The organism is Streptomyces sp. NPDC090798 (assembly GCF_044768965.1).
In the GTDB taxonomy this organism is placed as follows: domain Bacteria; phylum Actinomycetota; class Actinomycetes; order Streptomycetales; family Streptomycetaceae; genus Streptomyces.
Genome location: NZ_JBIVXA010000011.1, coordinates 175,235 through 286,949, shown reverse-complemented (window position 1 = coordinate 286,949; position 111,715 = coordinate 175,235). Strand labels below are relative to the sequence as shown.

The following is a 111,715-nucleotide window of genomic DNA, read 5'->3' as shown; positions in this document are numbered from 1 at the left end:
GACACCCGCGCGCAGGAACTTGGCGCCGATCCGGTCGTCGTGGCCGATGGCCTCGGCCAGGACGGACACGTCGCCGCCCGCCGCCTCGCACACCTCCGCCATCGCGTTGATGAACGAGATCTTGGTGGCGAGGAAGGCGTTGGCGGCCGTCTTGACCAGCTCGGCGGTCGGAAAGTCCGCGGTGACCAGCGGCGTCCCGGCGGCCAGGACCGGGGCGTACACCTCCCGGAGGATCGCCTCGGCACGTGCGGAGCCGACGCCGAACACCAGCCGGTCGGGCCGCAGGGTGTCCTCGACGGCGAAACCCTCGCGCAGGAACTCGGGGTTCCAGGCGACCTCCACGGCATGGGTGTCCGCGAGCCGCCGGGCCGTTCCCACCGGCACGGTCGACTTCCCGACGAGCAGTGCGTCCTCGGCCGCGTGCGCGGCGATCGCCGCGCACGCCGCGTCGACGTACCGCAGGTCGGCGCCGTCGCAGTCGGCCCGCTGCGGGGTCCCCACACACACGAAGTGCACCTGTCCGAAGGCCCCCGCCTCCTCGTAGGAGGTGGTGAAGCGCAGCCGTCCCGAGCCGAGGTGCTTGCGGACGAGTTCGCCGAGGCCGGGCTCGTGGAAGGGCACCCGCCCGGCGGCCAGCGCGGCCACCTTGTCGGGGTCGACATCGACCCCGAGCACCTCGTGACCGAGCTCCGCCATACAGGCGGCGTGGGTGGCACCGAGATAGCCGGTGCCGATGACTGTGAGCCGCATACGGGCGGCCTCCTTAACCTTCGTGCCAGGGTCCATGGGCGGCGACCGCTACCTGCGCTCCAGTACCTGCACGACGACGTGGTTCAGCCGCACCGTGCGCGTGGCCTTGAAGTCCTCGTCGATCGCCGCGGTCTTCTTCTCGTCCGCTCCGGTCAGCGGCGGCCGGCCGTCGGCGATCGTCGACACCAGCCAGAGGCGGTCGACGCCCTTGAGGCATCGGGCCGGCTGCCTGCACTCGCTGGCGCCGTACGAACCGTTCTGCTGCGGGGTCCATTCCATGAGGACGTCCTTGGGGGCCTTGCGGTCCCGCAGCTCGTAGGCCATGGCACGGCGCTCGGACAGCCCGCCGTTGAAGATCAGGCCGTCGCCGGGCTTCTCCCCGGAGGCGATCACATTCGCCGCCGCAGCGTAGTCCGGCTCCATGGGCAGGTCCTTCTTGGCGTCGCCGATCGCGGGCCACGCCACGAAGGCGTATCCGGCGGCGACGGCCGTGACCAGTACCCCGCCGACCGCCTTCGCCGCGGCGCCGCGCCTGGCGGCGGGGTCGAGCCGCCCCGTGAGCCGGGTGACCGCGGCGGCCAGCAGTAGCGTCCACGCCGGGATGGTGAAAAGGAGATACCGCGGCAGGAAGAGATGGAGCCGGTCGGCCGTCAGGAAGGTGAGCACCGGCGGCAGCACGGCCCACGCCCCGAGCAGCACCGCGTAGCGGCGGGCCGCCAGCAGCCCCAGCACGCCGAGCCCCATCACGACGCCGCCGGTGATCCACGACCCGAACAGCTCCCGCGGGAAGTCGACCAGGTCCTGGGTCGTGGTGGTGTTCCAGGCGATCTGCCCGCTCTGCCCCGACCCCTTCGCCACCATCGGGAGCGTGATCGACAGACCGAGCAGCGCCGCACCCGCGAAGGCGTAGTGCGCGATCCTGTCGCCGCGCCGCTTCGCCAGCACGACCAGGCCCAGATGTCCGGCGATCACCGACATCGCGACCAGGTGGCCGAACCCGGTGGCCGCGATCGCCAGCGCGTACAGCGTCCAGTCGCGCAGGCTCGGCTTCTCCAGAGCGCGCAGCAGGAAGAGGGTCGCGAGCAGCGCGAAGAGGGTCGCGAAGGCGTAGGGCCGCGCCTCCTGCCCGTAGCGCGTGATCGCCGGCACCACCGCGAAGAGCAGTCCGGCCAGCAGGCCGGTCCGCACGGCGAACATCCGGCGCCCCAGGAGCCCGACCAGACCGGCCGAGATCCCCATGGCCAGCGCCTCCGGCAGCCGCAGCACGGCCGGCGAGTCACCGGCCACCGCGATCCACAGGTGCATGCCCGCGTAGTACGGCGTGAAGACGATGTCGATGTGGTCGATCAGCTGCCCGAGGTAGTGCCATGACAGCGTGGACGCCCACCAGGTGGCGTGCTCGTCGCGCCACAGTTGGCGCCCGCCGAGCCCCGGCAGCACACAGGCCAGCGCGACCAGCACGGGCAGCGCGAAGACGAGCAGCGCGGAGCCCTTGCCGCCGCCGCTGTCCGCCCGGCGTCCGGGCGCGCGCCCCTCCGTCTCCTGGTGCTGTTCGGGCTGCTCGGGATCCGTCTGCGGAGTCTGTGCGTAGGCCGTCATCGCTTCACCCAGATCCGGTACGGCGCCTGTCCGCCGTCCTTGTCGGCGGACCGCACCACGGCCAGCAGCCGGTACGTCCTGGACCCGCGCAGCTGCGCGGGCACGGAGGCGGTACGCAGCACGACCGCGTCGTACGAGCCCTTCTTCACGGCGGACGCCAGCGCGCTGCCGCGTCCTGCCTGGTGCCACTGGCCCGGATCGGTCCGGGTGCGCAGGTAGTACGCGGAGATCTCGGGGTCGTCGCTGAGGTAGCTGCCCTTGGCACCCTTCTCGGTCACGACCTCGCGCAGCGCGGCGATCATGCCGGCCGAGTCCGGCGGCCGGTACAGGTCCTGGGTCTGTGCCATGCCCACGACCAGCGCGGCGACGTAGATCATGATGCCGATCTGCGGGTAGCGGAAGTGCGCGCCCATCATCCGGGAGATGCCCAGGCCCGCCATCGGCACGGCGAAGAGCAGCCCGAAGCCGACGTGGATGTGGAGCGAGCTGCCGTTGCCCAGGTATGCCTGGTAGAGCGGGGCGAGGAGCGCGGTGGCACACAGGGTCAGCCCCAGCGAGGCCCTTCTGACGGCGCCCGGCGCGGACCCCTCGGCCCAGGGCATCTCGCCCATCCGGGCCCGGCGGGCGAAACCGACGGCGCCGATCACGGCCACGAGCAGGACGATGCCGCCCCACTGCGCGCTCTCCTTCAGCAGGCTCAGCGCGCTGTCCGTGCCGTGCACGTTCCAGCCGCTCGGCGTGCCGTTCAGCCGGACGCCCACGAAGCACAGGGCTCCGGTCGCGACGGCGAAGAGCGCGCCCCGCGCGAAGGCGCCGACCCCGCGGAAGCGGTAGGCGGTCAGTACGGCAAGCACGGTCAGCGACGGCAGGTACAGCGCCGCCGCGTACGCGGCGAACGGCGCGAGCGCGGCGAAGGGCGCCGCCACCAGGACGGCCGCGGGTGTCGACTGCCGGGTCCTGGCCAGCAGCCACAGGGCCGCGGCGAGCAGGAACAGCGACAGGGAGTGCGCGCAGGCGTAGCGGCCGGTGAAGGCGGTCGACTCCAGTACGGAGTACATCGCGGCGGCCGCGAGACCGGCCCGCGCGTTGAACAGCAGCCGGGTCGCGCCGAAGAGCAGGGCGGTCGCGCCCAGCGCCCAGACCAGGCTCAGCGTCCGGGCTCCGGCCAGACCGGCATCGGAGACCAGCCCCGAGAGTGTTCCGTCGGAGGTGAGGAACTTCGCCTCCTGCGAGAAGGCGCTGCCGTCCAGCCGGTAGGACAGACCGGCCTGCACCAGCAGGATCAGCACCAGCACAGCGCGGCTGATCCACGCCGAGCGGCTGTTGTCTACCGACCAGGCGGAGACGGGGACCTCGGGCAGCACATAGCCCGGTTCGGGCTCGGGTTCGGGCTCGGGGTCCAGGACGGTGTAGTGCGGCACGTAGTAGTCGGCTTCGGGCTCGTCGCCTGGTGTCCGCGGGGCGCTGTACGGGGGGTACTGCTGTTGCCAGGCGCCCGGCGTCGGCTGCTGATGTTGCAGAAACGTTTCCTGATTGTGCGGGGCGTACGGGACCCCCTGAGAGGTCTCCGGAACCTGTTGAGCCTGCGGGGCCTGCTGCTGCCAGTACTGCTGCTCATTGCTCATGACCGCGGCACCTCGAATCCGAAGGCGTCGTCGGCGATCAGGCGCTTGAACTCGGCCAGGGCGAGCGGGCTGCTCTGGATGCGCCAGTCGGCTCGCTTGGGGATGTTGAACCAGAGGAAGCCGATGACGTCGTCGTTCGCCTCGACTCCGCCCAGCAGCCCGCGCACATCCGCACGCCGCCGCTCCCCGGGCTCCGCCGAGGTCTCGCTGATCAGAACCGGCTTGTCGGTGAACCCGGCCACCTGCCGCCGGGTGGGTCCGTACAGGGTGTCGAAGGTGTGGGCGCCGGTCTGCGCCCAGTACCCGACGATGCCGACCCAGTCGACATACGCGTCACCGGGCCAGTAGGGCTCGAGCTTCACCGACGGGACGGGGTTGACCACGTTGGGGCTCCACACCCAGACCACGTTGGTGGCGCCCTCCTCCTGGAAGAGGTCGTGGATGTGCCGCCATGCCTTCACGAAGGTCGCGGCCGTCGTGTCCTTGGTCCCCCACGGGTACCAGTGGCCGTTCATCTCGTGCCCGAAGCTGATCGCGACGGGCACGGCCGTCTTGCGGACGCTCGCCGCGAACTTCTTGATGTACATGTCCTGAGAGCCGTCCGCGATCTCGCCGAGGCCGGGCTTGAACGGCTCCCACGAGACGTACAGCAGCCCTCCGTCGTCGAAGACGTTCTTCGCGCCCTCGGCGTTGAATCCGTTGCCCCACGAGGAGTACGACCCGACCATGTTCGGCTTCTTGCCGACCGTCTTCGCGAAGGCGTCCACGGGCTTCATAGAGCTGGGCGCGCCGTCCACGGCGAGCCCGAAGTACTTCTTCGCGGGGTGCAGCAGCTTCTTCACGTCGTACGGCCGCTGCTGCGCCGCCTGTCCTGAGGAGTCGCCGGCGGCCGGTTCCCGCGCGGCCTCGGCGGCCGGGTCGTCCGCGCCCCCGAACACACCACAGCCGGATGCCCCCGCCAGGGACATGAGCGCCACGGCCAGCGGGAGCAGGGTCTTGCGGATCATGCGGTGTCACCCACGGTCTGGAGCTCCTGGGGCCGTACCTCGGCATGGTGTTCCTTGGGCTGGATCAGCGCGCGGGCGACCACCAGCGCGTAGAACAGCCCGGAGGACAGGACGAGGGCGAAGTCCGGCGGATAGCCGGTGAACAGCCGGTACACGGCGGCGCCGACCCAGACCACGGCCGTCCCGCCGCTCCAGATCCACATCCCCAGCCAGAACCGCCGGGTCTTGTTCTTCTTCGCGCCCTTGGAGCCGGTCGGCTGCCAGCCCATACGCTGCTTGCGCAGGATGTCCCAGATGGCGAAGACATGCGCCCAGCCGTACATCATCCGCGCCGACCAGGCCTCCAGGCGGTAGGGCGCCTTGTGCCACATCGGGAAGATCATGGCCGTGTAGACGATGCTCGGCAGCACCCACACCAGGTGCTTGACCTGGAGCATCTCGGGGCTGGTCAGCAGCAGGAGGATCGGTACCAGCGGGGCCACGAAGGTGAACAGCGCGGTGTGGATGTAGTAGAAGAACCCGGACATGTAGCAGAGCCGGCTGGAGAAGCGGATCGGCGCGTCCCAGAACTTCTTGCTGCCGAGCAGCGACATCGACCCCGAGCACCAGCGGTACTGCTGGTTGAAGAAGGCCCCGGCCGTGTCCGGGCACACCCCGGTCGACAGGGCGACCGGCACGTACTTCAGGTCCCAGCCGAGCCCGCGCAGGTCGAAGCCGGTGTGCACGTCCTCGGAGTGCTCGATCAGCGTCGTACCGCCGTTGGTGTCGAGGGCGGCGCGCCGGTAGATGGCGCAGGAGCCCACGCAGATCGCGCCGTCACTGCCCTGCCGCGAGACCTGCACCGAGCGGTAGAAGAGCTCCTGGACGGCCCCCGCCCCGCGCTCGATCCAGTTCTGCGAGTCCAGGACCCGGAAGTACTGCGGCGACTGGACGATCCCGATGCCCTCGTCGGCCTCCATGTACGGCAGCAGCTCCTCCAGGAGGTCGGAGCGCGGCGTGAAGTCGGCGTCGAGGATGAGGATGTACTTGCCGTCCGACTGTCCGAAGCCGTAGTGCAGGTTGCCGGCCTTCTTGAACCAGCCGCGGTTCTCCCGGGTGCCGTAGCGGAACCCGAAGTCGCGGGCCATCGCCGCCAGCTCGGGACTCGCACCGTCGTCGAGCACGAAGGGAACGCACTGCCCGGGATACCGGTCGGCCAGCTGCCGCACGTGCGTCCAGGTGTTGTGCAGCACCTCGATCGGCTCGCCGCACACGGGCAGGAACACGTCGACGGTCGGGTAGACCGCGGGCCGCCAGCCACGCGCCAGCTCCTGGTGGTACGCGAAGTCGAAGTCCCTGGTGAAACCGTTCACCTTCAGCGACACCAGGTAGTAGACCACCGTGAAGGCGAGCGGCGGACCGAAGATCCACATCAGGGGACTGGCCTGGGCGAGCGCGACCTGACTGACGGTCAGACAGCCGAAGCTGACGACCGACGCGAGGGTCAGCACCCACAGGCGCCGCTTCACGTACGAGTACTTCTCCGCATGCGAGGGCGGCGCGGGCAGCAGCCCGAGCGGTGCCCCAACGGCACCGCGCCGTCCTCCGTGCCGTCCGGCCCGCCGCCCCCCAGCGCCGGCCCCTCCGGACATGCGGGCAGAGTCAAGTGATGACATTCCTACCCTCCGGGCCGACGGCCCGCGTTATCCCCACCCCAAGAAGCCCCGCATCGAACACGGGGCCGAGAGGCGAAAGAGTATCCGAGAGGTAAGAATGATGTAAGGCCCAACAAGTGACTTACGCCGGGTAAGTGACGACATGTGAGCTATCTGCGCGTAATTTGCATGTTACTAACAGGTTTCACACCCTGGTGCCCCGGGCAGCGTCCGCCGGTTCCGCGCCTCCTTGTTGCGCGCGGCGAGCAGTTCGTCCGCGGGGTAGCCGACCTCCTCCAGGGTCAGCCCGTGCGGCCGTACGACGTGGACGGCCGAGTCCCGCACGCCGGCCGCGAGCACCTTCCCCGGCCAGTCGGACCCGCGGTGCCCGTCCCCCACGAACAGCAGCGCGCCGATGAGCGAGCGCACCATGTTGTGGCAGAAGGCGTCGGCACGGACGGTGGCGGTGATGACCCCGTCGTCCCCGCGCACCAGGCTCAGCTCCTGGAGCGTACGAATGGTCGTGGCACCCTCGCGCCTCTTGCAGTACGCGGCGAAGTCGTGCTCGCCCACGAGCCGCTCGGCCGCCTCGTTCATGGCGTCGACGTCCAACGGCCAGTCGTGCCACAGGACGTGACCCCGCAGCAGGGGGTCCACTCCCCCGGGGTTGTCGGTGACGCGGTAGGCGTACCGCCGCCAGATCGCGGAGAAGCGGGCGTTGAACCCGCTGGGGGCCTCCCTCAGGGACCACACCCGCACGTCCTTGGAGAGCCGGCCGGCCAGCCGCTTGAGGAGCTTCTCCTCGTGCTCGGTCCACAGCTCGACGGGCAGGTCGACGTGCGCCACCTGCCCGCGCGCGTGCACACCGGCGTCGGTGCGCCCGGCGACGGTCAGCTCGTACGTGGTGTCCCTGGTCCGCGTGACGGTCCTGAGGGCGTCCTCGATCTCCCCCTGCACGGTCCGGCGCCCCGAGGCCTGCTTGGCCCACCCGGAGAACTCGGTCCCGTCGTACGACAGATCCAAACGCACCCGTACGAACCCGGGCTGTACTTCGTCACTCACACCTAGATCCTCTCAAGGCCGGCATCTGTGCCGGAACGCGAAAGCGGGCCCGCCCCGAAGGGACGGACCCGCTCACAGCCAGGCAGTGCCTCAGGCGTCCTTCGACTCCTCGGCGGGAGCCTCGGCGGCGTCCTCGACCTTGGCGTCCTCGACCTTGGCCGGAGCCTCGGTCTTGGCCTCGGCGTCCTTGGCGGAACGCTTGGTGGCCGCCTCGGCCTCACCGGTGGCCTGCTGGGCCACGGTCAGGGCCTCCACCAGCTCGATGACGGCCATGGGCGCGTTGTCGCCACGGCGGTTACCGATCTTGGTGATACGGGTGTAGCCACCCGGGCGGTTCTCGTAGCGCGGGCCGATCTCGGTGAAGAGCGTGTGCACGATGCTCTTGTCCGTGATCACCGAGAGCACCTGACGGCGGTTGTGAAGGTCACCCTTCTTCGCCTTGGTGACCAGACGCTCCGCGTACGGGCGCAGGCGACGGGCCTTCGCCTCGGTGGTGGTGATGCGGCCGTGCTCGAAGAGCGACTTCGCGAGGTTCGCGAGGAGCAGCTTCTCGTGCGCGGCGCTGCCGCCCAGACGGGCACCCTTGGTGGGCTTCGGCATGGTGTTTCTCCTAGGTGTCTGCCCCGGCCGTATCAGGTACCGGAGTCAGTGTCCGAGCGGGCGATTGCCCGTCGGAGATCCGGGGCGGCCCCGAAGGGGCGCCCCGGAAGGGGCACGGGGAACTGCGCGATCAGGCACAGCGCACCCGCACCGGAAAACGGACCGTCTGGCCCGAGCTCTCAGTACTGCTCGGTCTCGACGAACCCGGCGTCCGCGTCGTCGTCGGCGCCAAAGGCGTCGGCGGCAGCGGTCGGGTCGAATCCGGGCGGGCTGTCCTTGAGGGCCAGGCCCATGCCGGCCAGCTTCGCCTTGACCTCGTCGATGGACTTCGCACCGAAGTTGCGGATGTCCAGGAGGTCGGCCTCGGAGCGGGCGACGAGCTCACCCACGGAGTGGATGCCCTCACGCTTGAGGCAGTTGTAGGAACGAACGGTGAGCTCGAGCTCCTCGATCGGCAGCGCGAGGTCCGCGGCGAGGGCGGCGTCCGTGGGGGACGGGCCCATGTCGATGCCCTCGGCGTCGATGTTGAGCTCGCGGGCCAGACCGAACAGCTCGACCAAAGTCTTACCGGCCGACGCCATGGCGTCACGGGGACGCATGGCCTGCTTGGTCTCGACGTCGACGATCAGCTTGTCGAAGTCGGTGCGCTGCTCGACACGGGTCGCCTCGACCTTGTACGTGACCTTCAGCACCGGCGAGTAGATCGAGTCGACCGGGATGCGCCCGATCTCCTGACCGACCTGCTTGTTCTGAACGGCGGAGACGTAGCCGCGACCGCGCTCGACGGTCAGCTCCATCTCCAGCTTGCCCTTGCCGTTGAGCGTGGCGAGGACGAGGTCGGGGTTGTGCACCTCGACACCGGCCGGGGGCGCGATGTCGGCGGCGGTGACCAGACCCGGGCCCTGCTTGCGCAGGTACATCACGACCGGCTCGTCGTGCTCCGAGGAGACGACCAGCTGCTTGATGTTGAGGATCAGGTCGGTGACGTCCTCCTTGACGCCCGGCACGGTGGTGAACTCGTGCAGAACGCCGTCGATGCGGATGGACGTGACCGCCGCACCCGGGATCGAGGACAGGAGGGTCCGGCGCAGGGAGTTGCCGAGGGTGTAGCCGAAGCCCGGCTCCAGCGGCTCGATCACGAACCGGGAGCGGAATTCGTCGACGACCTCTTCGGTCAACGAGGGACGCTGAGCAATCAGCATGAAGTGAATCCTTCAGTCATGGACACCCACTATTTGATGTCCGACTAGTACTGCAAGGGTACGGGCGGCACAGCCTCGAAAGGCCATACCGCCCGAAACCTGAGACAACCGTGCGTCAGACGCGGCGGCGCTTGGGCGGACGGCAGCCGTTGTGCGGGGTGGGGGTGACGTCCTGGATCGAGCCGACCTCGAGGCCAGTGGCCTGGAGGGAGCGGATCGCGGTCTCGCGACCGGAGCCCGGGCCCTTCACGAAGACGTCAACCTTGCGCATGCCGTGCTCCTGCGCGCGACGGGCGGCCGACTCGGCGGCCATCTGCGCGGCGAAGGGGGTGGACTTGCGCGAGCCCTTGAAGCCGACGTGGCCGGCGGAGGCCCAGGAGATCACGTTGCCCGAGGGGTCCGTGATCGAGACGATCGTGTTGTTGAACGTGCTCTTGATGTGGGCGTGCCCGTGAGCGACGTTCTTCTTTTCCTTGCGGCGCACCTTCTTGGCAGCGCCCTGACGACCCTTGGGGGGCATCTATTACTCCTACGGGAGGTGGTCGGTCCTACAGCGAAGACCGCTGATAAGCGTCCGCTGAGGACTACTTCTTGCCCGGCTTCTTCTTACCGGCGATGGCGCGACGCGGGCCCTTGCGGGTACGAGCGTTCGTGCTGGTGCGCTGACCGTGGACGGGCAGGCCACGACGGTGGCGCAGACCCTGGTAGCAGCCGATCTCGACCTTGCGGCGGATGTCGGCCTGAATCTCGCGACGGAGGTCACCCTCGGTCTTGATGTTGGCGTCCACGTACTCGCGGATCTTGACCAGCTCTTCTTCGGAGAGGTCACGAACGCGGGTGTTCGGGTTCACGCCGGTCTCGGCCAGCGTCAGCTGGGAAAGGGTCCGGCCGATGCCGAACACGTAGGTCAGGGCGACCTCCACACGCTTTTCGCGCGGGATGTCAACACCGGAAACGCGTGCCATTCAATGGCTCCAGTTGTCGTTCGGAGGTCTTCCGCAGAACCGGATCCCGCCCGCCGTCCTCTTCACGCTGAAGATTCGGTACGAACCGGGTCCCCGGCCTCCGACCGGGGGTGTCAGGCCTGATGAGAATCAGCCCTGGATTCTGCGTATGAACATGTACTGCTTGCGTCGCGCGAAGTATCTGCGGGTGCAGAAGGTGCGGTCGTGCGTCAGCCCTGGCGCTGCTTGTGGCGCGGGTTTTCGCAGATGACCATGACCCGACCGTGACGGCGGATCACCCTGCACTTGTCGCAGATCTTCTTGACGCTCGGCTTGACCTTCATTGGGTGAGGTTCTCCGGGTCAGTGCCACCCCCCGCGCCCCGGAACCGGGAACACGGAGTAAAGGCAAGATCTACTTGTAGCGGTAGACGATCCGGCCACGCGTGAGGTCGTACGGAGACAGCTCCACCACGACCCGGTCGTCAGGGAGGATGCGGATGTAGTGCATACGCATCTTGCCGCTGATGTGTGCCAGGACCTGGTGGCCGTTCTGGAGCTCGACCTTGAACATGGCGTTCGGAAGAGACTCGACGACAGTGCCCTCGATCTCGATGGCACCTTGCTTCTTGGCCACGCTTCGCCCTTCGAATCGACTACCTTGATCGACTTCGCACGAGCGCATGCAGACATGCGGGTGCACGAGAGCCGACGAGTCAGTCTACGTCAGGCCCCTCGGAAAGACGAATCGAGAAAGAATGCCCCACTACGGAGATCCTTAAGCAACGGGGGTCGCCGGCGCGTGACCGCGGCCGTTCCGCACCGGCGCCGCGTAGCCGTACGGCGACCACGTCGCCACCCGCCGTAGCCGACCGGCATCCGCCGTTCGTGGACCGCGGTGCCGCCGCTGCGCCCGACCGGGCAGCACCCACAGGCGCCGACCGACAGCCACGGACCGGGCCACCGCCCGGTTACGCCGTCAGGTCCCCACGACGGATCCGGCGCCACGACCACGCACTCCGCCGACCTCGCCCACCGCCGTCAGGCCGGCCGTCCGGCGCCGTCAGGCCGACGGCGGGCGCCGCGGTGATCCCGTACTCCGCCGGCTTCGCCCTGCCGCGGTCAGGGGCGGTGAGGACCAGCGGACCCTGCTCCGTCAGTGCCACCGAGTGCTCCCCGTGCGAGGACCACGTACCGTCCGTCGTGCCGTCAGGCCAGCGGGTCCGGCGCCGCGGTGATCCCGTACTCCGCCAGCTTCGCCCTGCCGCCGTCAGGGGCGGTGAGGACCAGCGGACCCTGCTCCGTCAGTGCCACCGAATGCTCCCAGTGCGAGGACCACGTACCGTCCGTCGTGATGACGGTCCAGTCGTCCTCCAGCACCTCGGTCCGCGGCGTGCCCAGGGACACCATCGGCTCGATGGCCAGGCAGAAGCCGGGGACCAGCTTGGGACCCTTGCCGCGCCGCTTCTCGACGTAGTTCAGCAGGTGCGGGTCCATGTGCATCTCGGTGCCGATGCCGTGGCCGCCGTAGTCCTCGATGATTCCGTACTTGCCGCCGCCGGGCTTCGGCTGGCGGCGGATGTACGTCTCGATCGCACGCGAGACGTCGACGAGCCGGTTGCCCTGCTTCATCGCCGCGATGCCCGCCCACATCGACTCCTCGGTCACCCGGGAGAGCTCGAGCAGCTCCGGGGCGTGACCGGAGCCCACGAACGCGGTGTACGCCGCGTCCCCGTGCCAGCCGTCCACGATCGCGCCGCAGTCGATCGAGATGATGTCGCCGTCCTTCAGGACCACCTCGTCGGACGGGATGCCGTGGACGACGACCTCGTTGACCGAGGTGCAGATGGTCGCGGGGAAACCGCCGTACCCGAGGAAGTTCGACTTCGCCCCGTGCTCGGCCAGCACCTTGCGCGCGACCTCGTCCAGGTCCTTCGTCGTCGCACCCGGCACGGCCGCCTCACGTGTGGCCGCGTGAATGGCCGCGACGACCAACCCCGCCGCACGCATCTTGGCGATCTGCTCAGGGGTCTTGATCTGCACCATGGCGGCCCGCGCTCTCCGTCTTCTCCGTCATTCCGACGACGTACCCAACCGGGTCGTGCACCATTGCGTACACGACCACCTGCACAACACTACGGCCGCGGCACCCCCGGAGGGCACCGCGGCCGATGGCAGCATGACGACTACTTGTCGCCGACCTTGCTCTTGAGCGCCTCCATGGCGCGCCCCGTGACCTCTTCCACCTTGCCGAGCGCCGAGATCGTCACGACCAGGCCCTGAGCGGCGTAGTAGTCGATGATCGGCTCGGTCTGCGTGTGGTAGACCTCGAGACGCGTACGGACGGTGTCCTCGGAGTCGTCGTCCCGCTGGTACAGCTCGCCGCCGCAGACGTCACAGACGCCTTCCTTCTTCGGCTGCTTGTACGTCACGTGGAAGACGTGCGAAGAGTCGTTGCGGCAGATGCGGCGGCCCGCGATGCGCTTGACCACCTCGTCCTCGGGGACCTCCAGGTCCAGCACCGCGTCCAGCTTCATGCCCTCGGCCTTGAGCATCTCGTCGAGCGCCTCGGCCTGCGAGACGTTACGAGGGAAGCCGTCCAGCAGGAAGCCGTTCGCGGCGTCGGGCTGCTCCATGCGGTCCTTGGCCATCCCGATGGTGACCTCGTCCGGCACCAGCTTGCCGGCGTCCATGTACGCCTTGGCCTGCTTGCCCAGCTCCGTGCCCTGACTGATGTTGGCGCGGAAGAGGTCGCCCGTGGAGATGTGCGGAATCCCCAGGTTCTTGGCAAGGAACGCAGCCTGCGTTCCCTTCCCGGCACCGGGCGGCCCGACGAGGACGATTCGCATCAGCGGAGGAACCCTTCGTAATTGCGCTGCTGAAGCTGGCTCTCGATCTGCTTCACGGTCTCAAGACCGACACCCACGATGATCAGGATGCTGGTACCACCGAACGGGAAGTTGCCGGTTGCCCCGAAACCCACCAACGCCATTGTCGGTACGAGAGCGATCAGACCCAGATACAGCGACCCCGGCCAGGTGATCCGGTTGAGTACGTAACTCAGGTACTCAGCGGTCGGCCGGCCAGCCCGGATGCCCGGGATGAAGCCACCATACTTCTTCATGTTGTCCGCGACTTCCTCGGGGTTGAACGAGATCGCCACGTAGAAGAACGCGAAGAAAACGATCAGGAGGAAGTAAGAGACCAGGTAGATGGGGTGATCGCCCTTGGTCAGGTTCTGCGTGACCCAGGTCTTCCAGCCGGAGTTGCCGTTGGAGAACTGGGCGATCAGAGCCGGGATGTAGAGCAGCGACGACGCGAAGATGACGGGAATCACACCCGCCTGATTGACCTTCAGCGGGATGTAAGTGGACGTACCGCCGTACGACCGGCGCCCGATCATGCGCTTCGCGTACTGGACCGGGATGCGCCGCTGGGCCTGCTCGACGAAGACGACCAGCGCGACCATGACCAGTCCGACCGCGATCACGGTGCCGAACTCGATCCAGCCGCCGGCCAGCGTGCCCTGCGTCTTGATCGCCCACAGCGCGGACGGGAAGGTCGCCGCGATCGAGATGAACATGAGGATCGACATACCGTTGCCGATGCCGCGGTCGGTGATGAGCTCGCCCAGCCACATGACGACACCCGTACCGGCGGTCATGGTGACGACCATCACGACGGTCTGGAAGATCGACTGGTCAGGAACGATCTGGTTGGCCACCTGGCAGCCGCTGAACAGGGCGCCGCTGCGGGCGGTCGCGACAAGGCCGGTGCCCTGCAGGATCGCCAGCGCCACTGTCAGATAACGGGTGTACTGCGTGATCTTCGCGGTGCCGGCCGAACCCTCCTTCTTGAGGGCTTCGAGGCGCGGGATCACCACCGTCAGCAGCTGCAGGATGATGCTCGCCGTGATGTACGGCATGATGCCGAGCGCGAAGATCGTGATCTGCAGCAGCGCACCACCACTGAACATGTTGACCAGCCCGAACAGACCCTGGTTGCCCTTGGCCACGTCGATGCAGGTCTGGACGTTCTTGTAGTCGACACCTGGGATCGGTACGTGGGTACCGACCCGGTAGACCACGATGATGCCGAGCGTGAAGAGCAGCTTCTTGCGCAGGTCGGGCGTCTTGAACGCCCGGGCGAACGCGGTGAGCACGGTGCCTCCTGCGACCCCCGCGCAACTGCGTCAGAGGTGACGGTCTTGAGGTTCGACGAATAGGTAGGTATCTCGGTCGACTGCCGCCCGATGGAACGCCGGACGAAAGTCGGCAGTGCAGGCCACCTTACCGGCGAGACTGCCCCCCTAGGAACGACCAACCGGGGATACCCCTTTTGTAGGGGCACCCCCGGTTGGGATCGCTCATGTCATCGAGACGCCTGAAAAGATCAGACGAGCTCGGTGACGGTACCGCCGGCGGCGGTGATCTTCTCCTTGGCGGAGCCGGAAACGGCGTCAACCGAAACCTGCAGCGCGACGGAGATCTCGCCCTGGCCGAGCACCTTGACGAGGCTGTTCTTGCGAACCGCACCCTTGGCGACGAGACCCTCGACGGTGACCTCGCCACCCTCCGGGTACAGCGCGGCCAGCTTGTCGAGGTTCACGACCTGGAACTCGGTCTTGAACGGGTTCTTGAAGCCCTTCAGCTTCGGGAGACGCATGTGGAGGGGCATCTGCCCGCCCTCGAAGCGCTCCGGAACCTGGTAGCGGGCCTTCGTGCCCTTGGTACCACGACCGGCCGTCTTACCCTTCGACGCCTCACCACGACCCACACGGGTCTTGGCGGTCTTGGCGCCCGGGGCGGGACGGAGGTTGTGGATCTTGAGCGGGTTGTTCTCCGCCATGATCAGTCGACCTCCTCAACCGTCACGAGGTGGCGGACGGTGTGCACCATTCCGCGGAACTCGGGGCGGTCCTCCTTGACGACCACGTCGTTCAGGCGCTTGAGCCCGAGCGAACGCAGGGTGTCGCGGTGGTTCTGCTTGCTGCCGATGTACGACTTCGTCTGCGTGATCCTGAGCTGAGCCATGATTACGCACCCGCTCCCGCACGCGCACGCAGCAGAGCGGCAGGGGCGACGTCCTCGAGGGGCAGACCACGGCGGGCCGCGATCTCCTCGGGACGCTGCAGACCCTTGAGGGCCGCCACGGTCGCGTGCACGATGTTGATCGCGTTGTCGGAGCCCAGGGACTTCGACAGGATGTCGTGAACGCCGGCGCACTCGAGCACGGCGCGCACGGGACCACCGGCGATAACGCCGGTACCCGGCGAAGCCGGCTTGAGCAGGACGACGCCCGCGGCCTTCTCACCCTGGATGGGGTGAGGGATGGTGCCCTGGATACGGGGGACCTTGAAGAAGTGCTTCTTGGCCTCCTCAACACCCTTGGCGATGGCGGCCGGCACCTCCTTGGCCTTGCCGTAACCGACACCCACGGTGCCGTCACCGTCGCCCACTACGACGAGCGCAGTGAAGCTGAAGCGACGACCACCCTTCACAACCTTGGCGACGCGGTTGATCGCGACAACGCGCTCAACGTACGCGGTCTTCTCGGCGGCAGCTGCGCCGCCGTCACGGCCCTTCCGGTCCCGCCGCTCGCCGCCACCGGCACCGCCACCGCGGCGCTGGGGTCCAGCCATTGGAATTACCTCTCTCTGTTTCCGCTAGCTACGGAACCGACTCAGAACTTGAGTCCGGCTTCGCGGGCGGCGTCCGCCAGGGCGGCAATGCGCCCGGCGTACTGGTTGCCACCACGGTCGAATACGACAGCCTCGACACCGGCGGCCTTGGCGCGCTCGGCGACCAGGGCGCCGACCGACTTGGCCTGTGCCGACTTGTCGGCCTCGCCACCGCGGATCGTCGTGTCCAGGGTCGACGCCGACGCGAGGGTGTGACCCTTAACGTCGTCGATGACCTGGGCCACGATGTGGCGGTTGGAGCGCGTCACGACCAGGCGCGGACGCTCAGCCGTACCCGAGATGTGCTTACGGATCCGGATGTGACGACGCTTGATGGCAGCACGCTTGTAAGCGTCGCCCTTAGCAATCTTGACACCGTATGCCATGGCTTACTTACCCGCCTTTCCGACCTTGCGGCGAATGACTTCGCCCTCGTACTTGACGCCCTTGGCCTTGTACGGGTCGGGCTTGCGCAGCTTGCGGATGTTGGCCGCAACCTCGCCGACCTTCTGCTTGTCGATGCCCTCGACCGAGAAACGGGTCGGAGCCTCCACCTTGAAGGTGATGCCCTCGGGGGCCTCGACGGTGATCGGGTGGCTGTAGCCGAGCGCGAACTCCAGGTTGGAGCCCTTCGCCTGGACGCGGTAACCGACACCGCTGATCTCGAGCTTCTTCACGTAACCCTGGGTCACGCCGGTGATCATGTTCGCCACCAGCGTGCGGGACAGGCCGTGCAGGGCCTTGTTCTGACGCTCGTCGTTGGGGCGGGTGACGTTCAGAACGCCATCCTCAGCCTTGACGACCTCGATCGGCGCGGCGACGGTGTGAGCGAGGGTGCCCTTGGGGCCCTTCACCTGGACCGTACGGCCTTCGATGGTGACGTCCACGCCGGCGGGAACCGTGATGGGGAGCTTGCCAATACGCGACATAGCTGTTTCCTCCGTTCCCTTCCGTTACCAGACGTAGGCGAGAACTTCTCCGCCTACGCCCTTCTTGCCGGCCTGCTTGTCGGTGAGGAGCCCGTGGGACGTGGAGATGATGGCCACGCCAAGGCCGCCGAGCACCTTCGGCAGGTTGGTGGACTTCGCGTACACCCGGAGACCGGGCTTGGAGATCCGCTTGATACCCGCGATGGAGCGCTCACGGTTCGGGCCGAACTTCAGCTCGAGGACGAGGTTCTTGCCGACCTCGGCGTCCTCGACCTTCCAGCCCGTGATGAAGCCCTCCTGCTGGAGGATCTCCGCGATGTGCGACTTGATCTTGCTGTGCGGCATACCCACGGTGTCGTGGTACGCCGAGTTCGCGTTACGCAGACGCGTAAGCATGTCTGCGATCGGATCAGTCATGGTCATGAATTGGCCTTCGGCCTCTCTCGCCGGGGTTTCCTGTATGCGCCATCCCTCTCCCCACTCAGTGGCGGGACGGGTGCGGTGCGGGGACCTACGGCGTAGTAAGTCGTACGGGCGTCAGGCGCCCAACCCTCCTAGCCTAAGCCATGGAGAGGTGGGCACCTGACCGAGCCCTTTGCTTACCGAGAGCCTCTGGAGTCCGGAATTACCGGAACTACCAGGAGCTCTTGGTCACGCCCGGCAGCTCGCCACGGTGAGCCATCTCACGAAGGCAGACGCGGCACAGGCCGAACTTGCGGTACACGGAGTGCGGACGACCGCAGCGCTGGCAGCGCGTGTAGCCACGCACACCGAACTTGGGCTTACGAGCAGCCTTGGCAATCAGAGCCTTCTTCGCCATCTCGCTTACGCCTCCTTGAAGGGGAAGCCGAGGTGACGGAGAAGGGCACGGCCCTCAGCGTCGTTGGTCGCCGTGGTCACCACGGTGATGTCCATACCCCGGACGCGGTCGATCTTGTCCTGGTCGATCTCGTGGAACATGACCTGCTCCGTGAGACCGAAGGTGTAGTTGCCACGGCCGTCGAACTGCTTGGGGGACAGGCCGCGGAAGTCGCGGATGCGCGGCAGCGCGAGCGACAGGGTGCGGTCCAGGAACTCCCACATGCGGTCGCCACGGAGCGTGACGTGGGCACCGATCGGCTGACCCTCACGCAGCTTGAACTGCGCGATGGACTTGCGGGCCTTGGTGATGGCCGGCTTCTGACCGGTGATCGTGGTCAGGTCACGGACGGCACCGTCCATGAGCTTGGAGTCACGGGCGGCGTCGCCGACACCCATGTTGACCACGATCTTGACGAGGCCGGGAACCTGCATGACGTTCTCGTAGGAGAACTCCTCACGCAGCTTGCCCGCGATCTCCTCGCGGTACTTCGTCTTGAGACGCGGAGTGGTGGTGGTAGCCATCAGATGTCCTCACCCGTCCGCTTGGCAACGCGGATCTTGTTGCCCTCGTCGTCGAAGCGGTAACCGACGCGCGTGACGACCTTGTTGCCGTCCTTCTCCACGACGAGCTGAACGTTGCTCACGTGAATGGGGGCTTCGGTGGTCACGATGCCGCCGGCCTGCGAACCGCTGGCGGTGGGGCCGGCCTTCGTGTGCTTCTTGACCCGGTTGACACCCTCGACCAGGACGCGCTCGTCGCGCGGGTAAGCGGCAATGACCTTGCCCTGCTTGCCCTTGTCCTTGCCGGTGATGACCTGAACCGTGTCACCCTTCTTGATCTTCATGCTTACAGCACCTCCGGCGCGAGCGAGATGATCTTCATGAACTTCTTCTCGCGCAGCTCACGGCCGACGGGGCCGAAGATACGGGTGCCGCGAGGGTCGCCGTCGTTCTTCAGAATGACGGCGGCGTTCTCGTCGAAGCGGATGTACGAGCCGTCCGGACGGCGGCGCTCCTTGACGGTGCGAACGATGACCGCCTTGACGACGTCACCCTTCTTCACGTTGCCACCGGGGATCGCGTCCTTGACGGTGGCGACGATGACGTCACCGATGCCCGCGTAGCGGCGACCGGAGCCACCGAGCACACGGATGCAAAGGATTTCCTTCGCCCCCGTGTTGTCGGCGACGCGCAGTCGCGACTCCTGCTGGATCACGTCTATCTCCTGATTGTCTGCCGGTTCCCGCGGGGATCCCCTTCGGGTCGCCCTGCGAGCCTGGCGGAACCGTCCTGCGGATAAGCCCCGCAGGAATTACTTGGCCTGTTGAGGGAGAAAACCTCCGCCGGGGGCCGGGCACCTGACGGTGCGGCAGGCCCCCGGCGGGGGGCAACGGGGGGACTGAGCCCCCCGTTTGATTACTTCGCCTTCTCGAGGATCTCCACGATGCGCCAGCGCTTCGTCGCGGACAGCGGACGCGTCTCCATGAGGAGGACGCGGTCGCCGACACCCGCGGCGTTCTGCTCGTCGTGGGCCTTCAGCTTGCTCGTACGGCGGATGACCTTGCCGTACAGGGCGTGCTTGACGCGGTCCTCGACGGCGACGACGACGGTCTTGTCCATCTTGTCGCTGACGACGAGACCCTCACGGGTCTTGCGGAATCCGCGCGCCTCGGTGTTCTCAGTCACGTTGCTCTCGCTCATCAGGCGCTCTCCACCGTTTCGATGCCCAGCTCGCGCTCACGCATCAGGGTGTAGATCCGCGCGATGTCCTTGCGGACGGCCTTGAGCCGACCGTGGTTCTCGAGCTGACCGGTCGCCGCCTGGAAGCGGAGGTTGAACAGCTCTTCCTTGGCTTCGCGAAGCTTCGCGAGAAGCTCCTCGTCACCCAGTTCGCGCAGCTCGGACGCCTTGGTACCGGCCGACATCACGCTTCACCTGCCTCGCGCTTGACGATCCGGCACTTCATCGGCAGCTTGTGGGCTGCGCGAGTGAGGGCCTCACGGGCGATCTTCTCGTTGGGGTAGGACAGTTCGAACATGACCCGGCCCGGGTGCACGTTCGCGATCCACCACTCCGGCGAACCCTTACCGGAACCCATGCGGGTCTCGGCAGGCTTCTTCGTGAGCGGGCGGTCCGGGTAGATGTTGATCCAGACCTTGCCGCCACGCTTGATGTGGCGGGTCATCGCGATACGGGCGGCCTCGATCTGGCGGTTCGTCACGTACGCCGGCGTGAGGGCCTGAATGCCGTACTCGCCGAACGAAACCTGCGTACCGCCCTTGGCCTGACCACGGCGCTTGGGGTGGTGCTGCTTGCGGTGCTTGACCCTACGGGGGATCAGCATGTCGGTCAGGCCTCCGTTCCGGTGCTCTCAGCCGGAGCGGCAGCCGCCGGAGCCTCGGCCTTGGGGGCCTCGGCAGCGGGAGCCTGCTGCGGCTTGCGGCCGCGGCCGCCACGCTCGCCACCACGGCCACCACGGCCGGCCGGGCGGTCGTTGCCGCCACCACGGGCCGGGCGGTTGCCGGCACGGGCGGCGGCGTTCTCGGCGCGGACCTCGGCGATGTTCTTGACGTCGCCCTTGTAGATCCAGACCTTCACACCGATACGGCCGAAGGTCGTCTTGGCCTCGAAGAATCCGTAGTCGACGTTCGCGCGGAGCGTGTGCAGGGGCACACGGCCCTCGCGGTAGAACTCCGAGCGGGACATCTCGGCGCCGCCGAGACGGCCACCACACTGGATCTTGATGCCCTTGGCGCCCGCCTTCATCGCCGACTGCATGCTCTTACGCATGGCGCGGCGGAAGGAGACGCGGGAGGACAGCTGCTCGGCAACGGCCTGAGCAACCAGCTGAGCGTCGGTCTCGGGGTTCTTGACCTCGAGGATGTTCAGCTGGACCTGCTTGCCCGTGAGCTTCTCGAGGTCGCCGCGGATGCGGTCGGCCTCGGCGCCACGGCGGCCGATGACGATGCCCGGACGCGCGGTGTGGATGTCCACCCGCACGCGGTCACGGGTGCGCTCGATCTCAACCTTCGAGATGCCGGCGCGCTCCATGCCGGACGTCATCATCCGACGGATGGCGACGTCTTCCTTGACGTAGTCCTTGTACAGCTTGTCGGCGTACCAACGGGACTTGAAGTCCGTGGTGATGCCGAGCCGGAACCCATGCGGGTTAACCTTCTGGCCCATTACCGGGTTCCTTCCTTGCTGCTGACGACCACGGTGATGTGGCTGGTCCGCTTGCGGATCCGGTAGGCACGGCCCTGGGCGCGCGGCCGGAACCGCTTCAGGGTCGGACCCTCGTCGACGTACGCCTCGGAGATGAAGAGGCTGTCGGCGTCGGTGTGGTCGTAGTTGTGCGCGGCGTTGGCAATGGCGCTGTCAAGCACCTTGCCGACCGGCACGCTCGCGGCCTGCGGGGCGAAACGCAGGACCGCCTGAGCCTCCGTGGCATCCATGCCACGGATAAGGTCCACCACGCGGCGGGCCTTCATGGGCGTAACGCGGATGTACCGCGCCTGGGCCCTGGCTTCCATGGTTGTCCTTCCAGTGTCTGTCATGGTCATTCCACCCCGCGTTAGCGGCGCTTCGACTTCCGGTCGTCCTTGACGTGACCCCGGAAGGTGCGCGTCGGCGAGAACTCGCCGAGCTTGTGGCCGACCATCGACTCGGTGACAAACACCGGAATGTGGGTCTTGCCGTTGTGCACCGCGATCGTGTGGCCGAGCATGGCCGGGATGATCATCGAGCGACGGGACCAGGTCTTGATGACGTTCTTGGTACCGGCTTCGTTCTGAGCGTCCACCTTCTTTACGAGGTGGCCGTCAACGAAGGGTCCCTTCTTGAGACTGCGCGGCATCTAAACCCGCTCCTAGCGCTTCTTGTTCGTCTTGCGGCGGCGGACGATGTACTTGTTCGAAGCCTTCTTCGGCGAACGAGTACGACCCTCCTTCTGACCCCACGGGGAGACCGGGTGGCGACCACCGGAGGTCTTGCCCTCACCACCACCGTGCGGGTGGTCAACCGGGTTCATCGCCACACCGCGGACGGTCGGGCGAACGCCCAGCCAGCGCTTACGGCCGGCCTTACCCCAGTTGATGTTGCTCTGCTCGGCGTTGCCGACCTCGCCGACCGTGGCGCGGCAGCGCTGGTCGACCAGGCGGATCTCACCGGAAGGCATACGAAGGTGGGCCATCGTGCCCTCCTTCGCGAGCAGCTGCACCGAGGCACCGGCGGAGCGGGCGAACTTGGCACCGCCACCGGGACGGATCTCGATCGCGTGGATCGTGGTACCGACCGGGATGTTGCGGAGGGCCAGGTTGTTGCCCGGCTTGATGTCGGCCCCGGGACCGTTCTCGACGCGGTCACCCTGCTGCAGGTTGCGCGGGGCGAGGATGTAGCGCTTCTCGCCGTCGGCGTAGTGCAGCAGCGCGATGCGCGCGGTGCGGTTGGGGTCGTACTCGATGTGCGCGACCTTCGCCGGCACGCCGTCCTTGTCGTGACGACGGAAGTCGATCACTCGGTAGGCGCGCTTGTGTCCGCCACCCTGGTGGCGAACGGTCACACGACCGGCGTTGTTACGGCCGCCCTTGCTGTGCAGCGGGCGGACCAGCGACTTCTCCGGCGTGGACCGCGTGACCTCGACGAAGTCGGCGACGGAGGAGCCACGGCGGCCCGGCGTCGTCGGCTTGTACTTGCGGATTCCCATTTCTCAGTCCTCGTCCGATATTCGGACCAGGGCGCTCCGTTAGGAGGCCTGGCCGAAGATGTCGATACGGTCGCCCTCAGCGAGGGTCACGATGGCGCGCTTGGTGTCCGCACGCTTACCGAAACCGCTCTTGGTGCGCTTGCGCTTACCCTGACGGTTGATCGTGTTGACGCCGGTGACCTTGACCGAGAAGACCGCCTGGACGGCCTGCTTGATCTGGGTCTTGTTGGCGCCCGGCGCGACGACGAAGGTGTACTTGCCCTCGTCGAGCAGCGCGTAGCTCTTCTCGGAGACGACCGGCTTGAGCAGCACGTCACGGGGGTCCGTGAAGCTCTTGCTCGTCGGCGTCTCGACGGTGTTCTTGCCCTCGGCCTCGTGGCGCTTCGCCTTGGCGACGCGCGCGACCTTCTTGGCCTTGGCGGCCTTCGAGGCAATGCTCGGGTGACGCGTAGCCATCAGGCTTCGCTCCCTTCGGTGTCAGCGGCCTGGGGGCCAGACACGAAGGACTCGAAAGCGGCCTGGGTGAAGACCACGTCGTCCGAGACGAGAACGTCGTACGTGTTCAGCTGGCCCGGCTCCAGGATGTGGACCTGGGGCAGGTTGCGCGCGGAAAGCAGCGCGGCCTCGTCGGAGCGCTCGATGACCAGGAGCACGTTCTTGCGCTCGCTGACCTTGCCGAGGAAGCTCTTCGCGGCCTTGGTGGAGGGGGTCTCGCCCTCGATCACGCCGGTGATGACGTGGATGCGAGCGTTGCGGGCCCGGTCGGTGAGGGCGTGGCGCAGGGCCGCGGCCTTCATCTTCTTCGGGGTCCGCTGCGAGTAGTCACGCGGCGTGGGGCCGTGGACGACGCCACCGCCGGCGAACTGCGGCGCACGGGTCGAACCCTGGCGCGCGCGGCCGGTGCCCTTCTGACGGTAAGGCTTCTTACCGCCACCGCGGACCTCGCCACGACGCTTGACCTTGTGCGTGCCCTGACGGGCGGCGGCCAGCTGCGCGACGACGACCTGGTGAAGCAGCGGAATGCTGATCTTCTCTACGTCGAAGATCTCGGCCGGGAGCTCAACGGTCCCGGCGGTGTCGCCGGAGGGCGACAGAATGTCAATGGTGCTCATAGTCCTCAGGCCCCCTTGGCCGCGGTGCGGACCAGGACGAGGCCGCCGTTCGGACCAGGAACCGCGCCCTTGATAAGGAGCAGGCCCTTCTCCGCGTCAACGGCGTGAACGGTCAGGTTCTGGGTGGTGACCCGCTCGTTGCCCATGCGACCCGCCATGCGGAGGCCCTTGAACACACGACCCGGGGTGGCGCAGCCGCCGATGGAGCCGGGGGAGCGGTGCTTGCGCTGGGTGCCGTGACCGGCGCCGAGGCCCTTGAAGTTGTGACGCTTCATGACACCGGCGAAGCCCTTGCCCTTGCTCTTGCCGGTGACGTCGACCTTCACGCCCGCCTCGAAGACCTCGGCGGAGATCTCCTGGCCGAGGGTGTACTCGGAGGCATCCGCGGTGCGGATCTCGACGAGGTGACGACGGGGGGTGACGTCGGCCTTGGCGAAGTGACCCTTGAGGGGCTTGTTCACCTTGCGCGGGTCGATCTCGCCGAAGGCGATCTGGACCGACTCGTAGCCGTCGATGTCGTTGGTACGCACCTGGGTGACGACGTTGGGGCCGGCCTTGACGACGGTGACCGGAACAACACGGTTGTTCTCGTCCCACACCTGCGTCATGCCGAGCTTCTCGCCCAGGATGCCCTTGATCTGCTTAGCCATTCTCAGATCACCGATCCCTAGAGCTTGATCTCGATGTCGACACCGGCCGGGAGGTCGAGTCGCATCAGAGAGTCAACGGTCTTGGGCGTCGGGTCGAGAATGTCGATCAGGCGCTTGTGCGTGCGCATCTCGAAGTGCTCGCGCGAGTCCTTGTACTTGTGCGGCGACTTGATGACGCAGTACACGTTCTTCTCAGTGGGCAGCGGCACCGGGCCCGCGACCGACGCACCAGTGCGGGTCACCGTCTCGACGATCTTCTTCGCCGAGCTGTCGATGACCTCGTGGTCGTAGGCCTTGAGCCGGATGCGGATCTTCTGTCCCGCCATGGCTACTCAGTAGTCCTTTGTCTCGTGAAAACGCTCTGGTGCCCGGGGGCAAGTGACCCGCTCTCCGACCCACGCGGTCGGGTGTGTCGCGCTCCTGCTGACAGGGATATCCACAGGGGATTTCCCTACCAAGGGACGCGGCTCAGCCCAAAAGACAACCGCAGGACCGGGGGCAGGCTGCATTCGATTTCCAAATGCATGACCACCGGGCGCCTGGTCTGCACCCCGCTGACACTTCCCGGAAGATTCCCGTACGTCCGCCCGAGCGCTGCCTCACGACAGATCGGGCGACGAGTACTGTGGGACTCGCTTCCAGTCCTCCCGGCGGGAGGCGCGCAGCATCGGCACTCGACCGAGCAACTCCGACAGTCTGCCATACGGGGTGGGGGGCTGGCCAATCGAGCCGAGGATCGTACCCCTAAGGTGACGCAGGTCAAACCCTGGGCGCGCGCACGTGCAGGCGGGAGCCGCTCTGACCGACCTCGGGGTGATCGGCCGGGACGCCTGGCGACGAGGAGTGGACGTCCGCGCACAGTACGTGACGGAGTGGGCTCCGGCTCATGCGCCGGCGGCGCAGGCCCACAGAACGACGAACACGGGTACGGCACAGACCAGGGGCCCGAGCAGGGCGAGCCGAGTCGTACGGGCCAGACGGCGAAAGCCCGGAGCGAAGTAGAGGCCGCCCAGTACGACAGCGGCCACTGCGACCTGCGTGACCGGTGTCCGCACGATCGGCCAGGGCGAACGCCATCCCTCCGAGTCCGCCGATTCCACAGCGCTCGCGAGGAAGAAGAAGCCGACCGCGACGGCCGTCAGCAGAGCCGCGCACCCCCAGAAGAACCGGGCGAGCCTGGCGAAGACGGGCCAGTCGGCGAGGTCGCGGGGCTTGACGACGCGTACGGGGCCTTGTGTGACGCTCATGGCGACAGCCTGCCGCCGGACGTGGGCGGGCGGCATGGGCGTTCGTACTCAACCGCTACTCAAGAGTCCGCGGCAGCCTTGTTCTCCGTGGCAGCCTTGTCCGGGATCCCGCCGACCTCACAGTTTGCCGGTGACGACTCCGCGCCGGGTCCATCCGGCGCCGAGCACCACGTTTCTCGGCCTTAAGGCTGGGATGCCATCCGCACGTCGGTGCAGCCGCGCTGTTTCGCGTCGTGGTCGGCGAACGCCTTCACCGCGGCTGCGGCGAATTGGGCGGAGTAGTGACGCACCGGGTAGGTGTCGGTGTCCCTGTCGTAGAGGCGGTACAGCACGAACACGGCAGGCTGCGTGGACTGGGGGCACTTCGCGGTGGCCCAGGAGTAATCGTTGTCCTTGTGGGTGGGGCCGTATCCCTCCTTGAGATTGCGACCCTCACTCGCAAGGAAGTCCTTGGCGGCGGCACCGTAGTAGGCATACAGGCCGTATCCAGGCTTGTTGGCTGGTGTGACGAGGTAACAGTTCACCTGCGGAGCCTGCGTATCCGCCGCATACTCCATGACCGAGGGCGTGCCGCTCTCCACCACCGTGGAAGCCTGCTCCCGGAGCGCGGCGCAGGAGCCCTGCGCCTGCGCCAGTGGTGTGACCGTACGGGGGTTACCGAGCGTGGGGGCGGACACCTGAGTGAGCTGCTTCCCGGCCCTCACCCGACACCCGTACTTGGCAGCTGCTTTCTGGGCGGTCTCCGTGATCACCCGCCCCAGCCCGGTGAGTGCGGGGCCGCTGTTCGTGCCGTTCGAGGCATGAAGATCACCGTATGCGACGAGAGCCTTGCCTCTCTGGTTCTTGCAGTCGAGCGCGACCATGACCTGCGGGAACCCCTGGTCGATGACGATGCCGGGCCAACCGTTGCCGAGCGGTGCGGCCTGGCCCTCGACTCCGTCGGTGTCGGAGTCGTACCGCGCGAGGGTGTCGGAGGGGGGCGTGTCGCTGCTCCAGCGCAGTTTGATCTGCAGGGTGCCGCCCCGCACGCCGGACTCAGTGGTCTTCACCGAGCACTGAGCCAGGTAGGCACCGCCGGAATCAAGTGATCCGGCCCGCAGCTGCGAGGAGCTCAGGGCGGCGTCGAGTCCGCCCTGAGCCAGCGTGCCGTCACAGGCCTGGTCCAGTGAGCGTTCGTTCCGCCAGGAGTCGTATGCCCAGGTGCTGTACAGCACCTGGGCCACGATGCCCAGGACGAGGATGAATGCCCCCGCGTACCAGCCTGCGTGTATCCGTCGGAGCCTGGAGTTGATCTGCATCGTGCTCATTCTGTCGAGGGCTGTTCCCCGCGGCGTTCAGCGGTCGCTACGAAGGGTGTTGAGCGTGTGATTGCGGCCGAAGTCGTACTGATCCTGACCTGCGTGCGCAAAGCGTGCCGCCGTCTGCGCAATCGGCCGACAGTCTCAGCGGCGCAGTTGGAGCGGCGCCTGCTGGCTCGGGAGTTCCGGGTCGCCGTACGCGCCCATGGGAGTGCCGGACGGATAGCGCGCACATTCGGCATACGCACGCACCCCGAGACGGTCACCGGGGTACGCCTCGACCGAGACGGTGTCATCGGTCCCCGGGGGCCGCATGCTCAGCTCGTTCCAGAACTTGCTCTCCTCGTAGGAGGTGACCTTCCACCCCTGCCGGACCAACTCGCCCTTCGCATGCCGAAGCGCTGCCTTCGCCTGCGCGGGGGAAACCCCCTTGAGCGCCCACTCACTGTCCACGTCGACCACGCCCGGAACGCTGGGCGGGGAGTCGCTCAACTGCTTGGACAGGTTGCTGAACCCCCGGTAGTAGCAGCTGGAACCGTCGGCCTCCACGCCGCCCCCGGGCCAGTTGTCGACCAGTTCCACATCGAACAGCCTCAGTGCGTCATAGACGCGCTGGGTGTGACCGTCCAGCCGCTGCGCCGTTGCCGCCGGGTCCGCCACCGGATACGGATCACCCTCCAGGAACCGGTCCAGCCCCGGGGCGACTCCCTGGGCGAGCCACACCACCCCACCGCACGCCACGACAGAGGCCAGCACCGCGGCCAAGACGCTGATCGCCTTGCGGCGCCCCCCGAAGCTGGTGTTTCTCTGTGTCATGTCCAGCATCGTCCGCGGCGGGCCGCACCACGAGCATGAGTACGTGTACTCAACCTCCGCCGACTCCCGACTCACCCCGGTTATGCGCACTTCGAGCTCGCTACGCTGTCTCGCCGAACGCTCAGAGCTTGAGCACTCCCCGCCAGGTCCATCCAGCACCGAGCACCACGTTCCGCAGAGGGTCCGTCATCTCCCGGGTGTCGAAGCGGAACGTCTCGACCTTGTGCCGGCGGCCGTCGGGGCCCTGCTTGGTCTCCCACTGCCGGTACACCGCGGGCGCGTGCCCTCGTCCGTACTGTGCACCGGCGTTGGCGGACGAACGGTGCTCCCACCGCTCGTCGACGAATCGCACCTCGCGCTTCTCCGGGAGCAGGCGCATCCTGGTCTTGAGGACCACGCTCACCTCCCGGATCCGGCACTCCGCCACCAGATCGGCCTGCTCCTTGGGGAGGGCGTTGCGCACGCGGAACGACACGTCCGTCCCGTTGATCGCGAGCAGCGCGGCCCGGACCTCCATGGCAGACAGCGATACGACACCACTGTCGGGGTACTTGGTGCCGGTCAGCTTGTCGAAAAAGCCCATCGGATCAACCTGCCTGAGTATGCGCGCGAAGGAGGCGAGTACGCCTCCCGAGGCCTCGGGAGGCCGTCGTTGATGGGGTTCGGCCGCTCCTCGCCTGGGAGCGCAGCCTGTGCCGGGCCCACGACGAGCTCTGGGACATGCTCCATTGGGTCACGGGCCTGTTCGCGATCGCCTGGGCCCTACTCCACCACCGGTCGATGCGGACCACCGCCCACGGCCGTGTCGCCCGTCCGCGCCGTATCAGAACTGCTCGATCTTCTGGCCGTCCGGAACCTGATAGCAGCCGGATACGACGAAGAAGTTGAGGTTCGGCGGATTGTCCTTGGCCTGGTAGATGATGTTGACACTGAATTTCTTCGCATCATTGTCGGCCGTGAGGCTGAGGTTCTTGTTCCGGCTACTGTCCGGCCCGTATTTGACAACCTCCCAGCCGTGCTTGGGAAGTTTTGACTTCAGCTGTTCCATCGCGCCCTCGAGCTGCTCGGACGAGGTCGGAGTGAAGGACCAGGAATGGAAGATCTGGAAGTATTTATCCGGGTCCTTCTTTCCGCACTCCTTGACTCCCGGCCCAGTATCGGATGCCTTCCCTTTGAGGCCGATCAGGTTGTACAGCTCGCTGGAAGTCTTCTTCGCGGCCTCGGCGGCGTCACTCGACGTGCTGACGCCGGAAAACGGGATGTCGTCTGATTTTTTGGTGTCAGTCATGCTGCATCCGGTGAGGGTCGCAAGGGCGATGGGCAGGGTAAGCGCGATTGCGCCCAGTTTCGTCTTCAAGTCGGGGACCTCGTTTGATCGAGCCGGGACACGGGCCGGTCTGTTGGTCGGGCAGCCATGTTTCCTACTTCACATGCGCCCAGGGGTCCGGCGGCGGCTTCAGCTCTACGTCGTCACCCTTTCCGACCACGACGCGGGCCTGGTTCCGCAGGCTGTCGGAGCCCGCATCCCAGTAACCGCTGTGGCCCTCGGTATCCGTGGTCATCTGGTTGGCACCGAAGCTCGGATCACTGGGAACGACCCAGCCATCCCCACCGTGGCCGAAACGACCGATGTCCGGAACAGGGTCTCCGTCGGCCTCCTCGTTCCACACGTGACCCGCGGGGACGTCCAGGTCCGTTGCGTGGGAAACCTTGACGCCGGGGCTGCCCGCGAGGACCACATCATCGGCGTTGAGCTGACCCGTCTGAGCCGCGGCGCCGACAAGGGTCGTTCCGTACGAGTGAGCGATCACGGTCCGGTGCGGATCCGAATCATCGGAATGCGACGCGTCAAGGCCGTCCATGAAGTCGCGGAATGCTGGTGCACCGTCATATGCGTAGTGTTCGAACGGCGAGTCTTTGACGAGATTCTGAGGTGCGTCGTAGCCGAGCCAGGTGATCGTAGAAACAGACTCGCCATGCGCCTCGGTATTGGCCACACGCCACAGGTCCGTCATTCGGCCGATATCGCCGTCGATTTTTCCCAGATTCGCTGTTGTGCCCGGCACATAAACCGCCTGATGATCAGCGGTGTCGGGATTCCCGTTGGCGACAATCGCCCGCCCATTGCCGTCTGCGTTGAACCCCAGCAGGTACGCCTCGGGCAGCCCACCATTCCCCGTCGCGTCGAAGCGGGTCTGGATCGACTCCATGCCCTTGAGGGATGTGGTGAGGTGATCGTACCGGTCCCCGTATTTGTTGTACCACTCCATCCATTCATCGGTATGCACCTTGGACGCGTAGCCCCCGCTGCTGATCCAGGTCCACTCGTTGACCGGCGGCGCCGGTATCGAATTCAGCTCTGTCTGCATCTTGCCCCGTGCCTCGTCGAACACGATGCGATTGGCCTCGTCCCGAACCGTGGCAGGTAGCCCGTCGAGCGCGCCCACGGAGTCGGGATGCATGGAGACCCACGCGGCCTGCTCCTCCGCACTGAGTCCCTTCCACCACCCCGCGTTGTCCTTAGGGCTGCCGTTCGTGGGTGGCTGAGGCAGCGAGTCGAGATACTTCTTGCCCGCCTCGCTCACACCCTTCGTGTCCGAGGAGGCGTCGGCCCAGTCCTTGTCGGAGACGGTCAGATCGTCGTCCGCCTTCAGCGCCCGCAGCTTCGGCGCCCACTTCTCGTCGGCCTCCGTCGCCTCCTTGAGGGCAGCGGCGATCTGGTCCGCGAGGTCCTGCGCGAGGCGGTGGTTGGGGTTGGGATCGAAGTTGGCCGACTGACGGCCCACCGCGGAGGCCGTGTCATCCGTCAGGCCGCTCACCGTGCCGCCTTCGGGGATCTTGCCGTCCTCGCCCTTCTCCCCACTCGGCGGATAGGTGATCGAGCCGTCGGCATTCACGGTGAGCTTCGCCGCCTGCGCGCCTTCGAGCGCCGCGTCGAGCTTGCTCTTGGCCGCTCCCACCTCGTACGAGAAGGCTTCGAGAGCCGTACCGACGAGACCGCATTCGACCTGGACGTAGTGGAAGTTCTTGCCCAGTTCCGTCAGCTGATTGACCGCCGCGGTCGCGGCCTCGCCTTTCAGGGAGTTCCTCATGGCCACGGCGATCTGGTTGTCCACACGGTCCTTGGCCGCGCTCGCCATGTCGGAGGTACTGCGGTATCCGTCAGCCGCTTCCGATAACTCGGCCGGCTTGAGGGCTTTGAGCGTTGCGAGGTCCATGACGTCTCGTTACCGCCCCTTGTCCTGTCCACCGAAGGTCTGCGTATCCGCGTACGCGACCTTCAGGTTGCCGATCTCGGCCTCGATCGCCTCATCGGTCTTCAGTTGGTCGTTGCCCGCCTTCTCCAGCAGACCCGAGAGCTTCCCGCAGCGCCCGCTCACACTCTTTACGTAGCGCTCCCACGAGTCGTAGACGTCCTTCTGAGCACCTACGGTCAGGCAGCCGGCATCGTCGCCAAGGCCCTTCTGCCCGTCCACCAACTTTCCGAGCGCCTTGCTAATGTCCTCACGGAGTGAACCGACGTCCTGGCCGGCCTTGGACCAGGCTGGCTTGTTCGAAACCAGCGTGCCGGTGTCACCACCCGGGTCAAGTGGTACGTGGTTGAGCTGCATCCGGGCGGCATGTCTCTCTGCCGCGTCAGTTTTGAGTTGCTCCCACTCCTCCCACGCCATGCGTGGTCCCTCCCCCGTGATTCGTCGTGCACCAAGAAGCTGATGTGAGCGTGCGACAGCGAAAGTGCGGTGATCGAGAAGTACCGTAGCGTCATTTCGTCGGCCCTCTCATCCGTGCCGATGACCATGCCGACTGAGTACCTGTACTCATCCATGCCTGGATTGGTCAGGTCTCGCCCTAGTCCCTGTGTGCCGGTAGAACCGTCGATCTACGCAGCGGAACGCCGACGCATGCCTGCGACAACGACTGCGACCGCACCGCCGAGCAGCACAACGGCGGTGATGCCCAGTGCGGTCCAGAGGACACTGCTACCGCCGCCCTTGGAGGAGGCCTCGGTTGCGGAGTTGTCGTCCTTTGCCAGAGCGCTTGTGCCCTTGGACTCGGAGGATGCCGGGGTCGCGGCTGTGAAGTCCGGGAGCGGGTACTTATCGGCAGGGCCGGGGTTGCCGGGGTTCTGCAGGGCGACGCGGGGGCGGATGATGCCGTAGCCGATGGAGTCGTTGCGCTTGGCGCCGTCCGTAGGGCCGCCGATGGTGTTGAGCAGGACCCGAAGGACCTGATTGTTGGTCCAGGTCGGATGCTTGGACCAGATGAGGGCGGCGCTGGCGGAAGCCAGGGCGGTGGCGTCGCTGGTGCCGTGGGAGCGGCACAAGCCCGTGCCGTTCGGGCATACGGAGTACATCTCTTCGCCAGGCGCGGCAATGTCGACCTGCGGGCCGTACTCGGACTCGGTGGTCTTGCGGAGGTCTTTGCCCACCGCGCCGACGCCGACCACGCCCGGCGTCGCGGCGGGATACTCCACCGGGTTTCCCTTGTCTTCGCTGCCGCTGTTTCCGACGCCGGCAAAGACCAGCGATCCCTTGTCCAGCGCGTACCTCACAGCGGCGGTGAGTTGCTCCGATCCTTCGGGCACCGCCATCGAGATGTTGATCACCTGTGCACCGGAGTCAACGGCGTAGCGAATCCCGCGGCTCACGGTCTCGCTGAACTCCTTGGTGTATCGGACGCCGTCCAATCCCCTGTCAGGTGTCCGTACCGGGAGAATCTTGGCTCCTGGTGCGAGGCCGAAAGTGCCAGCGCCTCCGTTGGCCTTGCCTGTGCCGGCAATCAGCAGGGCCATCCCGGTTCCATGCCCCTCGTAATCCGTGTGCTCGTCGCCGGGTGAGTCTGGTGCCTCGTCCATGCCAGGGAGTATCTGCCCCTTCAGGTCGTGCAAGTCGGCGTTCACGCCCGAGTCGATGACGGCCACGGTGATGCCCTTGCCCGTGCTGGTCTGCCACATCTGCTCGGCCTTCATGGCCGTGAGGTGCCACTCTCGCTCCCGGATGGACTCCGCGTGGGCGGGCGTGGCCGAAATGCCCACCAACAGCAGGCCCGCGGCTCCGGCGACGGCACTCCCAAGGCGGGCGTTCCTTATCGTGCTGGCAGGCATCTGCTTCCTCTGGGTCTCATGTGCAGGGTCGGTCGACTTCTGGTGGCTAGGTCTCCAAGCGGCCATTCCGCTGTCCGGTCTCCTGCTCCTCGGTTCGGCTGCCGGGTCTCTTGTCCTGCTCGTTATTCCGTCTCGGCGAGTTCGATGTCCGGGAACCGTTCGGCGGCGCGCCCGTACGCCCGACAACGCTCGCCGTGGTCGTAGCGCCATCGGAGTCCTGGTTTCGCACCAATCCCGAGCCACCCCGGGTGAACAGCCCGGTTCCCGAGCGTTTCTGCGGCTGTGGGCGGCCGCCCACTACGCCGCTCTCCGGACCGGTTCCCGTGCCCCGCGGCTCAGGTGTCACGCGCTGTCCATTACGCGCTCCACCGGCACCGGCAGGGGGCTTTGGGCCACTAGCACCGCGTCCAGGCGTGCTGGGTGTTTCACCCCCCACGACGGTGCCGCGCGGCAGCCCACGGGCGGGCCGAGCAGCAGCCGGTGCCGGGACCGGTGACGTGGGACGGCCACCGACAATGCCGTTACTGCCCGGCACCCGCCCTGGAGTTGCGGCTGTCACCCCGCGTCCCGGGGGGACTGCAGGACGACCTCCGACTGTCGGACGTGCCGTGCCTGTCGGGCTCCCCGGCTCGGCCACACCTCCGATACCCCGTACGCCTCGGGAGACCGGTCCCGCCGGTCCACGCCTGGGCTGAACCGAAGGGCGGCCAGCGGCCGTCGCGCGCTCCGGCCCCGTCAGGCGTGCGGGCGAACCCGGCACGCCACTCGGCATCGGCGGAATCGTCCCCGTGGGCGGCGAACCACCGACGTCAGCCCTGCCACCGCTCGGCGGGCCGGCCGGACTCACGGGAGGTGCTGAGGGCGTTTGCGGCAGCGCCTGCGTCCCGTCGATCTTCACGCCCACATGGTCCGAGGTTTCGGGGCGCGATCGTTCAACTGTCCCAAGCGAGCCGGATTCATCGCTTATCCCTCCTCCGCGCGCAGTGGCTTCGGCAGCAGTGCTCGGCGCCCCGGAGGAGAGCGAGGCGGGAACCGTGTGTCTGCTTGTTGGCGTGCCGGTGGCACCGCCTCCGGTCGACACGACTTCGTTTGACCAGACACTGTCCGGATCAGGCTGAATCGCCTTCGGCGGCGGCGGAAACTTAGGCCTCTCCAACCCGTCCAGCTGCGTGGCCGACAGCGAGTACGTCTGTCCCAGCTTGCGCATCTGCGCGGCCGCCTCCTGCCGCACCTTCTCCTTGTCCGCCGCCAGCGCCGCGAGCTCGCTCGCGGACTTGCGGCTCACCGCCGCCGCGTCCGGGTCGTTGTGTGCCGCTTGGGCCGCGTCCAGGTTCGCCTGTGCGCCGGCCTTGTCGCGCGGGATGGACGCCTGGGCTGTAGCGATCGCTCCCGAGGCCTCGCCCAGCCACTTCGCGGCGCCCTCGCTGAAGTCGCCAAGGCTCAGGGTCGAGTTGGCCAGGTCCCCGCTCCATGTGCGGAACGCGTCCGCGCCCTCGCCCTTCCACTCCACGTACTGCGGACGGACCTTGAGCTCCTCCGCGATCTTGCGGATCTCCTTGGCCGCGGCGCTCAGCCGGTCGGCCGCGCCCTGCACCGTCCCCGCGTTCGCCTGGTCCAGCCACGCGAGCATCTGTTCGTGGCTCATGTCCTCGAAGGACGTACCGCCGCCGGTTCCCTTGCCGGACATCAGATCGTGCCTCCCGAGTCGCCGCCCGAAGGTGTCTGGTCCGGCTTCGGCTCGGTGCCGCCCTCGTGGGTCTTCTTCGGCAGCGCGGGGTCGTAGCTCCCCCCGTAGTGCTTCGTCGTCTCCGCGCTGATCGCCGTCATACGGTCGCGGATGTCCAGGTCGATGTTCTGGTAGCCCTTGTGGGAGGCCAGCACGGCGATACCCATGCCTTCCATCGAGTCGGACAGCAGTTTGGACAGGTTCTCCAGCTCGGTGATCACCGTCTCGTACGAGGTGAAAAGGCCGGACGCCTCCGCCCACGCCCCGCTTCCGCCACCGAACTGGTGCCGTGCGAGCTGCTCCTGGCCCACCTCGCCCGGTCCCGCCGCCGAACCCTTGAGGTCGCGGATCAGGTCGTCGACGCGCTTCTGGAACTTCGTGAACGACGACAACTCGGTGACCACATCACCGATCGCGCTCTGCGCCGCGTCGAACACGCCCGACGCCCACGACGACGGTCCAGGCGCCGCCCCACTATCGCTCGGCAACACAATCTCTCCCCCGTACAGCCAAAACAGCCGAAGCTTCACCAGCAACTCTAGCTATCGGCTGTGACAGTCCACAGACAGCCTCTGGCGGAGAGTGAACGGAATCGGGCCATTCCGAGGGGCGGCTCGGCCAGTCGCCGAGGCCGGTGAGGAAGAGCATGGCTCCACTCAACCCCGATACAGGAAACGGCACATGAGTGTCCGTACTCAGATGGGGGAGCGGGAGTATCCAGGCGCTCCAGTGGGTCAGCCGTCCCACGCGAGACCGTCCGGGCCGAATTCGGTCTCGCATCACCGAAGCACGGCGGAGCGTGCTCCGGTGCGACCGGCGGTCTTCCCCAAGAAACACGAGGAGAAAGAAACCCCACCGAGCCCCACCCCTCCCGCCCGCCGAAACGGCGACCACCGCGCAAACTCACTCCCGCGAGTGAATATGCCCAACTCGAGTGGATTCGGGACCAGTTGCCTGCCTTACGCTCAGCACGGCACAGCACAACCGCAGACATGCGACGGCCCCCGCCGGGACTGCAATCCCAGTGCGAGGGCCTGACCACCGAGGAAGAAGAGAGCTTCCCGATGGATACCCAGAACCCTAGCGCGCCCCAGCGCGCCCAGTCCCGTATCGCGGGCAAAAACCACCCCCACCAGAACGCTCACGCCCGGCCCGCCGGCGTCATCCACGACAACACCCGCCGCACCACCCGCTTCACGGTGATCGGCAACCACCTCGCCCAGCACCCGGAGCTCTCAGGACTCGCGATCGGGCTGGCCGTCCACATCCAGTCGCTCCCCCACCGGCGCCCGCGTCGACATCAAGACCCTCGCCGCCCGCTTCCCCGAAAGCCCCACCCGTATCGCCGCCGCCCTGCGCGAGCTCGAAACCCACGGCTACCTCCGCCGCACCCGCGAACGCACCCCCGGCGGCCGGATCGTCACCCGCACGATCTCCTGCAACCAGCCCGGACACCACGGAACGGCAGCCGACACATCCAGCAGGCCCACCCGACGCCCTGCCCCGGACAAACGCCCGCCCCGCAAGCTCCTCCCCACCGTGCCCCGGCCCCCGCTACGCCACTCGCAAGGACTTCGTGTACGGCGAAGACGTGACGATCACCGCGTGGACGATTTCCACCGCGGACCTGCCCCGGTACCAGAGCCAGTAGGCCGGACAGCGCGGCGGCGAAGGCTTTCCGCTGCTCCGCCTGGAGCACTCCCGCGCGACACCTCACCCCCGCCCGACGACGCTGAACGCATGGCAGAAGAGACCGTCACGCTCCCTGAGCGGCCCGAGCAGCCCCTTCCCCTTGTTCGGGACTGGCCCGCCGGTGAGCTCAACGCCACCGAGTTCGAGCCGGTACTCGCGGAGTTGATGCGGGAGGGGCCGCTGACGCGGATCCGGCTTCCGTACGGGGAGGGCTGGGCGTGGCTGGCGACGCGCTACGACGACGTGAAGATGATCACGAACGATCCCCGGTTCAGCCGGCGGGAGGCCTCCGTCCGGCAGGTCACGCGACTGGCGCCGCACTTCGCGCCGCGGCCCGGGGCCCTGGCCTGGGCCGATCAGCCCGACCACAACCGGCTCCGGCACGCCGTCTCGAACGCCTACACCGTGAGCGCCGTGAAGCGCCTGCGCCCCCGGGCCCAGGAGATGCTCGACGCCCTGGTGGACGGGATGGTGGCGGACGGCCCCCCGGCGGACCTGATCGAGCGGATCCTCGAGCCCTTCCCGATCAACGTTGTCTGCGAGGTCATGGGCGTACCCGTCGACGAGCGGCGGAAGTTGCACGACTGGACGCGGGAGATCATCAGCACGGCGGGCGGCGCCGAGGCCTCGGAGCGTGCCAAGAAAGGGCTCTTCGGGTGGATCGGAGAGGCCGTCCGCGAGCGCCGCGACAGCGAGGGCGACGGTGCCAGCGAGGACGTGCTGTCCCTGCTCGGTGGTGCCGTGCGGCGGGGCGAGCTCGGCCTGGAGGAGGCGATCAGTGTCGCCGGGCCGCTCCAGATCGGCGGCGAGGCCATCACCAACAACACTGGCCAGATGTTCTACCTCCTCCTCACCCGGCCCGACCTGCTGGAACGCTTCCGCGACGACCCCGCGTCCCGCCCGGCGGCCATCGAGGAACTCCTGCGCCACATCCCCCACCGCGCCGCCGTCGGTCTGCCCCGCATCGCCACGGAGGACGTCGACATCCGCGGCACCCTCGTCAGCGCCGGCGACGCCGTCTATGTCTCCTACCTGGCCGCCAACCGCGACCCGGACGTCTTCCCCGACCCCGACCGGATCGACCTCGACCGGGACGCGAGCGCCCATGTGTCGTTCGGCAACGGGCCGCACTTCTGCACGGGCGCCGTCTTCTCCCGTATGCAGATCGAGCTGCTGATCGACACCCTGCTCGAACGCCTGCCCGGGCTGCGCCTCGCCGTGCCCGCCGATCAGGTCCCCTTCCGGCAGCGCACGATGATCCGCGGACCGGTGGCCCTGCCGGTCGCCTGGTGACGCCTCGGTCCACGCGCTGACTCTCCGGCGGCCCCAGGGCGGGACCGAGGCCGGGTCACGGCCCGTCACCTCGGCGGTGATCGTCCGCTACGCGTCGATGATCTCCCGCATCAGCTCGACGCCGTCGCCGTCCGGCAGGCTGGTGTCACCGTTTCCGCGCATCCCGAGGGTGACGACGCCCTCGAAGTCCTGGCTGGTCATCCGGCGGATCCCGTCGCACCAGTACGCCTCGAGCGCGTCGGCGTTGCGGCGCGACGACCACTCCCCCGTACCGCCGTACGGGTCATGGCCGGGCGTGATCCGTCCTCGGCGAAGGCGCGGCCCCACACCGCCGGCCACAGGTGGTTCGCCTTTGTTCGCCTTCTTCACCGCGGGGGTGCCCGGGGTGTGCCGTCCCGGCCGCGCGTGGAGCCCGTCGCGGTGGACCGGGCGTACGTCGTCCCACCAGTACCAGGGCGAGACGCCGATGCCGTACGAGATGTCGTACGCGCCGAAGATCGTGCCACGGGGTTCGCTGCCCGCGATGACGAAGGTCCGGTCGACGCCGGGCATCGGCCGCTCCCACGACGGTCTGCGGGGAGGTCTGCCTTCATCGGCTGGCCAAGGCCCTCATCGGCAAAGATCCTCGGCGGTGCCGGCCACAGCCGGGCCGAGTCCCGCCGGAAGGTGGGCCACGACCAGGGCGACGGCCGCCTCCGCCGTGTCGGTCTCGCCGAGGAGGGTCCCGACGCGTGGCACGAAGACCCGGAAGCGCCCGTCGTCCCGAGGCAGGACGCTCGGCGCCCGCAGCACGTACGGATACCGGGTACAGCTACTCAGATGCAGGGCGAAATGGCTGTTGTACGGATACAGCTGCCGCAGTGTCCGTTCCGCGCCGGCCACCTCGATGAGGTGCACGATGCCCGGGTAGCCCACCCCTGGCCGGAGCACCTCCTGCCGTTCGCGACGCCACTGCCACACCAGCGCCAGCTGCCGCCACTTCGACTCCACGGCATCGGCCGGGCCACGCCGATGCGCCGCCGCCATGTCCGGAAGAACCGGCTTCGCCGGCAGCGGCCGACGTCCCACCATGCCCAGGTCATTGGAATCCACGCACGCAGTGTGCGCGATGGGCACGGCAAAGGGGCCCGTACGACCGAAGTCGTACGGGCCCCTTCAAGGAGCTCGCGAGGAGCTACCAGGCTGTCAAGCCAACAAGGACTTACTTGTTGATCTTGGTGACCTGGCCGGCGCCCACGGTCCGGCCACCCTCACGGATGGCGAACTTCAGGCCCTCCTCCATGGCGACGGGCTGGATGAGCGAAACGGTCATCTCAGTGTTGTCGCCCGGCATGACCATCTCGGTGCCCTCGGGGAGGGTCACAACGCCGGTCACGTCCGTCGTACGGAAGTAGAACTGCGGACGGTAGTTGTTGAAGAACGGCGTGTGGCGGCCACCCTCGTCCTTGGACAGGATGTAAGCCTGGGCCTCGAACTCGGTGTGCGGCGTGACCGAACCGGGCTTGATGATGACCTGGCCGCGCTCGACGTCCTCGCGCTTGATGCCACGGAGGAGCAGACCGACGTTCTCACCGGCCTGGCCCTCGTCGAGCAGCTTGCGGAACATCTCGATGCCGGTGACCGTGGTGGTGGTCTTCTCCTGCTTGATGCCCACGATGTCGACGGTCTCGTTGACCTTGAGGACACCACGCTCGATACGACCGGTGACGACGGTGCCACGACCGGTGATCGTGAAGACGTCCTCGATCGGCATCAGGAACGGCTTGTCGACGTCACGCTCGGGCTGCGGGATGTTCTCGTCGACGGCCTGCATCAGGTCGAGGACGGTCTGGCCCCACTCCTTGTCGCCCTCAAGGGCCTTGAGCGCCGAGACCTTGACGACCGGCAGGTCGTCGCCCGGGAACTCGTACTCGGAGAGCAGCTCGCGAACCTCGAGCTCGACGAGCTCCAGGATCTCCTCGTCGTCCACCATGTCGGCCTTGTTCAGGGCGACGACGATGTAGGGAACGCCGACCTGGCGGGCCAGGAGCACGTGCTCCTTGGTCTGCGGCATCGGGCCGTCGGTGGCGGCGACCACGAGGATGGCGCCGTCCATCTGCGCCGCACCCGTGATCATGTTCTTGATGTAGTCCGCGTGACCGGGGCAGTCGACGTGGGCGTAGTGACGCGTCTCGGTCTGGTACTCGACGTGCGCGATCGAGATCGTGATACCGCGCTGGCGCTCCTCAGGAGCCTTGTCGATCTGGTCGAAGGCCGAGGCCTCGTTCAGGTCCGGGTACGCGTCGTGCAGCACCTTGGTAATGGCGGCCGTGAGGGTCGTCTTACCGTGGTCGATGTGACCGATGGTGCCGATGTTGACGTGCGGCTTAGTCCGCTCGAACTTCGCCTTCGCCACTGGGTCCTCCTGTGGAGTGGTTCTGGTACGCCTTACTCATCGGCGCCAGGTGATCTTTGCTGGGATGCCGCCCGCCGGGGTTCTGCCCTCCCGGGTGAGCCCCGGCGGTCGGTGTCAAGCCTAAAGCGTGTAAACGGTGTGTGTTACTCGCCCTTGGCCTTCGCGATGATCTCCTCGGCGACGTTCCGGGGAACCTCGGCGTAGGAGTCGAACTGCATCGAGTAGCTTGCGCGACCCGAGGTCTTGCTGCGGAGGTCGCCGACGTAGCCGAACATCTCCGAGAGAGGCACGAGGCCCTTGACGATCCGGGCGCCCATACGCTCCTCCATGGCCTGGATCTGACCACGGCGGGAGTTGATGTCGCCGATGACCTCACCCATGTAGTCCTCGGGCGTGGTGACCTCGACGGCCATCATCGGCTCGAGCAGCACGGGGCTGGCCTTGCGCGCGGCCTCCTTGAAGGCCTGCGAACCGGCGATCTTGAACGCGAGCTCGGAGGAGTCGACCTCGTGGTAGCCACCGTCGAGAAGAATGACGCGGACGCCCGTCATCTCGTAGCCGGCCAGGATGCCGAACTGCATGGCCTCCTGCGCACCCGCGTCGACCGAAGGGATGTACTCCTTCGGGATGCGGCCACCGGTGACCTTGTTCACGAACTCGTACGAGGCGTCGCCGCCCTCGATCGGCTCGATCGCGATCTGCACCTTGGCGAACTGACCGGTACCACCGGTCTGCTTCTTGTGCGTGTAGTCGTGACGCTCGACGGCCTTGCGGATCGTCTCGCGGTACGCGACCTGCGGCTTGCCGACGTTGGCCTCGACCTTGAACTCACGGCGCATACGGTCGACCAGCACCTCGAGGTGCAGCTCGCCCATACCACCGATGATGGTCTGGCCGGTCTCCTCGTCCGAGTGAACCTGGAAGGAGGGGTCCTCCTCCGCGAGACGCTGGATGGCAACACCCAGCTTCTCCTGGTCACCCTTGGACTTGGGCTCGATGGCGACCTGAATGACCGGCGCCGGGAAGTCCATGGACTCCAGGATCACCGGGTTCTTGTCGTCGGACAGCGTCTCACCGGTGGTGGTCTGCTTCAGGCCCATGACGGCGACGATGTCACCGGCGCCCACCGACTCGATCTCCTCACGCTTGTTCGCGTGCATACGGTAGATCTTGCCGATGCGCTCCTTCTTGCCCTTGACGGAGTTCAGCACGGCGCTGCCGGACTCCAGGCGGCCCGAGTACACCCGGACGAAGGTGAGCTTACCCAGGTGCGGGTCGCTCATGATCTTGAACGCGAGGGCGGAGAGCGGCTCGTCGTCGGACGGCTTGCGCTTGACGACCAGCTCCGGGTCCTTCACGTCGTGGCCCTCGATGGCCTCGACGTCGATCGGAGTCGGCAGGTAGCGCACCACCGCGTCGAGCAGGGGCTGAACGCCCTTGTTCTTGAACGCGGTACCGCAGAACACGGGGGTGACCGTGACGTCGCTGGACTTGCCGGACGCGATGGTGACGCGACGGATCGCGGCGTACAGCTGCTCCTCGGTGGGCTCCTGGCCCTCCAGGAACAGCTCCATGATCTCGTCGTCGTGCTCCGCGACGGTCTCGACCAGCTTGCCGCGGTACTCCTCGGCAGCCTCGGCGTGCGTGGCCGGGATGTCGACGACGTCGTACATCTCGCCCTTGGCGGCCTCGGCGGACCACACGAGCGCCTTCATGCGGACCAGGTCCACAACGCCCTTGAAGTCCATCTCGGCACCGATCGGCAGCTGCATGATGATCGGAACGGCGCCAAGCCGGTCCTTGATCATGTCCACGCAGCGGTGGAACTCGGCGCCGGTGCGGTCAAGCTTGTTCACGAAGCAGATGCGCGGCACGCCGTAACGGTCGGCCTGACGCCACACCGTCTCGGACTGCGGCTCGACACCGGCGACACCGTCGAACACCGTGACGGCACCGTCGAGGACGCGCAGCGAGCGCTCCACCTCGACCGTGAAGTCGACGTGCCCCGGGGTGTCGATGATGTTGATCGTGTAGTCGTTGTCCTCGAGCGGCCAGTGACAGGTGGTGGCAGCAGAGGTGATCGTGATGCCACGCTCCTGCTCCTGCTCCATCCAGTCCATGGTGGCAGCGCCGTCGTGGACCTCACCGATCTTGTAGCTGACGCCGGTGTAGAAGAGGATCCGCTCGGTGGTGGTCGTCTTGCCCGCGTCGATGTGGGCCATGATCCCGATGTTGCGGACCCTGGCCAGGTCAAGTGAAGTGGTAGCCATAAGGCTTCGGTCTTCTCTCGGTCTCGATGGGGGTAGCGACTACCAGCGGTAGTGCGCGAAGGCCTTGTTGGACTCGGCCATCTTGTGGGTGTCCTCGCGCTTCTTCACAGCGGCACCGAGGCCGTTGGAGGCGTCGAGAAGCTCGTTGAGCAGACGCTCGGTCATGGTCTTCTCGCGACGGGCGCGGGAGTAACCGACGAGCCAGCGCAGCGCGAGCGTGTTGGCGCGACCGGGCTTGACCTCGATCGGAACCTGGTACGTCGCACCACCGACACGGCGGGACTTGACCTCGAGGGTCGGCTTGATGTTCTCCAGCGCGCGCTTCAGCGTGATGATCGGGTCGTTGCCCGTCTTCTCACGCAGACCCTCCATGGCGCCGTAGACGATGCGCTCGGCGGTGGAGCGCTTGCCGTTCAGCAGCACCTTGTTGATGAGGGAGGTCACCAGAGGGGAACCGTAGACCGGGTCGATGATGACCGGGCGCTTCGGGGCGGGGCCCTTACGAGGCATTTCTACTTCTCCTTCTTGGCGCCGTAGCGGCTGCGGGCCTGCTTGCGGTTCTTCACACCCTGGGTGTCAAGGGAACCGCGGATGATCTTGTAGCGAACACCCGGCAGGTCCTTCACACGGCCACCACGCACGAGCACGATGGAGTGCTCCTGCAGGTTGTGTCCCTCACCCGGAATGTAAGCGGTGACCTCGATCCCGCTGGTCAGACGCACACGCGCGACCTTACGCAGGGCCGAGTTCGGCTTCTTCGGGGTGGTCGTGAACACACGCGTGCAGACGCCGCGACGCTGGGGCGAACCCTCAAGTGCGGGCGTCTTGTTCTTCTCGACCTTGTCCTGCCGGCCCTTCCGGACCAGCTGCTGGATCGTAGGCACTACTTCTCCGGTTTCTGTGTGCCGAATGGTGAAGCTAACCTGAAACATCTCCGACCCACGCGGTCGGGTGTGTCGAATGCTGCAGACTCCCGCCGCGAGGCGAAAAGGGCGCAGATTACGGTGGCCGGTTACGGCTCGCCTTGCGGTTTGAAGGCACGCACGCGAGCCAGGGCACACCCCAGGCACAAGGTCTGAGCGTACCTACCTCAAGGACTTCGGTCAAAACAAATGCTGTCCAGGGCGACACGCCGGACTTCTTGCCACGTCAGCGCGGTGCTCCCGCGGGTCGGACGCGGGTGGCGGGACGGGGCGGTCGTGAGGCGGCCGCTGCGGCGGTCGTAGTGCCGTCGCGGGGCCGTCGCGGGTTGATTCCGGGGTGATTGTTGGGCCGGCCTTAGCGCATTCCCGGGGCGCTCGTCCCCAAAAGTTTCCGATCCCCGACGGTACTGCACAATCTCTGTCCACCGCCGCGCGCCCTTCAGTACCTTGATCGGTCGGCTGCGGCGATCGGGGGCACCATGACGGCAGCACACGCACCGGACACATCCGGGCCACCGGACACATCCGGGTCATCGGGCTCATCCGGGTCATCGGGCTCATCGGACTTACCGGATTCATGGGATTCGTCGGGCTTACCCGGCGACGGGGGCCTCGACGACCGGGTGCCGTTCCTGGCCCGGCTGGAGAGCGAGGACCGCTCGGCGCTGCTCGGTCTCGGGCACGAGCTCTCGTACGCGCCCCGGATGGTGCTCCTGCACCAGAGTGAGCCGTCCTCGCACGTCCTGTTCGTCACGCACGGCTGGACGAAGGTGACCGCGGCCGCCTCCAACGGCTACGAGGCGCTGCTCGCGCTGCGCGGCCCCGGCGACATCATCGGGGAGTCCGCGGCGCTCACCGGGCGCCCGCGGTCGGCCACCGTGACGGCCCTGGAGCCGGTCCGTACGGTCGCGGTCGAACGCGGCCGGTTCACCGAGTTCCTCGCCCGCTCCCCCGCCGTCTCCTTCGCCCTCCTCGGCCTCACCTCCGATCGCACCCGGGCGGCCGATCGGCGCCGCCTGGAATTCGCCTCCCTCAGCGTGCGGGAGCGCTTCGCGATCCTGCTGCTGGACCTGGCCCGCACCCACGGGCGCCGCACCGACCAGGGCATCGAACTCTCCGTCCCCCTGAGCAAACAGGAACTCGCCGGGTCGGTGGGGGCCTCCCGGGAGATGGTCCAACGCCTGCTGAAGGACCTGCGGGAACGGGGGGTCGTGACGACGGGACGCCGGGCGCTGGTGATCGTGCGGCCGGATGTGCTGCGGCGGATTGCGCGGGGGTGACGTGGGTTTGGTGGGGGTGGTGGGGCCGGGTCCGGTGGATCACTGCGGGCCGGTGGGGGCTGGCCGCGCAGTTCCCCGCGCCCCTGAGGGCCGGGGCTACGCCCGGGTTCCCCGGCCGCCCGCAGTTCTCCGGCTGCCGGCCGGTGGGGGTCGGTCGCGCAGTTCCCCGCGCCCCCAAAAGCCTCGGGGTGTCCGGCGTTCGAGGTCGGGGACCGGACGCCACCCGCTCCGACCGCACCTGCCGTCGAGGGCGAGGCCGTGGGCCAGTTCCCACCCCACCCCACCCCTCGACCTCCAGCCCATCCGACTGTCGGGCACGAGGTCGAGGCTCCGCCCCCGCCCACCCCGGCCCGCGTCTTCAGCCCGTCCGGCGAATGAGGACGAGGCCGTTCAGGCCGAAGCCGGGTCCGGGGGCGCAGCCCCTGGCGGGGTGCGGGGGCGGAGCCCCGCCGGGGCCAGGGTCCGGGGGCGCAGCCCCTGGCGGGGTGCGGGGGCGGAGCCCCGCCGGGGCCAGGGTCCGGGGGCGCAGCCCCTGGCGGGGTGCGGGGGCGGAGCCCCGCCGGGGCCGGGGTCGAAGGGGCGGAGCCCCTGGGGATGGGACGGGTAGGGGCGGCGGGGGCGAGGGACCGGGGGTTTTGTGCACGCCGTCACACTCCGACTGCGTCATCCGCCCTCACGCCACCACAACCCCGCCAGCCACTCTTCTGCCACTGCCGCACCACCTGCGAAAGGCGACCATGACCGACCCCGTGAGCCGGACGATCCTGTTGCTCGACATCGAGAAGTACAGCGACCGGGACGACATCGAACAGGCGTACCTGCGGCGCATGCTGTACGACGTCGCCGACCGCACCCTGGAACGCGCCGGCATCGACGAACGCCTGCGCCTGCGCGCCGACCGGGGCGACTCCGTGATGGAGCTGATCGACGCCAACGCCTCCGTCACCGCACTGCTGCGCGCCCTGCTCACCGAGGTCCCCACCCAGCTGCACACGGTCAACCGGATGGCGTCCAGCTCGGCGCAGATCCGGCTGCGCGGCGTCGTCGCCACGGGCTACGTCGCCGTGGACGAGCACGACGGCTGGGTCGGCTCCGACCTCAACCACGCCTGCCGCCTCCTCGACGCCCAGCTGCTGCGCGCGGCCCTGCGGGAGCGGAGCGACGACTTCGCCCTGTGCGTCTCGGAGAGCGTGCACACGGGGATCGTGCGGCACGGTCACGCGGGCATCCCGGCGGAGGACTTCCACGCGGTGACGGTGGACAGCAAGAACGGCCCGCTGCGCGCCTGGCTGCACGGCCCGGTGCCGGGGGCCGGCAACGACCACGGTGAGAAGGGGGGAACCTCGGTGCCGGGCGCCAGCTCGGGGGAGCGTCCGGCACCGAGGCGGGACCAGCCAGGGACCCAAGCGCCTGGGACCCAGGCTCCCGGGCCCCAGGCCCCCGAGGCCCGCGCCCCCCAGCCCTCCGCCCCTCCCGCGGGCGCCGTCTTCCACTTCGACGGAGGCGCCCCCACCTTCGGCGGCAGCCTCGTCGGCGGCGACCAGCACGGCGTGTCGGGCGGCCAGGTCACCGGAGACGTCCACCTCGGCGGGTCCGGGGGTGAGTCGGCGTGACGGTGCCTCCACCCACGGCGCCGGCCCCCGACGACGTACCCCCGAAGGACGTACACCCGGCCCCCGAACCGGACACCCGGCGCCAAGACGGAGAGGGGGAAGGAGAGGGGGAACAGGAGCGGACGCAGGAGGCGCGCGCGGCTCAGCGCGAGCTCTTCGCGCACACCCCGGGGTTCATCCTCGGCTCGGCCGCGTCCTTCGGCGGGAGTCTGGTCGGCGGCGCCCAGCACGGCGTGTCCGGCGGCGAGGTCGCCGGTGACGTGTTCATGGGCGGCAAGACGGAGATCCACCACCACGGCTCGGCGGCTTCGGCGGCGTACGCCTCCGGAGAGATCCCGCCGCGCCACCTCGAAGACCTGGACGCCGTCTTCGTCGAGAGCCCCGCCTTCGCCGCCGCCCTGGACCGCCTCCGCGAGGAACGCGTCCTCGTCCTCGCCGGCGCCCACGCCACCGGCCGCCACGCCGCCGCCCTGATGCTCCTGCACCGCCTGGGCGTGCCCGCCGTACACGCCCTCTCGCCGGAGACGAGCCCGGCGACCCTGAGCGCCCCGCTCACCGCACCCGGCGGGCACGTCCTGCGCGATCTGCCGCTGAGCCGCAACCGGCCGCTGCGCGACACCCATCTCTACGCGGCCCGCGACCAGCTCAAGAAGGTCGACGGGTATCTGGTGGTGACGGTCGAGAACTCGCCCTTCCTGCTGGGCGTCACCGCCTCCGTCTGGCAGCCGCCGGAGGCGTCGGCCGTCGTCCGCGCGTACGTGAGCAAGCACCGCGCGCGGAACACCGACGACCTCCTCGCCCTCGCCCCGGTGCGGGACTTCCTCGCACGCGGGCACCATCAGCCCGCCGAGGCGGCCGAGTTCGCGAAGGAGGTGGCGGGTTACGACGGTGGCGAGGCGGCTGCGGCCCGGCTCGCTGAGTTCGGGCAGGCGGCCGTGGAGCAGCAGTGCCGGGAGTGGCTGAGCGATCCCGAGTCCACGCTGCGCGACAAGGCCTTCCTCATCTCGCTCGCCGTCTTCGACCGGGCGCCGTACGTCCTCGCCGCCGAGCTCGCGGACAAGCTGTTCGTGCACTTCCAGCGCTTGCAGCACCCTGAAGAGCCGCCGGAGATCCCGGTGTTCGGGCTCGCCGCCGAGACCCGGCTCGCGCGGGCCCGCGCCGAGGGGGAAGTGCGCGACGAGGCGACCGAATGGGGCTCGGTGCCGCAGTTCACCGCGTTCTTCCGGAAGGAGAACACCCCGCGCGCCCTGCTCACCGAGGTGTGGACGGGGCATCCCTCGGCCCGGCCCGCGCTGATCGCCTGGCTGAAGGAGCTGGCCCGCGACGGGCGTCCCGTCGTACGGACCCGGGCCGCCGCGGCCACCGCCATGCTCGCGCTCGCCGACCTGCCCTCCGCGGTCGCGCTGCTGATCGACGGCTGGGCGGTGTCGAAGACGTTCGGCCCCCGTGTCACCGCCGCGAACACCCTCACGCTCGCCCAGCTCCTCGACGCGCCCGTCGTCCTGCGCCTGCTCACCCAGTGGTGCACGGACGCCCACTGGGGCCGCCGCTGGACCGCGATCCGCGCCTTCGGCCTGCTCACGCCGTTGCGGCCGGAACTCGTGGGTCCGGCTCTCAGCGCGCTCGCGGCCCGGGCCCGCGCCGACAACAGCAGCCCGGCCGAGGCGGCCAACCTGATCGAGTCCACGGCCCTGCTGCTCTCCGTGGGCCTCAGGCGCGGCGAGATGCTCTCCGAGCTGGTGCGGCTGCTCCACCACGACACCCCCGCGGTCCGCGCGCTGGCGCTGAGCGCCTTCGTACTGGCGTGCGACAACGCCGAGGAGGGCGCGCTCGTCGAGTGGTACGCCGACACCGGTATGTACGAGGCGGACTCGGCCCGTGACCTCGCCACCCTCTGGCGCACCGCGCTCGGCGACCGCGCCCGCACCCGAAGTGCCCTGAACGCCCTGCACACCTGGGTGTACGTGGCCGAGCGCCGCCCGGACGCGGCCCAGGCCCTGGAGCTGCTGCTGCCCGCGCTGGTCGTCACGGCGGACGACCACAAACGCCTCAGCCACGAACTGCGCACCCTGCGCGGCCGGGACGGCGGCCCGCGCCCGCCCCTCGCCGACCGCCTGCTCGGCGCGCTGCGTCCCACCGTCCCGACACCCTGACACAGAGTTACGAGGAGTTGACCCATGGCGGAATTCCGCCGCCCGCCGGAGTGGCAGCAACAGGCCGACCGGCACACCATGCTGATCGACCCGGTGCTCACCGTGCGGCCGATCTCCCGTTTCGACTACACGGCCCGGCGGCCGGTCTCCGCGATCGACCACGCGCTGGTGTTCGCCACCGTGAGCGGCACGTACGACGCGTACATGCCCCCGCACCGGCCGAGCCGCACGGACGCCGCGACCCGCCGCTACACCTCGGTCTACGAGGTCGACATGGGCAGCCACCCGGTCCAGCTGGAACTCGAACTGCCCAGCGACGACGACGCGTTCTCGTTCAGCGCCACCGCCGATCTGACCTGGCGCGTCGCGGACCCGATCGCTTACGTGGCGGGCGGCGAACGCGATGTGCCCACGCGGCTCGCCCGTGAACTCCACCAGTTCGCGCGACCGGTCAGCCGCCGGTTCTCCATCGAGGACAGCCGGGACGCCGAGGCCGAGGTCCAGTACGCGGTCGAGCGCGGCGTCTTCGCCGACGGCATCGGGCTCGCGGTCACGTGCGCGGTGCGGCTGCGCCTGGACGACGACGCGATCGCGCACAGACGGCGCAAACGGGCGCTGCGCTACGAGGCCGACATGCTCGACCCCGAGCACGAGTACCGGCTGCGCCAGGCCCAGCAGCTGCACGAACTGGAGGTGCTGCGCCAGCACCAGTCCCAGGAGCTGATGGCCCAGAAGATCGCCTTCTACCAGTACCACCTGCAACACGGGGGTGTCGCCCAGTGGGCCTTCCACCTCGCCGCGCACCCCGAGGACACCCGGATGGTCATCAACGCCCTCCAGAAGGACCAGCTCTCCGCCATCGAGAGCCAGCTGGAGCTGATCGCCGGAGACACCCTGGAGGACTACCAGAAGGCCGAGTCGGCCCGCTCCACCCTGCGCGTCGTCAAGGAACTGAACAGCCGGCAGGAGACCCCGCCACAGCCCCCGGTCCCCGGCCGACCGGCGCCGCCACCCGGGGGCGTACCGCAGCCGCCGTACGACCCCTCGCAGCCGTACGGGGCCGCCGCCCTGCCCTATGGCGGCGCTCCGGTCCCCGGAGGCTTACCGGGCGCCCCCCACACCCCGCCGGGGCCGCCCGTGTCCCACCAGCCGTACGTCCCGCCCGCGCCCGGGACCGTGCCGCCCGGGCCGTACCAGGCCGAGCCGCCGGCCCCGGCCGCGTCCGCCGCCGGCAGTCCCTACGACCAGGCCCCGCAGCCCCCGGCCGTGGCTCCCACGCCCGTCATCCCGCCCGCGCCCTCCGCCTGTCCGCCGCCCACGCCCCAGTCCCCGGCTGCGGAGTCCCCCGGGGCGGGACCGCGGTGACCACCACCGCTCCTGGCACCAGAACCGCAGAACGGCTGCTGGAGGAGCTGCGGGGCGAGATCGCCCGGGCCGACAGCAAGGCGTCCGTGCTCGTGGCGGCGCTCGGGATGACGGCGGGCGTGTTCAGCGGGCTGCTGGCCGGACGGAACTGGTCACCGAGCTCGCTCTCCGCGCCTGGCACGGCCGTCTGGTGGACCGGCGCCCTGGCCCTCGCCTTCGCCCTGTTCGCGCTGCTGCTCGCGGTGCTGCCCCGGTACCGCGCCGGCTCATGGGCCCCGGGCCGGCCCCTCTGTTTCTTCGGCGACATCCAACAAGCCGTACGTGAAGGTCAGTTGGCGACCGCTCTCGCCGACACCGACCGCGACCCCGCCGCCGGACTCACCGCGGCGCTCACCGAGACCAGCCGTATCGCCGCCCGCAAGCACCAGTGGATCCGCACCGGCCTGATCGCCTTCTGCGCGGGCACGGTGCTGCTTCCCGCCGGGCTGCTCATCGGCTGACGTCCCCATCCTGAAGGAGCCCCACCTTGTCCTACCCACCAGACCCGGCCGCCCCGGAGCCCGGCCCCGTCTACCCACACCCCCCGTACCCGGGCACGCCCGCGCCCCCACCGCCGTACCCCGGGGCCGCCTCGACTCCACCTCCGTATCCCGGAGCCGCCGCTCCCCCGCCCCCGTACCCCGCAGCCGCCGCTCCGCCCCTGTACCCGGAGACCCCCGCGCCCCCGGCCTATCCGGGCGGCGCACCCCAGTACCCGGGGGCCGGGGCCGCACCTTCGTACCCCGCGGCGCCGCCCGCCCACCCGGGGGCCGCGCCCGCGTACCCGAGCGGCCCGCAGCCCCCGACCGCCACCGCACCGCCGTACATCCCGCCGCAGACGCCCCCCGCACCCACACCCACATCCGCGGCACCGCCAGTACCTCCAGCACCGCCGGAGGCCACCGCACCCGACGACCTCGACTACCGTCACGCGGGCTCCCGCGTCCACGTGGCCGCGCACCAGCGCGGTGCCGACGCCACCGCGATCGGACAGCTGGCGGTCCAGGTGCCTGGCTTCCTGGTGAGCCTCGCCGTGGTCGCCTCGTTCGCCGTGGGAATCCTCGGCACGGCCATGGGCTGGCTGGTCATCCTCGCCTGGCTGGCCTCCGGGGCGCTCGTCTTCCACCGGCCCACCGAGCTGGCCTTCGCCCGGCACGTGATGAAGCTCAGGGTGCCGCTCGCCGAGGAGCGGGCCCGTCTGGAGCCGATCTGGCGCGAGGTCACCGCCCGTGCGGGCGTCGAGGCACACACGTACGAGCTGATGGTGGAGAACAGCACGGACCTGAACGCCGTGGCGGCCGCCGGCCACGTCGTCGGCGTCACGACGTACGCGCTGAACGAGATCCCCAGCAGCAACCTCGCCGCCGTACTCGCCCACGAACTCGGCCACCACACCGGCGGTCACGCCTGGACGGGCCTGCTCGGCTACTGGTACTCGCTGCCCGGCCGGATCGCCTGGGCCTTCATGCGGGGCGTCGCCCGGATCGCGATCCGGGTCGCGAGCGTCTTCTCACTCGCCGCGACCGGGATGGTCTACCTCTTCATCGGGATGTTCGTGATCGGCGGGTTCGTCGCCGCCTGGTACATCACCGTGCCGCTCGTCGCCGCCCCCTATCTGCTCGCCTACGTGGGCCGCCAGGGCGAACTGCGTGCCGACCGGCAGGCGGCCGACCTCGGCTTCGCGCCCCAGCTAGCGCAGGTCCTGTACCACTTCCAGGCCCAGGAGGACGCCGTGAAGGCGCAGGCCGCGGCGCAGGGCAGGCAGCTCAAGGAACCGGGCGGCCTGGCCAAGCTGCTGACCACCCACCCGGACAACTACACCCGGCTCCAGGCCCTGGAGCCCTACCTCCAGCTCAGCCGCTGACCACGAACGCCCGGCACCGGACAACGCCGAAGGGCGGCCACCCCGTACGAAACGGAGTGGCCGCCCTTCAGTACTTCAGACGTACGCCTTACTGGTTGTACGGACCGTAGTCGTAGTCCTCCAGCGGGACGGCCTGGCCGGAGCCGGTGCCGAACGGCGAGTAGTCGATGTCGTCGTAGCCGACGGCCGAGTACATCGCGGCCTTGGCCTCCTCGGTCGGCTCGACCCGGATGTTGCGGTAGCGGGACAGACCCGTACCGGCCGGGATGAGCTTACCGATGATGACGTTCTCCTTGAGGCCGATCAGGGAGTCGGACTTGGCGTTGATCGCCGCGTCCGTCAGAACCCTGGTCGTCTCCTGGAAGGACGCCGCCGACAGCCACGACTCGGTCGCCAGCGAGGCCTTGGTGATACCCATCAGCTGCGGACGGCCGGAGGCCGGGTGGCCGCCTTCCTGGACCACACGACGGTTCTCGGTCTCGAACTTCGAACGCTCGACCAGCTCGCCGGGCAGCAGCTCCGCGTCGCCCGACTCGATGATCGTCACACGGCGCAGCATCTGCCGGATGATGATCTCGATGTGCTTGTCGTGGATCGACACACCCTGCGAGTTGTAGACCTTCTGGACCTCGCCGACCAGGTGGACCTGGACGGCACGCTGACCCAGGATGCGCAGCACGTCGTGCGGGTTGGTGGCACCCACGGTGAGCTTCTGGCCCACCTCGACGTGCTCGCCCTCGGACACCAGGAGCCGGGCACGCTTCGAGATCGGGAACGCCGTCTCGTCGCTGCCGTCGTCCGGGGTGACGACGAGCTTCTTGGTCTTCTCGGTCTCCTCGATCCGCACGCGGCCGGAGGCCTCGGAGATCGGGGCGACACCCTTCGGCGTACGAGCCTCGAAGAGCTCGACGACACGGGGGAGACCCTGGGTGATGTCGTCACCGGCCACACCACCGGTGTGGAAGGTACGCATCGTCAGCTGGGTACCGGGCTCACCGATGGACTGGGCGGCGATGATGCCGACCGCCTCACCGATGTCGACCAGCTTGCCGGTGGCCAGCGAACGGCCGTAGCACATGGCGCAGGTGCCGACGGCGGACTCGCAGGTCAGGACCGAACGGGTCTTGACCTCCTCGATGCCGTGCTTGACCAGCTCGTCGATGAGGACGTCGCCGAGGTCGGTGTTGGCCGGGGCCAGCACCCTGCCGTCGACGGTGATGTCCTCGGCCAGCGCACGTGCGTACACGCTGGTCTCGACGTTCTCCGCCTTGCGCAGAACACCGTCCGCGCCGCGCTCCGCGATGTGCAGCTTGAGGCCACGGTCGGTGCCGCAGTCCTCCTCGCGGATGATGACGTCCTGGGAGACGTCGACCAGACGACGGGTGAGGTAACCCGAGTCGGCGGTACGCAGAGCCGTGTCCGCCAGACCCTTACGAGCACCGTGCGTCGAGATGAAGTACTCCAGCACCGACAGGCCCTCACGGAAGGAGGCCTTGATCGGACGCGGGATCGTCTCGTTCTTGGCGTTCGACACCAGACCGCGCATACCGGCGATCTGACGCATCTGCATCATGTTTCCTCGGGCACCCGAGTCAACCATCATGAAGATGGGGTTCGTCTTCGGGAAGTTCGCGTTCATCGCCTCGGCAACCTCGTTGGTCGCCTTGGTCCAGATCGCGATGAGCTCCTGAGTGCGCTCTTCCTTGGTGATCAGACCGCGCTCGTACTGCTTCTGGACCTTCTCGTCCTGCGCCTCGTAGCCCTTGACGATCTCCTTCTTCGCCTCGGGAACGACGACGTCGGAGATGGCCACGGTGACGCCGGAACGGGTCGCCCAGTAGAAGCCCGCCGCCTTCAGGTTGTCGAGCGTCGCCGCCACGATGACCTTGGGGTAGCGCTCGGCCAGGTCGTTGACGATCTCGGAGAGCTGCTTCTTGCCCACCGAGTAGTCGACGAACGGGTAGTCCTCGGGCAGCAGCTCGTTGAAGAGCGCACGGCCCAGAGTCGTACGGAGGCGGAAGGTGTCACCCTGCTGCCACTCGGGCTCGCCCTCCTCCTGCGCCGGCGGGGTCCAGCCGCGCGGCGGGATGGTGCCCACCGGGAAGCGGATGTCGACGGCCGACTGGAGCGCGAGCTCCCCGGCGTCGAACGCCATCGTCGCCTCGGCGGTCGAGCCGAAGGCACGGCCCTCGCCCTTGACGTCGCGCAGCTCGCCGTCCGTGGTCAGGAAGAACAGACCGAGGACCATGTCCTGGGTCGGCATCGTGACCGGGCGGCCGTCGGCGGGCTTGAGGATGTTGTTCGAGGACAGCATCAGGATGCGGGCCTCGGCCTGCGCCTCCGCGGAGAGCGGCAGGTGGACGGCCATCTGGTCACCGTCGAAGTCCGCGTTGAACGCGGTGCAGACGAGCGGGTGGATCTGGATGGCCTTGCCCTCGACCAGCTGCGGCTCGAAGGCCTGGATGCCGAGGCGGTGCAGCGTGGGCGCACGGTTCAGCAGAACCGGGTGCTCCGCGATGACCTCTTCCAGGACGTCGTACACGACCGTGCGGCCGCGCTCGACCATCCGCTTGGCGCTCTTGATGTTCTGCGCGTGGTTCAGGTCGACCAGGCGCTTCATCACGAACGGCTTGAAGAGCTCCAGCGCCATGGCCTTGGGCAGACCACACTGGTGCAGCTTCAGCTGCGGACCGACGACGATCACGGAACGCGCGGAGTAGTCCACACGCTTGCCGAGCAGGTTCTGACGGAATCGACCCTGCTTACCCTTCAGCATGTCGCTGAGGGACTTCAGCGGACGGTTGCCGGGGCCCGTGACCGGGCGACCACGACGGCCGTTGTCGAAGAGCGCGTCCACGGCCTCCTGAAGCATGCGCTTCTCGTTGTTCACGATGATCTCGGGAGCACCGAGGTCAAGGAGTCGCTTCAGACGGTTGTTGCGGTTGATCACGCGGCGGTACAGGTCGTTCAGGTCGGAGGTCGCGAAGCGGCCACCGTCCAGCTGCACCATCGGACGCAGGTCCGGCGGGATGACCGGCACGCAGTCGAGCACCATGCCCTTGGGGCTGTTGCTGGTCTGCAGGAACGCGGAGACGACCTTGAGGCGCTTGAGCGCACGGGTCTTCTTCTGGCCCTTGCCGGTGCGGATGATCTCGCGGAGGCGCTCGGCCTCCTCGTCGAGGTCGAAGGACTCCAGGCGCTTCTGCAGCGCCGCGGCACCCATCGAACCGTCGAAGTACGTGCCGAAGCGGTCACGCAGCTCGCGGTAGAGGAGCTCGTCGCCCTCAAGGTCCTGGACCTTGAGGTTCTTGAAGCGGGTCCACACCTCGTCGAGACGGTCGATCTCGCGCTGCGAACGGTCACGCAGCTGCTTCATCTCACGCTCGGCACCCTCGCGCACCTTGCGGCGCACGTCGGCCTTGGCACCCTCGGCCTCGAGCTCGGCCAGGTCGCTCTCGAGCTTCTTGGCGCGGGCCTCGAGGTCGGCGTCGCGACGGTTCTCGACCTGCTGACGCTCGACGGAGACATGCGCCTCCAGCGAGGGCAGGTCGCGGGTGCGGCGCTCCTCGTCGACGAACGTGATCATGTAGGCCGCGAAGTAGATGACCTTCTCGAGGTCCTTCGGGGCGAGGTCGAGCAGGTAGCCCAGACGCGACGGAACGCCCTTGAAGTACCAGATGTGGGTGACGGGAGCGGCAAGCTCGATGTGGCCCATCCGCTCACGACGCACCTTGGCGCGAGTGACCTCGACGCCGCAGCGCTCACAGATGATGCCCTTGAAGCGGACACGCTTGTACTTACCGCAGTAGCACTCCCAGTCCCGGGTCGGACCGAAGATCTTCTCGCAGAAGAGTCCGTCCTTTTCGGGCTTGAGGGTGCGGTAGTTGATGGTCTCGGGCTTCTTGACCTCGCCGTGGCTCCACTGACGGATGTCGTCAGCGGTGGCCAGACCGATCCGGAGCTCATCGAAGAAGTTGACGTCGAGCACTATGCGTCAATCCCTCTCAGGGTTGTAAGTCTTGGGGTCTGAAACGGGGGTCCTGGGGCCGGCGGGCCTTCTGCACCTTTTCCAAGGGCGTTCAAAGGCCCGCCGAACTCCCGTCAGACCTCTTCGACGCTGCTCGGCTCGCGCCGGGACAGGTCGATGCCGAGCTCCTCCGCCGCGCGGAAGACGTCCTCGTCGGTGTCACGCATTTCGATGGACATACCGTCGCTGGACAGCACCTCCACGTTGAGGCAGAGAGACTGCATCTCCTTGATGAGCACCTTGAAGGACTCGGGGATGCCGGGCTCGGGGATGTTCTCGCCCTTGACGATGGCCTCGTAGACCTTCACGCGGCCGGTCACGTCGTCGGACTTGATGGTCAGCAGCTCCTGGAGGGCGTAAGCGGCGCCGTATGCCTCCAGCGCCCACACCTCCATCTCACCGAAGCGCTGGCCACCGAACTGGGCCTTACCACCCAGCGGCTGCTGGGTGATCATCGAGTACGGACCGGTCGAGCGGGCGTGCAGCTTGTCGTCGACCAGGTGGTGGAGCTTGAGGATGTACATGTAGCCGACCGAGATCGGCTCCGGGAACGGCTCGCCGGAGCGGCCGTCGAACAACGGCGCCTTGCCGGACGGAAGCACCATGCGCTCGCCGTCGCGGTTCGGGATCGTGTGGTTGAGCAGACCGGCCAGCTCGTCCTCACGCGCACCGTCGAAGACGGGGGTGGCGACGTTGGTACCGGGGGCGACCACGTCGGCCTCGATGGCCTGGAGGCGCTGTGCCCAGTCGTCGGCGAGACCGGAGACGTCCCAGCCGCGGCTGGCGAGCCAGCCGAGGTGGATCTCCAGGACCTGTCCCGGGTTCATTCGGGACGGGACACCGAGCGGGTTGAGGATGATGTCGACCGGGGTGCCGTCCTCCAGGAACGGCATGTCCTCGATCGGCAGGATCTTGGAGATGACACCCTTGTTGCCGTGCCGGCCGGCGAGCTTGTCACCGTCCGTGATCTTGCGCTTCTGCGCCACGTAGACACGAACCAGCTGGTTCACGCCCGGCGGCAGCTCGTCGCCCTCTTCACGGTCGAAGACGCGGACGCCGATGACCTTGCCGATCTCGCCGTGCGGCACCTTCAGCGAGGTGTCGCGCACCTCGCGCGCCTTCTCACCGAAGATCGCGCGCAGCAGGCGCTCCTCCGGGGTCAGCTCGGTCTCACCCTTGGGCGTGACCTTGCCGACCAGGATGTCGCCGGCGACGACCTCGGCACCGATGCGGATGATGCCGCGCTCGTCGAGGTCGGCGAGGACCTCCTCGGAGACGTTCGGGATGTCCCGGGTGATCTCCTCGGGGCCGAGCTTGGTGTCACGGGCGTCGACCTCGTGCTCCTCGATGTGGATCGAGGAGAGGACGTCGTCCTGCACGAGGCGCTGCGACAGGATGATCGCGTCCTCGTAGTTGTGACCCTCCCACGGCATGAACGCCACGAGCAGGTTCTTGCCGAGCGCCATCTCGCCGTTCTCGGTCGCCGGGCCGTCGGCCAGAACCTGACCGGCGATGACCCGGGCGCCCTCGTCCACGACAACCTTCTGGTTGACGGAGGTGCCCTGGTTCGAGCGGGAGAACTTGTGAAGGCGGTACGTGGTGTACGTGCCGTCGTCGTTGGCGGTGGTGACGTAGTCCGCGGAGACCTCCTGGACCACACCGTCCTTCTCCGACTTCAGTACGTCACCGGCGTCGACCGCACAGCGGTACTCCATGCCGGTGCCGACCAGCGGCGCCTCGGACTTGATCAGCGGCACGGCCTGGCGCATCATGTTCGCGCCCATGAGGGCACGGTTGGCGTCGTCGTGCTCGAGGAACGGGATCATGGCGGTCGCGACCGACACCATCTGGCGCGGCGAGACGTCCATGTAGTCGACGTCCTCACCGGGGACGTAGTCGACCTCTCCGCCACGACGGCGGACCAGGACGCGGGACTCCTCGAAGCGGAGCTCGTCCGTCAGCGGCGCGTTGGCCTGCGCGATGACGAATCGGTCCTCTTCGTCGGCCGTGAGGTAGTCGACCTCGTCGGTGACGACACCGCCGGTGACCTTGCGGTACGGCGTCTCGACGAAACCGAACGCGTTGACCCGGCCGTAGGAGGCGAGCGAGCCGATCAGACCGATGTTCGGGCCTTCAGGGGTCTCGATCGGGCACATGCGGCCGTAGTGCGAGGGGTGCACGTCACGGACTTCGAAGCCGGCCCGCTCACGGGAGAGACCACCCGGGCCAAGCGCCGACAGACGGCGCTTGTGGGTGAGACCCGACAGCGGGTTGTTCTGGTCCATGAACTGCGACAGCTGGCTGGTGCCGAAGAACTCCTTGATGGAGGCGACGACCGGCCGGATGTTGATCAGGGTCTGCGGCGTGATCGCCTCGACGTCCTGAGTCGTCATGCGCTCGCGGACGACGCGCTCCATACGAGCCAGACCCGTGCGGACCTGGTTCTGGATGAGCTCGCCGACGTTGCGCAGACGACGGTTGCCGAAGTGGTCGATGTCGTCCGTCTCGACGACGATCTGAGTGCCGTTGTCCCCAACGGTCTCGGTCTCACCGGCGTGCAGCTTCACCAGGTACTTGATCGTCGAGATGATGTCCTCGACGGTCAGGATCCCGGCGTCCAGCGGGGCCTCGCCGCCCAGCTTCTTGTTGACCTTGTAGCGGCCGACCTTCGCGAGGTCGTAGCGCTTCGGGTTGAAGTAGAGGTTCTCAAGAAGCGTCTGCGCGGCCTCGCGGGTCGGGGGCTCGCCCGGACGCAGCTTGCGGTAGATGTCGAGCAGCGCGTCGTCCTGGCCCTGGGTGTGGTCCTTCTCCAGGGTGGCGCGCATGGACTCGTACTCGCCGAACTCCTCGAGGATCTGCTCGGTCGTCCAACCGAGAGCCTTCAGGAGAACGGTGACGGACTGCTTGCGCTTGCGGTCGATGCGGACACCGACCATGTCGCGCTTGTCGATCTCCATCTCCAGCCAGGCACCCCGGGACGGGATGACCTTCGCGGAGAAGATGTCCTTGTCGGACGTCTTGTCGATCGAGGAGTCGAAGTAGACGCCCGGCGAGCGGACCAGCTGCGACACCACGACACGCTCGGTGCCGTTGATGACGAAGGTGCCCTTGTTGGTCATGAGCGGGAAGTCGCCCATGAAGACCGTCTGGGACTTGATCTCGCCGGTCTCGTTGTTGGTGAACTCGGCGGTGACGAAGAGCGGGGCCGCGTACGTGAAGTCGCGGTCCTTGCACTCGTCGATGGAATTCTTCGGAGGCTCGAAGCGGTGGTCCCGGAACGTCAGGGACATCGACCCGGAGAAGTCCTCGATCGGGGAGATCTCCTCGAAGATCTCCTCCAGACCGGACTTCGTGGGGACGTCCTGTCCGTTGTCCAGAGCCGCCTCGACACGAGCCTTCCACGCGTCGTTGCCGAGCAGCCAGTCGAAGCTCTCGGTTTGCAGCGCAAGAAGGTTCGGAACCTCGAGGGGCTCCTTGATCTTTGCAAAGGAGATGCGCAGCGGGGCGGTGCTGGCGCCGTTGTTCGTATTCGCGGTCGAGGCAGTGCGCGAGGCGGCCAAGAGGGGGTCCTTCCGAGGGCTCGGACTCACTACGCGCGTACCGGCCCCCCACTGTGGGCACAGAGACAGTCCGTTCCCGATTCAGCCAAAAGGCCAGGTCAGGGATGATCTAGTCATCGGTGCTCACGCGAGGGCATGCCCCTGGTGACGGGCAGGAGGCAGCTAACAGGCAGCGCAAAGGGTCAGTGTAGCCACTAGGCCCACTGATGTCCAGTCCCGGTTTTTTGAGACCATCGTTGTTCTCAACACCTGCGGCAAGCCACGCCCTCAATGCACATCGATACTGCCCTCTTCGCCACCGATCCATGCCTCGGATCCGGATCGTTGTGACGACGCGTCCTGAGAATTGCGCGCTGCGTGCGGTTCGTCAAGGCCCCCCATGCCCTAAGCAAGTGCCGCGATCGTCACGTGCAACCTGTCTTGCAGCCCGTCTTGCAGCCCGTCACGGGCTCGGCCGGAGGCAACAACGAAGATCACCATACTCGTCGCCACCGACAGTGCAAGGCAGCCGCCACCGGACCCCCGGGAACGCCGAAGAGCGACCACCCAGTTGGGTGATCGCTCTTCAGTGCGTCAGCGTTACAGGCTCACTAGTGGACCTGTATCAGCTCGCGAGGGGCCCTCGGCGGGCCCGTGGGACTACTTGACCTCGACGGAGGCGCCGGCGCCCTTGAGGGACTCGGCAGCCTTCTCGGCGGCCTCCTTGGCGACCTTCTCGAGAACGGGCTTCGGGGCGCCGTCCACGAGGTCCTTGGCCTCCTTCAGACCCAGGGAGGTCAGCTCACGCACGACCTTGATGACCTGGATCTTCTTGTCGCCGGCACCCGTGAGGATGACGTCGAACTCGTCCTGCTCCTCGACGGCCTCAGCGGCGGCGGCGGGGCCGGCCGGACCGGCAACGGCGACCGCGGCGGCGGCGGTGACGTCGAACTTCTCCTCGAACGCCTTCACGAACTCGGAGAGCTCGATGAGGGTCATGTCCTCGAACTGCGCGAGCAGGTCTTCCTGGCTGAGCTTCGCCATGATGGGCGATCCTTCCACTTATTCGGCTGGTGCCGGATGTACATGTGAGGCGGGCGTACTTTCGGCCCGCTGCGACCACTGCCTAGGCGGAACTGCCCAGACGGCGGTCAATGCGCGAGCCGAATTACTCGGCACCGCCCTGCTCGGCCTGCTTGGCACGAAGAGCGTCCACGGTGCGGACGAGCTTCGAGGGGAGCGCCTGGAAGAGCTGGGCAGCCTGAGTCTGCTTGCCCTTGAAGGCACCCGCCAGCTTGGCGAGCAGAACCTCGCGGGACTCGAGGTCCGCAAGCTTCTTGATCTCGTCGGCGGACAGCGCCTTGCCGTCAAGGACACCGCCCTTGATGACGAGGTTGGGGTTGTCCTTGGCGAAGTCACGAAGACCCTTCGCGGACACCACCGGGTCACCGGTGATGAACGCGACCGCCGTCGGACCGTTGAACAGGTCGTCGAGCGTGGAGATCCCGGCCTCGTTGGCCGCAATCTTGGTCAGCGTGTTCTTCACCACGGCGTACTGGGCGTCTTCACCGAGCGAACGGCGCAGCGTCTTGAGCTGCGCCACGGTGAGACCCCGGTACTCGGTCAGCACAGCGGCGTTCGAGCTGCGGAACTGGTCCGCGAGCTCGGCTACCGCGGCAGCCTTGTCGGGCCTTGCCATAGAGCGTCGGCCTCCTTCCGGGTGATGAGGACCGCTCAGAAGGGGCTGGGCAAAACGAAACGCCCCGGCGCAGGCGCACGGGGCGTAGCTCGACCGGTATGTCCGCAAGCTGGGCAAGCGAACTCCGGGAGCACATCCACGGTCACCTACGCGGGTCGTCCGCAGTTTCAGCGGATCCTTCGGCCACCCTGCCCTCTTGCGAGGACAAGGCAACGACCAGCGGTCTTTGGCTTCTGGGGAACAGTACGTGACGGGGTCGCTGTCAAGCAAATCCGCTCGACAGCGCCTCGGCCCAGCGCTCTACAGCGCCTCGGCTCAGCGGCTGTCCGGGGACGGATCAGCCCTTCTGGGCGTCCTTCATCAGCTGCGCGAGGTCGACGGTGTCCTTGGCGGGCGGGGCCGTCACCGTCACCGGCTTGTTGTAGTCGAGGAAGACCATGGTCATGTCGAGCGGGCCCTTGTCGGAGGCGGCGCGCACCCGGACCTGCTTGGTGTGGTCGTCCGGCCCGACCCACATGTCCATCGTGAGCTTGTCGGCGCCCAGCTGCTCGTACTGCTTCAGGCTCTTCTCGCGCTTGTCGCGCGTCGCCTTGTCCTTCTTCTTGAGCTCGGCGCGCAGTTCGTCGAGGGTGACCGTGCCCTTGTAGTGGGTGGTCTGGACGCCGTCGATCTTCTCCGTGCCGACCTTCTTCACGTCCTTGGAGCCGGTCAGGTAGGTGGACTCCTGGGACGGGTCCTGACTGGCCTGGTCGGAGAGCTTGCTCGCGTCGACGCCCGGGGAGCCGCCGGCGCCCTTGGCCATCCCGGAGATGTCGAACTTCATCCAGCTCTTGCCGTCCATCTCCTTGGCGGCGGCCGCGCCCCCGCCCAGGTACATCGCCCCGTCGACGACCCGGATCTCCACCTTGCCGTCGGCGCCCTGGTCGAGGGCGGTCATCTTCATGCTCATGGCCAGCGGCTTCATGCTCATCGACGCCTGGGCCTGCACGCGGCCCGCCTCCGGGACCTTGCCGGTCATCCGGTAGCTGAGCGAGGTGATGGCCTCGCTGTTCTTCGCCGCCTTGGCCACGGCCGCCGCGGGCGTCATCTTGGGCGACTCGTCGCCCTTCGCACAGGCGACGGCGCCCCCTCCGAGGACCAGGGCCGCGAGTGCGGCCCCCGTCGCACCGCGCCGTACGGAGTCACGCACAGAAAACATCAGGATCCCCCCAGGGAACACATGAGCGATACACAGACTGCGCGCAGCGTAGCCCAGGGAGGTTCCAGCGGTCTCGTGATTTCTTTTGAGTTTCTTGGTACTTGAGTTCTTGGTACTTGAGCTTCTTGGTACTTGAGCTTCTTGGCGCCTGGCCCTCCAGGCGCCCGGAGCCTCAGCTCGTGGTGTCCGACGACCCGCTCGAAGTGTCGGCGCTGCCCGGCGTCAGGCCCTGCGTCTTCAGCAGGTCCTTGAAGTCGGTGGTGTCGCTCGCCGGGGGTTGCACGGCGGAGACCTTCACTCCGTAGTCGCTGTAGTACGTCGTGGAGGACATCGTGCCGCTCGACAGCTGACCCTTGGAGACCGCCTTGACGAGCAGATCCTTGCCGTTGACCCAGATGTCGACGTCCTCCGTCGTGATGCCGGCCTGGGTGAACTGCTTCTTCAGGTCGGCGAGTTGGCTCGCGGTGAGGTGGGAGCTCTTGGCCGCGAGGTCCGAGACGTTCACCGTGCCCGCGTAGTGCGTGGTCTTCTCGCCGCGGACCGTTTCGCCGCCGACCTTCTTCACATCACCGGAGGCCAGCAGGAGCTTCACCGACTGGTTCGGCGAGCTGTTCTGCATCTGGTCCTTCAGGAACGCGCCGGAGCCGCCCGCCAGCTTCGCCAGGTCGTCGTACGCGTACCTGATCCAGTGCTTGCCGCCCGTCTGCTTGGCGAACACCTCGCCCATCTTGGCGTAGTAGGCGTCGGACAGATAGCGAGCCTGCATGGAGGTGCTGCCCGTCTTGCGCATCGCCTCGGCCATCGTGCCGCCGGTGTACGTGATCGTCATGTCACCGGTGAGGCCGTTGCCCCAGCCCATGGAGCCGTCCGACTTCATGGACATCAGCGCGCCCAGGCTCGTCGTGGACTCGACCTTTGCGGAGTCCGCGCCGTCGGTGGACTTCTCGGCGGACTGGAGCGCCGCTATGGGGCTGACGTGAGTCGTGCCCTGGCCCGCCTTGTCGTCCTTGCCTGAGCCCCCGGAGGAGCCCGAGGAACAGGCTGCCACCCCCGCCAGCGCGCTCACCAGCGCGATCGAAAGGGTCACTTGGCGCACGCGCGTGCTCTTCATTCGTCCCACCCCTATGCGAATCCTGAGAGCTGCACGCTAACGCAGCCCACTGACACACGTATCCGGGAATGGGGACGGGCCCCGCACCTCGAAAGGTTGCGGGGCCCGTGTCAAGAACGCGTATGCGACGCGGTCACCGGGGTGAGCGGAAGGCTCAGACGGCGGCCGGGTCCTCCTCGACGAGGAGGTTGCGGGTGCGGTTCGGGTCGACCGGAACGCCGGGGCCGATCGTGGTGCTGATCGCGGCCTTCTTGATGTAGCGACCCTTGGCGGCGGACGGCTTCAGACGAAGGATCTCGTCCAGCGCGGCGCCGTAGTTCTCCACCAGCTTGGCCTCGTCGAAGGAGGTCTTGCCGATGATGAAGTGCAGGTTCGAGTGCTTGTCGACGCGGAACTCGATCTTGCCGCCCTTGATCTCGGTCACGGCCTTGGCCACGTCCGGGGTCACGGTGCCCGTCTTCGGGTTCGGCATCAGACCACGCGGGCCGAGGACACGGCCCAGACGGCCGACCTTGCCCATGAGGTCCGGGGTGGCGACGACGGCGTCGAAGTCCAGACGGCCCTTCGACACCTCGTCGATGAGCTCGTCGGAGCCGACGATGTCGGCGCCCGCGGCGAGTGCGGCCTCGGCACGGTCACCGGTCGCGAAGACCAGGACCCGGGCGGTCTTACCGGTGCCGTGCGGGAGGTTCACGGTGCCGCGGACCATCTGGTCGGCCTTGCGCGGGTCTACACCCAGGCGGAAGGCGACCTCGACGGTGCCGTCGAACTTGCTCGTGGAGGTCTCCTTGGCGAGACGGACGGCCTCGAGCGGGGCGTAGAGCTTCTCCCGGTCGATCTTGGCGTCCGCAGCGCGGAGAGACTTGCTGCGCTTGCTCACTACTGCTCCTGATGTGTTCTGAGGAGTCGTGGTACGGACCGAGCAGGCCCTGCCACGTGCGGCTCGCGCCGCATGATTCCTACGAAGGTGGGTGTCAGCCCTCGACCGTGATGCCCATGGAACGGGCGGTGCCGGCGATGATCTTCGACGCGGCGTCCAGGTCGTTGGCGTTGAGGTCGGGCATCTTCGTGGTGGCGATCTCGCGGACCTGCGCCTGGGTGATCTTGGCGACCTTGGTCTTGTGCGGCTCGCCGGAGCCCTTCTCGACACCCGCGGCCTTGAGGATCATCTTGGCGGCCGGCGGAGTCTTGGTGATGAAGGTGAAGGAGCGGTCTTCGTAGACCGTGATCTCCACCGGGATGACCCAACCGCGCTGCGACTCGGTCGCGGCGTTGTAGGCCTTGCAGAACTCCATGATGTTGACGCCGTGCTGGCCCAGCGCCGGGCCGACCGGCGGAGCCGGGTTGGCGGCGCCGGCCTGGATCTGGAGCTTGATAAGCCCCGTGACCTTCTTCTTCTTGGGAGGCATGTGCTCTCTCCGGGTCCTAGTGAGAGTTTTCAGCTTCCGCCCGGTTCATCCGGATGGAGGCATACCGCACAACGATAACGGGTATCCATGCGCGGCCAAAAACCGAGCAGGTCAGACGGGCTGCGTGAGCCCGTCTGACCTGTTCGGAAGACGTACGTCCAGAAGGTGCTAGTTCTTCTGGATCTGGTCGAACGAGAGCTCGACCGGGGTCTCGCGACCGAAGATCTCCACCAGGCCCTTGACCTTCTTGGAGTCGGCGTTGATCTCGTTGATGGTCGCCTGCAGCGTGGCGAACGGGCCGTCCGTGACGGTGACCGAGTCGCCGACCTCGAAGTCCAGCACCTGGACCTCGACCTTGCGCTGCGGAGCGGGCTTGCCCTCGGCCTCGGCGGCCTCACGGGCGGCCTTCTCCTCGGCCTCCGGGGCGAGCATCTTGACGATCTCGTCCAGCGTCAGCGGGTACGGGTCGTAGGCGTTGCCCACGAAGCCGGTGACACCGGGAGTGTTGCGGACGACACCCCAGGACTCGTTCGTCAGGTCCATGCGGACCAGGACGTAGCCCGGGAGCTTGTTCTGCTTGATCGTCTTGCGCTCGCCGTTCTTGATCTGCGCGACCTCTTCCTGCGGCACCTCGGCCTGGAAGATGAAGTCCTCGACGTTCAGCGAGACGGCACGCTGCTCGAGGTTGGTCTTCACGCGGTTCTCGTAACCGGCGTACGTGTGGATGACGTACCACTCGCCGGGGAGCGTGCGCAGCTCCTCGCGCAGTGCGGTGACGGGGTCGACGGGCTCGGCCTCTTCTTCGGCCTCTTCCTCGTCGCCTTCCTCGGCGTCTACGGCAAGGGCCTCGTCGGGAACGTCCTCGTCCTCGACGTCCTCACCGGACTCGTCCTCGACGTGCAGGGCCGCTTCCTCGGCGGGCTCGCCGGCGGCGGCATCGGCAGCCTCGAACTCGTCCACGACGTCCGCGCCCTCGACGATGTCGAGCTCGTCGTCAACGGACTCGACCGACTCGCTGGCATCGTTCAGGTTCGGGTCAGACACGGTGGCTGCTTCTTCCTGGATACATGGGGGTGGAACACGCGAAAGGGGCGCCGGTGACGGCGCCCTTCGCTCTCGGCTCAGCCGAAGACGTACTTGGCGGCGTGGTTGAGCCCATAGTCAATCACGGTCACCAGGCCAATCATGATGACGACGAAGACAATCACCACTGTGGTGTACGTCGTCAACTGATTGCGAGTCGGCCAGACGACCTTGCGGAGCTCCGCGACGATCTGGCGGTAGAAAGTGGCAAGGCGCTTCAGCGGGCCCTTCTTGGCACGCTTACCGCCCTTGCGGGCCTTCTTCTGAGACTCGGGCGCCTCGGCATCAGGCATGTCGATGGAGCCCACGGCGTCCGTCACTCGTCCTCACCTGATTCCGGGTCGTGGCCGTGCCGCGCCCGGTTGAGCCGCACGGCGGTGCATTGCAGTACGTACATGCGCACACATCCTGGCGAAGGTGTGTGTAGCAGGGCCGGAGGGACTTGAACCCCCAACCGCTGGTTTTGGAGACCAGTGCTCTACCAATTGAGCTACGACCCTTTGTTTCCCCCAACGTACCGCATCCACCCGGATGCTCGGTGTGCATCGGATGAGTGCGACCGGTGAAGGCCAACGAGGTGAGAGTGTACGTGGTCCGGGGCCGGTCGTCGAACAGAAAGTGTCCGTACGGGCTTTGTCCGCCGAAGATCGACCGGCGAGGGGTCCGGATCCGGACGGTTGTTCTCTTGTTGTTCAGTCTGTGAAACCCGCGTGCCGGGGGAGTTTCCAGTCTGAAACGATGGGTCCCATGAGCGCTGCAACCCCTCCCACCGAGCGCCGGGTCTCCGCCCGAGTCGGCGCGATCTCCGAGTCCGCCACCCTCGCCGTGGACGCCAAGGCCAAGGCCCTGAAGGCCGCCGGGCGCCCGGTGATCGGCTTCGGCGCCGGTGAGCCCGACTTCCCGACCCCGGACTACATCGTCCAGGCCGCCATCGAGGCCTGCTCCAACCCGAAGTACCACCGCTACACGCCGGCCGGCGGCCTGCCCGAGCTGAAGGCCGCGATCGCCGCGAAGACCCTGCGCGACTCCGGCTACGAGGTGGAGGCCGCCCAGGTCCTGGTCACCAACGGCGGCAAGCAGGCGATCTACGAGGCCTTCGCCGCGATCCTCGACCCGGGCGACGAGGTCATCGTCCCGGCGCCGTACTGGACGACGTACCCGGAGTCGATCCGTCTCGCCGGCGGTGTCCCGGTCGAGGTCGTCGCCGACGAGACCACCGGCTACCGCGTCTCGGTCGAGCAGCTGGAGGCCGCCCGCACCGAGAACACCAAGGTGCTGCTCTTCGTCTCCCCGTCCAACCCGACGGGCGCGGTCTACAGCCGCGAGCAGATCGAGGAGATCGGCCGCTGGGCCGCCGAGAAGGGCCTGTGGGTCCTGACGGACGAGATCTACGAGCACCTGGTCTACGGGGACGCGCAATTCCACTCCCTCCCGGTGGTCGTCCCCGAGCTCGCCGACAAGTGCATCGTCGTGAACGGCGTCGCGAAGACGTACGCCATGACCGGCTGGCGCGTGGGCTGGGTCATCGGCCCGAAGGACGTCATCAAGGCCGCGACCAACCTCCAGTCGCACGCCACCTCGAACGTGTCCAACGTCGCCCAGGTCGCCGCCCTCGCCGCCGTCTCCGGCGATCTGACGGCCGTCGCCGAGATGCGCGAGGCCTTCGACCGCCGCCGCAAGACCATCGTGCGGATGCTCAACGAGATCGACGGCGTGCTCTGCCCCGAGCCCGAGGGCGCCTTCTACGCGTACCCCTCGGTCAAGGCCCTCGTCGGCAAGGAGATCCGCGGCAAGCGCCCCCAGGACACGGTCGAGCTGGCCGCGCTCATCCTGGAGGAGGCCGAGGTCGCGGTCGTCCCGGGTGAGGCCTTCGGCACCCCGGGGTACCTGCGCCTGTCGTACGCCCTGGGTGACGAGGATCTCGTCGAGGGCGTCAGCCGGATCCAGAAGCTCCTGTCCGAGGCACAGGACTGACGTTTTCGCGCTCCACGCGTGTGTGCGGGCCGTTTCCCTCCGGGGAGACGGCCCGCTTCTTCGTGCGAGCAAGACCACTAACGAGGAAAGCGCTACCGACACGGCGGGAACGTACGGCAGGATCCTGGAATGGAGCGCGTACGTGATCTCTCTGAACTGCCGAAAGCCCATCTGCACCTGCACTTCACCGGTTCGATGCGGCCCACCACCGTGCTGGAGCTGGCCGACAAGTACGGTGTCCGCCTGCCCGAAGCCCTCACCGACGCCCTGACCAGCGGCGAACCGCCCAGGCTACGGGCGACCGACGAGCGCGGCTGGTTCCGCTTCCAGCGGCTGTACGACGCGGCCCGATCCTGCCTCAGAGAGCCCGAGGACATTCAGCGGCTGGTGCGCGAGGCCGCCGAGGAGGATCTGAGGGACGGCTCCGGCTGGCTGGAGATCCAGGTCGACCCGACCTCGTACGCGCCCCGGCTGGGCGGACTCATCCCGGCTCTGGAGATCATCCTGGACGCGGTGGACTCGGCCGCGCGGGAGACCGGGCTCGGCATGCGCGTCCTGGTGGCCGCGAACCGCATGAAGCACCCGCTGGACGCCCGCACCCTGGCCCGGCTCGCCGTGCGCTACGCGGACCGGGGCGTCGTCGGCTTCGGGCTCTCCAACGACGAGCGGCGGGGTATGGCGCGGGACTTCGACCGGGCCTTCGCGATCGCGCGGGACGGCGGGCTGCTGTCCGCGCCGCACGGCGGCGAGCTGACCGGCCCGGCGTCGGTCCGCGACTGCCTGGACGACCTGCACGCCACCCGGATCGGACACGGTGTGCGCGCCGCCGAGGACCCGCGGCTGCTGAAGCGGCTCGCGGACCGGGGCATCACCTGCGAGGTGTGCCCGGCGTCGAACGTCGCCCTGGGGGTCTACGAGAAGGCCGAGGACGTCCCCCTGCGCACCCTCTTCGAAGCCGGCGTCCCGATGGCCCTCGGCGCCGACGACCCCCTGCTGTTCGGCTCCCGGCTCGCCGCCCAGTACGAGCTGGCACGCCACCACCACGGCTTCACGGACGCGGAACTGGCCGAGCTGGCACGTCAGTCGGTGCGGGCCACGGCGGCCCCCAAGGACGTCAAGGAGAAGCTGCTGTCGGGCATCGACGACTGGCTGGCCGCCCCGGTCGCCTGAAGTGGGTGTACGGCGGATACGCCTGGAACCCGATGTCCAGCTCGACGTGACGGCCTGGGGACAGCGGCAGATGCGGGGTGAGGGAGGCGACGAGCACGTCATGCCCCTTGGCGGCCCGCTTCCCACGCGGCCCGAACCCGGCCGCCGCCTCCAGGTGCGTGGCGGCCGAGGCGAAGGTGTCTCGGGCGCCGAGGAGGAGGAGCGTCCCCGCGTGTACGACCGGATGGATCCGGTCCCGCGCGTCGAGGCGGTCCCAGCGCTGCTCCCAGCGCGCCGCCCAGGCGGCCGCGTGGGCGGCGGTGCGCTCCTCGTCGGTGCGCACGGTGAGCGGGGTGCCCTCCCGCAGCCGGCGGCGCAGCTCGGGCCAGACGGAGGCCCGCAGGCCCGGCGACCGGTGGGCGAGGACGAGGTCGACCGGCACCCCGGGCGCGTAGGCCCTGGGGAGGCTCCGCCGCAGCGGGGCGTACACGATCGTGTGCCGGGAGAACGCGGCGAACGAGAAGAGCGCGGCGAGGCGGGCGAGTCCGTCGTGGTCGCCCACGAGGTAGCCCCAGCCTTCGAAGGGGTCGCTGAGCGTGGTGTGCCGCAGCGGCGGACGCGGCTGGACGACCCGGTAGGCGCGGGGGCCGACGCGCGGCGTGAACTCCGTGACGCTCAGCCGCACGGGGAGTGCCGCACGGCCGCGGGGGCTTGTCTCATCGGGCCAGGGTGACCGTCACGAGGGCTCGTCCGCAACGGAGATTCCGCCCAGCAGCGTGCGGGCGATCGACGGGGCGAACTCGTCCACGGGCGGCGGCCTGCCCTCCTCCGTGGAGTCGTAGGCGAAGGCGCGCTGGGCGCAGGCGCCCAGCAGGAGCGAGGCGGCCGCGTAGGTGTCGACACCGGCGCGGACCCGGCCCGCGTCCTGTTCGGCGCGGAGGTAGGCGTCGAGGCCGCGGATGGGCATGTGGGGGCCCGATCCCATGGAGCGCATCGACTCCTCGTGCCGGCGCTTGAGCTGCGTTTCCGCGTACAAGGAGGCTGCGATCGGAAAACTCTGCTCATAGAAGAGGGCCGCCTGGCGGGCGATCTCGGTGAGGTTCTCCAGGAGGGTGCCCCGGCCCGGCTCGGCCGCGAGGCCGGCCAGCAGCGGGGTCAGCTGGGGCAGGCGCTCCTTGAGCACGCTGACGAACAGCTCCTCCTTGCTGGGGAAGTACTTGTAAAGCGCCGCCTCCGAGCAGCCCGCGGCCTTGGCGATCTCCTTGGTCGTGGCGCGGGCGAGGCCGATGGTGAGCATGAGCTCGTGCGCCGCGTCGAGGAGGCGGATCCGGGCCGGTTTCTGCTGCATGGGCCCCAAGGATTCCATGTTCACCCCTGTTCGGCCTTGACGGGTGGGTGAGTACTTACCCACCCTAGGAGCAAGCAGAGGTGAGTGAATACTCACCCACCTGATTGACCCAGGGGGAGCACGCCATGGAACTCACCGTCCTCGGTGCCACAGGAGGCATCGGCCAGGAGATCGTCCGGCAGGCGCTGGACTGCGGCCACCAGGTCACGGCGGTCGTACGGGATCCGATGCGGCTGACCGTGACAGGTGCGGGCCTGGAGGTGTTCCGCGCGGACCTCACGGACCCGGAGGCGCTGCGCCCCGCGGTCGCGGGCCGGGACGCCGTCCTCTCCGGGCTCGGCGCCCGCACCCGCAAGGACGCCGGGATCGCGACCCGGCTGACCCGTACGGTGCTGGGCGCCATGGAGGCCGAGGGGGTGCGCCGGCTGCTGGTGGTGAGCGCGGGGCCGGTCGGTCCCGACCCCGAGGGCGCGGCGTTCGCCGACCGCGCCGCGCGGGGTCTGGTCTCCCTGATCCTGAAGGACGTCTACGCCGACCTGGCGGCCATGGAGGGCGAACTGGCCCGGAGCGCGACCGACTGGACGGTCGTGCGCCCGCCGCGGCTGCAGAACAAGCCGGTGACCCGCTCGTACCGGACGGTCGTCGGGGGCTTCCCGCTCAAGGGCCGCTTCATCGGGCGCGCCGACGTGGCGCACGCGATGCTGGCGATGACCAACGACCCCGGGACGGTGAAGCAGGGCGTCGGAGTCGCGTACTAGTCCTCCGCCGGGCGGCCGGCCGTGCGTGCGGGGTCGCCCTCCAGAGCTCCACCCAGTGCTCCGTCTGGGGCTCTAGAGCTCCACGCCCACCGTCACCGGCTCGTTGACCAGGGTGATCCCGAAGGCGTCGTGGACGCCGGCGACGACCTCGCGGGCCAGTGCGAGGAGGTCCTCGGTGGTGGCCAGGCCCCGGTTGGTGAGGGCCAGCGTGTGCTTGGTGGAGATCCGGGCGGGTCCGGAGCCGTAGCCCTTGGGGAAGCCGGACTTGTCGATCAGCCAGGCCGCGGAGGTCTTGGTGTGACCCTCGCCCGCCGGGTACGCGGGCGGCACGACCTCGCTGCCCAGCCGCTCCGTCACGCGCGCGTGGAACGCGGCGAACTCCTCGTCCGTGAGGATCGGGTTGGTGAAGAACGACCCGGCCGACCAGGTGTCGTGGTCCTCGGGGTCGAGCACCATGCCTTTGCCGGAGCGCAGCTTCAGGACGGTCTCGCGGGCGGTGGCGAGCGGCACCCGGTCGCCGGGCCCGACTCCGAGGGAGCGTGCCGTCTCGGCGTACTTGATCGGCGCCGACAGCCCGTCCGCGTCCTCCAGCTCGAACCTGACGCGCAGCACGACATACCGCTCGGGGTCGGCCTTGAAGCGACTGTGGCGGTACGAGAAGGCGCAGTCGGCGTTGGGCAGGGTGACCGTCTCGCGCGCCCTGCGGTCGTACGCGATCACTTCGGTGATGGTGGACGACACTTCCTGGCCGTACGCGCCCACGTTCTGGATCGGGGTCGCACCGGCGGATCCGGGGATCCCGGCGAGGCACTCGACGCCGGCGAGCCCGGCCTCGACGGTGCGGGCGACCGCGTCGGTCCACACCTCGCCCGCCGCCAGCTCCAGCCTCGTACCGTCGAGGGCGAAGCCGGCGGTCGCGATGCGCAGGGCGGTCCCGGCGAAGCCCTTGTCGCCGATGACCAGGTTCGATCCGCCGCCGATGATCAGCAGCGACGTACCGGTGTCGTCGGCCTCTCGGACGGCGGCGATCACCTCGGCGTCGGTCGTGGCGGTGATCAGCCGGGTCGCGGGACCCCCCAGCCGGAAGGTGGTCAGCGGGGCGAGCGGGGCGTCGTTGAGTTCCTGCACGGGCTCAAGAGTACGAGAAGGGCCCCGCCGGTCGAGGCGGGGCCGCTTCTGTGGGTGCACGAGATGGACCACTCAAGGGTTTGGATCCTGGACCCTCTATCGGCGAGCGGTTGCCCTCCCACTCACTGCGAGCCACTCACTGCGAGGCGGATTCCATCGCCTCAGCGCGAGGCGGTTTCCAGAACCGGCGCCTGGGCCGGATCCTGCCCCTGGGGCGACTCGGAGGCGACGACCCGGATCTGAGCCGCACGCCGCGCCGTCGGGATGAGCAGCGCCGCGACACCCGCCAGGGCGACCATCGCGGAGCCCACCACGAGCGCGGGCCGCAGACCGTCCACGAAGGTCTGCGCGGTCCCGTAACCGCCCTGTGCGGAGAAGATCGAGGACATCACCGCGATACCGAGCGCGCCACCCACCTCACGCAGCGCGTTGTTGGCACCGGAGGCGATGCCCTGCTCCTGCGGACGGACGCTGGACATGACCAGGTTGGAGGCCGGGGCGAAGTAGAGGGACATTCCGATGCCGCTGACGATCAGGGCGGGCAGCTGGGCGGCGTACGACGCGTGGGCGGCGACCACGGAGGCGTAGTACGCGAGCCCGGCGGCCTGCAGAAAGAGCCCGGTGGCGACCACGGGACGCCCGCCGATGCGGTCGGAGAGGTACCCGGCGATCGGCGCGACGAGCATCGGCATCCCGGTCCAGGGCAGCATCCGCAGGCCGGCCTGGGTGGGCGAGTAGCCGAGGACGCCCTGCATGTACTGGCTGAGCAGGAAGATCGAGCCGAACATCCCGAGGAACATCAGCAGGCTCGCGGCGTTGATCCCGGCGAAGGCACGGGAGCGGAAGAGCCGCATCGGCAGCATCGGGTTCTTGGCACGGATGCCGTGGAAGACGAAGCCGGTGAGCAGCGCGGCGCCCGCGAGCAGACCGGTCAGGACGATCGGGCTGGTCCAGCCCTCGGCGGGCCCGCGGACCAGGCCGTACACGATCCCGAAGAGACCGCCGCTGACGAGCAGGGTGCCGGTGATGTCGAGCGGGGCGCCAGTGCCGTGGGACTCGGCCAGCCGCAGTCGGGCGAGGGGCAGAAGGGCGAGGCCCAGCGGCACGTTCAGCCAGAAGATCCAGTGCCAGGACACGTGTTCGGTGAGGCTGCCGCCGATGAGGGGCCCGGAGGCGACCGCGAGTCCGTTCACGGCGCCCCAGATCCCGTAGGCCATGCCGCGCTTGGCGACCGGCACCGCGGCCGTCAGCAGGGTGAGCGTGAGCGGCATCATGATCGCCGCGCCGACGCCCTGGACCGCCCGGGCGGCGATCAGCGAGTCGAGGCCGGGCGCCATGGCGGCGGCCGCCGAGGCGCCGGTGAAGACGGAGAGGCCGACGAGGAAGAGCCGACGGCGGCCGAACCGGTCGCCGAGCGCCGCACCGAACATCAGCAGGACGGCGAAAGTGAGCGTGTAGGCGCTCACGGTCCATTCCAGGTCGTCCAGCGCTCCGCCGAGATCCCTGCGGATGGAGGGCAGTGCGGTGGTGACGACGAGATTGTCGAGAGCCGCCATGAATCCGGCGGCGCTGGTGATGATGAGGGCCCAGGTGGCTCCCCCGCGACGTGCTGTCTGCTGTGACATCGCTCCCCCTAAGGGCGATCGTTCCCTGTAATTAGTTATTGCTGACTAACTTTCGCGACCAGAAAAAGGCGCCGACATCCGCCTCCCCCACCCGCTTCCCCTGCCTACTTCTCCAGCCGGCCAGTGAGCCGCGCCGACGGATAGAGCCCTTCCCAGACCCTGTGCTCGGGCGGAAAACCCATGGCCACCAGGCAGTTGATGAGCATCCCGTACGCCATGAAGCCCGTCGTCTCGTTCGGGTCGGCGCCGAGCGGCAGGTGGACGGTCTCCCACAGCCGCATCCAGTCGGCCCGTACGGCCTCACCGAGCTCGCGCTCACCGGCCTGCTCCGCGGCCGCGGTCGCGACGTACATCTGCATCTGCATCAGCAGTTGCTCCGGGTGCTCCGCGATGCTCTTCGTGTACGCGTTCGCCATGGAATGCAGGGCGTCTTCGCCCTCCAGACCCTTCGCGGCCTCCTCGAAGGCGCGGATGGTGTCCTCCATGCAGCGTTGGGCCGCCGCGAGGAACATCGCCCGCTTGTCGGGGAAGAGCCGGAAGAGGTACGGCTGCGAGACACCCACGCGCTTGGCGATCGCCTCGGTGGACGTGCCGTAGTACCCACCCCGGGCGAACTCCGCGATCGCCGCGCGGATGACGCTCTCGCGCCTCTCGTCTGCGCTCATCCTGACCATACGACTAAGTTAGTGCCCAATCACTAACTTAGTCAAGCGGCAGCGGCTTCGAATGACGCGCATGCCCCACGGCCGGACAGCCACGCACGCACGGAAGGGGCCGTGCCGGTACGTCGCAGCCCGTCGCTTACGTTCGGATCGAGCAGCGGCTCGCTTGCCCGGCCCCGCGTCCGATCCGGCGGCGACGGGCTCGACGTACCGGCGCGGCCCCACCACGCGCCGCAGACAACCGCTACCGCAGACGAGAGACCACCGGCACCTCCGCAGACGGACCACAGACGGACCACCGGCACCTCCGCAGACGAACCACAGACGACAGGCCACCGGCACCTCCGCAGACGGACGAACCAGGTACGGCCGGACGCGGCCAGCCACGGCCAGGCGCGGGCCAGGGCGCACGTAAGGGGCGCCGACAATGGCCGACGCCCCTTACCTCGCTTACTCGCTCACCCATCGCTCCCGATGACGGCCCTCAGGCCAGTCGAACGACCGCTCGCGACATGCCCAGGACCTTCTGCCCCGCGCTCATCGCGGTGAGGTCGACGCGGACGGTGTTGTCGTCCAGCTTGGCCGCGACCTTGCCGCTGACCTCGATGGTCGCTCCCTTGTCGTCGTTGGGGACGACGACGGGCTTGGTGAAGCGGACGCCATACTCGACGACCGCACCCGGGTCGCCGACCCAGTCGGTGACGACGCGAATCGCCTCGGCCATGGTGAACATGCCGTGCGCGATGACGTCGGGGAGACCGACCTCGACCGCGAACTTCTCGTTCCAGTGGATGGGGTTGAAGTCCCCGGAGGCACCCGCGTACTGCACGAGTGTGGCGCGTGTCACAGGGAAGGCCTGGGCCGGCAGCTCGGCACCGACCTCGACGTCGTCATACGCGATCTTCGCCGTCATGGTCAGCCCTCCTCCGCCGCGCGCGCCACGAGCTTGGTGACGGCCGTCACCACGTGCTCGCCCGCCTCGTCATGGACCTCACCACGGATGTCCACGATGTCGTTGCCCGCCATGGACTTGATCGCCTCGATGGTCGAGGTGACCGTGAGCCGGTCGCCCGCGCGCACCGGGCGGGTGTAGGCGAACTTCTGGTCACCATGCACCACGCGGCTGTAGTCGAGACCAAGTTGGGGGTCCTGGACGACCTGCCCCGCGGCCTTGAAGGTGATCGCGAACACAAAGGTCGGCGGGGCGATCACATCGGAGTGCCCGAGCGCCTTGGCGGCATCGGGGTCCGTGTACGCCGGGTTGGTGTCCCCCACGGCCTCCGCGAACTCGCGGATCTTCTCCCGACCGACCTCATAGGGGTCGGTGGGCGGGTAGGACCGCCCCACGAAGGACTGGTCGAGCGCCATGGGCTCGGTACCTCCTGGTTTTCAGCCGGTGCAGCGATTCTCGGACCGGTGCCCGTACGAGGACTGTCGGTGACTGCTCGACGACCACTCGCACGTCGCACTCCGCCGGTGAACGACGCGAGGCCGCCCCCGTTACTGGGGACGGCCTCGTGTACGAGCCTGATTTATCGCGTTTCGCGGTGCGCGGTGTGCGCGTTGCAACGCGGGCAGTGCTTCTTCATCTCCAGTCGGTCCGGGTCGTTACGCCGGTTCTTCTTGGTGATGTAGTTCCGCTCCTTGCACTCCACGCAGGCCAGCGTGATCTTCGGGCGGACGTCGGTGGCAGCCACAGGAGTGCTCCTTGACGAACGGATGGGACATTAACGCATAGAAGAGTAGCCGATCGAAGGACCGACCCCACAATCGGCTACTGTCTGTAGCGGTGACCGGACTTGAACCGGTGACACAGCGATTATGAGCCGCTTGCTCTACCGACTGAGCTACACCGCTGTGATGCGATTGGCCCCCGCCTTGCGACGGGAACCTCTCACACCAGAGCCCCAATACGGAATCGAACCGTAGACCTTCTCCTTACCATGGAGACGCTCTACCGACTGAGCTATTGGGGCGAGCGATGAAGACATTACACGCTCGCCCGCCGATCGCCCAAATCCGTTTCGCGGCTCCCGCCCCGGCCTGTTCCGGGCCGTTCCCAGCCGCTCCCGCGGCCCCTCACGAACGGTGCGTCACGACCGCGACTCCGGCCGCTCCCACCCCACGAATGACCGGTCACACCACCCGGTCAACAGCCTCCGGTCCCGGCCTCCCCACCCGGCCGACCAGCGACTCCGTCCGGCCGCCCCGACTCGCGTGTCCGGCTCTCATCTCCCGCTTTCTGTCCGTGCACGGACCACACCGGTACGACTATTGCGCTCCTCCCGGACGAAAAGGGCTCGCCACCCTAGGCTCGACTCACGCTGCGTGATCTTGTCCCTCACTGCCCACGACCTCGCCCCGCCTCTCCGCCCGCGCCACCTCCCGCCCCGCCACCCCACACCCCCACCGCCGAAGCGCCCACCTCCCCAGTCGCCCCTCCCAGCAGCCGCCCCCGAGCCCCAGGAGCGCGATGCCCGACAGCCAGCCGCAGCCACCCCCCTCCTCGTCGGGACAGACCGACACCGCCACCCTGCTGCTGCGCGCGGCGCGGCTCACCGACGGCCGGACTGTGGACGTGCGGCTGGGCGGCGGGCGTATCGAGGCGGTCGGCACCGCCGGGAGCCTGGCGACGCCCGCCTCCGGCTCGCGCGCCGCGAAGGTGGACCTCGACGGCTACCTGCTCCTGCCGGCCCCCGCCGAGCCCCACGCACACGGCGACACGGCCCTGACGGCCGACGGCGACGGCCCCCTGTCGTACGACACCCAGGAGGTTCAGCGCCGCGCCACCGAGGCCGCGTTGCTGCAACTCGGGCACGGGGCGACGGCGTTGCGCTCGCACGTGCGCGTCGGCGACGTACAGGGCCTCGACGCGCTGGCGGCGGTGCTCCAGGCGCGGCGGGCACTGCGCGGGCTGGCCGAGCTGACGGCGGTGGCGATGCCGCGGTTGCTCACCGGGGTCGCCGGTGCCGACGGGCTCGCGATACTGCGGGACGCCGTGAAAATGGGCGCTTCGGTGGTGGGCGGCTGCCCGGACGCCGACCCGGATCCGACGGGGTACGTGGAGGCGGTCCTGGAACTCGCCTCGGAACACGGCTGCCCGGTCGACCTGCACACGGACGCCCCCGACCCCGCCCGGCTCGCCCGGCTCGCGGCGATGGCGGGCGGCCTGCGGTCCGGAGTGACGCTCGGCCCGTGCGGCGGCCTCGGCCGGCTGCCGTCCGAGGTGGCCTCCCGGGCGGCCGACCAACTCGCCGCGGCGGGCGTGACCGTGGTGTGCCTGCCGCAGGGCCGCTGCGGGGGCGTGGACCGGCGCGGAACGGCGCCGGTACGGATGCTTCGGGCGGCCGGGGTACGGATCGCCGCGGGCAGCGGCGCCCTCCGGGACGTAGCGAACCCGGTGGGCCGCGGCGACCCCCTGGAGGCCGCGTACCTGCTGGCCTCACGGCACGGTCTGCGCCCCGAGGACGCGTACGACGCCGTGAGCTCCGGCGCGCGGGCCGCCCTCGGACTGCCCGAGGTACGCGTGGAAGCCGGCTTCCCGGCCGAGTTGCTCGCGGTGCGCGGGAACCGGCTGGCAGGGGCGCTGTCGCTCGCGTACAGCCGGATCGTGGTGCACCGGGGGCGCGTGGTGGCGCGGACCAGCGCGGTACGGGAGTACTGCAACTCGGCGGCAGCGGCGGGGCTGGACCTGCCCCGGCAGGGACGCGGAGAGCCTTCCTAGCCACAACTTCCGTCCACCACCCCGCACGTTGTGCACGCACAGCCGCAACCACCCTCAGTGCGCCCCCTGTTCACCACGCGCGCCGAGTGCATGACGGCCTCCGCCGCCGCGCGCGCCTGTGGACAACTCAAGAGACCCCTGAGTTGTCCACAGGGTCGTGCGGCGAACGGGTCCATCCGGGCGTACGGTCGGAAACATGCGCATTGTCATCGCTGGAGGTCATGGTCAGATCGCGTTGCGGCTGGAGCGACTGCTCGCCGCGCGCGGTGACGAGGTCGCGGGGATCATCCGCCGCGCCGAGCAGGGCGACGATCTGCGGGCGGCTGGTGCGGAGCCGGTCCTCTGCGATCTGGAGTCGGCTTCGGTGGAGCAGGTCGCCGCCCATCTGCAGGGCGCGGACGCGGCCGTCTTCGCAGCGGGCGCGGGCCCGGGCAGCGGTCCGGCCCGCAAGGAGACGGTGGACAAGGGCGCCGCCGTCCTGTTCGCCGACGCCGCGGAGCGAGCGGGCGTACGGCGCCACGTCGTCGTGTCGTCCATGGGCGCGGACCCGGCACACCCGGGCGACGACGTCTTCGACCTGTATCTGCGCGCCAAGGGCGAGGCCGACGAATACGTACGCAGTCGCACGTCCCTGGACTGGACGATCCTGCGCCCCGGATCGCTGATCAACGCCGCCGGCACCGGCCTCGTACGCCTGGAGGCCTCGACCGGCCCCGGAACGATCCCACGGGACGACGTCGCCGCAGTCCTGGCGGAGCTGGTGGAGACTTCCGCGACGGCCGGGCTGACCCTGGAGGTGATCAGCGGCTCGACGCCGATTTCGGTGGCGGTCAAATCGGTCGCGGGGAACTAGAAACCGGCCGGACCGAGCCACCGCCGGCCCGCTCAGAACAACGGAAGCTGCCCGGGGAACCCGGGCACGGAGTACCCGTCCAACGTCGGCTGCGCCGCCCCCAGCTGCGCCGGCCGACGCGACCCGGGACACGAGACCAGCTCCCCGCTCCCCCGCGCACCGGGCGGGTCATGCCGGGCGAACCGTCCCGCGACGACGGCGATCTCCCGGCGGCACTCGGGGCAGTTCCTACGACGCGATGACATGAGATCAGTCTGCCCGGCGGGCAGCAGCCTCCTCGTACCGGACGCACTTGGGTCTGTGCCCGGTGCGGCGAGAGTGCGTGCATGGCGTCGCGGGGCTGGGGGGCACCTCCCGGCCGCAGGCTGGGGGAGGGAATGTGACGACAGGGCCTAGGGCGAGGGAGCCCGACGCTGCGTGACAAGCCGCTGCCTACGACCCCTCAAGTTTCCCCCCCCAGGCCCGGACGCTGCCGTGAGACCCCGCCCTCCTGACGCGCGCCCATCACCAACTACCTTTTCTGTCACGGGACCTGACCCAGCAGAGCAGGAGTCAGGCCGTCGACGATCTGTCGAAGGATCGTCGACGACCCGTCGAAATCCGGCCTGTTCTCGCGGGTTTACTAGACAGTCGCGTCTGTCCACGCAGGCAGCCCGACACGGTCGGCTGCCCTTTCCGTGGACAGCCGAAGCCGATAGTCGATATGGAGCACGGCAATGTTGAAGAAGTCACTGGTGGCGGTTCTGAGCGCTTCCGCCCTCGCGATAGGGGCACTCGGACTGAGTGCCGAGTCCGCGTCGGCCGCTTCCACCTGGAAGCTGAAGGCCACGTGCAGCTCGGTCAACATACGAGCGAAGTCCAACACCAGCGCGAAGGTCACTGGCGTCGCTTACAAGGGCGACCTCATGAACGGCACGAAGGTGGACTACAAGGGCTACAAGGACATCAAGGTGGACAAGGCCTGGATCTACGGCAAGGTGGTGCGCAAGGACCACAAGGTCATCTACGGCTGGGCCGCGCTCAAGTGCTTCAACCCTTACGAGCAGTAGGGGAAACCTGCTCCGGCAACATCACGGCCTCTGACCGTTTCACCCGGTCAGAGGCCGTCCACCTGCCGGTGGGTGTGGGATTTGAACCTGTGCGTCGAGGTTCGCTCAACCGTGGGAGACGGTGAGGCCGTAGAAGGCGACCCGAGCACCCTTGGTGGTGCTGTCGGAGGACGACTGGTTGTACGAGCCGGCCTTGAAGTACTGCTTGTAGGCGTCGAACGACGACGGGATGGCGTAGTGCGTGGTGCTCCCGTTGACCGTCAGGTCGATGGTGTGTCCGCCCGAGACTGCGATCGTGTAGTTCCATGTCTTGCCGACCGATACGTGGCCGACGGTGTGCAGTGTCTGCCCTCCGGAGGGCGAGTTCTCCGTGCCGAGGACGATGTCACCGCTCGCCCGGTAGTACAGCTCCAGCAGCGGCTTGGTGGACGAGCCTCCTGTGCCGAGGTGGATCTGTCCTACACAGACGTTCGATGTGACGGACACGACCCGCAGCGTCGCCTTCAGTTGATGCGTGCCGCTGAGCGACCAGTTGGCGGCGGTGCCGTTGCGGTTCATCTCCCGCAGTTCCGAGCGGGCGTAGTTCGAGTTCGGTGTGGTGACGCCCTTCTCCGGTGCCCAGAAGGTCATCGCGCCGTCACGGGTGTCCGTGTAGAAGTACGAGTCCTGGAACCCGTTGGCCCCCTGAAGCCGGGAGGACGGGATCGTCGTCGGTGAGCCGGGGGAGCCCACCGGCTCCTGAAGCTGCCATACCGACAGGTCGAAATTCCCACCGGGCGCGACGGACGGGTCCGCCATGGGTGAGGAAACGACGTTGGTACCGCGCTGGCCGCTGGGCGTGCCGGCAACGGCCGCGGCGGCGGAAAGTGAACTGGCCGGCGCGGCCGGAGCCGCAAGGGCCAGGCCGCCGGTGACGGCGGTGGCGGTGGCCAGGGAGGTGAGCAGCGTACGCATGCGCATGGGGGGTGCCTTCCTGTCGGCTCGGTGGACTCGGTTGGCGGGCGCGCGTATTTCTCAGCAGGGAGTGTTCATGTGCATGAACTTCATATGTCAACATGAACACTTGGTGTCGCGACAGTAGGACTGTGGCGCGGCCACGTCAAGGCTGATGGTGGAGGAACGCACTCCTACCGCCGAACTCGCTTTCGCCGACCGGCGAATGCCGCACCCGGGACGAGGCACACACTCAGTGACCAAGGCAGGCGCTCGCCCCCATGGCGGACGGTGCCCCGTCGAGGCACGCCGGGCCGGAGCTGGAGCTGGAGCTGGATGTCGATCTCGTCCACGTCGATGAACTCGACCAGAGGTCGCGGACACCCGAGCGCTGCCGCGGAAGTACATCGGGCGGCCAGGTCGACGCCGCACGCCTCCGGAACGACGAAAGGGCCCGTGATCAGCATTGCTGCTGATCACAGACCCTTTCGGTCGTGTGGCGGCGCCAGGATTCGAACCTGGGAAGGCTGAGCCGGCAGATTTACAGCGGGCTGGCTCCGCACCCTCTGAGCAGCCATCTCGTCCCCCAGGACGGCTCCTGGGGGACGTGTGGGGGATCAGCGCTCCGGAGCCGAGGCATGTTCTGCAGCCGCACCGCGCTGCCGCACGATGGGTACGGAGTCACGCCGCCCCGCCGATCGGCGCTGCTCGATGGTGGCCCGCAGTTCTTCGGGGGTAGGCCAGGGAGCGCGGCGGTGGATCATGCGGTGGCAGTTGGCGCAGATGAGGGCCAGATCGCTGAGTTTCGTCCGGCCTTCGCCTGCCTCATGCAGAGGCACGACATGGTGGCACTCGACGTACCCGGCGCCGCGATCGCCGTAGACCTCCTCGAAGTCGAACCCGCACGCCTCACAGGCCAGGCTTCCGCCCTTCCGCAGGACAGAGTCAACCTTCTTCTTCCGCAGGCCCTTGTTCCGTTCCCGCGCCCGGTGCCGGCGCAGAAGCAGGCGCCCTTCGGGGGCACTGAAGTCGTCGTCAAGCTCCTCGTCGTCCGCGAGGGCGAGATCCTGGAACTCGCCTGTGGCGATGCCCTGCCGGATGAGATGCGCCGCCTCGGTCATCTGGTCCGGACGGGCGAGGAACTCGTTGAGGACTTCTACGTCGAGCGCGCCGCCGTTTGTGGGCTTGCCGCGGTAGTCGGGGTGCCGGGTGGCGATGTCGAACGTCTTGCGGGCCACGCCGTTGGGGTTGCGGAACTTCTCATTGCGGTCGGCTTCAGCGTGGATGGGCAGCAGCTGGAGCAGGGCGGACAGCTCGATGACCCGGCTGTCCTGGACGTCCAGCCCCTTCCAGCCGTTCGTCATGACCAGGTGGCAGGCGAGGATGATTTCATCGCGTGCCCAGTCAGGGTTCTTCACTGCCTTGACCTGGAAGCCAAGTCGCTTCAGCCAGGCGACCGCGTGGTCCCTGCCACCGCTGAACTCGCCGGCAGTCAGAGCCCGCCCCTGGTCCCACTTGTGCGCCACTCCGGCGATCGCCTTGGAGTCGTACTCCCGCCCTTCGTACAGCAGGACGTACGAACGGGCCTCGCCGAAGCCATACCTCAGCAGGAACGTCTCGCGCCCCAACTCATCATGCTCAGCAAGGGCCTTGACTACGGACTCGTGTGTGATCGCTCCTCTGCGCATGACGGAAGGCTACGGCTGGGCACTGACATCGATCACAGCAATATCGGCCTGTGACCACGCCCTTGAGCACGAACTCGATGCTGTCGGCTCATTGCCTTGTAAGCCTGCTGGTGCGGGACGGGAAAGGTACGCAGGTCACGCCAGGAATGGCGGGCTCCCCGGTCGGCCAGGCATCTCGGCTGCGGCAAGCCGTCATCGACCGTGCCTGACCGCACGATGTGGCACGCCGCGCCCTGCGGTCCCTGCCTTCCCCCCTGGCTCACCTCAGATTCTGCTCAGAATGAGGGAATTAGCGATGGCCCCCTCGGAACAGTTCGGCATCATGCTGGATATGAAGACCAGGGCGAGACAAACCGCGCTCGCCGTCATCCTCGCCCTCGGGGTCGTCGGGTTCGCGCTTCTTCTGTGGCGCGGCCCGTGGTGGATCGACGGCGCCCACCTCCGCAAAAAGGATCTTCAACCCGCCGACGGAGTCGTGATCACAGGCTTCCGCACGATGCTCGTGGCTTTTGGAGCAGGAGTGATCGCGGGACTCGGCCTTTACTACACGCACAAAAACCATCAACACACCGAGAAATTGTTCGCGCACACGCGCGAGAAGGATCGAGAGCAGGCCGATCTTACTCGCGAAGGCCAGGTAACCGAACGCTACGTAGAAGCAATCAAGCTACTGTCCTCGGAAAATATTACGCAGCGCCTAGGCGGGATTTACTCACTCGAAAGGATCATGCACGACTCGGAAAAAGATCACGCCCTGGTAATTGAAGTGCTGGCAGCCTTTATTCGAGAGCAGTCATTCCAGAATCTGGTCAAGGTGGAATCCGCGGCCTACAACTCCTACCGTCGGGGAGCTGTCAGAGATGACGTACAGGCGGCGCTGACTGTTCTAGGGCGCCGCCCTGCCCGTACCGAGCCCTTTGAGATCGATCTGCGAGGCGCAAACCTCCCCCGAGTCAACCTTTTCAGGGCGAATCTTGCTGCTACGGATCTCCGGGGAGCGGATCTGTCCGAGGCCTACTTGGCCGAGGCTAATCTAGCTGGAGCAGAACTCGAAGAAGCCAATCTGAAGAACGCAAAGCTGGGCGGAGCGCGCATGTGTGAGGCGCTATTGACTCGCGCCGATCTTTCCCGCGCAGACCTTTCCCAGGCAAACCTGTCAAGTGCACAACTGTACGGCGCTGTACTGATTCAAACCCTCCTGTCAGGGGCCGACCTTTCAGGCACAGACCTCACTAGAGCCGACATGCGAGGCGCAAACCTTAGTGGGGCACGCATAAATGGCGCACACTTCGTGGAGACAAACCTGGATCGGGCACACCTGTGGAGCATCGAGGGTGGCTCAGATGGAATGTTTGCGGCGGCTCACCTAACCTCCACCACTACGCTGCCCGAACGACTAGCGGAATCTCCGCTTATCCAGAAACGGATCCAAGAATGCGAGAATAGGGTCGCAGCCACCGCCAAACGTGAGGCGAAAGGGAAAGGGCAATCGATAAAAGAAGCTCCGAAGAACTGACCTCTTCACATTACGAGTTGTCCAATCTTGGTCCGGTGACGCCCATCGTGCGACTCGCAACGCTGATCAGGGAATCCGCCGGACTTCGGTGGACGTCAGCGGACTGCCCCGAACCGAGCGGCGATTGAGACGGCGATGAGACCGCCCCTGACGTCAAGGATGGCCCTCGTGGGGCGTTCCAGCGGCTTGCCCAACGTGCGAGGCTTGAGCCCGACGACGGGCAGACAGAGAGGGAGAGCGAGTGGCGCAGCAGGCGAGCCCGCGCGGGACCTTCCAGAAGATCGCGGACGCGGTGAAGGCTCAGATCGAGTCCGACCCGAAGATGGTGGAGCTGCCGTCTGCCGCAGACCTCGTGCGCGACCACGGCGTCTCTCGCGGTGTCGCGCTCCGGGCTTTCGGCGTCCTTGAGAAGGAGGGCATGGCAGAACAGGTGCCGGGCGGACGCTGGCGCGTGGTCCGGGCGGGTCAGCGGATTGACCGTCGACCGCTAGCGGACCGGATCGCTGACGTGATCGCGGATGACGGTCTGGAGGTAGGGGCAGCCTTCCCGAGTGCCTCCACGCTGTGCGAGAGATTCAGCGCCTCACGCCCGACGGTGACCAAGGCACTGGAGAAACTGGAAGCCGCAGGATGGCTGTCTGAAGGAGGGCAGGGGAAAGTGCGGACGGTGCGAGCCCTGCCGAATCGAGAGGGGCGTTCCTAGCTTTGACGAGACTGACGGAGTGGGCTTACCCACTCGCCGAATCGCTGCTCTCGGAGCCGCTGCCGCGTCGCTGGAAGCACTCCCTGGGAGTCGCTGAGCGAGCACGCACGATCGCTTCGATCGTCGGCGCGGACGCCGAGCTACTCGAAGCGGCTGCGGTGCTCCATGACATCGGCTACTCGCCAGACCTCGCCAAGACGGGATTCCATCCGCTCGATGGCGCCCGCTACCTCCGGGACGTGGCCGACGCCGACCAGAGGGTTGTGCACCTGGTGGCGCACCACTCCTGCGCATGGATGGAGGCGGAGGCGCGAGGCTTCCGTGAGGAGTTGGAGGGCGAGTTCCCCCGCGAGAGCGCGCACCTCAATGACGCTCTCTGCTACTGCGACATGAACACCACGCCGGACGGCACGCCAACGAATCCCGTGGACCGGATCAACGAAATCACCGGACGCTACGGCCCGGACAGCCTGATCGGTACGTTCATCCGCCGCGCCGAACCCGAGATCCTCGCGAGCACGGCCCGCGTCCTCGAACGGGTCGCTGCCGCCAAGCGTCAGCCGATGTAGGGAGCCGTCCGCATACGGTCCATCGCGTGCTCGATCCGGAGCCGCATGGTGGGGTGCACGTCCAGCGTCGACAGGTCCGCGGGGGCAACCCAGCGGACCTGTGTCGTCTCGTTGCTCGTACGTACCTCACCGCCGACCGGCCGTGCACGGAAGCAAATGCTGAACTGCTGGCGAACTTCGCCGTCGTCGTACCGCATCACGTGCCCCGGGTCGGTGTAGATCCCGGACATGTCGACGACCTCGGCCTTGATTCCGGTCTCTTCCCAGACCTCGCGCACGACGGTATCGCTGATGGACTCCCCCACGTCGTGCCCACCGCCAGGCAGCGCCCAACGGCCGTTGTCGGACCGCTGGATCATCAGCACCTCTCCCGCATCGTTCTGAACGAACGCCACCACCGAGGGAACGACCGAATTGGCCGGCGGGGCTTCGGGGTCGTGCAGGTAGTCGATGCGTCCCATGTTCAAGCTCCGGTGATGTCGTGGTCCGTGATGGGGCGAGCGCCGCCCCAAGTCTGTTCGATGCTATTCGCGTACGTGTCGAACAGGCCGCCGCCCGGCATGCGACGCAGATGGAGAACAGGGGCCAAGTAGGCGCCGATGCCGTAGACGTGAGGGTTCACGAGCATTTCGTCATCAGAGCGATAGATGGAGTTGTAGAGCGTCGAATCGTGCAGCCGGAAACCGATGTCTGGGTGGCTCTCGAAGAGTGGGCGATAGTTCAGTAGGGCATTGCGAATCTTGCCGTCCATGATCCGGTGCCCTTCGTCTATGCCACGTTGCCGGACCGCTTCACAGCCGGGGTTCCCAAGCAGGATTCGCACCTGCGTGGTCCCAGCCACCTTCGCCTTCAAGAGGTCGTGAAACACGGGATCTTCAGACAGGAACAGCCCGGAGTAGACGAGCACATCTAGGTGGTTCTCCGCCCGCGCGTAGATCTCGCGCCAGAGTCCAGCGGGCACCGTGTGCCGATGCGGGTAGACCGCGACGATCTCAGCCTTGCTCAGATCCATCGCGCTGTCGACGGTGCGACTGTCCTCCCACAGCGTGGTCACGTCGACCTTGAGCGCTGAGGCTGTCGCGTACTGATGGCGCCGGTACGGCGCTTTCCCCTGAGTGATCCAGCGCTCGACAGTCTTCGGGTTGACCTCGATCGCTTCCGCCAAGTCCTGGACGCTCATGCCTCGCGCCAGGAGAGCGGACCGCAAACGCTCATTGGACATCTGCACTCCCGATGGGACTTCTAGGGAGCTCTTGACGGTAGCCAGATCGGCGCGAGCTGTCCACGCATGGGGTCACCAACTCCCCTGACCTGCACCGATTCTGATGGTGCGCCAAGAAGTCCCGGCGCGAAGCCAAGGAAGTTCCGTCGCTGCACTTGACGGAGCCCCATGCAGTACCTGTAAAACAGGTACTGCATAAGCAACGCCCGGAGAGCACGGCCCGGATACCTCGTTGCGAAGAACTCAACAGAGTGCCGACCCAGCCGCCTTCACACGGGCGGTCGATGGGCCGATGTGAGCCCGAGTGCTCACGGTCCCTGACGCCCCTTCTGCCGGGCGTCGGGGGCCGTGGCTGCTCGGCCGAGCAGACCAAACAACAACGGCGCCCCCCGGAGCGGCAACTCCGAGGGGCTGTTCGGGCCGTCCCACCGACTAAGGAGACACGACCCATGAAGTGCATCGTTGCTGGTCATGAAGCCGTTACCGCGAAGGAGTTCGCGGAGCTGGCGTTCGGTATCGACCTGGAGCTGTTCACCGGTCCGGCCGTGGAGTCCGCCGAGGAGCGGGCGGTGCGGCTGGCCGTGGCCCGCGAGGTCCTCGCGGAGCTCCGGGAGTCGGACCGGGAGGCCGCGGCATACGCGGAGTCGCTGCTGCGGACCAGCCCCTTGAAGGACGCGCGGGCCGCGGCTCGCCGGCCGCGCCGCACGTCGGCGCGCCGGACGGTGCGGCGCAACGCGGCGGTTACGGCGGTGGCGGCGTGAGCGAGAACCTGACGCTGGACGACCTGGCCGTGCCGCTGCGCGTGCTGCGGCTGCTGGCGGTCGACTTCGGGGACCTGCCGGCACCGACCGTGAGCATTTCGCCCATCTACCCGGACCGGTTGGAACTCTCGCTCCACTCGGGCCTGCCCGGGTTCGAAGCATGGCGCGAGGCGCTGGCCATCGCTCCCGAGAACGTGAACTACCGCGTGCAGAGCGACGGCCGGACGCGCGTCCTACGCTCGACGGCCGCCTACGCGGGCGCCGAACTGGAGCTGATCGGCTACGGCGACGTCGCCGCCCCGGTGACGGTGGAAGCGGGTGCGGCATGAGCGCCGCGGCCGGCGTCGACGCGCGGTCGACGGGCGTCGAGGCGCCGTTGACGCCCGTCGGTGTGGAGCGTGCGATCACCGCCCTGGCGAGCGTGCTGACGGTGGTGCTCACTGCGGTGGCGTTTTGGCTGTCGTACGAGCACTTGCAGGAAGTCGCCGCCGCGCACGGCATGGCGGAAGCGGTGGCCCGTTCGTGGGCCTGGCCGGCCACGGTGGATCTGTTCATCGTGATCGGTGAGCTGTTGATCCTGCGTGCCTCGCTCGCCCACCGGGTCGACTGGTGGGCAATCGGCCTGGTCACCGCAGGTGACGGCGCCTCCATCGGACTGAACGTCGCCGGCGTCGGCCAAGATGCGGACGCCCTCAACTACGTGGTGGCCGCGGTTCCTCCGGTGGCCGCGTTGCTGGCGTTCGGCGCGCTGATGCGGCAGGTGCACGCTTACCTCGCCCGCCGCGCGTCGACGGGCGTCGGCACCCCACCGCCGGGCGTCGAAGCACCGTCGACGCCCGTCACGATCAGCGTCGACCGTCCCACGGCACCGTCGTCCATGGAGCCTGCCGGCGGTGCGGAGCAGGTGCCGGAACTCCCGGCGGCCGTGCCGGACGTCGAGCCCGCGTCGACGCCCGCCGCCGTGGAAGCGGCCCCCGTCACCGTGTCGTCGACGGCCGTCGACCTGTGCACGCCCGTGGTCTACCCGAACCGGGTCGATCAGTTGGTCCGGGCCCTGTACGGCACCGACTTCACCCAGCCCAGCACCACCCGCATGACCCAGGCGATGACAGCCGCGGGACTGGGCGCGTCGGAGTCGACGGCCCGCACGGCACGCGGTCGAGTCAAGGCGCGCGAGCCGCACCTGACCGACTTCCCCACCGCGATCGCCGGCTGAGCGGGGGACGGTCGTGTCGCTCGCGTTCGCCAAGTGCTTCGACCCCAACGGCGCCCGGTTCGGCATTCCCACCTACCCGTGGCGTCTGGCCCCTGACGGCTACGCGACCCGCCGTCAGCTCCGTGCCCGCGGGTTACGTCCCGGCGGTCAGCCGATAGCCGCGCAGGTCCTGCGCCCGCGCTACCGGCGCGGCCCGCAGACCGCCTACCTCTACCGCATCGACCGCGCCAAGAAGGTGCGGCCCATGACCCCGGCGAAGTGGGCGGCGCTGGCCAAGGCCAACACGGCCCGCCGCACCTGCCCCAAGTGCAGCACGGACGCCGGATACGTCATCCCCACCTCGCTCGGCATGTGCGTTCCCTGCGCCTACCCCGACGAACAGTGCGCTGCCTGAACATCCGTCACCTCGTGAGGAGTCGCTCTGTGAGCACCCCGCCCAGCGTCGATGCCGGCAAGGCCGTCGGCTTCCACTACATCCTGACCGTCCAGACCCGCACCGGCGAGCAGCTGACCGTCTCCTCGGTCGCCACCTTCGACCCCGCCCTGTTCTCCCGCTCCCAGGCCTACCAGGAGATCCGAGCCATCGCCGCGGACGAGCTGGGCCACGGCGACTTCACCGTCCTGTTCTTCTCGCTCGAGCCGGACGCGTTCTAGCTCAGCCCGGCGCGACCCACCGCTTGCAGGCCAAAGGGCCGCGCCGGCACTCCCATCCCGCATCCGAGACGGAGCACTCCAGCATGACGGAACTCAGCACAGAACCGGTAGCCGTCGAGGCTGCCCCGACCGCACCGCCCCCGCCGCCCAACACTCCGCCCGCCCCCACCTCCGTCGCGGCGAAGGTGGACCACACGCCCGGTGGCTGGCCGGTAGTGCCCCTGGCCCTGTCGGGTGCGAACACGACCGTGGGCATGGTCGCCGCTGCATCCCTCGCGGGCGGTCCGATCGCCGCCATGGTCGCCGCTACCGGGGCCGTTGTCCTCGGCACGGTCGCCGCCACCCGTTCCCGCACACCCAGCGCACGCCGCGAGCCGCGGCGCGCCGCGGCTCGCACCGCAGGCCGCATGGCTGGTCTGCGCGCTGCGGGAGCAGGCGCGAGCAGGGCCGGTAAGCGCTCGCCCGCCTCCCGCTCTGGTGGCCGGGCGGGCCGGGCGCCCGGCCAGCACCGCAGTACCGGCCTGGCCTCCCGCCGGGCCGGCACCACGGCAGGCGGGAAGACCCGCGGGGCCGGCGCCGCGGGCTCGCCCAAGCGCACCACCGGTCCGGCGGGTAAGGCTGCGGGCCGGGCTGGCCAAGTGCGGGCGCTGCGTGCGGCGCAGCAGGCTGCGGCCGGCTCGCGGGCCGGACAGCGGGCGCAGACCACCGCCGCCCGCCGCGCGGTCGCCGATGCCCGCCGCCACGCCAAGGCCACCGACCGCGCCGGTTTCACCAGCCGTGCCGGGCGCCGGGGAGGTCTGGCCGGGCGGATGCTCGGGGGCACGGCGCGTAAGGCCCGTGTCGTGCGGGATGCGGCGATCGCCAAGAACCGCGCCCGGCGGGACGGCAAGGCCCGCGCCACGGTCGACGCCCAGCGCGGCGCGGTGCGCAAGGCACCCGCGAGGAAGGCGGCCCGCAGCGCGCTCTGGCGTTCCGCGGCCCGCTTCCACGGGCGCCGCCTGCTCGCCTCCCTGCTCGCCCTCCCGGTGGGCCTGCTCGGCTTCCTGACCAGTCCGATCGGCCGCAAGTTGAAGCTGCCGTGGCTGATCCACCCCGGCCGGCGCCTGTACCGGCGCCTATGGCAGACCGCCCGCGAGCAGCGCAACGTCCGAGACGACGCGATCCGCGAGGAGCTGACCGAGCGGGAGGCTGCGGCGGATGCCGAAGCCGTCCAGGACGGCACCGAGGGCATCGCGGACGGTGTCGAGAGGCCCGCGCAGCAGGTCCCCACCAGCACGAACGCCCCTGTGAGTGAAGGAGAGAACGTGTCCCTGATTACCGGATTCAGGTTCGAAGACCACGCCATCGACATGATGGCCGCGGCCAACACCTACGAGCCGGACGGCTGCATGGAGATCCTCGCCATGGTCGAAAACCTGCCGACCGCGCTGACCTGCATCGCGAACATCATGAAGATCCTTGCGGAGCGCTCCGACTCGGAGTTCCCGCTGGAGAAGCAGGTCGCGGAAGGCTTCAGCGACATCTTCGGCGCCCTGATGAGCGCCGTCGCGGTCGCCGAGGACATGGGGCCGATGTTCCGGCAGGTCCACGCGCAAGACATCGCCCGGCACGAGGACCCCCGCAACGGCACCGAGGCAGAGAAGGGCTGGAACGTCTGAGATGAGCGCCACCGCCACCGCCAAAAAGGAGCAGGCGCGCAGTGGTCCGGTGCTGGACTGGGCGGCTGGTCACGGACCCGTGACCGGCGCCCTGTCCGCCACCACCGGAGCCTTCGCCCTCGCCACCACCGGCGCCGCCACCGCCATGCCGCCCGGATGGGCCCTGGCAGTCGGCGCGGCCGGCGCGCTCGGTCACACCGTTGTCGGCCTACGGGTCCGCCATGCCGGCCGCACCCTCGCCACCCGCGCCGCCTCCTGGCTCGTCGGGGCCGGCTGGACCACGTGGGCCATGACCCACGGCCCGCTCACCTGGGCCGCCCTCGGATCCCTCGCCACCATCGGCGTGGGTATCGGCGCCGCCGCCCGGTCTTCCGCGCTGTTCGAGGAGGCGCGCGAGGAGGAAGCGCTCGCGGTGGAACACCGCCAGATCGCCGCGGAGTTGTCCGCGGAGCGGCGGGCGGTCGCCGCGGAATGGGTCGACCGCATCCAGCGCGTGTGTGCCATCACCGTGCGCGTGCTGGGAGTGGAGGTGTGGGAGACCGGTACCGGGTTCTCCATCGACGCGGAACTCCCGCCGGGCGGCGCCACCTGGAGCAAGATCGCTGCCGATTCGCCGCGGTTGTCTGCGGACGCGCGGCTGCCGCACGGCTGCACCGCCACCGCGTCCCCCGGCATCCATCAGGGCCGCGTCATCATCGACGTGACCACGGTCAATGTCCTGGAGCAGGAGCGCACCTACCCCGCCGACTACAGCCCGCTGTCCCTGCACACGGGCATTCCGTGGGGCTACCGCACCAACGCGTCACAGATCCTCGCCTACCTGCGCGAGCAGTGCGCCCTGATCGTCGGCCCGACCGGATCGGGAAAGACGAACATGGTGCACGCGATCCTCGCCGGGTTCGCCCGCGCCGAGGACGTCCTGACGTGGGTGATCGACCTGAACGCCGGATCGGCCGGCCTGCCGTGGGTGCTGCCCGCGCTGAACGGCCAGATCGTGCGGGAGGACGGCAAGCCCGTACGGCCCGGTATCGACTGGCTCGCCGGAACGTTCGAGGAAGCCATGACGATGCTGGATGCGGCCGTGCGCGTGGCCAAGCAGCGCAAGATGGGCTACCAGGACGTCCTGTCCAAGGCCAACACGGACCTGCTGCCGATCAGCGCGAAGATTCCGCAGATCATGCTGGTGATCGATGAGGGCGCGGAGATCCTGGCCAGCCCCGACCGGCAGATCCGCAAGCTCGGGGAAAAGATCCTGGAAGTCATCCGGATCGCCCGCGCCATGGGCGTACGGACCGTACTCACCGCGCTCGGGGCCACCGGCAGCGTGCTGAGCAACCTCATGATCCGCCGGGAAGCAAAGGTCCGCGTCGCCCTCACCGGAGGCGAGACCGAGGGCATGGACCTGAGCAAGATGTTCCCCGGCACCCGCGGCCTGCGCGTGGACCAAGCCCCGCACAAGGGCGCCGGGTTCATGGGAACACCGGAGTCGCCGGCCGCGTTGTTCAAGGCGTGGCGGATCCTCCCGAACCAGATCCGGGACATCATCGCCGCCACCTCCGACCGCCACCCCATGCTCGATGTGGTGTCCGCCAAGGCCGCCGGGCCCGCCTACGCGCGGCGCTGGGATGCCGACCGCACCGCATGGATGCGCGACCAGATCGCGGCGGACGGCGCCGGGGAGGTGTCGCCGGACGTTCCGGGGGCGCTGCGTCTGTCCGCGCTGGGCGAGCAGGCGGAATCGCCGGAGGATGCGTTGGCGCGCCGGTTCCGTCAGGAGATCGACGCGCAGTTCGGCACCACCCCGGAGCCCCACAGCCCCGAGCAGGTTGATGGGCCGGACCGGCCGGCCGGACTGAACCTGTCGGCGCTGCGGAGCGAGCAGGACAGCCCCGCGCAACAGGCCGCCCTCGCCGCGCTGATCGCCGCCGGACCCGAAGGCACCGGAGCATCCGCGATCGCCCGCGCGCTCGCCGACGCGTACGGCACGACCCGTCAGACCGTCGTCGGCTGGCTGAAAACGTGGATGCAGGACGGCACCGCCGTCCGCGTCGGGGAGGGCACCAAAGCCCGCTACATCCACCGCTCCCACGCATCCGACGACTGATCACTTGTCGCTTGTCGCCCCCGCTCCACCACATGCCACCTGCCGGGGCCCCAAGCCCCAAAAACGGCTTGTGACCTGGGAGGCGACAAGCGACAAGACAAGACAAGCGACAAGCAGCACGACAAGAGAGACGACAAGCAACGCGACAAGCAAACCCACCCCACCGCACGGGCCCGCGCCACCTCTGGCGCGGGCCCGCGGCACACCCCGAGGGAGCCAGAAATGAGCCAGCACACCCCGCCCGGCCAGATAGCCCCGCACATCCCCGCCGACGTCTTCCAGCGCGCCCAGGCGACCGGACAGCCCGTCGTGTTCGTCATCAACGACACCCCGCCCGCCTTCCCCTGGCAGCGGCTGCTCATCCCGTTCGCGATCGCCGGTGCCACGGCCCTCGGCACATGGGGTGTAGTCGCCGCCCTGTGCTGGCTGATGGACGTCGCCGCGCACACCGCCACCGTCATCGGCAGCGCCGCCGGACCCATCGGAGCCGGCGGCATCACGTTGAAACTCGCCCGCGGCAAGGGCGCCTAGCTACGCCAAGGGCGGCCCCCACCTCTCGCCAAAGAACGCGGGGCCGCCCTTGTCCACCTGCCCATCAACTGACCTGTGGAGGTCTCCAGCATGACCCACCCCGCCGACATCCGGCGAGCCCGCGCACAGGGCCGCGCATGAACGAGCTTCTCCGGATCGCCCTGGAACTGGCCACGGCCGGCGTTCCGCCGCTGCCCCTGCGGGCGGGGAAGGTGCCGTTTGGCAACTGCCGCACCTGCGCAAAGGGCGCGTGCGGCGGGCGGCCGAACATGAAGAGTGCAGGCCCCTGCCAGTGCCCCGCCGTGTGCCACGCCTGGGCCGCCGCCACGACCGACCCCCGCGTCCTCACCTCCCCCGCTTGGGCCCCGGCATGGCGCGAGGCCCAAGCCATCGCCTACCACCCCGGCGGCGCCGGGCTGACCGTCGTCGACCTCGACGACGCCGCCGCCGTCGCATGGGCGCGTCAGACCCTGCCGCCTACCAGGACCGTCCCCACCACCCGCGGGGAGCACTGGATCTACCTCGGGGCCATGCAGTCGGCCAACGCCGTATTGCCCGGTGTCGACGTCAAGTCCCGCATGCAGTACGCCCGTTGGCTCGGTCCCGGCACCGGCACGATGCAGCCTCTGCCGCCGGCCGTCCGCGCGCTGCTTGTGAGGGAAGAGACCACCCCCGCCCCGGGGAGGGTGGTCTCTTCCTCCCCGGAGCGCGCCGTGTGGGATGCGGCCGTGGCCACCGGATGCCGTCACACCGAGCGCTACGTCCGCACCGGCCTGGACCGCGGTGTAGCCATGGTGCTCTCCCGCACCGAATCGGGCGCCGGATCGCAGGCGTTCGGCGTGGCCCAGTTCCTGGCCAGGCAGCACGCGCAGTGCCCCGGACCGTGCGGCCTGGAAGCCATCGGCGAGCAGATCATCGCCGCGGCCGTCTCGGTCGGCGTCCCCGAGACGTATGCGGAACGCGCCGTCACCAACGGCATGGCCGCCACTCCGACCGGACCCCGGACGGCCGTGGGCGCGAAAGACGCCGCCCGTCAGGGCGTCCGAAAAGCCTTGGGTTCTCACCCGCACCCGACGGAAGGAGGGATCCACGCATGAGCACGAACGAGGTGAGCCCGGACCTGTGGGAAGGGTTCGACCTGACCGCCGAGGACATCGCCGGACCGATCTGGGACGAACCGGTCCCCCTCAAGACGCGCCCGCCCCTGCCGCCGTTCCCCGTGGAAGCGCTGCCGCCGTGGCTGGGCAACATGGTCCGCGGCGTGGCCGAGGAGACCCAGACCCCCGCCGACCTCGCCGGATGCCTCGCCCTCGCCGTGATCGCCACCGCAGCAGGCGGACGCGTCAAAGTGTGCGTACGCGGCCACTGGCGCGAGCCCGTCAACGTCTACACCGCCGTGGCCCTGGACCCCGGCAACCGCAAGAGCGCCGTATTCGACCTCATGGTCCGCCCCCTGCTCGCCGCAGAAAAGGCCCTGATTGAACTCTCAGGGCCCGTGCGGGCGGAGGCGGAGACAACCATCCGCCTGGCCAAGTCCGCAGCCGACAAGGCCGCAGGAAAGGCCGCAGGCGCCGAACCGGACCAGCGCGACGCGCTCACCGCCGAAGCCGTCCAACTCGCCCAAGCCGTGGACGAGATGAGCGTTCCCGCCGTGCCGCAGCTCGTGGCGGACGACGTGACCCCGGAGAACATCGGAACTCTGCTGGACCAGCAGGGCGGGCGGATTGCCTGCCTGAGTGCCGAGGGCGAGCTGTTCGACATCATCGCCGGCCGCTACAGCGGCAAGCCCAACATGGGGATGTTCCTCAAGGGCCACGCAGGCGACATGATCCGCGTCAACCGGCAGGGCCGCGAAGCCCAGCACATCGACACCCCCGCCGTCACCATCGGCCTGGCCGTCCAACCTGAAGTCCTCGACGCGCTCTCCCGCATCGACGGGGCCGACGGCCGCGGCCTGCTCGCCCGCTTCCTGTACTCCAAACCCCTCTCCCTCGTCGGACGGCGCAACCTCTCGCCGGACCTGCTCGACGAGCAGGTGGCCGCCACCTACGCCGCGCGGCTGGGCGGTCTGACGCTGGCCCTGGCCGGCTGGACCGACCCCGCCCTGCTCCAGCTCACCCCCGAGGCGGACGCGGTCCTGCTCGCCTTCCAGAAGGTCACCGAGTCCCGGCTCGGGCCGGACGGAAGCTACGCCCCGATCGTGAAATGGGCCTCCAAACGCGACGGAGCCGTGGCCCGCATCGCTGGACTGCTGCACCTGGCCACCCACCCCGAGGACGGATGGCACAAGCCCATCGACGCCGCCACCATGGCCGCCGCCACCACCCTGGGCGACTACTTCACCGCGCACGCCCTGGACGTGTTCGACACCATGAGCGCCGACCCCGCCCACGACGCCGCCCTCACCGTCCTCGCACAACTCGTCACAGGCAAGCTCACTCAGTGCACCAAGCGGGAGCTCTTCCGCATGCTGCGGCGGGCGGACTTCCCCGCCATCAGCGACCTGGACCCCGCCCTGGTCCTGCTCGAAGAGCACGGGTGGATCCGGCAGCAGCCCCCGCCCCCGCGCACCGGCCGCGGTGGCCGGCCGCCCTCGCCCCGCTACGAAACCCACCCTCGTATCGCCCGGGGCGTCTGACACAACCCCCAGAGCGCTGACACAACTGACAGAACCCCCCGCGCAGGCCGCTGACCAGTGCAAACAGCCATGATCGCGGTTTTGACAGAACCTAGTTAAAACTCGACAGAACCTCCGACCCCACCGTCGGGGCTCTGTGACAGAACCCCGCCCGCCGAGGTTCTGTCAGGTTTTAATTCAGTTCTGTCAAAGATCACGAACCCATCGAAACCGCAGGTCAGCGGCCTAGCGGCGAGGTTCTGTCAGTTCTGTCAGCGGATTCCCGGTTTCCGCAGGATCTGAGAAGGAGTCCCCACCGTGGCCCGCCCCGAGAAACTCAAGCTCGCCGAAGTCCTCGCAGAGATCAAGATGAGCCGCGCCGCCTTCTACCGCATGCGCGCCCGCGGCCAGGCCCCCCGTCTCCAGAAGCTCCCCAACGGCCAACTCCGCGTCAACCGCGCTGACCTGGACGCGTGGTGGGAGCGCTGCGATGAGCGCGCCGCAGCCTGAGCAAACCTCGTGAATCAACCAAGGGCCCGCCACACGGCGGGCCCTTCTCTATGGGAGACCCGTGGCACTCACCTACGACGTACGCCTCTACTCACTCGAAGTACGCAGGGACCGGCCGAAGCCCTACCGGCTGCGCTGGCTGGTCGGCGAGCGCAAGCACTCCAAGAGCTACCAACTCAAAGCACAAGCCGACGGCAGGCGCTCCGAGCTGATGTCCGCCGTGCGGCGGGGCGAGCAATTCGACGAAGAGACGGGCCTCCCCTTCTCCGAACTCCGCGCGAAGCAAGGCGCAGTGACCTGGTACGAGCACACCCGCGCCTACATCGACCGGAAGTGGACCGCGGCGCCCGCGAAGTCCCGGCGCAACTACGCGGACGCGTTGGCCACCATCACGCCTGCTCTCGTTAGGAGCCGAGCAGGCATGCCGGAGACCCATCTCCTGCGGCGGGCTCTCTACGGGTGGGCCTACAACCGGAATCGCTGGACCGAAGAGCCGCCGGAGGACGTTGAACGCGCACTCCACTGGATGGCCAGGAACTCGGTACCCATCGCCGCCCTCGAAGATCCCGCAACCGTCCGACTCGCGCTCGACGCCCTGGCGTTGAAGCTCGATGGCAAAACGGCTGCGGCCCGTACGGTGAAGCGCAAGCGTGCCTGCCTCAGCGACGTCCTCGGGTTCGCCGTGGAAGAGCAGTACTTCGTGACACCGGTCAACCCGCTCACGACGGTGAAGTGGACCGCCCCGAAGTCGGCGGAAGAGGTCGACCCCGAAAGCGTCGCCAACCCTCGGCAGGTTCGGGCACTTCTTGCCGGGGTGCGCGCACAGGGGGCTCGCGGTGAGCATCTTGAGGCGTTCTTCGGGTGCCTCTACTACGCCTCGATGCGGCCGGCTGAGGCCTCAGCGCTCCGGGCGACGCAGTGCCACTTGCCAGAGAAGGGTTGGGGCACTCTGACCCTACGGCAGGGCGTAGTGCGGGCCGGCCGGAGCTGGACGGATGACGGGAAGGCGCACCAGGCCCGGCACCTGAAGGCCAGGGCCGAGAAGGACTCGCGACCCGTGCCGATCCCTCCCCACTTCGTCCGGCAGCTCCGGCAGCACATCGCCACCCACGGCACGGCTCCCGACGGACGGCTGTTTCGGACAAGCCGCGGGGGCCTGCTGCAAGAGACCGGGTATGGGGAGGTCTGGGCAAAGGCTCGGGAAAAGGTGCTCACCGAGGCTGAGGCCGCTTCCCTGCTCGCGCGGCGGCCCTACGACCTGCGTCATGCCGGGGTCTCCTTCTGGCTGAGCTCCGGCGTGGACCCGATGGAATGCGCCCGGCGAGCAGGTCACACGATCGCGGTGCTGTTCAGGGTCTACGCGAAGGTGCTCGCGCAGACCCAGGAGCGAGCCAACCGGCGGATAGACGCTGCCCTGCGCGAGTGGAACGAGCCGGAGTGAGCGGTCGTCCGTCCCCCGGGGGACGCCTGGGGGACGCAGGCTGATCAGGAGTGGGATCCGGGCGAGACGGGGTGAGACAAGTCACCCAGTTTCGATTCCGATCGAAAGATCACGTTCGAAAACGAAGAGACCCCCTCCGATCTACGTTTCCGCAGATCGGAGGGGGTCTACCTTCATGTGGCGGCGCCAGGATTCGAACCTGGGAAGGCTGAGCCGGCAGATTTACAGTCTGCTCCCTTTGGCCGCTCGGGCACACCGCCGGGGTTGCTGCCTTGAGGACCGCTTTTCGGCGGTGCTCCCTGGCAACGACGTAAACGATACCTGATGCTCGGGGGTGCTTCGCCACCCGATTGATCTGCGCTTGGTGGGGAGGGGGTGGCTAGGCTTATGCGGATGCGGCCGGGGACCTACGCCGGGCTCGACGGCCGCCCCTACGCACCCCGATACAAGGAGCCACAGGACATGGCCGACTCCAGTTTCGACATCGTCTCGAAGGTCGAGCGGCAGGAGGTCGACAACGCCCTCAACCAGGCCGCCAAGGAGATCTCACAGCGCTACGACTTCAAGAACGTGGGCGCCTCCATCTCCTGGTCCGGCGAGAAGATCCTGATGGAGGCGAACTCCGAGGAGCGGGTCAAGGCCATCCTCGATGTGTTCGAGACCAAGCTGGTCAAGCGCGGTATCTCGCTGAAGGCGCTGGACGCGGGAGAGCCCCAGCTCTCCGGCAAGGAGTACAAGATCTTCGCGTCCATCGAGGAGGGCATCTCCCAGGAGAACGCGAAGAAGGTGGCGAAGATCATTCGCGACGAGGGCCCGAAGGGCGTGAAGGCGCAGGTGCAGGGCGACGAGCTGCGCGTCAGCTCGAAGAGCCGTGACGACCTGCAGGCCGTGCAGGCGCTGCTCAAGGGCAAGGACTTCGACTTCGCGCTGCAGTACGTGAACTACCGGTAGCCGTCGGCCGCCAACCGGCTTCGGCTGGTGGTTCTTTGCGCGTACGAGAAAAGTTGCGCCTACGAGGAAGGGTGGGCACCCGAGGGTGCCCGCCCTTCTCGCCTGCTGGCTGCGGCCTCGGGGCGCGCGCTCAACGGCGCGAGTCGCCGAACAGGATGCGGTAGAGGATGAGCAGCACGAGCGAGCCGCCGATCGCGGCGGCCCACGTGGCCCCGTCGTAGAACTGCTTGGCGATCGGGTGGTCCAGCCAGCGTGCGGAGATCCAGCCGCCGATGAAGGCGCCCGCGATGCCGATGATGGTCGTACCGATGAAGCCGCCCGGGTCACGGCCCGGCAGCAGGAATTTGGCTATGGCTCCGGCCAACAGTCCCAGAATGATCCAGCTGATGATGCCCATGCCCTGAACCTGCCTCTCCGCGCTGTGCCTGTGCTGTGATCCTGCTCCGGACCTGCTGTGTCATGCCTTCGAGTTCGAGCAGCCGGTGGTCGTGCCGGTGTTCCTGGCGCGTCGTCGGGAAGGACGCCTGGTCGGCGGCGGTCGGTTGCAGCGATCAGTAGGGTGCCGCCCATGACAAAGTCCGGATCCGAGTTGCGGCGCACCCTGGGCGTCGGGGACGCCGTGGTCATCGGGCTCGGGTCGATGGTGGGTGCCGGGATCTTCGCGGCGTTGGGCCCCGCGGCACGGGCGGCAGGGTCCGGTCTGCTCCTCGGGCTCGCGGTCGCGGCCGTGGTCGCGTACTGCAACGCGATGTCCTCGGCACGGCTGGCCGCTCTCTATCCAGCCTCCGGTGGCACATATGTGTACGGGCGTGAGCGTCTCGGCGCCTTCTGGGGGTATCTGGCCGGCTGGTCGTTCGTCGTCGGGAAGACGGCCTCCTGTGCGGCGATGGCGCTCACCGTGGGCGCGTACGTCTGGCCGGGGCAGGCGCACGCGGTGGCGGTCGGGGCCGTGGTGGTCCTCACCGCGGTCACCTACGGCGGCACGCAGAAGTCCGCCTGGCTGACCCGGGTGATCGTTTCGGTGGTCCTCGCGGTCCTCGCTTCCGTGGTGGTCGTGTGTCTCGGCTCGGACGCCTCCGACGCCGGGCGGCTGGAGGTCGGGGTCTCCGGTGGCGCGGGCGGGGTGCTTCAGGCGGCGGGGCTGCTGTTCTTCGCGTTCGCCGGATACGCGCGGATCGCGACGCTCGGTGAGGAGGTACGGGATCCGGCGCGCACCATTCCGCGCGCGATCCCGACGGCCCTGGGTATCGCGCTCGTGGTGTACGCGGCGGTCGCGGTGGCGGTCCTTTCGGTGCTGGGGCCGGACGGGCTCGGGCGCGCCTCGGCGCCGCTGGCCGACGCCGTGCGGGCGGCCGGTGTGCCGGGGCTCGTGCCGGTGGTACGGGTGGGTGCGGCCGTGGCCGCGCTCGGCTCGCTCCTCGCCCTGATCCTGGGCGTCTCACGGACGACGCTGGCCATGGCCCGCGACCGTCATCTGCCGGGCGCCCTGGCCGCCGTACATCCGCGTTTCCAGGTACCGCACCGGGCGGAGCTGGCCGTGGGCGCGGTGGTCGCCGCGCTGGCCGCGACGGTGGACCTGCGGGACGCGATCGGGTTCTCCTCCTTCGGTGTACTGGCGTACTACGCCGTGGCCAACGCGTCCGCCTGGACGCTGAGTCCCGCTCCGGCGGCGCGGGTGGTGCCGGTGCTGGGAGTCTTCGGGTGCGTGACCCTGGCGGTCGCGCTGCCGGCGGTTTCGGTCGTCGTGGGCGCGGCTGTGCTGGGGGTGGGTGCGGCGGCGTACGGCGTGAGGGTACGGGCGGGCTCGCGGTAGCCACCGGCAGGGCCTCGGTGGCGGGCGGGTCGCTACGAGGCCTGTGCCGCCGCCGTGCGTATGCGGAAGTCGGGCCACGGGGCCAAGTCCGTGTCGTCGTTGGACTCCTCGTACCAGCCGGAGCCCTCCAGCCAGGTGTCCAGCCACGCCTCCAGGTCGGGTGCGTCCACGTACCAGGCGTGGTCGGCCTCGTCGGCGTTCGGCTCGAAGAGCAGGACCGTGCCCCGGGGGCTGCGGCAGTCCACGCACGCGTACATCCCGCAGCCCCAGTGGGATATCGGCAGGACCCCCTCCGGCCAGGGCCAGTCCGGGTCCTGGCGGCCGCTCTCCCGGTGGGCGAGGTACTGCGGGACGGCGGCGGGCTCGCCGGACGGGGAGCCTTCGAGCAGCGGCAACAGGCCGTACTCCGGACCAAAGCCGCCGTCCCCTATCCGCAGGTAGAGCGCCGCGAGCAGTGGCGGCAGGGTGAAGCCCAGGACGGCTTCGGCGCGGGTGACCGCCGTCGCGTCCACGGGCTCGGGGAGCGAAGGCCAGCCCCATGGGCGGGTGTTGCGGGCCTCCGTACCGACCCGTGCCAGCAACTGCTCGATTTCGGTCATGGGTTCATGATGCAGCGCGCCACTGACAATCGGGCGGCCTGTGGATAACCCATCAGACATCAGACGATGCGTACGTCGACGGTGTTCTCGGTGAGGAAAGCCAGTTCCTCGAATGTCGGGGCCTGCGGTCGCGGCACGGTGTCACGCCGAGGCAGGTGCGGGCGACGTCGGCGTCGTGCCGGACAAGAGTGAAGGCCGCTCGGCGCCGTAGCCGCCTCGCAGGCAGTCGGCGGCGGCGCTCAGGTCGTGGCCGAAGTAGCCGCCGGGGCCGTTCACCGCCCCTCCCAGCGCGCGGTGGGAAGCTGGCGCGTCGGTGACGTGGCGGCCGTCGAGATGGTAGGTGGAGCCGGGCTCTGGGCCGGGCCCGTACGGGTTCGTTCTTCCCCGGGCCCGGTCGAGCCAGAACTCGCGCCCCTGTGGACTGCATCGGGCCCAGCTGTTCGGCTCGGACTGGCGTTGGTGCCACCACACGTCCAGGCCTCGCGGGCTGCTCTGGGAAGCCGCCGCGACCAGGGATCGAGGGTGAGATCGACCAGGGCCCGGCCGTGCGCGGAGGGGATCCACGCGATGATCTCGCCTCGAGCACGGAGCCGACCGTCCAGCCGACCCGGTTGAGGCGCAGCACGCGAGCGTGTCCCAGATCCTCGTCGCCCGCTTCGAGCGCGTCACACAGGGATCCGCGCGCGAAGCAGCCGAGCAGGCGCACCGGCGGCTGGGCCGGTTCGAGAAAATCGCCGGGGACGTGGCCGAGGTCCCTGCAGTGACCCCACAGCTCGCCGTCCGCGCCCAGAAGCCGGTGTCCCGCGGACAGTAACGGCCGTTGGGGGTGTTCGGCCGGGTCTCCGGGACCGCCGACGCCTCGACGGTGATGTCGCGCAGCGTCGGGTCGAGCGCGCACGGGCGGTCACCGAGGACCCGTACGTACTCCAGTGGCCATTCCTCCCCGACCGGGGTGTGGGTGGCGTCGAGGGTCCGCGACGCCCCGTCAGCGTGTGGCGAACGGCTCGTCCGTGCGGACGATTTCGCGGCCCAGCGGGAGCAACGAGACCGGGATGAGCTTGAAGTTGGCGATGCCGAACGGGATGCCGATGATCGTGATGCACAGGAGGATGCCGGTCACGATGTGGGCGAGGGCGAGCCACCAGCCCGCGAGGACCAGCCACAGGACGTTGCCGACGCAGGAGGGAGCGCCCGCGTCGCGGCGCTCCACCGTCGTATAGCCGAAGGGCCACAGGGCGTAGACGCCGATACGGAAGGCCGCGATGCCAAAGGGGATGCCGATGATGGTGATGCACAACAGCAAGCCGGCGGCCAAGTAGCCGAGGAACAGCCAGAAGCCGCTCAGGACGAGCCAAATGACGTTCAGGATTGTCTTCATTGCTGGCGACCTGCCATCTGCTCGAGCCGGGCGATGCGCTCCGCCATCGGCGGGTGCGTGGAGAACATCTTCGACATTCCCTGGCCCGGGCGGAAGGGGTTGGCGATCATCATGTGGCTCGCGGTCTCGATGCGCGGCTCAGGGGGCAGCGGCAGTTGTTTGGTGCCCGCGTCGAGCTTGCGCAGGGCACTGGCGAGGGCGAGGGGGTCGCCGGTGAGCTGGGCGCCGGACGCGTCCGCCTCGTACTCCCTGGAGCGGCTGATGGCCAGCTGGATGAGGGACGCGGCGAGCGGACCCAGGATCATGATCAACAGCATGCCGAGGATGCCGGGACCCTCGTCGTCGTTCGAACGGCCGATCGGGATCAGCCAGGCGAAATTCACCAGGAACATGATCACGGAGGCGAGGGCGCCCGCGACCGACGAGATCAGGATGTCGCGGTTGTAGACGTGGCTGAGCTCGTGGCCGAGGACGCCGCGCAACTCGCGTTCGTCCAGGATGCGCAGGATTCCTTCGGTGCAGCACACCGCCGCGTTGCGCGGGTTGCGCCCCGTAGCGAACGCGTTCGGCGCTTCCGTCGGTGAGATGTACAGGCGCGGCATGGGCTGGCGGGCCTGGGTCGAGAGCTCCCGGACGATGCGGTACAGGGCCGGGGCCTCGAATTCGCTCACCGGGCGGGCGCGCATCGCGCGTAGAGCCAGTTTGTCGCTGTTCCAGTACGCGTACGCGTTCGTCCCGATCGCGATGAACAGCGCGACGACGAGGCCGGTACGCCCGAAGAAGCTGCCGATGACGATGATGAGTGCGGACAGTCCCCCGAGGAGTACGGCGGTCCTGAGCCCGTTGTGCCGGCGGTGCACGGTACGCCCTCCAAGTGGTGCGGCAGGGGAACCCTTTGCTTGCTGATGCCTTGCGTCCACTCTTCAGTGGACCCTCCCGTACTGGTCAACGCCAGGCGGGGAGCACTAGTTCCCTTGTGCGGGCGGTGGCGCGCCTACGCCGTGCGGGTGACGGTGTCAGAACAGGCCGGTGGCCGAGAAGCGCAGGACCAGCTGGGGTGCTCCGGAGAGGGCGATGCCCAGGACGGCCGTCAGAGCGATCGCGGCGGTCAGTGGGGCCGGGACGCGGTGTTGCTCGGGCTCGCCCTCGGGGGCGCGGAAGAGCAGGGTCGTCCACTGGAGGTAGTAGAAGAGCGCGATCACGACGTTCACGGCCATGACCACGGCCAGCCAGCCGAGCCCGGCGTCGACGGCCGCCGAGAAGACGGTGACCTTCGCGAAGAGGCCGATGATGCCCGGCGGCAGCCCCGCGAGGCACAGCAGGAAGAAGCCGAGCATCAGCGCGGACAGGGGGCTCCTCGCGTACAGGCCTCGGTAGTCGCTGATGCGGTTCAGGGGGCACGTACGGGCGACGAGCGCGGCCACGGCGAAGGCGCCCAGGTTCACCACGGCGTACATCAGGGCGTACGCGACGGTGGAGCCGACGGCCTTCCCGGTGTCCTTGGAGTAGGCGGCGGAGGCGATCGGGACCAGGAGGTAGCCGGCCTGGCCGACGGAGGACCAGGCGAGCAGTCGGACCGCGCTGTACGCGCGCGTGGCCTGCTGGCGCAGGGCGCCGACGTTGCCGACGGTCATGGTGAGGGCGGCCAGCGCGGCGAGCGCGGGGCCCCAGACGTCCGCGTACGAAGGGAAGGCGACGACGGTGACGAGGATCAGGCCGGAGAAGCCGACCGCCTTGCCGACGACCGACAAGTAGGCGGCGACCGGCAAAGGCGCCCCTACGTAGGTGTCGGGCACCCAGAAGTGGAAGGGCACGGCGGCCGTCTTGAAGGCGAAACCGACGAGGGTGAGGACGACTCCCGCCTGGGCGAGGGTGTGGAACTGTCCCTCGACGTGCTGGATCTTGTCCGCGATCTGGGTGAGGTAGAGGGTGCCGGTCGTCGCGTAGACGAAGCTGACGCCCATGAGGCTCACGGCGGTCGCGGTGACGGAGGACAGGAAGAACTTCAGGGCCGCCTCGGAGGACTTCTTGTCGCCGCGTTTGATGCCGACGAGTGCGAAGGCGGGCAGTGAGGCGACTTCGAGGGCGACGATGAGCGTCGCGAGGTCGCGGGAGGCGGGCAGCAGGGCGGCGCCCGCGGCCGAGGAAAGCAGCAGGAACCAGAACTCCCCCTCGGGGAGTTCCTTGTTGGCGTCCTTCAGGGCCGTGACCGACAGCAGTGCTGCCAGGAGCGCGCCGCCGAGGACAAGGAGCTGGATGACGAGGGTGAAGCGGTCCGCCGTGTAGCTACAGGCGTGCGCGTCGCCGGTGAGACAGAAGGTGGCGCGGTCGCCGTCCAGAAGAGGCAGCAGCATGAGCGCGGACGCGGCGAGCCCCACCACCGACACCCAGCCGAGTACCGCCTTCTTCTCCTCTCCGATGAAGAGGTCGGCGACGAGCACGACGAGTCCGACGACCGCGGCGAGGGTGGGCGGCGCGATCGCGAGCCAGTCGACGGACTGGACCAGGGAGCTCATCGGGTGCCTCCTGCGAGGAGCTGTTGTACGGCCGGGTCGGTCAGGCCGAGGAGGGCCTTGGGCCACAGACCGGCGACGACGGTGAGGGCGACGAGCGGTGTCCAGGCCGCGAACTCGTAGCTCTGGACGTCGGCGAGCTTCGGCGCCTCCTGCCGCGGGGTCTCGCCCATGCACACACGGCGTACGACGACGAGCATGTACGCGGCCGTGAGCAGCGTTCCGAAGGCGGCGATGGCCATGAACGTCAGATACGCGGGACGGCTGAGGTCGGCGGCGGGTTTGAACGCGCCGAACAGGGCCAGCATCTCGCCCCAGAACCCTGCGAGGCCCGGGAGCCCGAGCGAGGCGACGGCGGCGAAGGCGAGGAGGCCGCCGAGACGCGGAGCCTTGCCGTAGAGCGCGGCGCCGGTCTCCTCGGCGAGGGCGTCGAGGTCGGTGGTGCCCGTGCGGTCCTTCAGCGCCCCGACGAGGAAGAAGAGAAGGCCGGTGATGAGGCCGTGGGCGATGTTGGCGAACAGTGCGCCGTTCACGCCGGTCGGGGTCATCGTCGCGATGCCGAGCAGGACGAATCCCATGTGGCCGACGGACGAGTACGCGATGAGCCGCTTGAGATCGCCCTTCGCGCCCTGCTTAGCGAGAGCCAGGCAGGCCAGGGATCCGTAGATGATCCCGACCACGGCGAAGGCGGCGAGATAGGGGGCGAAGGTGTGCATCCCGTCCGGCGCGATCGGCAGCAGAATCCGGACGAACCCGTACGTACCCATCTTCAGCATGACACCGGCCAACAGGACCGAGCCGACGGTGGGCGCGGCGGTGTGGGCGTCCGGCAGCCAGCTGTGCAGCGGCCACATCGGCGTCTTGACCGCGAGCCCGATTCCGATCGCCAAAACGGCGATGACCTGCACGGATGTGGTCAGCGACCGGCCGTTGTCAGTGGCGAGTGCCACCATGTCGAATGTGCCCGCCTTGATTCCGATCAGGAGCAGGCCCAGCAGCATGACGACCGAACCGAGCAGTGTGAAGAGGATGAACTTCCAGGCCGCGGCCTGGCGCTGCGCACCGCCCCACCGGGCGATGAGGAAGTACATCGGGATGAGCACGATCTCGAACGCGAGGAAGAACAGCAGCAGATCGAGGACGGCGAAGGTCGCGAGGGTGCCGGACTCGAGGACGAGCAGCAGTGCGACGAAGGCCTTCGGGGTCGGCCCCGCGGGCATCTTGAAGTAGCTGTAGAGCGCGCAGAGGAAGGTCAGCAGCGCGGTCAGGACCAGAAGGGGGAGGGAAATGCCGTCGATGCCGAGGTGGATCCGCACGTCGAGCGCGGGGATCCAACTGATGTCCGTCGTGGCCTGCATCTTCGACGGGTGGTCGTGGTCGAAGCCGAGCGCGAGGACGATCGCGGCGATGAGCACCACGCCGGTGACGATCACGCCGTGCCGCAGCACCGCCTGGTCCGGCGACTTCCCCTTCAGTCCGGGCGGCGCGGGCAGGAGAGCGGCGGCGGCGCCGATGAGCGGCCCGACGACGATCAACGCGAGAAGAATCTGCATCACGGATTCACTGATATCGATCACGCCTGCTCACGCTCCCGTGGCGACGAGGAGGGCGGCGACCACCAGGACGACGGTGCCGGCGAGCAGCGCGCTCACATAGGTCTGCACATTGCCGGTCTGCGCGCGCCGTACGGCGGCGCCGAGCAGGCGGGGTAGGGCGGCGGCGCCGCGTACGTAGGTGTCGACGACCTCGCGGTCGAGGAACCGGACGAGTGTGGCTCCGGCCTGGACGGGGCGGACGAACAGCACGTGGTACACGGCGTCGAGGTGGAATCCGACGGCCGCGTGCCGGTGCAGCGGGCCGAGCAGCAGCCGTCCGGGGTCCGCCGGGTCGGGGGCGTAGGCCACGTCTCCGAACGCGGGTGCGTGGCTGGCGATCGCCTCCGCCTCGACCAGCGCGGGCTCGGCGTCGGGGTGGGCCGCGACCGCACCCATCGGCACGCGGGGAGCCAGCGCGGTGGTGTGCCGCCAGGCGCCGTAGGTGATGATCCCGCCGACCAGAGCGAGCCCCGTGCCGAGGACGGAGGTGGTGAGGACCGGTGTGAGGTCGCGGCCGTCGAACCATTCGGGCAGTGGGCCGTACGCGAGCCCGAAGGCGAGAGAAGGGACGGCGAGCACCCACAGCACGACGGTCATGCTGCGCGGCTCCTTGCCGTGGTCGGGGGCCTCGACGCCCCGGCCGTGGAAGGCCAGCAGCCACAGCCGGGTCGCGTACGCGGCGGTGAGCACGGCGGTGACCAGGCCGGCGACGAGGACGATCCAGCCCGCGGAGCCGGGGGCGTGCTCGGTGTGGCCGGTGGCGACGTGCTCGGCTGCGCCGAGGACGGCCTCCTTGGAGAAGAAGCCGCTGAACGGCGGGATCGCGGCGAGCGCGAGCAGCGCCACGGTCATCGTCCAGTAGGCGTCGGGGACGCGGGATCGCAGGCCCGTCATGCGGGACATGACGGCCAGCGAGTTGGTGCCAGAGGCGTGGATGATCACGCCGGCGGCGAGGAACAGCAGCGCCTTGAAGGCGCCGTGGGACAGGAGGTGGAAGACGGCGGCACCGCGGTCGCCGACGGCGAGGGCGCCGGCCATGTAGCCGAGCTGGCCGATCGTCGAGTACGCGAGGACACGCTTGATGTCGTCCTGGGCGAGTGCGGCGAGTGCCGAGCCCGCCATCGTGACGGCGGCCATGACGGCGAGGACCACCATCGCGGCCGAGGAGGCCTGGAAGACGGGGAGGAGCCGGGCGACGAAGTAGATACCGGCGGCGACCATCGTCGCGGCGTGGATCAGGGCAGAGACGGGTGTCGGGCCCGCCATCGCGTCGGGCAGCCAGGTGTGCAGCGGGAACAGCGCCGACTTGCCCGCCACGCCGGCGAGGAGCAGCAGGGCGATCAGCGTCGGATGGTGCAGTCCGCCGCTCGCGACGGTGCCGAGGACCGTGGTGATGCGGAAGGACCCGGCGTCGGTGCCGAGGGCGAACAGACCGATGAGGAAGGGGACGTCGCCGAGTTTGGTGACCAGGAAGGCCTTGATCGAGGCGGCGCGGGCCTCGGGGGTCTCCCAGTAGTGGCCGACCAGGAAGTACGAGCAGATGCCCATGACCTCCCAGCCGACCAGGAGCACGATCAGGTCGCCGGAGTAGACGACGAGCAGCATCGCGGAGGTGAAGAGGGAGACGAGAGCGGCGTACGAGAGGTAGCGCGGGTCGTTGCGCAGGTAGCCCGTCGAGTAGATCTGCACGCAGGAGGCGACGACGCCGACGAGTACGGCGACGAGGGCGGCGAAGCCGTCGATGTGCAGGGCGAGTTCGATCGGGACCGAGCCGGTGGGCGTCAGTTCGGTGGCCGCGTTGATGGCCAGGCCGCCGCCCTGGCGCACGGCGACCAGTACGGCGAGGACGAGCGAGGCGAGGGACGGGAGTACCGCGAGGGGGCGGACGTAGCCGGGGGCCGTGCGGCCGAGGAGGAGTCCGGCTGCGGCGCCCAGGAACGGAAGGAGGGGGACGAGGACGGCGAGGGTGGTCGTGGTCACGCGGTGGCCTCAGCCTTCTCGTCTCCCGTGACGGGGGCTTCTTCGGTGCCGTCGCCGTGGGAGCCGTCCGGGGCGGGGCCCTCGGCGGCGTCGCGGAGCTTGTCGATGTCCGAGGTGCCGCGGCCCCGGTAGACGGCGAGGACGATCGCCAGACCGATGCCGATCTCGGCGGCCGCGATGGCGATGGTGAACAGGGTCAGGGCCTGGCCGGAGTGGAGCGTGTCCCGGGCGGTCCTGGAGAGCCAGACGTCGAAGGCGACGAGGTTCAGGTTGACGGCGTTGAGCATGAGCTCGACGGACATCAGGACCAGGATCGCGTTGCGGCGCGCGAGGACTCCGTACAGGCCCGTGCAGAAGAGGAGGGCGGAGAGCACGGCGGGATAGGCGAGGTGCATCAGCGGGTCCCTTCCTTCTCGCTGCGGCGGCTCTGGTCACCCGTGGGGGTGCCGGCGTCCGTTGTGGTGGTCGCGTCCGCCTTCGCCTTGCGGGAGAGGACGATCGCGCCGACCAGGGCGGCGAGGAGGAGGACGGAGAGGGCCTCGAAGGGGAGGACCCAGTTCTGGAAGAGGCTCGCTCCGGTGACGTCGGTGGAGCCGGCGGCGGGGCCCTTCAGGTCGACCCAGGTGGTGCGGAAGGCGTCCACGACCACCCAGACGAGGGCGGCGGCCGCGGCGACGGCAACTGTGAGGGCGGCCCAGCGGTTGCCGGAGTCGGCGTCCGGGGAGCGGCCGATCGGCGCCTTGGTGAGCATCAGACCGAACAGGAGGAGGACGACGACGGAACCGACGTAGATGAGGACCTGCACCCAGGCGATGAACTCGGCCGTGAGCAGGAGGTACTCGACGGCGAGGCCGCCGAGCGTCATCACCAGCCACAGGGCGGCGTGCACCAGCTGCTTGGTGGTGACGGTGACGATCGCGGCGCCGAAGGTGACCAGGCCGACGAGGAGGAAGGCGATCTCGACGCCCGTCGGGGAGAGGAAGCCGTGGCTTGCGGCGGCGGTGGCCGTGGCCCGCGCCGCGGCGGCCGTGGCTGCTGCGAGGCTCACGACGCACCGTCCTGCGGGTCGGAGGGCTTGGAGGGCTCGGGCGTGACCGGGGTCGTGCCCGCGGTCGTACCTCTGCCCGTGCCCGTGGTCGTGCCCGCGGTCGCGTCCGTGGTCGTAGTCGTGCCGCTGGCCGGGGGTTCGGGCTGGGCAGGCTGTTCGGCTGTCTGCGCCGTGAGTTCGGCTGCCTCGGCTGCTGTGGCTGCCTCGGCGGCGAGCTTGTCGGCGGTTTTGCGGGCGGCGGCCAGTTCCTTCGGTTCCTCGGCGCCGGGGTCGAGGGCGGGCGGGGCCGGAACCGTCCACATCCACTCGCGGAGCTTGTCGCGCTCGTGGGTGAGTTCGTGGATGTCGGTCTCCGCGTACTCGAACTCCGGGGACCAGAACAGCGCGTCGAAAGGACAGACCTCGATGCAGATACCGCAGTACATGCACAGGGAGAAGTCGATGGCGAAGCGGTCGAGGACGTTGCGGCTGCGCTCGCGGCCACCGGGGGCGGCCGGCGGGACCGTCTCCTTGTGGGAGTCGATGTAGATGCACCAGTCCGGGCACTCGCGGGCGCACAGCATGCAGACCGTGCAGTTCTCCTCGAACAGGCCGATGACGCCGCGGGAGCGGGGCGGGAGTTCGGGCTGGGCGTCCGGGTACTGCGCGGTGACGGTCTTCTTCGTCATCGTGCGGAGGGTGACGGCCAGGCCCTTGGCGAGTCCGGAGCCAGGAATGCGGGGACGGGTGGGCGGGAGAGGCTCGGCCATGGTTACGAGATCACCACCTTGACGATGCCGGTGAGGGCGATCTGGGCGAGAGAGAGGGGAACGAGGAGGGTCCAGGAGAGTTTCTGGAGCTGGTCCTCGCGCAGGCGGGGGTAGGTGACGCGCAGCCAGATCACGACGAAGGCGAGGAGGGCCGTCTTCAGCAGGGTCCAGACCCAGCCGAGGCCGTCGGCACCCCACGGGCCGTGCCAGCCGCCCAGGAAGAGGACGGTGGTCAGACCGCACAGGACGACGATTCCGGCGTACTCGGCGAGGAGGAAGAGCGCGAAGCGCAGGCCGGTGTACTCGGTGTACGCGCCGAAGATGATCTCCGAGTCGGCGACGGGCATGTCGAAGGGCGGCCGCTGGAGTTCGGCGAGGCCCGCCACGAAGAAGACGACCGCGCCGACGATCTGCCAGGGCACCCACCACCACTCGAAGGCGGCGACGATGCCGGGCAGGGAGACCGTGCCGGCCGCCATCGCGACGGAGGCGGCGGTCAGCAGCATCGGGAGTTCGTACGCGAGGAGCTGCGCGGCGGTGCGCAGGCCGCCGAGGAGGGAGAACTTGTTCGCCGAGGCCCAGCCCGCCATGAGCGAGCCGAGGACGCCCACGCCCATCACGGCGAGAACGAAGAAGATGCCCGCGTCGACGACCTGGCCGACGGCGCCCTCGCCCGGGCCGATCGGGATGGCGAGGAGGACGAGCAGGTACGGGAGGAGGGCGACGGCGGGGGCGAGCTGGAAGATACGGCGGTCCGCACCCGTGGGGACGATGTCTTCCTTCTGTGCGAACTTCACGCCGTCCGCGACGAGTTGGGCCCAGCCGTGGAAGCCGCCGGCGTACATCGGGCCGAGGCGGCCCTGCATGTGGGCCATCACCTTGTGCTCGGTCTGACCGACGATCAGGGGGAACGTCAGGAACACGACGAAGACGACCAGGAGGCGTAGGGCGACGTCGAGAGCGTCGTTCACTGCGTGCCTCCGGTTGGGTTTCTGGGGGTGGGGTCTTCGGGGGTGGGGTCTTCGGGGGTGGGGGTGGAGCCGGGGTCCGAGTCGGAGTCCAGTTCCGAGTCCGAGTCGGGGGATGCGGGGGGTTTCGCGGTGGCCTCGGGGGCGGGCCTCGGGGCGGCTGCGGGCTCCGGGGTGGCCCCCGGCTCCGAACCGGACTCCGGCGCCGACTCCTGCGCCGGCTCC

Annotated in this window: 116 protein-coding genes, 5 tRNA genes and 1 pseudogene (2 of these 122 cut by a window edge); 31 read left to right on the top strand and 91 right to left on the bottom strand. The window is 68.4% G+C overall.

The features are described 5' to 3' along the window. The 45 genes from ACIQTP_RS25205 to ACIQTP_RS24985 all read right to left on the bottom strand — a co-directional run. Positions 1–750 carry the 5' portion of a UDP-glucose dehydrogenase family protein gene (locus ACIQTP_RS25205; protein ID WP_403403304.1) on the bottom strand. It extends 561 nt beyond the left edge of the window, so 750 of the gene's 1,311 nt are visible here — the first part of the coding sequence; the start codon lies at positions 748–750; the stop codon falls past the left edge of the window. Between the two features lie 48 nt (positions 751–798). Next, the gene (locus tag ACIQTP_RS25200; protein ID WP_403403301.1) at positions 799–2,349 is read right to left on the bottom strand and encodes a glycosyltransferase family 39 protein; all 1,551 of its coding nucleotides are present in this window, start codon (positions 2,347–2,349) and stop codon (positions 799–801) included. Continuing rightward, positions 2,346–3,974: a hypothetical protein gene (locus tag ACIQTP_RS25195; RefSeq protein WP_403403298.1), complete on the bottom strand. Its 1,629-nt coding sequence runs from the start codon at positions 3,972–3,974 to the stop codon at positions 2,346–2,348. Before ACIQTP_RS25195 ends, ACIQTP_RS25200 begins: the two co-directional genes overlap by 4 nt. Beyond that, positions 3,971–4,981, bottom strand: a complete 1,011-nt coding sequence (locus tag ACIQTP_RS25190; protein ID WP_403403295.1) for a glycoside hydrolase family 26 protein — start codon at positions 4,979–4,981, stop codon at positions 3,971–3,973. Before ACIQTP_RS25190 ends, ACIQTP_RS25195 begins: the two co-directional genes overlap by 4 nt. Then, positions 4,978–6,612 carry a glycosyltransferase family 2 protein gene (locus ACIQTP_RS25185; RefSeq protein WP_403403292.1) on the bottom strand — a complete coding sequence of 545 codons (1,635 nt, stop codon included), beginning with the start codon at positions 6,610–6,612 and terminating at the stop codon, positions 4,978–4,980. Before ACIQTP_RS25185 ends, ACIQTP_RS25190 begins: the two co-directional genes overlap by 4 nt. A gap of 198 nt (positions 6,613–6,810) precedes the next feature. Continuing rightward, positions 6,811–7,677 (bottom strand): tRNA pseudouridine(38-40) synthase TruA, encoded by an 867-nt coding sequence (gene truA / locus ACIQTP_RS25180; RefSeq protein ID WP_403403289.1) that lies wholly within the window; start codon positions 7,675–7,677, stop codon positions 6,811–6,813. 90 nt (positions 7,678–7,767) lie between these two features. Then, positions 7,768–8,277 (bottom strand): 50S ribosomal protein L17, encoded by a 510-nt coding sequence (gene rplQ, locus ACIQTP_RS25175; RefSeq protein WP_402034694.1) that lies wholly within the window; start codon positions 8,275–8,277, stop codon positions 7,768–7,770. A gap of 179 nt (positions 8,278–8,456) precedes the next feature. Then, positions 8,457–9,479 (bottom strand): DNA-directed RNA polymerase subunit alpha, encoded by a 1,023-nt coding sequence (locus ACIQTP_RS25170; protein ID WP_003966937.1) that lies wholly within the window; start codon positions 9,477–9,479, stop codon positions 8,457–8,459. 115 nt (positions 9,480–9,594) lie between these two features. Beyond that, on the bottom strand, positions 9,595–9,999 hold the full coding sequence (gene rpsK / locus ACIQTP_RS25165) for a 30S ribosomal protein S11 (protein WP_003956432.1): 405 nt from the start codon (positions 9,997–9,999) through the stop codon (positions 9,595–9,597). A gap of 64 nt (positions 10,000–10,063) precedes the next feature. Further along, complete coding sequence (rpsM, locus tag ACIQTP_RS25160; protein ID WP_356468887.1) at positions 10,064–10,444, bottom strand: 30S ribosomal protein S13; 381 nt, start codon at positions 10,442–10,444, stop codon at positions 10,064–10,066. 209 nt (positions 10,445–10,653) lie between these two features. Next, on the bottom strand, positions 10,654–10,767 hold the full coding sequence (gene rpmJ, locus ACIQTP_RS25155; RefSeq protein ID WP_003998809.1) for a 50S ribosomal protein L36: 114 nt from the start codon (positions 10,765–10,767) through the stop codon (positions 10,654–10,656). A gap of 70 nt (positions 10,768–10,837) precedes the next feature. Then, entirely contained in the window at positions 10,838–11,059 is a 222-nt protein-coding gene (gene infA / locus ACIQTP_RS25150; protein WP_003948620.1) for a translation initiation factor IF-1, read from the bottom strand. Between the two features lie 572 nt (positions 11,060–11,631). Beyond that, entirely contained in the window at positions 11,632–12,468 is an 837-nt protein-coding gene (gene map, locus ACIQTP_RS25145; protein WP_403403285.1) for a type I methionyl aminopeptidase, read from the bottom strand. A 140-nt stretch (positions 12,469–12,608) separates the two neighbouring features. Beyond that, complete coding sequence (locus tag ACIQTP_RS25140) at positions 12,609–13,271, bottom strand: adenylate kinase (protein ID WP_403403282.1); 663 nt, start codon at positions 13,269–13,271, stop codon at positions 12,609–12,611. After that, positions 13,271–14,584 (bottom strand): preprotein translocase subunit SecY, encoded by a 1,314-nt coding sequence (secY, locus tag ACIQTP_RS25135; protein ID WP_403403279.1) that lies wholly within the window; start codon positions 14,582–14,584, stop codon positions 13,271–13,273. Before secY ends, ACIQTP_RS25140 begins: the two co-directional genes overlap by 1 nt. 230 nt (positions 14,585–14,814) lie before the next feature. Beyond that, positions 14,815–15,270, bottom strand: coding sequence for a 50S ribosomal protein L15 (rplO, locus tag ACIQTP_RS25130; RefSeq protein ID WP_060901489.1), 456 nt, complete (start codon positions 15,268–15,270; stop codon positions 14,815–14,817). Positions 15,271–15,272: 2 nt separating this feature from the next. Beyond that, positions 15,273–15,455, bottom strand: a complete 183-nt coding sequence (rpmD, locus tag ACIQTP_RS25125; RefSeq protein ID WP_060901490.1) for a 50S ribosomal protein L30 — start codon at positions 15,453–15,455, stop codon at positions 15,273–15,275. A 2-nt stretch (positions 15,456–15,457) separates the two neighbouring features. Next, a complete protein-coding gene (gene rpsE / locus ACIQTP_RS25120) occupies positions 15,458–16,063 on the bottom strand; it encodes a 30S ribosomal protein S5 (RefSeq protein WP_016645168.1) in 606 nt (201 codons plus the stop codon). Between the two features lie 41 nt (positions 16,064–16,104). Further along, the gene (gene rplR, locus ACIQTP_RS25115) at positions 16,105–16,488 is read right to left on the bottom strand and encodes a 50S ribosomal protein L18 (RefSeq protein WP_060901491.1); all 384 of its coding nucleotides are present in this window, start codon (positions 16,486–16,488) and stop codon (positions 16,105–16,107) included. Positions 16,489–16,491: 3 nt separating this feature from the next. Further along, positions 16,492–17,031 (bottom strand): 50S ribosomal protein L6, encoded by a 540-nt coding sequence (gene rplF / locus ACIQTP_RS25110; RefSeq protein WP_060901492.1) that lies wholly within the window; start codon positions 17,029–17,031, stop codon positions 16,492–16,494. A gap of 24 nt (positions 17,032–17,055) precedes the next feature. After that, positions 17,056–17,454 (bottom strand): 30S ribosomal protein S8, encoded by a 399-nt coding sequence (rpsH, locus tag ACIQTP_RS25105; protein WP_010986352.1) that lies wholly within the window; start codon positions 17,452–17,454, stop codon positions 17,056–17,058. A 211-nt stretch (positions 17,455–17,665) separates the two neighbouring features. Beyond that, positions 17,666–17,851 carry a type Z 30S ribosomal protein S14 gene (locus ACIQTP_RS25100; protein ID WP_003948630.1) on the bottom strand — a complete coding sequence of 62 codons (186 nt, stop codon included), beginning with the start codon at positions 17,849–17,851 and terminating at the stop codon, positions 17,666–17,668. Between the two features lie 5 nt (positions 17,852–17,856). Further along, entirely contained in the window at positions 17,857–18,414 is a 558-nt protein-coding gene (gene rplE, locus ACIQTP_RS25095; RefSeq protein WP_060901493.1) for a 50S ribosomal protein L5, read from the bottom strand. Then, on the bottom strand, positions 18,414–18,737 hold the full coding sequence (gene rplX / locus ACIQTP_RS25090) for a 50S ribosomal protein L24 (RefSeq protein WP_060901494.1): 324 nt from the start codon (positions 18,735–18,737) through the stop codon (positions 18,414–18,416). Before rplX ends, rplE begins: the two co-directional genes overlap by 1 nt. Positions 18,738–18,739: 2 nt before the next feature. Further along, entirely contained in the window at positions 18,740–19,108 is a 369-nt protein-coding gene (rplN, locus tag ACIQTP_RS25085) for a 50S ribosomal protein L14 (RefSeq protein WP_003998823.1), read from the bottom strand. 200 nt (positions 19,109–19,308) lie between these two features. Next, positions 19,309–19,593, bottom strand: a complete 285-nt coding sequence (rpsQ, locus tag ACIQTP_RS25080) for a 30S ribosomal protein S17 (RefSeq protein ID WP_386592807.1) — start codon at positions 19,591–19,593, stop codon at positions 19,309–19,311. Continuing rightward, positions 19,593–19,817: a 50S ribosomal protein L29 gene (gene rpmC / locus ACIQTP_RS25075; RefSeq protein ID WP_003998824.1), complete on the bottom strand. Its 225-nt coding sequence runs from the start codon at positions 19,815–19,817 to the stop codon at positions 19,593–19,595. Before rpmC ends, rpsQ begins: the two co-directional genes overlap by 1 nt. Beyond that, positions 19,817–20,236: a 50S ribosomal protein L16 gene (gene rplP, locus ACIQTP_RS25070; RefSeq protein ID WP_010986348.1), complete on the bottom strand. Its 420-nt coding sequence runs from the start codon at positions 20,234–20,236 to the stop codon at positions 19,817–19,819. Before rplP ends, rpmC begins: the two co-directional genes overlap by 1 nt. A 5-nt stretch (positions 20,237–20,241) precedes the next feature. Continuing rightward, complete coding sequence (gene rpsC, locus ACIQTP_RS25065) at positions 20,242–21,078, bottom strand: 30S ribosomal protein S3 (RefSeq protein ID WP_143602621.1); 837 nt, start codon at positions 21,076–21,078, stop codon at positions 20,242–20,244. Then, positions 21,078–21,425 carry a 50S ribosomal protein L22 gene (gene rplV, locus ACIQTP_RS25060; protein WP_003974262.1) on the bottom strand — a complete coding sequence of 116 codons (348 nt, stop codon included), beginning with the start codon at positions 21,423–21,425 and terminating at the stop codon, positions 21,078–21,080. The genes rpsC and rplV overlap by 1 nt, the downstream gene beginning before the upstream one ends. Positions 21,426–21,466: 41 nt before the next feature. Continuing rightward, the gene (gene rpsS, locus ACIQTP_RS25055) at positions 21,467–21,748 is read right to left on the bottom strand and encodes a 30S ribosomal protein S19 (RefSeq protein ID WP_015035577.1); all 282 of its coding nucleotides are present in this window, start codon (positions 21,746–21,748) and stop codon (positions 21,467–21,469) included. A 12-nt stretch (positions 21,749–21,760) separates the two neighbouring features. Continuing rightward, positions 21,761–22,597, bottom strand: a complete 837-nt coding sequence (gene rplB, locus ACIQTP_RS25050; RefSeq protein ID WP_030039757.1) for a 50S ribosomal protein L2 — start codon at positions 22,595–22,597, stop codon at positions 21,761–21,763. 39 nt (positions 22,598–22,636) lie between these two features. Further along, positions 22,637–23,053: a 50S ribosomal protein L23 gene (rplW, locus tag ACIQTP_RS25045; RefSeq protein ID WP_402034679.1), complete on the bottom strand. Its 417-nt coding sequence runs from the start codon at positions 23,051–23,053 to the stop codon at positions 22,637–22,639. Beyond that, entirely contained in the window at positions 23,053–23,709 is a 657-nt protein-coding gene (gene rplD / locus ACIQTP_RS25040; RefSeq protein ID WP_037747970.1) for a 50S ribosomal protein L4, read from the bottom strand. Before rplD ends, rplW begins: the two co-directional genes overlap by 1 nt. Before the next feature lie 5 nt (positions 23,710–23,714). Beyond that, positions 23,715–24,359 (bottom strand): 50S ribosomal protein L3, encoded by a 645-nt coding sequence (rplC, locus tag ACIQTP_RS25035; RefSeq protein ID WP_101400119.1) that lies wholly within the window; start codon positions 24,357–24,359, stop codon positions 23,715–23,717. A gap of 17 nt (positions 24,360–24,376) precedes the next feature. Then, positions 24,377–24,685: a 30S ribosomal protein S10 gene (rpsJ, locus tag ACIQTP_RS25030; protein WP_003948644.1), complete on the bottom strand. Its 309-nt coding sequence runs from the start codon at positions 24,683–24,685 to the stop codon at positions 24,377–24,379. A 558-nt stretch (positions 24,686–25,243) separates the two neighbouring features. Continuing rightward, positions 25,244–25,606, bottom strand: a complete 363-nt coding sequence (locus ACIQTP_RS25025; protein WP_403403268.1) for a hypothetical protein — start codon at positions 25,604–25,606, stop codon at positions 25,244–25,246. 182 nt (positions 25,607–25,788) lie between these two features. Then, a complete protein-coding gene (locus tag ACIQTP_RS25020) occupies positions 25,789–26,904 on the bottom strand; it encodes a hypothetical protein (protein ID WP_403403265.1) in 1,116 nt (371 codons plus the stop codon). 144 nt (positions 26,905–27,048) lie between these two features. After that, positions 27,049–27,720, bottom strand: coding sequence for a hypothetical protein (locus ACIQTP_RS25015; protein ID WP_403403262.1), 672 nt, complete (start codon positions 27,718–27,720; stop codon positions 27,049–27,051). 121 nt (positions 27,721–27,841) lie between these two features. Further along, positions 27,842–28,303, bottom strand: a complete 462-nt coding sequence (locus ACIQTP_RS25010; RefSeq protein ID WP_403403259.1) for a hypothetical protein — start codon at positions 28,301–28,303, stop codon at positions 27,842–27,844. Positions 28,304–28,543: 240 nt separating this feature from the next. Next, positions 28,544–29,077 (bottom strand): hypothetical protein, encoded by a 534-nt coding sequence (locus ACIQTP_RS25005; RefSeq protein ID WP_403403256.1) that lies wholly within the window; start codon positions 29,075–29,077, stop codon positions 28,544–28,546. A gap of 64 nt (positions 29,078–29,141) precedes the next feature. Next, positions 29,142–30,938: an alpha/beta hydrolase gene (locus tag ACIQTP_RS25000; protein ID WP_403403253.1), complete on the bottom strand. Its 1,797-nt coding sequence runs from the start codon at positions 30,936–30,938 to the stop codon at positions 29,142–29,144. Positions 30,939–30,947: 9 nt separating this feature from the next. Then, positions 30,948–31,391: a hypothetical protein gene (locus ACIQTP_RS24995; protein ID WP_403403250.1), complete on the bottom strand. Its 444-nt coding sequence runs from the start codon at positions 31,389–31,391 to the stop codon at positions 30,948–30,950. A gap of 209 nt (positions 31,392–31,600) precedes the next feature. Next, positions 31,601–32,824, bottom strand: coding sequence for a type VII secretion-associated serine protease mycosin (gene mycP, locus ACIQTP_RS24990; protein WP_403403247.1), 1,224 nt, complete (start codon positions 32,822–32,824; stop codon positions 31,601–31,603). Positions 32,825–34,510: 1,686 nt separating this feature from the next. Continuing rightward, on the bottom strand, positions 34,511–34,987 hold the full coding sequence (locus ACIQTP_RS24985; RefSeq protein WP_403403245.1) for a hypothetical protein: 477 nt from the start codon (positions 34,985–34,987) through the stop codon (positions 34,511–34,513). A gap of 1,303 nt (positions 34,988–36,290) precedes the next feature. On the opposite strand from ACIQTP_RS24985, the gene ACIQTP_RS24980 reads away from it, so the two are divergent. Next, the gene (locus ACIQTP_RS24980) at positions 36,291–37,535 is read left to right on the top strand and encodes a cytochrome P450 (RefSeq protein ID WP_403403243.1); all 1,245 of its coding nucleotides are present in this window, start codon (positions 36,291–36,293) and stop codon (positions 37,533–37,535) included. 90 nt (positions 37,536–37,625) lie between these two features. Here the strand turns inward: ACIQTP_RS24980 and ACIQTP_RS24975 are convergent. The 6 genes and pseudogenes from ACIQTP_RS24975 to rpsL all read right to left on the bottom strand — a co-directional run. After that, positions 37,626–38,121: pseudogene (locus tag ACIQTP_RS24975) on the bottom strand (glycosyl hydrolase 115 family protein); the annotation flags it as partial. 23 nt (positions 38,122–38,144) lie between these two features. Beyond that, entirely contained in the window at positions 38,145–38,627 is a 483-nt protein-coding gene (locus tag ACIQTP_RS24970; RefSeq protein WP_403403240.1) for a DUF6193 family natural product biosynthesis protein, read from the bottom strand. A gap of 109 nt (positions 38,628–38,736) precedes the next feature. Continuing rightward, complete coding sequence (gene tuf / locus ACIQTP_RS24965) at positions 38,737–39,930, bottom strand: elongation factor Tu (protein WP_402034648.1); 1,194 nt, start codon at positions 39,928–39,930, stop codon at positions 38,737–38,739. A 143-nt stretch (positions 39,931–40,073) separates the two neighbouring features. Continuing rightward, the gene (fusA, locus tag ACIQTP_RS24960) at positions 40,074–42,200 is read right to left on the bottom strand and encodes an elongation factor G (protein WP_075028533.1); all 2,127 of its coding nucleotides are present in this window, start codon (positions 42,198–42,200) and stop codon (positions 40,074–40,076) included. A 39-nt stretch (positions 42,201–42,239) separates the two neighbouring features. Continuing rightward, positions 42,240–42,710, bottom strand: a complete 471-nt coding sequence (gene rpsG, locus ACIQTP_RS24955) for a 30S ribosomal protein S7 (RefSeq protein WP_003992340.1) — start codon at positions 42,708–42,710, stop codon at positions 42,240–42,242. Positions 42,711–42,712: 2 nt separating this feature from the next. Next, positions 42,713–43,084, bottom strand: a complete 372-nt coding sequence (gene rpsL, locus ACIQTP_RS24950; protein WP_003948652.1) for a 30S ribosomal protein S12 — start codon at positions 43,082–43,084, stop codon at positions 42,713–42,715. A gap of 662 nt (positions 43,085–43,746) precedes the next feature. Here rpsL and ACIQTP_RS24945 point away from each other — a divergent pair. The 6 genes from ACIQTP_RS24945 to ACIQTP_RS24920 all read left to right on the top strand — a co-directional run bounded on the left by ACIQTP_RS24945 (position 43,747) and on the right by ACIQTP_RS24920 (position 51,437). Further along, complete coding sequence (locus ACIQTP_RS24945; protein ID WP_403403236.1) at positions 43,747–44,403, top strand: Crp/Fnr family transcriptional regulator; 657 nt, start codon at positions 43,747–43,749, stop codon at positions 44,401–44,403. A 737-nt stretch (positions 44,404–45,140) separates the two neighbouring features. Beyond that, positions 45,141–46,016 carry a hypothetical protein gene (locus ACIQTP_RS24940; protein ID WP_403403233.1) on the top strand — a complete coding sequence of 292 codons (876 nt, stop codon included), beginning with the start codon at positions 45,141–45,143 and terminating at the stop codon, positions 46,014–46,016. Continuing rightward, a complete protein-coding gene (locus ACIQTP_RS24935) occupies positions 46,013–48,169 on the top strand; it encodes a hypothetical protein (protein ID WP_403403230.1) in 2,157 nt (718 codons plus the stop codon). The genes ACIQTP_RS24940 and ACIQTP_RS24935 overlap by 4 nt, the downstream gene beginning before the upstream one ends. A 24-nt stretch (positions 48,170–48,193) precedes the next feature. After that, complete coding sequence (locus ACIQTP_RS24930; protein WP_403403228.1) at positions 48,194–49,534, top strand: PE-PGRS family protein; 1,341 nt, start codon at positions 48,194–48,196, stop codon at positions 49,532–49,534. Then, the gene (locus ACIQTP_RS24925; RefSeq protein ID WP_389593121.1) at positions 49,531–50,034 is read left to right on the top strand and encodes a Pycsar system effector family protein; all 504 of its coding nucleotides are present in this window, start codon (positions 49,531–49,533) and stop codon (positions 50,032–50,034) included. Before ACIQTP_RS24930 ends, ACIQTP_RS24925 begins: the two co-directional genes overlap by 4 nt. A 26-nt stretch (positions 50,035–50,060) precedes the next feature. Then, positions 50,061–51,437 (top strand): M48 family metalloprotease, encoded by a 1,377-nt coding sequence (locus ACIQTP_RS24920; protein ID WP_403403225.1) that lies wholly within the window; start codon positions 50,061–50,063, stop codon positions 51,435–51,437. An 88-nt stretch (positions 51,438–51,525) separates the two neighbouring features. Here ACIQTP_RS24920 and ACIQTP_RS24915 read toward each other — a convergent pair whose 3' ends face one another. From ACIQTP_RS24915 to ACIQTP_RS24865, 11 genes are all read right to left on the bottom strand, one after another. Beyond that, on the bottom strand, positions 51,526–55,425 hold the full coding sequence (locus ACIQTP_RS24915) for a DNA-directed RNA polymerase subunit beta' (RefSeq protein WP_403403222.1): 3,900 nt from the start codon (positions 55,423–55,425) through the stop codon (positions 51,526–51,528). A 113-nt stretch (positions 55,426–55,538) separates the two neighbouring features. After that, a complete protein-coding gene (rpoB, locus tag ACIQTP_RS24910) occupies positions 55,539–59,024 on the bottom strand; it encodes a DNA-directed RNA polymerase subunit beta (RefSeq protein ID WP_101400099.1) in 3,486 nt (1,161 codons plus the stop codon). A gap of 639 nt (positions 59,025–59,663) precedes the next feature. Beyond that, positions 59,664–60,047: a 50S ribosomal protein L7/L12 gene (gene rplL, locus ACIQTP_RS24905; RefSeq protein WP_319750122.1), complete on the bottom strand. Its 384-nt coding sequence runs from the start codon at positions 60,045–60,047 to the stop codon at positions 59,664–59,666. Positions 60,048–60,171: 124 nt separating this feature from the next. Then, on the bottom strand, positions 60,172–60,702 hold the full coding sequence (gene rplJ, locus ACIQTP_RS24900; protein ID WP_060901499.1) for a 50S ribosomal protein L10: 531 nt from the start codon (positions 60,700–60,702) through the stop codon (positions 60,172–60,174). Positions 60,703–61,039: 337 nt separating this feature from the next. After that, complete coding sequence (locus ACIQTP_RS24895) at positions 61,040–61,891, bottom strand: DUF1396 domain-containing protein (RefSeq protein ID WP_403403428.1); 852 nt, start codon at positions 61,889–61,891, stop codon at positions 61,040–61,042. A 181-nt stretch (positions 61,892–62,072) separates the two neighbouring features. Continuing rightward, positions 62,073–63,011, bottom strand: coding sequence for a hypothetical protein (locus ACIQTP_RS24890; protein ID WP_403403218.1), 939 nt, complete (start codon positions 63,009–63,011; stop codon positions 62,073–62,075). Between the two features lie 154 nt (positions 63,012–63,165). Beyond that, complete coding sequence (gene rplA, locus ACIQTP_RS24885; RefSeq protein ID WP_060901502.1) at positions 63,166–63,891, bottom strand: 50S ribosomal protein L1; 726 nt, start codon at positions 63,889–63,891, stop codon at positions 63,166–63,168. Between the two features lie 94 nt (positions 63,892–63,985). Further along, a complete protein-coding gene (rplK, locus tag ACIQTP_RS24880) occupies positions 63,986–64,420 on the bottom strand; it encodes a 50S ribosomal protein L11 (protein WP_030359033.1) in 435 nt (144 codons plus the stop codon). A 168-nt stretch (positions 64,421–64,588) separates the two neighbouring features. Then, the gene (gene nusG / locus ACIQTP_RS24875; RefSeq protein ID WP_403403214.1) at positions 64,589–65,464 is read right to left on the bottom strand and encodes a transcription termination/antitermination protein NusG; all 876 of its coding nucleotides are present in this window, start codon (positions 65,462–65,464) and stop codon (positions 64,589–64,591) included. Between the two features lie 77 nt (positions 65,465–65,541). Further along, complete coding sequence (gene secE / locus ACIQTP_RS24870; protein ID WP_067367170.1) at positions 65,542–65,823, bottom strand: preprotein translocase subunit SecE; 282 nt, start codon at positions 65,821–65,823, stop codon at positions 65,542–65,544. 107 nt (positions 65,824–65,930) lie between these two features. Further along, positions 65,931–66,003, bottom strand: a tRNA-Trp gene (locus ACIQTP_RS24865). A 247-nt stretch (positions 66,004–66,250) separates the two neighbouring features. On the opposite strand from ACIQTP_RS24865, the gene ACIQTP_RS24860 reads away from it, so the two are divergent. After that, positions 66,251–67,477: a pyridoxal phosphate-dependent aminotransferase gene (locus ACIQTP_RS24860; RefSeq protein WP_403403211.1), complete on the top strand. Its 1,227-nt coding sequence runs from the start codon at positions 66,251–66,253 to the stop codon at positions 67,475–67,477. Positions 67,478–67,606: 129 nt separating this feature from the next. After that, positions 67,607–68,647: an adenosine deaminase gene (locus ACIQTP_RS24855; RefSeq protein WP_403403208.1), complete on the top strand. Its 1,041-nt coding sequence runs from the start codon at positions 67,607–67,609 to the stop codon at positions 68,645–68,647. On the opposite strand, the gene ACIQTP_RS24850 is transcribed toward ACIQTP_RS24855, so the two are convergent. Together ACIQTP_RS24850 and ACIQTP_RS24845 are read right to left on the bottom strand one after the other, a co-directional pair. Beyond that, on the bottom strand, positions 68,592–69,311 hold the full coding sequence (locus tag ACIQTP_RS24850; RefSeq protein ID WP_403403205.1) for a hypothetical protein: 720 nt from the start codon (positions 69,309–69,311) through the stop codon (positions 68,592–68,594). The genes ACIQTP_RS24855 and ACIQTP_RS24850 overlap by 56 nt on opposite strands. Positions 69,312–69,362: 51 nt before the next feature. Continuing rightward, complete coding sequence (locus tag ACIQTP_RS24845; protein WP_402034617.1) at positions 69,363–69,974, bottom strand: TetR/AcrR family transcriptional regulator; 612 nt, start codon at positions 69,972–69,974, stop codon at positions 69,363–69,365. A 125-nt stretch (positions 69,975–70,099) separates the two neighbouring features. Between ACIQTP_RS24845 and ACIQTP_RS24840 the strand changes: the two genes are divergently transcribed. Further along, the gene (locus tag ACIQTP_RS24840; protein WP_403403202.1) at positions 70,100–70,732 is read left to right on the top strand and encodes an NAD(P)-dependent oxidoreductase; all 633 of its coding nucleotides are present in this window, start codon (positions 70,100–70,102) and stop codon (positions 70,730–70,732) included. 72 nt (positions 70,733–70,804) lie between these two features. On the opposite strand, the gene ACIQTP_RS24835 is transcribed toward ACIQTP_RS24840, so the two are convergent. From ACIQTP_RS24835 to ACIQTP_RS24800, 8 genes are all read right to left on the bottom strand, one after another. After that, positions 70,805–71,860, bottom strand: a complete 1,056-nt coding sequence (locus ACIQTP_RS24835; protein WP_403403199.1) for a UDP-N-acetylmuramate dehydrogenase — start codon at positions 71,858–71,860, stop codon at positions 70,805–70,807. Positions 71,861–72,021: 161 nt separating this feature from the next. Next, on the bottom strand, positions 72,022–73,485 hold the full coding sequence (locus tag ACIQTP_RS24830) for a DHA2 family efflux MFS transporter permease subunit (RefSeq protein ID WP_403403196.1): 1,464 nt from the start codon (positions 73,483–73,485) through the stop codon (positions 72,022–72,024). Between the two features lie 104 nt (positions 73,486–73,589). Next, on the bottom strand, positions 73,590–74,159 hold the full coding sequence (locus ACIQTP_RS24825) for a TetR/AcrR family transcriptional regulator (protein ID WP_403403193.1): 570 nt from the start codon (positions 74,157–74,159) through the stop codon (positions 73,590–73,592). Positions 74,160–74,631: 472 nt separating this feature from the next. Continuing rightward, the gene (locus tag ACIQTP_RS24820; RefSeq protein ID WP_403403190.1) at positions 74,632–75,060 is read right to left on the bottom strand and encodes a MaoC family dehydratase; all 429 of its coding nucleotides are present in this window, start codon (positions 75,058–75,060) and stop codon (positions 74,632–74,634) included. Positions 75,061–75,062: 2 nt separating this feature from the next. Continuing rightward, entirely contained in the window at positions 75,063–75,515 is a 453-nt protein-coding gene (locus ACIQTP_RS24815; RefSeq protein ID WP_403403187.1) for a MaoC family dehydratase N-terminal domain-containing protein, read from the bottom strand. A gap of 164 nt (positions 75,516–75,679) precedes the next feature. Further along, positions 75,680–75,844 carry a 50S ribosomal protein L33 gene (gene rpmG, locus ACIQTP_RS24810; protein WP_004571794.1) on the bottom strand — a complete coding sequence of 55 codons (165 nt, stop codon included), beginning with the start codon at positions 75,842–75,844 and terminating at the stop codon, positions 75,680–75,682. Between the two features lie 87 nt (positions 75,845–75,931). Beyond that, positions 75,932–76,004 (bottom strand) — tRNA-Met (locus tag ACIQTP_RS24805). 46 nt (positions 76,005–76,050) lie between these two features. Beyond that, positions 76,051–76,123: transfer RNA gene (locus ACIQTP_RS24800), tRNA-Thr, on the bottom strand. A 497-nt stretch (positions 76,124–76,620) separates the two neighbouring features. Here ACIQTP_RS24800 and ACIQTP_RS24795 point away from each other — a divergent pair. Then, entirely contained in the window at positions 76,621–77,871 is a 1,251-nt protein-coding gene (locus ACIQTP_RS24795; protein WP_403403183.1) for a hydrolase, read from the top strand. A gap of 196 nt (positions 77,872–78,067) precedes the next feature. Further along, positions 78,068–78,724, top strand: a complete 657-nt coding sequence (locus ACIQTP_RS24790; RefSeq protein WP_403403180.1) for an SDR family oxidoreductase — start codon at positions 78,068–78,070, stop codon at positions 78,722–78,724. A gap of 32 nt (positions 78,725–78,756) precedes the next feature. Here ACIQTP_RS24790 and ACIQTP_RS24785 read toward each other — a convergent pair whose 3' ends face one another. Continuing rightward, positions 78,757–78,969, bottom strand: a complete 213-nt coding sequence (locus tag ACIQTP_RS24785) for a hypothetical protein (protein WP_403403177.1) — start codon at positions 78,967–78,969, stop codon at positions 78,757–78,759. Between the two features lie 471 nt (positions 78,970–79,440). On the opposite strand from ACIQTP_RS24785, the gene ACIQTP_RS24780 reads away from it, so the two are divergent. Beyond that, positions 79,441–79,773, top strand: coding sequence for a hypothetical protein (locus tag ACIQTP_RS24780; protein WP_402034601.1), 333 nt, complete (start codon positions 79,441–79,443; stop codon positions 79,771–79,773). Between the two features lie 105 nt (positions 79,774–79,878). On the opposite strand, the gene ACIQTP_RS24775 is transcribed toward ACIQTP_RS24780, so the two are convergent. The 3 genes from ACIQTP_RS24775 to ACIQTP_RS24765 all read right to left on the bottom strand — a co-directional run bounded on the left by ACIQTP_RS24775 (position 79,879) and on the right by ACIQTP_RS24765 (position 82,394). Next, positions 79,879–80,733 carry a polysaccharide lyase family 7 protein gene (locus tag ACIQTP_RS24775; protein WP_403403174.1) on the bottom strand — a complete coding sequence of 285 codons (855 nt, stop codon included), beginning with the start codon at positions 80,731–80,733 and terminating at the stop codon, positions 79,879–79,881. 470 nt (positions 80,734–81,203) lie between these two features. Beyond that, positions 81,204–81,282: transfer RNA gene (locus ACIQTP_RS24770), tRNA-OTHER, on the bottom strand. Between the two features lie 41 nt (positions 81,283–81,323). Then, entirely contained in the window at positions 81,324–82,394 is a 1,071-nt protein-coding gene (locus ACIQTP_RS24765) for an HNH endonuclease (RefSeq protein WP_403403171.1), read from the bottom strand. 295 nt (positions 82,395–82,689) lie between these two features. Here ACIQTP_RS24765 and ACIQTP_RS24760 point away from each other — a divergent pair, with 295 nt between their 5' ends. From ACIQTP_RS24760 to ACIQTP_RS24750, 3 genes are all read left to right on the top strand, one after another. Beyond that, a complete protein-coding gene (locus ACIQTP_RS24760) occupies positions 82,690–83,910 on the top strand; it encodes a pentapeptide repeat-containing protein (RefSeq protein WP_403403168.1) in 1,221 nt (406 codons plus the stop codon). A gap of 241 nt (positions 83,911–84,151) precedes the next feature. Continuing rightward, positions 84,152–84,613: a GntR family transcriptional regulator gene (locus ACIQTP_RS24755; protein ID WP_403403165.1), complete on the top strand. Its 462-nt coding sequence runs from the start codon at positions 84,152–84,154 to the stop codon at positions 84,611–84,613. Between the two features lie 2 nt (positions 84,614–84,615). Then, positions 84,616–85,182, top strand: coding sequence for an HD domain-containing protein (locus tag ACIQTP_RS24750; protein ID WP_403403162.1), 567 nt, complete (start codon positions 84,616–84,618; stop codon positions 85,180–85,182). Here the strand turns inward: ACIQTP_RS24750 and ACIQTP_RS24745 are convergent. Continuing rightward, positions 85,170–85,643 carry an NUDIX domain-containing protein gene (locus tag ACIQTP_RS24745; RefSeq protein WP_403403160.1) on the bottom strand — a complete coding sequence of 158 codons (474 nt, stop codon included), beginning with the start codon at positions 85,641–85,643 and terminating at the stop codon, positions 85,170–85,172. The two genes, ACIQTP_RS24750 and ACIQTP_RS24745, sit on opposite strands and share 13 nt — an antisense overlap. A 2-nt stretch (positions 85,644–85,645) precedes the next feature. After that, entirely contained in the window at positions 85,646–86,362 is a 717-nt protein-coding gene (locus ACIQTP_RS24740) for an XRE family transcriptional regulator (protein ID WP_403403158.1), read from the bottom strand. Between the two features lie 491 nt (positions 86,363–86,853). Here ACIQTP_RS24740 and ACIQTP_RS24735 point away from each other — a divergent pair, with 491 nt between their 5' ends. The 12 genes from ACIQTP_RS24735 to ACIQTP_RS24680 all read left to right on the top strand — a co-directional run bounded on the left by ACIQTP_RS24735 (position 86,854) and on the right by ACIQTP_RS24680 (position 97,896). Continuing rightward, the gene (locus ACIQTP_RS24735) at positions 86,854–87,165 is read left to right on the top strand and encodes a hypothetical protein (protein WP_403403155.1); all 312 of its coding nucleotides are present in this window, start codon (positions 86,854–86,856) and stop codon (positions 87,163–87,165) included. Further along, the gene (locus ACIQTP_RS24730; protein WP_403403152.1) at positions 87,162–87,494 is read left to right on the top strand and encodes a hypothetical protein; all 333 of its coding nucleotides are present in this window, start codon (positions 87,162–87,164) and stop codon (positions 87,492–87,494) included. Before ACIQTP_RS24735 ends, ACIQTP_RS24730 begins: the two co-directional genes overlap by 4 nt. Continuing rightward, positions 87,491–88,381: a DUF2637 domain-containing protein gene (locus ACIQTP_RS24725; protein WP_403403149.1), complete on the top strand. Its 891-nt coding sequence runs from the start codon at positions 87,491–87,493 to the stop codon at positions 88,379–88,381. Before ACIQTP_RS24730 ends, ACIQTP_RS24725 begins: the two co-directional genes overlap by 4 nt. A gap of 13 nt (positions 88,382–88,394) precedes the next feature. After that, positions 88,395–88,775: an RRQRL motif-containing zinc-binding protein gene (locus ACIQTP_RS24720; protein WP_403403147.1), complete on the top strand. Its 381-nt coding sequence runs from the start codon at positions 88,395–88,397 to the stop codon at positions 88,773–88,775. 29 nt (positions 88,776–88,804) lie between these two features. Beyond that, the gene (locus ACIQTP_RS24715) at positions 88,805–89,035 is read left to right on the top strand and encodes a hypothetical protein (RefSeq protein ID WP_403403144.1); all 231 of its coding nucleotides are present in this window, start codon (positions 88,805–88,807) and stop codon (positions 89,033–89,035) included. Between the two features lie 83 nt (positions 89,036–89,118). After that, positions 89,119–90,693, top strand: a complete 1,575-nt coding sequence (locus ACIQTP_RS24710) for a hypothetical protein (protein ID WP_403403141.1) — start codon at positions 89,119–89,121, stop codon at positions 90,691–90,693. A gap of 1 nt (position 90,694) precedes the next feature. Continuing rightward, entirely contained in the window at positions 90,695–92,797 is a 2,103-nt protein-coding gene (locus ACIQTP_RS24705) for a hypothetical protein (protein ID WP_403403139.1), read from the top strand. A gap of 222 nt (positions 92,798–93,019) precedes the next feature. Beyond that, positions 93,020–93,328, top strand: coding sequence for a hypothetical protein (locus ACIQTP_RS24700; protein ID WP_403403136.1), 309 nt, complete (start codon positions 93,020–93,022; stop codon positions 93,326–93,328). A gap of 137 nt (positions 93,329–93,465) precedes the next feature. Beyond that, a complete protein-coding gene (locus ACIQTP_RS24695; RefSeq protein ID WP_403403133.1) occupies positions 93,466–94,425 on the top strand; it encodes a DNA primase in 960 nt (319 codons plus the stop codon). After that, positions 94,422–95,966 carry a YfjI family protein gene (locus ACIQTP_RS24690; protein WP_403403131.1) on the top strand — a complete coding sequence of 515 codons (1,545 nt, stop codon included), beginning with the start codon at positions 94,422–94,424 and terminating at the stop codon, positions 95,964–95,966. The genes ACIQTP_RS24695 and ACIQTP_RS24690 overlap by 4 nt, the downstream gene beginning before the upstream one ends. A 297-nt stretch (positions 95,967–96,263) precedes the next feature. Further along, entirely contained in the window at positions 96,264–96,455 is a 192-nt protein-coding gene (locus ACIQTP_RS24685; RefSeq protein ID WP_382306823.1) for a helix-turn-helix transcriptional regulator, read from the top strand. A gap of 61 nt (positions 96,456–96,516) precedes the next feature. Next, entirely contained in the window at positions 96,517–97,896 is a 1,380-nt protein-coding gene (locus ACIQTP_RS24680; RefSeq protein ID WP_403403127.1) for a tyrosine-type recombinase/integrase, read from the top strand. A 178-nt stretch (positions 97,897–98,074) separates the two neighbouring features. On the opposite strand, the gene ACIQTP_RS24675 is transcribed toward ACIQTP_RS24680, so the two are convergent. Continuing rightward, a tRNA-Tyr gene (locus ACIQTP_RS24675) sits at positions 98,075–98,156 on the bottom strand. 202 nt (positions 98,157–98,358) lie between these two features. On the opposite strand from ACIQTP_RS24675, the gene ACIQTP_RS24670 reads away from it, so the two are divergent. Further along, the gene (locus ACIQTP_RS24670; protein ID WP_101403673.1) at positions 98,359–98,847 is read left to right on the top strand and encodes a YajQ family cyclic di-GMP-binding protein; all 489 of its coding nucleotides are present in this window, start codon (positions 98,359–98,361) and stop codon (positions 98,845–98,847) included. 130 nt (positions 98,848–98,977) lie between these two features. On the opposite strand, the gene ACIQTP_RS24665 is transcribed toward ACIQTP_RS24670, so the two are convergent. Then, the gene (locus ACIQTP_RS24665; RefSeq protein ID WP_402034595.1) at positions 98,978–99,244 is read right to left on the bottom strand and encodes a GlsB/YeaQ/YmgE family stress response membrane protein; all 267 of its coding nucleotides are present in this window, start codon (positions 99,242–99,244) and stop codon (positions 98,978–98,980) included. 171 nt (positions 99,245–99,415) lie between these two features. Here ACIQTP_RS24665 and ACIQTP_RS24660 point away from each other — a divergent pair, with 171 nt between their 5' ends. Beyond that, complete coding sequence (locus ACIQTP_RS24660) at positions 99,416–100,660, top strand: APC family permease (protein WP_403403123.1); 1,245 nt, start codon at positions 99,416–99,418, stop codon at positions 100,658–100,660. A gap of 32 nt (positions 100,661–100,692) precedes the next feature. On the opposite strand, the gene ACIQTP_RS24655 is transcribed toward ACIQTP_RS24660, so the two are convergent. After that, positions 100,693–101,259 carry an SMI1/KNR4 family protein gene (locus ACIQTP_RS24655; RefSeq protein WP_403403120.1) on the bottom strand — a complete coding sequence of 189 codons (567 nt, stop codon included), beginning with the start codon at positions 101,257–101,259 and terminating at the stop codon, positions 100,693–100,695. 631 nt (positions 101,260–101,890) lie between these two features. Here ACIQTP_RS24655 and ACIQTP_RS24650 point away from each other — a divergent pair. Then, positions 101,891–102,073 (top strand): hypothetical protein, encoded by a 183-nt coding sequence (locus tag ACIQTP_RS24650; protein WP_403403117.1) that lies wholly within the window; start codon positions 101,891–101,893, stop codon positions 102,071–102,073. A 171-nt stretch (positions 102,074–102,244) separates the two neighbouring features. On the opposite strand, the gene ACIQTP_RS24645 is transcribed toward ACIQTP_RS24650, so the two are convergent. The 10 genes from ACIQTP_RS24645 to ACIQTP_RS24600 all read right to left on the bottom strand — a co-directional run. Next, the gene (locus tag ACIQTP_RS24645) at positions 102,245–102,637 is read right to left on the bottom strand and encodes a YccF domain-containing protein (RefSeq protein WP_168494571.1); all 393 of its coding nucleotides are present in this window, start codon (positions 102,635–102,637) and stop codon (positions 102,245–102,247) included. Beyond that, positions 102,634–103,497 carry a zinc metalloprotease HtpX gene (gene htpX / locus ACIQTP_RS24640; protein WP_403403113.1) on the bottom strand — a complete coding sequence of 288 codons (864 nt, stop codon included), beginning with the start codon at positions 103,495–103,497 and terminating at the stop codon, positions 102,634–102,636. The genes ACIQTP_RS24645 and htpX overlap by 4 nt, the downstream gene beginning before the upstream one ends. Before the next feature lie 156 nt (positions 103,498–103,653). Further along, entirely contained in the window at positions 103,654–105,153 is a 1,500-nt protein-coding gene (locus ACIQTP_RS24635; RefSeq protein ID WP_403403110.1) for an NADH-quinone oxidoreductase subunit N, read from the bottom strand. Then, on the bottom strand, positions 105,150–106,727 hold the full coding sequence (locus ACIQTP_RS24630; RefSeq protein ID WP_403403107.1) for an NADH-quinone oxidoreductase subunit M: 1,578 nt from the start codon (positions 106,725–106,727) through the stop codon (positions 105,150–105,152). The genes ACIQTP_RS24635 and ACIQTP_RS24630 overlap by 4 nt, the downstream gene beginning before the upstream one ends. Before the next feature lie 6 nt (positions 106,728–106,733). Continuing rightward, positions 106,734–108,725 carry an NADH-quinone oxidoreductase subunit L gene (locus ACIQTP_RS24625; protein WP_403403104.1) on the bottom strand — a complete coding sequence of 664 codons (1,992 nt, stop codon included), beginning with the start codon at positions 108,723–108,725 and terminating at the stop codon, positions 106,734–106,736. Further along, positions 108,722–109,120 (bottom strand): NADH-quinone oxidoreductase subunit NuoK, encoded by a 399-nt coding sequence (nuoK, locus tag ACIQTP_RS24620; protein WP_402034578.1) that lies wholly within the window; start codon positions 109,118–109,120, stop codon positions 108,722–108,724. The genes ACIQTP_RS24625 and nuoK overlap by 4 nt, the downstream gene beginning before the upstream one ends. Continuing rightward, entirely contained in the window at positions 109,120–109,773 is a 654-nt protein-coding gene (locus tag ACIQTP_RS24615; protein WP_403403100.1) for an NADH-quinone oxidoreductase subunit J, read from the bottom strand. The genes nuoK and ACIQTP_RS24615 overlap by 1 nt, the downstream gene beginning before the upstream one ends. Continuing rightward, positions 109,770–110,522, bottom strand: coding sequence for a NuoI/complex I 23 kDa subunit family protein (locus ACIQTP_RS24610; protein WP_403403098.1), 753 nt, complete (start codon positions 110,520–110,522; stop codon positions 109,770–109,772). The genes ACIQTP_RS24615 and ACIQTP_RS24610 overlap by 4 nt, the downstream gene beginning before the upstream one ends. Before the next feature lie 2 nt (positions 110,523–110,524). Continuing rightward, entirely contained in the window at positions 110,525–111,493 is a 969-nt protein-coding gene (locus tag ACIQTP_RS24605; protein WP_403403095.1) for an NADH-quinone oxidoreductase subunit H, read from the bottom strand. After that, positions 111,490–111,715, bottom strand: partial view of an NADH-quinone oxidoreductase subunit C gene (locus ACIQTP_RS24600; RefSeq protein WP_403403092.1) — the final stretch only. The gene runs 1,118 nt beyond the window's last position; the window shows 226 of its 1,344 coding nt (coding positions 1,119–1,344); its start codon lies beyond the right edge, outside the window — the gene reads right to left on this strand; the stop codon is at positions 111,490–111,492. The genes ACIQTP_RS24605 and ACIQTP_RS24600 overlap by 4 nt, the downstream gene beginning before the upstream one ends.

Coding starts and splice junctions, on each gene's coding strand:
- ACIQTP_RS25200 (WP_403403301.1), bottom strand. CDS start 2,349: ATGACGGCCTACGCACAGACTCCGCAGACGGATCCCGAGCAGCCCGAA.
- ACIQTP_RS25195 (WP_403403298.1), bottom strand. CDS start 3,974: ATGAGCAATGAGCAGCAGTACTGGCAGCAGCAGGCCCCGCAGGCTCAA.
- ACIQTP_RS25190 (WP_403403295.1), bottom strand. CDS start 4,981: ATGATCCGCAAGACCCTGCTCCCGCTGGCCGTGGCGCTCATGTCCCTG.
- ACIQTP_RS25185 (WP_403403292.1), bottom strand. CDS start 6,612: ATGTCCGGAGGGGCCGGCGCTGGGGGGCGGCGGGCCGGACGGCACGGA.
- rplQ (WP_402034694.1), bottom strand. CDS start 8,277: ATGCCGAAGCCCACCAAGGGTGCCCGTCTGGGCGGCAGCGCCGCGCAC.
- ACIQTP_RS25170 (WP_003966937.1), bottom strand. CDS start 9,479: ATGCTGATTGCTCAGCGTCCCTCGTTGACCGAAGAGGTCGTCGACGAA.
- rpsK (WP_003956432.1), bottom strand. CDS start 9,999: ATGCCCCCCAAGGGTCGTCAGGGCGCTGCCAAGAAGGTGCGCCGCAAG.
- rpsM (WP_356468887.1), bottom strand. CDS start 10,444: ATGGCACGCGTTTCCGGTGTTGACATCCCGCGCGAAAAGCGTGTGGAG.
- rpmJ (WP_003998809.1), bottom strand. CDS start 10,767: ATGAAGGTCAAGCCGAGCGTCAAGAAGATCTGCGACAAGTGCAGGGTG.
- map (WP_403403285.1), bottom strand. CDS start 12,468: ATGGTGCAGATCAAGACCCCTGAGCAGATCGCCAAGATGCGTGCGGCG.
- ACIQTP_RS25140 (WP_403403282.1), bottom strand. CDS start 13,271: ATGCGAATCGTCCTCGTCGGGCCGCCCGGTGCCGGGAAGGGAACGCAG.
- rplO (WP_060901489.1), bottom strand. CDS start 15,270: ATGGCGGAGAACAACCCGCTCAAGATCCACAACCTCCGTCCCGCCCCG.
- rpmD (WP_060901490.1), bottom strand. CDS start 15,455: ATGGCTCAGCTCAGGATCACGCAGACGAAGTCGTACATCGGCAGCAAG.
- rpsE (WP_016645168.1), bottom strand. CDS start 16,063: ATGGCTGGACCCCAGCGCCGCGGTGGCGGTGCCGGTGGCGGCGAGCGG.
- rplR (WP_060901491.1), bottom strand. CDS start 16,488: ATGGCATACGGTGTCAAGATTGCTAAGGGCGACGCTTACAAGCGTGCT.
- rplF (WP_060901492.1), bottom strand. CDS start 17,031: ATGTCGCGTATTGGCAAGCTCCCCATCACGGTTCCCGCCGGCGTGGAC.
- rpsH (WP_010986352.1), bottom strand. CDS start 17,454: ATGACCATGACTGATCCGATCGCAGACATGCTTACGCGTCTGCGTAAC.
- ACIQTP_RS25100 (WP_003948630.1), bottom strand. CDS start 17,851: ATGGCGAAGAAGGCTCTGATTGCCAAGGCTGCTCGTAAGCCCAAGTTC.
- rplE (WP_060901493.1), bottom strand. CDS start 18,414: ATGGCTACCACCACCACTCCGCGTCTCAAGACGAAGTACCGCGAGGAG.
- rplX (WP_060901494.1), bottom strand. CDS start 18,737: ATGAAGATCAAGAAGGGTGACACGGTTCAGGTCATCACCGGCAAGGAC.
- rpsQ (WP_386592807.1), bottom strand. CDS start 19,593: ATGAGCGAGAGCAACGTGACTGAGAACACCGAGGCGCGCGGATTCCGC.
- rpmC (WP_003998824.1), bottom strand. CDS start 19,817: ATGTCGGCCGGTACCAAGGCGTCCGAGCTGCGCGAACTGGGTGACGAG.
- rplP (WP_010986348.1), bottom strand. CDS start 20,236: ATGCTGATCCCCCGTAGGGTCAAGCACCGCAAGCAGCACCACCCCAAG.
- rpsC (WP_143602621.1), bottom strand. CDS start 21,078: ATGGGCCAGAAGGTTAACCCGCATGGGTTCCGGCTCGGCATCACCACG.
- rplV (WP_003974262.1), bottom strand. CDS start 21,425: ATGGAAGCCAGGGCCCAGGCGCGGTACATCCGCGTTACGCCCATGAAG.
- rpsS (WP_015035577.1), bottom strand. CDS start 21,748: ATGCCGCGCAGTCTCAAGAAGGGACCCTTCGTTGACGGCCACCTCGTA.
- rplB (WP_030039757.1), bottom strand. CDS start 22,597: ATGGGAATCCGCAAGTACAAGCCGACGACGCCGGGCCGCCGTGGCTCC.
- rplW (WP_402034679.1), bottom strand. CDS start 23,053: ATGGCTACGCGTCACCCGAGCATTGCCTCGAAGGCCGCCAAGGCCAAG.
- rplD (WP_037747970.1), bottom strand. CDS start 23,709: ATGAGCACCATTGACATTCTGTCGCCCTCCGGCGACACCGCCGGGACC.
- rplC (WP_101400119.1), bottom strand. CDS start 24,359: ATGGCTAAGCAGATCAAGGGCATCCTGGGCGAGAAGCTCGGCATGACG.
- rpsJ (WP_003948644.1), bottom strand. CDS start 24,685: ATGGCGGGACAGAAGATCCGCATCCGGCTCAAGGCCTACGACCACGAG.
- ACIQTP_RS25025 (WP_403403268.1), bottom strand. CDS start 25,606: ATGAGCGTCACACAAGGCCCCGTACGCGTCGTCAAGCCCCGCGACCTC.
- ACIQTP_RS25020 (WP_403403265.1), bottom strand. CDS start 26,904: ATGCAGATCAACTCCAGGCTCCGACGGATACACGCAGGCTGGTACGCG.
- ACIQTP_RS25015 (WP_403403262.1), bottom strand. CDS start 27,720: ATGACACAGAGAAACACCAGCTTCGGGGGGCGCCGCAAGGCGATCAGC.
- ACIQTP_RS25010 (WP_403403259.1), bottom strand. CDS start 28,303: ATGGGCTTTTTCGACAAGCTGACCGGCACCAAGTACCCCGACAGTGGT.
- ACIQTP_RS25000 (WP_403403253.1), bottom strand. CDS start 30,938: ATGGACCTCGCAACGCTCAAAGCCCTCAAGCCGGCCGAGTTATCGGAA.
- ACIQTP_RS24995 (WP_403403250.1), bottom strand. CDS start 31,391: ATGGCGTGGGAGGAGTGGGAGCAACTCAAAACTGACGCGGCAGAGAGA.
- mycP (WP_403403247.1), bottom strand. CDS start 32,824: ATGCCTGCCAGCACGATAAGGAACGCCCGCCTTGGGAGTGCCGTCGCC.
- ACIQTP_RS24980 (WP_403403243.1), top strand. CDS start 36,291: ATGGCAGAAGAGACCGTCACGCTCCCTGAGCGGCCCGAGCAGCCCCTT.
- fusA (WP_075028533.1), bottom strand. CDS start 42,200: ATGGCTACCACTTCACTTGACCTGGCCAGGGTCCGCAACATCGGGATC.
- rpsG (WP_003992340.1), bottom strand. CDS start 42,710: ATGCCTCGTAAGGGCCCCGCCCCGAAGCGCCCGGTCATCATCGACCCG.
- ACIQTP_RS24940 (WP_403403233.1), top strand. CDS start 45,141: ATGACCGACCCCGTGAGCCGGACGATCCTGTTGCTCGACATCGAGAAG.
- ACIQTP_RS24930 (WP_403403228.1), top strand. CDS start 48,194: ATGGCGGAATTCCGCCGCCCGCCGGAGTGGCAGCAACAGGCCGACCGG.
- rplL (WP_319750122.1), bottom strand. CDS start 60,047: ATGGCGAAGCTCAGCCAGGAAGACCTGCTCGCGCAGTTCGAGGACATG.
- rplJ (WP_060901499.1), bottom strand. CDS start 60,702: ATGGCAAGGCCCGACAAGGCTGCCGCGGTAGCCGAGCTCGCGGACCAG.
- ACIQTP_RS24890 (WP_403403218.1), bottom strand. CDS start 63,011: ATGAAGAGCACGCGCGTGCGCCAAGTGACCCTTTCGATCGCGCTGGTG.
- rplK (WP_030359033.1), bottom strand. CDS start 64,420: ATGCCTCCCAAGAAGAAGAAGGTCACGGGGCTTATCAAGCTCCAGATC.
- ACIQTP_RS24860 (WP_403403211.1), top strand. CDS start 66,251: ATGAGCGCTGCAACCCCTCCCACCGAGCGCCGGGTCTCCGCCCGAGTC.
- ACIQTP_RS24855 (WP_403403208.1), top strand. CDS start 67,607: ATGGAGCGCGTACGTGATCTCTCTGAACTGCCGAAAGCCCATCTGCAC.
- ACIQTP_RS24845 (WP_402034617.1), bottom strand. CDS start 69,974: ATGCAGCAGAAACCGGCCCGGATCCGCCTCCTCGACGCGGCGCACGAG.
- ACIQTP_RS24840 (WP_403403202.1), top strand. CDS start 70,100: ATGGAACTCACCGTCCTCGGTGCCACAGGAGGCATCGGCCAGGAGATC.
- ACIQTP_RS24830 (WP_403403196.1), bottom strand. CDS start 73,485: ATGTCACAGCAGACAGCACGTCGCGGGGGAGCCACCTGGGCCCTCATC.
- ACIQTP_RS24825 (WP_403403193.1), bottom strand. CDS start 74,159: ATGGTCAGGATGAGCGCAGACGAGAGGCGCGAGAGCGTCATCCGCGCG.
- ACIQTP_RS24820 (WP_403403190.1), bottom strand. CDS start 75,060: ATGACGGCGAAGATCGCGTATGACGACGTCGAGGTCGGTGCCGAGCTG.
- ACIQTP_RS24815 (WP_403403187.1), bottom strand. CDS start 75,515: ATGGCGCTCGACCAGTCCTTCGTGGGGCGGTCCTACCCGCCCACCGAC.
- ACIQTP_RS24795 (WP_403403183.1), top strand. CDS start 76,621: ATGCCCGACAGCCAGCCGCAGCCACCCCCCTCCTCGTCGGGACAGACC.
- ACIQTP_RS24790 (WP_403403180.1), top strand. CDS start 78,068: ATGCGCATTGTCATCGCTGGAGGTCATGGTCAGATCGCGTTGCGGCTG.
- ACIQTP_RS24785 (WP_403403177.1), bottom strand. CDS start 78,969: ATGTCATCGCGTCGTAGGAACTGCCCCGAGTGCCGCCGGGAGATCGCC.
- ACIQTP_RS24780 (WP_402034601.1), top strand. CDS start 79,441: ATGTTGAAGAAGTCACTGGTGGCGGTTCTGAGCGCTTCCGCCCTCGCG.
- ACIQTP_RS24775 (WP_403403174.1), bottom strand. CDS start 80,733: ATGCGCATGCGTACGCTGCTCACCTCCCTGGCCACCGCCACCGCCGTC.
- ACIQTP_RS24765 (WP_403403171.1), bottom strand. CDS start 82,394: ATGCGCAGAGGAGCGATCACACACGAGTCCGTAGTCAAGGCCCTTGCT.
- ACIQTP_RS24760 (WP_403403168.1), top strand. CDS start 82,690: ATGGCCCCCTCGGAACAGTTCGGCATCATGCTGGATATGAAGACCAGG.
- ACIQTP_RS24745 (WP_403403160.1), bottom strand. CDS start 85,643: ATGGGACGCATCGACTACCTGCACGACCCCGAAGCCCCGCCGGCCAAT.
- ACIQTP_RS24740 (WP_403403158.1), bottom strand. CDS start 86,362: ATGAGCGTCCAGGACTTGGCGGAAGCGATCGAGGTCAACCCGAAGACT.
- ACIQTP_RS24735 (WP_403403155.1), top strand. CDS start 86,854: ATGAAGTGCATCGTTGCTGGTCATGAAGCCGTTACCGCGAAGGAGTTC.
- ACIQTP_RS24725 (WP_403403149.1), top strand. CDS start 87,491: ATGAGCGCCGCGGCCGGCGTCGACGCGCGGTCGACGGGCGTCGAGGCG.
- ACIQTP_RS24710 (WP_403403141.1), top strand. CDS start 89,119: ATGACGGAACTCAGCACAGAACCGGTAGCCGTCGAGGCTGCCCCGACC.
- ACIQTP_RS24705 (WP_403403139.1), top strand. CDS start 90,695: ATGAGCGCCACCGCCACCGCCAAAAAGGAGCAGGCGCGCAGTGGTCCG.
- ACIQTP_RS24700 (WP_403403136.1), top strand. CDS start 93,020: ATGAGCCAGCACACCCCGCCCGGCCAGATAGCCCCGCACATCCCCGCC.
- ACIQTP_RS24695 (WP_403403133.1), top strand. CDS start 93,466: ATGAACGAGCTTCTCCGGATCGCCCTGGAACTGGCCACGGCCGGCGTT.
- ACIQTP_RS24690 (WP_403403131.1), top strand. CDS start 94,422: ATGAGCACGAACGAGGTGAGCCCGGACCTGTGGGAAGGGTTCGACCTG.
- ACIQTP_RS24670 (WP_101403673.1), top strand. CDS start 98,359: ATGGCCGACTCCAGTTTCGACATCGTCTCGAAGGTCGAGCGGCAGGAG.
- ACIQTP_RS24665 (WP_402034595.1), bottom strand. CDS start 99,244: ATGGGCATCATCAGCTGGATCATTCTGGGACTGTTGGCCGGAGCCATA.
- ACIQTP_RS24660 (WP_403403123.1), top strand. CDS start 99,416: ATGACAAAGTCCGGATCCGAGTTGCGGCGCACCCTGGGCGTCGGGGAC.
- ACIQTP_RS24655 (WP_403403120.1), bottom strand. CDS start 101,259: ATGACCGAAATCGAGCAGTTGCTGGCACGGGTCGGTACGGAGGCCCGC.
- ACIQTP_RS24645 (WP_168494571.1), bottom strand. CDS start 102,637: ATGAAGACAATCCTGAACGTCATTTGGCTCGTCCTGAGCGGCTTCTGG.
- ACIQTP_RS24635 (WP_403403110.1), bottom strand. CDS start 105,153: ATGAGCTCCCTGGTCCAGTCCGTCGACTGGCTCGCGATCGCGCCGCCC.
- nuoK (WP_402034578.1), bottom strand. CDS start 109,120: ATGCACCTCGCCTATCCCGCCGTGCTCTCCGCCCTCCTCTTCTGCACG.
- ACIQTP_RS24610 (WP_403403098.1), bottom strand. CDS start 110,522: ATGGCCGAGCCTCTCCCGCCCACCCGTCCCCGCATTCCTGGCTCCGGA.